At 67.8% G+C, this 110,193-nt stretch carries 113 protein-coding genes and 1 tRNA gene (1 of these 114 only partly in view); 66 read left to right on the top strand and 48 right to left on the bottom strand.

The features are described from left to right. Positions 1-352, bottom strand: partial view of a PEPxxWA-CTERM sorting domain-containing protein gene (locus ABIC35_RS12145; RefSeq protein WP_354278457.1) — the 5' portion only. 254 nt of this gene lie to the left of the window's left edge; 352 of the gene's 606 nt are visible here — the first part of the coding sequence; the start codon lies at positions 350-352; its stop codon lies off the left edge, out of view. Between the two features lie 532 nt (positions 353-884). Between ABIC35_RS12145 and ABIC35_RS12140 the strand changes: the two genes are divergently transcribed. The 6 genes from ABIC35_RS12140 (at position 885) to ABIC35_RS12115 (ending at position 4,675) form a co-directional block, all read left to right on the top strand. Further along, a complete protein-coding gene (locus ABIC35_RS12140) occupies positions 885-1,892 on the top strand; it encodes a PhoH family protein (RefSeq protein WP_121072140.1) in 1,008 nt (335 codons plus the stop codon). A gap of 50 nt (positions 1,893-1,942) precedes the next feature. After that, on the top strand, positions 1,943-2,191 hold the full coding sequence (locus ABIC35_RS12135; RefSeq protein WP_121072138.1) for a type II toxin-antitoxin system VapB family antitoxin: 249 nt from the start codon (positions 1,943-1,945) through the stop codon (positions 2,189-2,191). Beyond that, on the top strand, positions 2,188-2,580 hold the full coding sequence (locus ABIC35_RS12130) for a type II toxin-antitoxin system VapC family toxin (protein WP_121072136.1): 393 nt from the start codon (positions 2,188-2,190) through the stop codon (positions 2,578-2,580). Before ABIC35_RS12135 ends, ABIC35_RS12130 begins: the two co-directional genes overlap by 4 nt. Then, entirely contained in the window at positions 2,580-3,089 is a 510-nt protein-coding gene (gene ybeY / locus ABIC35_RS12125; RefSeq protein WP_121072134.1) for an rRNA maturation RNase YbeY, read from the top strand. Before ABIC35_RS12130 ends, ybeY begins: the two co-directional genes overlap by 1 nt. 8 nt (positions 3,090-3,097) lie before the next feature. Next, complete coding sequence (locus ABIC35_RS12120; protein WP_121072132.1) at positions 3,098-4,009, top strand: hemolysin family protein; 912 nt, start codon at positions 3,098-3,100, stop codon at positions 4,007-4,009. 87 nt (positions 4,010-4,096) lie between these two features. Continuing rightward, complete coding sequence (locus tag ABIC35_RS12115; RefSeq protein ID WP_354278456.1) at positions 4,097-4,675, top strand: outer membrane beta-barrel protein; 579 nt, start codon at positions 4,097-4,099, stop codon at positions 4,673-4,675. Positions 4,676-4,678: 3 nt separating this feature from the next. On the opposite strand, the gene pgeF is transcribed toward ABIC35_RS12115, so the two are convergent. The 4 genes from pgeF to lgt are packed head-to-tail and all read right to left on the bottom strand — an operon-like array spanning position 4,679 to position 7,926. After that, positions 4,679-5,446, bottom strand: a complete 768-nt coding sequence (gene pgeF, locus ABIC35_RS12110; RefSeq protein WP_121072128.1) for a peptidoglycan editing factor PgeF — start codon at positions 5,444-5,446, stop codon at positions 4,679-4,681. Then, positions 5,443-5,946 carry a GNAT family N-acetyltransferase gene (locus ABIC35_RS12105; protein WP_121072126.1) on the bottom strand — a complete coding sequence of 168 codons (504 nt, stop codon included), beginning with the start codon at positions 5,944-5,946 and terminating at the stop codon, positions 5,443-5,445. The genes pgeF and ABIC35_RS12105 overlap by 4 nt, the downstream gene beginning before the upstream one ends. Then, positions 5,943-7,037: a class I SAM-dependent methyltransferase gene (locus ABIC35_RS12100; RefSeq protein WP_183049251.1), complete on the bottom strand. Its 1,095-nt coding sequence runs from the start codon at positions 7,035-7,037 to the stop codon at positions 5,943-5,945. The genes ABIC35_RS12105 and ABIC35_RS12100 overlap by 4 nt, the downstream gene beginning before the upstream one ends. Before the next feature lie 10 nt (positions 7,038-7,047). Next, positions 7,048-7,926 (bottom strand): prolipoprotein diacylglyceryl transferase, encoded by an 879-nt coding sequence (gene lgt / locus ABIC35_RS12095; protein WP_121072124.1) that lies wholly within the window; start codon positions 7,924-7,926, stop codon positions 7,048-7,050. A gap of 130 nt (positions 7,927-8,056) precedes the next feature. On the opposite strand from lgt, the gene ABIC35_RS12090 reads away from it, so the two are divergent. The 4 genes from ABIC35_RS12090 (at position 8,057) to ABIC35_RS12075 (ending at position 13,253) form a co-directional block, all read left to right on the top strand. Then, positions 8,057-10,300, top strand: a complete 2,244-nt coding sequence (locus ABIC35_RS12090) for a xanthine dehydrogenase family protein molybdopterin-binding subunit (protein WP_121072122.1) — start codon at positions 8,057-8,059, stop codon at positions 10,298-10,300. After that, positions 10,297-11,304: a ferrochelatase gene (gene hemH / locus ABIC35_RS12085; RefSeq protein WP_121072120.1), complete on the top strand. Its 1,008-nt coding sequence runs from the start codon at positions 10,297-10,299 to the stop codon at positions 11,302-11,304. The genes ABIC35_RS12090 and hemH overlap by 4 nt, the downstream gene beginning before the upstream one ends. A gap of 34 nt (positions 11,305-11,338) precedes the next feature. Then, a complete protein-coding gene (gene phbB, locus ABIC35_RS12080; protein WP_121078933.1) occupies positions 11,339-12,061 on the top strand; it encodes an acetoacetyl-CoA reductase in 723 nt (240 codons plus the stop codon). A 196-nt stretch (positions 12,062-12,257) separates the two neighbouring features. Then, on the top strand, positions 12,258-13,253 hold the full coding sequence (locus tag ABIC35_RS12075; RefSeq protein WP_121072118.1) for an esterase-like activity of phytase family protein: 996 nt from the start codon (positions 12,258-12,260) through the stop codon (positions 13,251-13,253). Between the two features lie 82 nt (positions 13,254-13,335). Here ABIC35_RS12075 and rpmB read toward each other — a convergent pair whose 3' ends face one another. Beyond that, the gene (gene rpmB, locus ABIC35_RS12070; protein ID WP_093296900.1) at positions 13,336-13,635 is read right to left on the bottom strand and encodes a 50S ribosomal protein L28; all 300 of its coding nucleotides are present in this window, start codon (positions 13,633-13,635) and stop codon (positions 13,336-13,338) included. A gap of 147 nt (positions 13,636-13,782) precedes the next feature. Between rpmB and ABIC35_RS12065 the strand changes: the two genes are divergently transcribed. The 9 genes from ABIC35_RS12065 to ABIC35_RS12025 all read left to right on the top strand — a co-directional run bounded on the left by ABIC35_RS12065 (position 13,783) and on the right by ABIC35_RS12025 (position 20,070). Then, on the top strand, positions 13,783-14,034 hold the full coding sequence (locus ABIC35_RS12065; protein WP_121072116.1) for a hypothetical protein: 252 nt from the start codon (positions 13,783-13,785) through the stop codon (positions 14,032-14,034). Continuing rightward, positions 14,031-14,213: a YqaE/Pmp3 family membrane protein gene (locus tag ABIC35_RS12060; protein WP_121072114.1), complete on the top strand. Its 183-nt coding sequence runs from the start codon at positions 14,031-14,033 to the stop codon at positions 14,211-14,213. The genes ABIC35_RS12065 and ABIC35_RS12060 overlap by 4 nt, the downstream gene beginning before the upstream one ends. A gap of 64 nt (positions 14,214-14,277) precedes the next feature. Beyond that, positions 14,278-14,706 carry a nucleoside deaminase gene (locus ABIC35_RS12055; protein ID WP_121072112.1) on the top strand — a complete coding sequence of 143 codons (429 nt, stop codon included), beginning with the start codon at positions 14,278-14,280 and terminating at the stop codon, positions 14,704-14,706. A gap of 63 nt (positions 14,707-14,769) precedes the next feature. Next, a complete protein-coding gene (locus ABIC35_RS12050) occupies positions 14,770-15,276 on the top strand; it encodes a hypothetical protein (protein WP_121072110.1) in 507 nt (168 codons plus the stop codon). A gap of 63 nt (positions 15,277-15,339) precedes the next feature. After that, a complete protein-coding gene (locus ABIC35_RS12045) occupies positions 15,340-16,641 on the top strand; it encodes a hemolysin family protein (RefSeq protein ID WP_121072108.1) in 1,302 nt (433 codons plus the stop codon). A 147-nt stretch (positions 16,642-16,788) separates the two neighbouring features. After that, positions 16,789-17,127, top strand: coding sequence for a preprotein translocase subunit YajC (yajC, locus tag ABIC35_RS12040; RefSeq protein ID WP_121072106.1), 339 nt, complete (start codon positions 16,789-16,791; stop codon positions 17,125-17,127). After that, positions 17,127-18,713 (top strand): protein translocase subunit SecD, encoded by a 1,587-nt coding sequence (secD, locus tag ABIC35_RS12035; protein WP_121072104.1) that lies wholly within the window; start codon positions 17,127-17,129, stop codon positions 18,711-18,713. Before yajC ends, secD begins: the two co-directional genes overlap by 1 nt. A 12-nt stretch (positions 18,714-18,725) precedes the next feature. Continuing rightward, positions 18,726-19,697 (top strand): protein translocase subunit SecF, encoded by a 972-nt coding sequence (secF, locus tag ABIC35_RS12030; RefSeq protein ID WP_121072102.1) that lies wholly within the window; start codon positions 18,726-18,728, stop codon positions 19,695-19,697. A 1-nt stretch (position 19,698) separates the two neighbouring features. Next, on the top strand, positions 19,699-20,070 hold the full coding sequence (locus tag ABIC35_RS12025) for an Mth938-like domain-containing protein (protein WP_121078931.1): 372 nt from the start codon (positions 19,699-19,701) through the stop codon (positions 20,068-20,070). Here ABIC35_RS12025 and ABIC35_RS12020 read toward each other — a convergent pair. The 4 genes from ABIC35_RS12020 to tgt all read right to left on the bottom strand — a co-directional run bounded on the left by ABIC35_RS12020 (position 20,055) and on the right by tgt (position 24,591). Continuing rightward, positions 20,055-21,272 carry a hypothetical protein gene (locus ABIC35_RS12020; RefSeq protein WP_121072100.1) on the bottom strand — a complete coding sequence of 406 codons (1,218 nt, stop codon included), beginning with the start codon at positions 21,270-21,272 and terminating at the stop codon, positions 20,055-20,057. The two genes, ABIC35_RS12025 and ABIC35_RS12020, sit on opposite strands and share 16 nt — an antisense overlap. A gap of 102 nt (positions 21,273-21,374) precedes the next feature. After that, a complete protein-coding gene (locus ABIC35_RS12015) occupies positions 21,375-21,788 on the bottom strand; it encodes a hypothetical protein (RefSeq protein ID WP_121072098.1) in 414 nt (137 codons plus the stop codon). A gap of 141 nt (positions 21,789-21,929) precedes the next feature. After that, positions 21,930-23,390, bottom strand: a complete 1,461-nt coding sequence (locus ABIC35_RS12010) for a DUF1593 domain-containing protein (protein ID WP_121072095.1) — start codon at positions 23,388-23,390, stop codon at positions 21,930-21,932. 70 nt (positions 23,391-23,460) lie between these two features. Next, complete coding sequence (gene tgt / locus ABIC35_RS12005; RefSeq protein WP_121072093.1) at positions 23,461-24,591, bottom strand: tRNA guanosine(34) transglycosylase Tgt; 1,131 nt, start codon at positions 24,589-24,591, stop codon at positions 23,461-23,463. 46 nt (positions 24,592-24,637) lie between these two features. Here tgt and ABIC35_RS12000 point away from each other — a divergent pair, with 46 nt between their 5' ends. Continuing rightward, positions 24,638-25,273 carry a cupin domain-containing protein gene (locus ABIC35_RS12000; protein WP_354278455.1) on the top strand — a complete coding sequence of 212 codons (636 nt, stop codon included), beginning with the start codon at positions 24,638-24,640 and terminating at the stop codon, positions 25,271-25,273. A gap of 11 nt (positions 25,274-25,284) precedes the next feature. Further along, a complete protein-coding gene (locus tag ABIC35_RS11995; RefSeq protein ID WP_183049249.1) occupies positions 25,285-25,446 on the top strand; it encodes a hypothetical protein in 162 nt (53 codons plus the stop codon). An 86-nt stretch (positions 25,447-25,532) separates the two neighbouring features. Here ABIC35_RS11995 and ABIC35_RS11990 read toward each other — a convergent pair whose 3' ends face one another. The 3 genes from ABIC35_RS11990 to ABIC35_RS11980 form a co-directional block, all read right to left on the bottom strand. Next, complete coding sequence (locus tag ABIC35_RS11990; RefSeq protein WP_121072091.1) at positions 25,533-26,786, bottom strand: NupC/NupG family nucleoside CNT transporter; 1,254 nt, start codon at positions 26,784-26,786, stop codon at positions 25,533-25,535. Positions 26,787-26,906: 120 nt separating this feature from the next. Continuing rightward, on the bottom strand, positions 26,907-27,521 hold the full coding sequence (locus tag ABIC35_RS11985; RefSeq protein WP_121072089.1) for a response regulator transcription factor: 615 nt from the start codon (positions 27,519-27,521) through the stop codon (positions 26,907-26,909). Next, positions 27,518-29,032: a PAS domain-containing sensor histidine kinase gene (locus ABIC35_RS11980; RefSeq protein WP_183049248.1), complete on the bottom strand. Its 1,515-nt coding sequence runs from the start codon at positions 29,030-29,032 to the stop codon at positions 27,518-27,520. Before ABIC35_RS11980 ends, ABIC35_RS11985 begins: the two co-directional genes overlap by 4 nt. Positions 29,033-29,329: 297 nt before the next feature. On the opposite strand from ABIC35_RS11980, the gene ABIC35_RS11975 reads away from it, so the two are divergent. The 4 genes from ABIC35_RS11975 (at position 29,330) to hslU (ending at position 32,449) form a co-directional block, all read left to right on the top strand. After that, the gene (locus tag ABIC35_RS11975) at positions 29,330-30,220 is read left to right on the top strand and encodes an ROK family protein (RefSeq protein WP_121072085.1); all 891 of its coding nucleotides are present in this window, start codon (positions 29,330-29,332) and stop codon (positions 30,218-30,220) included. Positions 30,221-30,280: 60 nt separating this feature from the next. Further along, positions 30,281-30,357 (top strand) — tRNA-Pro (locus ABIC35_RS11970). Positions 30,358-30,461: 104 nt separating this feature from the next. Further along, a complete protein-coding gene (gene hslV / locus ABIC35_RS11965) occupies positions 30,462-31,028 on the top strand; it encodes an ATP-dependent protease subunit HslV (RefSeq protein WP_121072083.1) in 567 nt (188 codons plus the stop codon). 128 nt (positions 31,029-31,156) lie between these two features. After that, complete coding sequence (gene hslU / locus ABIC35_RS11960) at positions 31,157-32,449, top strand: ATP-dependent protease ATPase subunit HslU (protein ID WP_121072081.1); 1,293 nt, start codon at positions 31,157-31,159, stop codon at positions 32,447-32,449. Positions 32,450-32,585: 136 nt separating this feature from the next. Here hslU and ABIC35_RS11955 read toward each other — a convergent pair whose 3' ends face one another. The 5 genes from ABIC35_RS11955 to ABIC35_RS11935 form a co-directional block, all read right to left on the bottom strand. Continuing rightward, positions 32,586-32,996 carry a hypothetical protein gene (locus ABIC35_RS11955; RefSeq protein WP_183049247.1) on the bottom strand — a complete coding sequence of 137 codons (411 nt, stop codon included), beginning with the start codon at positions 32,994-32,996 and terminating at the stop codon, positions 32,586-32,588. A 27-nt stretch (positions 32,997-33,023) separates the two neighbouring features. Next, a complete protein-coding gene (gene gloB / locus ABIC35_RS11950) occupies positions 33,024-33,758 on the bottom strand; it encodes a hydroxyacylglutathione hydrolase (protein WP_121072079.1) in 735 nt (244 codons plus the stop codon). Positions 33,759-33,762: 4 nt separating this feature from the next. Then, complete coding sequence (locus tag ABIC35_RS11945; protein ID WP_121072077.1) at positions 33,763-34,197, bottom strand: VOC family protein; 435 nt, start codon at positions 34,195-34,197, stop codon at positions 33,763-33,765. A 61-nt stretch (positions 34,198-34,258) separates the two neighbouring features. Then, the gene (locus ABIC35_RS11940; protein ID WP_121072075.1) at positions 34,259-35,092 is read right to left on the bottom strand and encodes a tetratricopeptide repeat protein; all 834 of its coding nucleotides are present in this window, start codon (positions 35,090-35,092) and stop codon (positions 34,259-34,261) included. Continuing rightward, entirely contained in the window at positions 35,068-35,793 is a 726-nt protein-coding gene (locus ABIC35_RS11935; protein WP_121072073.1) for an alpha/beta fold hydrolase, read from the bottom strand. The genes ABIC35_RS11940 and ABIC35_RS11935 overlap by 25 nt, the downstream gene beginning before the upstream one ends. A 107-nt stretch (positions 35,794-35,900) precedes the next feature. On the opposite strand from ABIC35_RS11935, the gene ABIC35_RS11930 reads away from it, so the two are divergent. Continuing rightward, on the top strand, positions 35,901-36,035 hold the full coding sequence (locus ABIC35_RS11930) for a hypothetical protein (RefSeq protein WP_294253107.1): 135 nt from the start codon (positions 35,901-35,903) through the stop codon (positions 36,033-36,035). On the opposite strand, the gene ABIC35_RS11925 is transcribed toward ABIC35_RS11930, so the two are convergent. Further along, a complete protein-coding gene (locus ABIC35_RS11925) occupies positions 36,032-37,132 on the bottom strand; it encodes a M48 family metallopeptidase (protein ID WP_354278454.1) in 1,101 nt (366 codons plus the stop codon). The two genes, ABIC35_RS11930 and ABIC35_RS11925, sit on opposite strands and share 4 nt — an antisense overlap. 18 nt (positions 37,133-37,150) lie before the next feature. After that, positions 37,151-38,047, bottom strand: coding sequence for a KPN_02809 family neutral zinc metallopeptidase (gene ypfJ / locus ABIC35_RS11920; RefSeq protein WP_121072069.1), 897 nt, complete (start codon positions 38,045-38,047; stop codon positions 37,151-37,153). 136 nt (positions 38,048-38,183) lie between these two features. Here ypfJ and ABIC35_RS11915 point away from each other — a divergent pair, with 136 nt between their 5' ends. The 4 genes from ABIC35_RS11915 to ABIC35_RS11900 are packed head-to-tail and all read left to right on the top strand — an operon-like array spanning position 38,184 to position 42,137. After that, a complete protein-coding gene (locus ABIC35_RS11915) occupies positions 38,184-39,335 on the top strand; it encodes a patatin-like phospholipase family protein (RefSeq protein ID WP_121072067.1) in 1,152 nt (383 codons plus the stop codon). 21 nt (positions 39,336-39,356) lie between these two features. Beyond that, complete coding sequence (locus ABIC35_RS11910) at positions 39,357-40,142, top strand: 3-hydroxybutyrate dehydrogenase (RefSeq protein WP_121078926.1); 786 nt, start codon at positions 39,357-39,359, stop codon at positions 40,140-40,142. After that, positions 40,139-40,765: a DUF4893 domain-containing protein gene (locus ABIC35_RS11905; RefSeq protein ID WP_121072065.1), complete on the top strand. Its 627-nt coding sequence runs from the start codon at positions 40,139-40,141 to the stop codon at positions 40,763-40,765. The genes ABIC35_RS11910 and ABIC35_RS11905 overlap by 4 nt, the downstream gene beginning before the upstream one ends. A 52-nt stretch (positions 40,766-40,817) precedes the next feature. Next, positions 40,818-42,137: an amidohydrolase gene (locus ABIC35_RS11900; RefSeq protein WP_121072063.1), complete on the top strand. Its 1,320-nt coding sequence runs from the start codon at positions 40,818-40,820 to the stop codon at positions 42,135-42,137. 212 nt (positions 42,138-42,349) lie between these two features. On the opposite strand, the gene ABIC35_RS11895 is transcribed toward ABIC35_RS11900, so the two are convergent. The 8 genes from ABIC35_RS11895 to ABIC35_RS11860 all read right to left on the bottom strand — a co-directional run bounded on the left by ABIC35_RS11895 (position 42,350) and on the right by ABIC35_RS11860 (position 46,961). Then, on the bottom strand, positions 42,350-42,973 hold the full coding sequence (locus ABIC35_RS11895) for a hypothetical protein (protein WP_121072061.1): 624 nt from the start codon (positions 42,971-42,973) through the stop codon (positions 42,350-42,352). 96 nt (positions 42,974-43,069) lie between these two features. Beyond that, positions 43,070-43,702, bottom strand: coding sequence for an SURF1 family protein (locus ABIC35_RS11890; protein WP_121072059.1), 633 nt, complete (start codon positions 43,700-43,702; stop codon positions 43,070-43,072). A gap of 1 nt (position 43,703) precedes the next feature. Next, positions 43,704-44,105, bottom strand: coding sequence for a DUF983 domain-containing protein (locus tag ABIC35_RS11885; RefSeq protein ID WP_354278453.1), 402 nt, complete (start codon positions 44,103-44,105; stop codon positions 43,704-43,706). A gap of 1 nt (position 44,106) precedes the next feature. Continuing rightward, positions 44,107-44,991, bottom strand: a complete 885-nt coding sequence (locus ABIC35_RS11880; RefSeq protein ID WP_121072055.1) for a cytochrome c oxidase subunit 3 — start codon at positions 44,989-44,991, stop codon at positions 44,107-44,109. 36 nt (positions 44,992-45,027) lie between these two features. Further along, a complete protein-coding gene (locus ABIC35_RS11875) occupies positions 45,028-45,567 on the bottom strand; it encodes a cytochrome c oxidase assembly protein (RefSeq protein ID WP_121072053.1) in 540 nt (179 codons plus the stop codon). Further along, a complete protein-coding gene (locus ABIC35_RS11870; RefSeq protein ID WP_183049246.1) occupies positions 45,564-45,734 on the bottom strand; it encodes a hypothetical protein in 171 nt (56 codons plus the stop codon). Before ABIC35_RS11870 ends, ABIC35_RS11875 begins: the two co-directional genes overlap by 4 nt. Beyond that, a complete protein-coding gene (locus tag ABIC35_RS11865) occupies positions 45,731-46,636 on the bottom strand; it encodes a heme o synthase (protein ID WP_121072051.1) in 906 nt (301 codons plus the stop codon). Before ABIC35_RS11865 ends, ABIC35_RS11870 begins: the two co-directional genes overlap by 4 nt. Before the next feature lie 40 nt (positions 46,637-46,676). After that, complete coding sequence (locus tag ABIC35_RS11860) at positions 46,677-46,961, bottom strand: hypothetical protein (protein ID WP_121072049.1); 285 nt, start codon at positions 46,959-46,961, stop codon at positions 46,677-46,679. A 232-nt stretch (positions 46,962-47,193) separates the two neighbouring features. Here ABIC35_RS11860 and ABIC35_RS11855 point away from each other — a divergent pair, with 232 nt between their 5' ends. Together ABIC35_RS11855 and ABIC35_RS11850 are read left to right on the top strand one after the other, a co-directional pair. Further along, positions 47,194-49,275 (top strand): TonB-dependent siderophore receptor, encoded by a 2,082-nt coding sequence (locus ABIC35_RS11855; protein WP_121072047.1) that lies wholly within the window; start codon positions 47,194-47,196, stop codon positions 49,273-49,275. 44 nt (positions 49,276-49,319) lie between these two features. Then, positions 49,320-49,565, top strand: coding sequence for a hypothetical protein (locus ABIC35_RS11850; protein WP_183049245.1), 246 nt, complete (start codon positions 49,320-49,322; stop codon positions 49,563-49,565). A gap of 79 nt (positions 49,566-49,644) precedes the next feature. Here ABIC35_RS11850 and ctaD read toward each other — a convergent pair whose 3' ends face one another. Together ctaD and coxB are read right to left on the bottom strand one after the other, a co-directional pair. Then, positions 49,645-51,303, bottom strand: coding sequence for a cytochrome c oxidase subunit I (gene ctaD, locus ABIC35_RS11845; RefSeq protein ID WP_121072043.1), 1,659 nt, complete (start codon positions 51,301-51,303; stop codon positions 49,645-49,647). Between the two features lie 3 nt (positions 51,304-51,306). Further along, positions 51,307-52,419 (bottom strand): cytochrome c oxidase subunit II, encoded by a 1,113-nt coding sequence (gene coxB, locus ABIC35_RS11840; protein ID WP_121072041.1) that lies wholly within the window; start codon positions 52,417-52,419, stop codon positions 51,307-51,309. A 170-nt stretch (positions 52,420-52,589) separates the two neighbouring features. Here coxB and pyrE point away from each other — a divergent pair, with 170 nt between their 5' ends. The 10 genes from pyrE to ABIC35_RS11790 all read left to right on the top strand — a co-directional run bounded on the left by pyrE (position 52,590) and on the right by ABIC35_RS11790 (position 62,029). Beyond that, positions 52,590-53,174 (top strand): orotate phosphoribosyltransferase, encoded by a 585-nt coding sequence (gene pyrE, locus ABIC35_RS11835; protein ID WP_093296963.1) that lies wholly within the window; start codon positions 52,590-52,592, stop codon positions 53,172-53,174. Continuing rightward, positions 53,171-53,899 (top strand): pyridoxine 5'-phosphate synthase, encoded by a 729-nt coding sequence (locus tag ABIC35_RS11830; RefSeq protein WP_121072039.1) that lies wholly within the window; start codon positions 53,171-53,173, stop codon positions 53,897-53,899. The genes pyrE and ABIC35_RS11830 overlap by 4 nt, the downstream gene beginning before the upstream one ends. 157 nt (positions 53,900-54,056) lie before the next feature. After that, positions 54,057-54,470, top strand: coding sequence for a holo-ACP synthase (gene acpS / locus ABIC35_RS11825; protein WP_121072037.1), 414 nt, complete (start codon positions 54,057-54,059; stop codon positions 54,468-54,470). Continuing rightward, positions 54,470-55,360 carry a signal peptidase I gene (gene lepB, locus ABIC35_RS11820; protein ID WP_121072034.1) on the top strand — a complete coding sequence of 297 codons (891 nt, stop codon included), beginning with the start codon at positions 54,470-54,472 and terminating at the stop codon, positions 55,358-55,360. The genes acpS and lepB overlap by 1 nt, the downstream gene beginning before the upstream one ends. Next, the gene (locus ABIC35_RS11815; protein WP_121072032.1) at positions 55,357-56,454 is read left to right on the top strand and encodes an AI-2E family transporter; all 1,098 of its coding nucleotides are present in this window, start codon (positions 55,357-55,359) and stop codon (positions 56,452-56,454) included. Before lepB ends, ABIC35_RS11815 begins: the two co-directional genes overlap by 4 nt. Positions 56,455-56,458: 4 nt before the next feature. After that, a complete protein-coding gene (gene maiA / locus ABIC35_RS11810; protein WP_121072030.1) occupies positions 56,459-57,100 on the top strand; it encodes a maleylacetoacetate isomerase in 642 nt (213 codons plus the stop codon). After that, a complete protein-coding gene (locus ABIC35_RS11805) occupies positions 57,093-59,159 on the top strand; it encodes a TonB-dependent receptor (protein WP_121072028.1) in 2,067 nt (688 codons plus the stop codon). The genes maiA and ABIC35_RS11805 overlap by 8 nt, the downstream gene beginning before the upstream one ends. Positions 59,160-59,376: 217 nt before the next feature. Continuing rightward, complete coding sequence (locus ABIC35_RS11800; protein ID WP_354278452.1) at positions 59,377-60,303, top strand: hypothetical protein; 927 nt, start codon at positions 59,377-59,379, stop codon at positions 60,301-60,303. Next, complete coding sequence (locus ABIC35_RS11795) at positions 60,300-60,821, top strand: DUF2141 domain-containing protein (protein ID WP_121072024.1); 522 nt, start codon at positions 60,300-60,302, stop codon at positions 60,819-60,821. Before ABIC35_RS11800 ends, ABIC35_RS11795 begins: the two co-directional genes overlap by 4 nt. A gap of 8 nt (positions 60,822-60,829) precedes the next feature. Next, complete coding sequence (locus ABIC35_RS11790; RefSeq protein ID WP_121072022.1) at positions 60,830-62,029, top strand: glycosyltransferase; 1,200 nt, start codon at positions 60,830-60,832, stop codon at positions 62,027-62,029. Here ABIC35_RS11790 and ABIC35_RS11785 read toward each other — a convergent pair. After that, a complete protein-coding gene (locus ABIC35_RS11785; RefSeq protein ID WP_121072020.1) occupies positions 61,966-63,513 on the bottom strand; it encodes a hypothetical protein in 1,548 nt (515 codons plus the stop codon). The two genes, ABIC35_RS11790 and ABIC35_RS11785, sit on opposite strands and share 64 nt — an antisense overlap. A gap of 260 nt (positions 63,514-63,773) precedes the next feature. Between ABIC35_RS11785 and ABIC35_RS11780 the strand changes: the two genes are divergently transcribed. Beyond that, entirely contained in the window at positions 63,774-65,396 is a 1,623-nt protein-coding gene (locus ABIC35_RS11780) for an alkaline phosphatase D family protein (RefSeq protein ID WP_121072018.1), read from the top strand. Between the two features lie 42 nt (positions 65,397-65,438). Here ABIC35_RS11780 and ABIC35_RS11775 read toward each other — a convergent pair whose 3' ends face one another. Beyond that, positions 65,439-66,947: an ABC1 kinase family protein gene (locus tag ABIC35_RS11775; RefSeq protein ID WP_121072016.1), complete on the bottom strand. Its 1,509-nt coding sequence runs from the start codon at positions 66,945-66,947 to the stop codon at positions 65,439-65,441. After that, complete coding sequence (pepN, locus tag ABIC35_RS11770; protein WP_121072014.1) at positions 66,947-69,535, bottom strand: aminopeptidase N; 2,589 nt, start codon at positions 69,533-69,535, stop codon at positions 66,947-66,949. Before pepN ends, ABIC35_RS11775 begins: the two co-directional genes overlap by 1 nt. 190 nt (positions 69,536-69,725) lie before the next feature. Between pepN and ABIC35_RS11765 the strand changes: the two genes are divergently transcribed. The 3 genes from ABIC35_RS11765 to ABIC35_RS11755 are packed head-to-tail and all read left to right on the top strand — an operon-like array spanning position 69,726 to position 73,813. Next, on the top strand, positions 69,726-71,378 hold the full coding sequence (locus ABIC35_RS11765) for a M28 family metallopeptidase (RefSeq protein ID WP_121072012.1): 1,653 nt from the start codon (positions 69,726-69,728) through the stop codon (positions 71,376-71,378). A 6-nt stretch (positions 71,379-71,384) separates the two neighbouring features. Then, positions 71,385-72,989, top strand: coding sequence for a M28 family peptidase (locus tag ABIC35_RS11760; RefSeq protein WP_121078924.1), 1,605 nt, complete (start codon positions 71,385-71,387; stop codon positions 72,987-72,989). Between the two features lie 50 nt (positions 72,990-73,039). Next, a complete protein-coding gene (locus ABIC35_RS11755) occupies positions 73,040-73,813 on the top strand; it encodes an NAD(P)-dependent oxidoreductase (RefSeq protein ID WP_183049459.1) in 774 nt (257 codons plus the stop codon). Here ABIC35_RS11755 and ABIC35_RS11750 read toward each other — a convergent pair. From ABIC35_RS11750 to ABIC35_RS11730, 5 genes are all read right to left on the bottom strand, one after another. Continuing rightward, complete coding sequence (locus ABIC35_RS11750; RefSeq protein WP_121072008.1) at positions 73,723-74,643, bottom strand: DMT family transporter; 921 nt, start codon at positions 74,641-74,643, stop codon at positions 73,723-73,725. The genes ABIC35_RS11755 and ABIC35_RS11750 overlap by 91 nt on opposite strands. Next, positions 74,640-75,641: a threonine aldolase family protein gene (locus ABIC35_RS11745; protein WP_121072006.1), complete on the bottom strand. Its 1,002-nt coding sequence runs from the start codon at positions 75,639-75,641 to the stop codon at positions 74,640-74,642. Before ABIC35_RS11745 ends, ABIC35_RS11750 begins: the two co-directional genes overlap by 4 nt. 43 nt (positions 75,642-75,684) lie before the next feature. Further along, a complete protein-coding gene (gene egtD, locus ABIC35_RS11740) occupies positions 75,685-76,662 on the bottom strand; it encodes an L-histidine N(alpha)-methyltransferase (RefSeq protein ID WP_121072004.1) in 978 nt (325 codons plus the stop codon). After that, complete coding sequence (gene egtB / locus ABIC35_RS11735) at positions 76,662-77,933, bottom strand: ergothioneine biosynthesis protein EgtB (RefSeq protein ID WP_436286777.1); 1,272 nt, start codon at positions 77,931-77,933, stop codon at positions 76,662-76,664. The genes egtD and egtB overlap by 1 nt, the downstream gene beginning before the upstream one ends. Before the next feature lie 64 nt (positions 77,934-77,997). Next, positions 77,998-78,564 (bottom strand): cob(I)yrinic acid a,c-diamide adenosyltransferase, encoded by a 567-nt coding sequence (locus ABIC35_RS11730; RefSeq protein ID WP_121072002.1) that lies wholly within the window; start codon positions 78,562-78,564, stop codon positions 77,998-78,000. 114 nt (positions 78,565-78,678) lie between these two features. On the opposite strand from ABIC35_RS11730, the gene ABIC35_RS11725 reads away from it, so the two are divergent. Both ABIC35_RS11725 and ABIC35_RS11720 read left to right on the top strand, forming a co-directional pair. Next, complete coding sequence (locus ABIC35_RS11725) at positions 78,679-79,119, top strand: DUF2231 domain-containing protein (RefSeq protein ID WP_147425803.1); 441 nt, start codon at positions 78,679-78,681, stop codon at positions 79,117-79,119. Next, positions 79,119-80,411: a PQQ-dependent sugar dehydrogenase gene (locus ABIC35_RS11720; RefSeq protein WP_121071998.1), complete on the top strand. Its 1,293-nt coding sequence runs from the start codon at positions 79,119-79,121 to the stop codon at positions 80,409-80,411. Before ABIC35_RS11725 ends, ABIC35_RS11720 begins: the two co-directional genes overlap by 1 nt. Positions 80,412-80,556: 145 nt before the next feature. Here the strand turns inward: ABIC35_RS11720 and ABIC35_RS11715 are convergent, their stop codons facing one another. Next, on the bottom strand, positions 80,557-80,784 hold the full coding sequence (locus tag ABIC35_RS11715; RefSeq protein ID WP_093297005.1) for an HIG1 domain-containing protein: 228 nt from the start codon (positions 80,782-80,784) through the stop codon (positions 80,557-80,559). Positions 80,785-80,793: 9 nt separating this feature from the next. Then, the gene (gene gluQRS / locus ABIC35_RS11710) at positions 80,794-81,636 is read right to left on the bottom strand and encodes a tRNA glutamyl-Q(34) synthetase GluQRS (protein WP_121071996.1); all 843 of its coding nucleotides are present in this window, start codon (positions 81,634-81,636) and stop codon (positions 80,794-80,796) included. 100 nt (positions 81,637-81,736) lie between these two features. Between gluQRS and ABIC35_RS11705 the strand changes: the two genes are divergently transcribed. Together ABIC35_RS11705 and ABIC35_RS11700 are read left to right on the top strand one after the other, a co-directional pair. Continuing rightward, positions 81,737-82,303 carry an HNH endonuclease gene (locus ABIC35_RS11705; protein ID WP_093297008.1) on the top strand — a complete coding sequence of 189 codons (567 nt, stop codon included), beginning with the start codon at positions 81,737-81,739 and terminating at the stop codon, positions 82,301-82,303. A gap of 68 nt (positions 82,304-82,371) precedes the next feature. Then, positions 82,372-84,591 carry a transglycosylase domain-containing protein gene (locus tag ABIC35_RS11700; protein WP_354278451.1) on the top strand — a complete coding sequence of 740 codons (2,220 nt, stop codon included), beginning with the start codon at positions 82,372-82,374 and terminating at the stop codon, positions 84,589-84,591. A gap of 6 nt (positions 84,592-84,597) precedes the next feature. Here the strand turns inward: ABIC35_RS11700 and ABIC35_RS11695 are convergent, their stop codons facing one another. After that, complete coding sequence (locus ABIC35_RS11695) at positions 84,598-85,581, bottom strand: DUF1176 domain-containing protein (protein ID WP_121071992.1); 984 nt, start codon at positions 85,579-85,581, stop codon at positions 84,598-84,600. 68 nt (positions 85,582-85,649) lie between these two features. Between ABIC35_RS11695 and ABIC35_RS11690 the strand changes: the two genes are divergently transcribed. Further along, positions 85,650-86,519, top strand: a complete 870-nt coding sequence (locus ABIC35_RS11690) for a 3-hydroxyacyl-CoA dehydrogenase NAD-binding domain-containing protein (RefSeq protein ID WP_121071990.1) — start codon at positions 85,650-85,652, stop codon at positions 86,517-86,519. A 103-nt stretch (positions 86,520-86,622) separates the two neighbouring features. Further along, on the top strand, positions 86,623-87,402 hold the full coding sequence (locus tag ABIC35_RS11685; RefSeq protein WP_121071987.1) for a TSUP family transporter: 780 nt from the start codon (positions 86,623-86,625) through the stop codon (positions 87,400-87,402). 24 nt (positions 87,403-87,426) lie between these two features. Here ABIC35_RS11685 and ispG read toward each other — a convergent pair whose 3' ends face one another. After that, positions 87,427-88,548 (bottom strand): flavodoxin-dependent (E)-4-hydroxy-3-methylbut-2-enyl-diphosphate synthase, encoded by a 1,122-nt coding sequence (ispG, locus tag ABIC35_RS11680; protein ID WP_121078921.1) that lies wholly within the window; start codon positions 88,546-88,548, stop codon positions 87,427-87,429. A gap of 171 nt (positions 88,549-88,719) precedes the next feature. Between ispG and ABIC35_RS11675 the strand changes: the two genes are divergently transcribed. From ABIC35_RS11675 to ABIC35_RS11655, 5 genes are all read left to right on the top strand, one after another. After that, positions 88,720-89,667, top strand: coding sequence for an isoaspartyl peptidase/L-asparaginase family protein (locus ABIC35_RS11675; RefSeq protein ID WP_121071985.1), 948 nt, complete (start codon positions 88,720-88,722; stop codon positions 89,665-89,667). Between the two features lie 94 nt (positions 89,668-89,761). Then, complete coding sequence (locus ABIC35_RS11670; RefSeq protein WP_121071983.1) at positions 89,762-91,651, top strand: M61 family metallopeptidase; 1,890 nt, start codon at positions 89,762-89,764, stop codon at positions 91,649-91,651. 36 nt (positions 91,652-91,687) lie between these two features. Beyond that, entirely contained in the window at positions 91,688-92,227 is a 540-nt protein-coding gene (ppa, locus tag ABIC35_RS11665; RefSeq protein ID WP_064311114.1) for an inorganic diphosphatase, read from the top strand. Positions 92,228-92,367: 140 nt separating this feature from the next. After that, a complete protein-coding gene (locus ABIC35_RS11660; protein ID WP_121078919.1) occupies positions 92,368-92,892 on the top strand; it encodes a DUF1345 domain-containing protein in 525 nt (174 codons plus the stop codon). A gap of 41 nt (positions 92,893-92,933) precedes the next feature. Next, positions 92,934-94,079 carry a CehA/McbA family metallohydrolase gene (locus tag ABIC35_RS11655; RefSeq protein ID WP_121071981.1) on the top strand — a complete coding sequence of 382 codons (1,146 nt, stop codon included), beginning with the start codon at positions 92,934-92,936 and terminating at the stop codon, positions 94,077-94,079. 120 nt (positions 94,080-94,199) lie between these two features. Here ABIC35_RS11655 and ABIC35_RS11650 read toward each other — a convergent pair whose 3' ends face one another. From ABIC35_RS11650 to hisS, 4 genes are all read right to left on the bottom strand, one after another. Beyond that, positions 94,200-95,048, bottom strand: coding sequence for a DUF4167 domain-containing protein (locus ABIC35_RS11650; RefSeq protein ID WP_121071979.1), 849 nt, complete (start codon positions 95,046-95,048; stop codon positions 94,200-94,202). A 263-nt stretch (positions 95,049-95,311) separates the two neighbouring features. Beyond that, positions 95,312-96,169, bottom strand: a complete 858-nt coding sequence (gene prmC, locus ABIC35_RS11645; protein WP_121071977.1) for a peptide chain release factor N(5)-glutamine methyltransferase — start codon at positions 96,167-96,169, stop codon at positions 95,312-95,314. Positions 96,170-96,238: 69 nt separating this feature from the next. Then, entirely contained in the window at positions 96,239-97,312 is a 1,074-nt protein-coding gene (gene prfA, locus ABIC35_RS11640; protein ID WP_121071975.1) for a peptide chain release factor 1, read from the bottom strand. Continuing rightward, positions 97,309-98,559 (bottom strand): histidine--tRNA ligase, encoded by a 1,251-nt coding sequence (gene hisS / locus ABIC35_RS11635; RefSeq protein WP_121071973.1) that lies wholly within the window; start codon positions 98,557-98,559, stop codon positions 97,309-97,311. The genes prfA and hisS overlap by 4 nt, the downstream gene beginning before the upstream one ends. A gap of 100 nt (positions 98,560-98,659) precedes the next feature. Between hisS and ABIC35_RS11630 the strand changes: the two genes are divergently transcribed. The 8 genes from ABIC35_RS11630 (at position 98,660) to ABIC35_RS11595 (ending at position 107,779) form a co-directional block, all read left to right on the top strand. After that, the gene (locus tag ABIC35_RS11630; protein WP_121071971.1) at positions 98,660-99,505 is read left to right on the top strand and encodes a S1/P1 nuclease; all 846 of its coding nucleotides are present in this window, start codon (positions 98,660-98,662) and stop codon (positions 99,503-99,505) included. Between the two features lie 37 nt (positions 99,506-99,542). Next, positions 99,543-100,409, top strand: a complete 867-nt coding sequence (gene phhA, locus ABIC35_RS11625) for a phenylalanine 4-monooxygenase (protein WP_121071969.1) — start codon at positions 99,543-99,545, stop codon at positions 100,407-100,409. Positions 100,410-100,466: 57 nt separating this feature from the next. Beyond that, complete coding sequence (locus ABIC35_RS11620; protein WP_121071967.1) at positions 100,467-101,357, top strand: DMT family transporter; 891 nt, start codon at positions 100,467-100,469, stop codon at positions 101,355-101,357. Then, the gene (locus ABIC35_RS11615) at positions 101,354-101,833 is read left to right on the top strand and encodes a GNAT family N-acetyltransferase (protein WP_121071965.1); all 480 of its coding nucleotides are present in this window, start codon (positions 101,354-101,356) and stop codon (positions 101,831-101,833) included. The genes ABIC35_RS11620 and ABIC35_RS11615 overlap by 4 nt, the downstream gene beginning before the upstream one ends. Further along, a complete protein-coding gene (locus tag ABIC35_RS11610; protein ID WP_121071963.1) occupies positions 101,833-102,156 on the top strand; it encodes a DMT family transporter in 324 nt (107 codons plus the stop codon). The genes ABIC35_RS11615 and ABIC35_RS11610 overlap by 1 nt, the downstream gene beginning before the upstream one ends. A gap of 73 nt (positions 102,157-102,229) precedes the next feature. Continuing rightward, positions 102,230-104,587 carry a glycoside hydrolase family 31 protein gene (locus ABIC35_RS11605; RefSeq protein WP_121071961.1) on the top strand — a complete coding sequence of 786 codons (2,358 nt, stop codon included), beginning with the start codon at positions 102,230-102,232 and terminating at the stop codon, positions 104,585-104,587. 248 nt (positions 104,588-104,835) lie between these two features. Continuing rightward, on the top strand, positions 104,836-106,224 hold the full coding sequence (locus ABIC35_RS11600; RefSeq protein WP_121071955.1) for a DUF4139 domain-containing protein: 1,389 nt from the start codon (positions 104,836-104,838) through the stop codon (positions 106,222-106,224). A 4-nt stretch (positions 106,225-106,228) separates the two neighbouring features. Next, positions 106,229-107,779 (top strand): DUF4139 domain-containing protein, encoded by a 1,551-nt coding sequence (locus ABIC35_RS11595; RefSeq protein WP_121071953.1) that lies wholly within the window; start codon positions 106,229-106,231, stop codon positions 107,777-107,779. 4 nt (positions 107,780-107,783) lie between these two features. Here the strand turns inward: ABIC35_RS11595 and ABIC35_RS11590 are convergent, their stop codons facing one another. Continuing rightward, positions 107,784-108,080: a hypothetical protein gene (locus ABIC35_RS11590; RefSeq protein ID WP_121071951.1), complete on the bottom strand. Its 297-nt coding sequence runs from the start codon at positions 108,078-108,080 to the stop codon at positions 107,784-107,786. Between the two features lie 69 nt (positions 108,081-108,149). Here ABIC35_RS11590 and ABIC35_RS11585 point away from each other — a divergent pair, with 69 nt between their 5' ends. Continuing rightward, on the top strand, positions 108,150-108,578 hold the full coding sequence (locus tag ABIC35_RS11585; RefSeq protein WP_121071949.1) for a CBS domain-containing protein: 429 nt from the start codon (positions 108,150-108,152) through the stop codon (positions 108,576-108,578). A gap of 6 nt (positions 108,579-108,584) precedes the next feature. Here the strand turns inward: ABIC35_RS11585 and ABIC35_RS11580 are convergent, their stop codons facing one another. Beyond that, entirely contained in the window at positions 108,585-110,072 is a 1,488-nt protein-coding gene (locus ABIC35_RS11580) for a lipopolysaccharide biosynthesis protein (RefSeq protein ID WP_121071947.1), read from the bottom strand. Between the last annotated feature and the right edge of the window lie 121 nt (positions 110,073-110,193).

Genomic DNA, 110,193 nt, shown 5'->3' with positions numbered 1-110,193 from the left:
AATAGGAGCCTGCGCCCAGGGTCCACTTCAGCGAATCGGCGCCCTGCCAGTCGACGCTGCCGCGGTTCACGAAGTCTACCGAGTACAGCAGATTCGCCGGCACAAAATCGATCTCGCTGTAGATGTTGGCGGTGAGGCGCGCGCCTTCGTCGCCGCCGATCCAGCCATAGATGCCGTCGACGGTAACGGCCTTGTCGAGGCTGAAATAGCCTGCGAGGCTGCGCGTATTGGTGATCGACATCGCGCTCGAGACGCTCGTGGTGCCGGCGCCGGTGTCGAGGATCGGCGCAGCCTGCGCTACGCCGGTGGTGGCGAGCAGGGCAGCGGCAATGGCAACGAATGCGGACTTCATTGTTCTTTTCCTTCGCAACGAATGTTAGGGATCTTCTAGCGATCGTGCGGTTCGGGCTCGACCGCGGCGTTGCGGGAATTCGTCTCACTCTCGCGGGATTGCGTCTCAGCGCTGTCCCGATTCGAGCGGCACGCTCGGCGGGACTGCCAGCGCCGAACCGGCGTACAACAAAAGCGCGCATGCGAACGCGCCCCGAAGCAGATACTTCATCGCGGACCTAGATTGTTACTGGTGTGTGACGGCGCGATTAGCCGCTCGCCAGCGCGCTTCCAAGCCGGCGATGGCGCGCGCTGATCCCGTTTCGGCACGTGCGGGGCAATTGGGCCGCGCGGGCGCGGACGATGCGCGGTGTCGCACCCGCGTCACACACCTGCGCGATAACGCGGGGGACGCGATCTGCCCCCTGTGCAGCCGCGCCCGCGTCTGCCATCTTGTTTCCCGACATGCGCCAAGGAACCTCCGCACGATGCCAAGGTTTGCCCCTTCGGGGCCGCGTGATCCCCGCGCCCCGCGCCAACATCGAAAGGACCGCATGAGCCGCAAGCCTGTCCCAGCCCAGTCCGGCGAACGTTCCCGGGTAGAGGTGACCTTCGACAAGCCCCAGCTCCTGCCGCAGCTCTTCGGAGAGTTCGATTCCAACCTGCTGATGCTCGAGGAGCGGCTGGGCGTGTACATCCACGCCCGCGGCCAGCGGGTGGTGATCGAAGGCGGCACCGAAGCCGTGGCCCATGCCCGCGAAGTGCTCCAGGAACTGCACAGCCGGGTGATCCGCGGCGAGGAAGTGGACGGCGGGCTGATCGATGCGGTGATCGCCATGTCGACCGAACCGATGTTCACCGGCATCGTCCGCGCCGAGCCGACCGGCAATAGCGGCCCTAAGCCGTCGATCATGATCCGCACGCGCAAGAAGACGATCGTGCCGCGCTCGGTGACGCAGACGCATTACATGCGCGAGCTCGCCTCGAACGACCTGATCTTCGCGCTCGGCCCGGCGGGGACCGGCAAGACCTATCTGGCGGTGGCGCAGGCGGTCGCGCAGCTGATTACCGGCAGCGTCCAGCGGCTGATCCTGTCGCGCCCCGCGGTGGAAGCGGGCGAGCGGCTGGGCTTCCTGCCGGGCGACATGAAGGAGAAGGTCGATCCCTATCTCCGCCCGATCTACGACGCGCTCTACGACTGCCTGCCTGCCGAGCAGGTGGAGCGGCGCATCGCCAGCGGTGAGATCGAGATCGCACCGATCGCGTTCATGCGCGGCCGTACGCTGGCCGACGCCTTCGTGATTCTCGACGAAGCGCAGAACACCACGCCGATGCAGATGAAGATGTTCCTCACCCGCTTCGGCCAGAATAGCCGCATGGTGATCTGCGGCGATCCCAACCAGACCGACTTGCCCGGCGGCCCCAATGCTTCGGGGCTGAACGACGCGGTCAACCGACTGGAGGGGGTCGAGGGCATCTCGATGGTGCGCTTCGGCGTGGGCGATGTGGTTCGCCACCCGATCGTCGGCCGCATCGTCGCGGCCTATGAGGGCGAAGGTTGAAGGCTGGGATATCCCGTCCTACATTCGGGATATCCCTTCGGAGGCGCGGCGTGGCATCGCTCTACATCAAGGACAGCGAGACGAACGAGCGGGTAAGTCGGCTTGCCAGCCGTCTTGGTTTGTCGAAAACTGAGGCGGTTCGTCGTGCGGTGGAGGCGCTGGAAGCGCGCAGCGACGATGACAAGGCTGCGCGCGCCCATGAATGGCTTGCGCGTTTTGACGCGCGTTTCCCGTTGCCCGCGCCGCGGGAGAGGCCTGCCGACAAGGCGTTCTTTGATTCGCTTTCCGGCGATCTGTGACCCTGTTCGTTGACGCTTCTGCGGCCATCGCGATCTTGGGCGGTGAGCCCGAGAGAGAAACGATGCTGATGCGTCTGCTTGACGAAGACGCGATCTGGTCACCGGTCGCGCGCTGGGAAACCATTGTCGGGCTGCACAAATCCTATCGGCTATCGCTACCGGAGGCGACGCAGCGCGCCTTTGCTTTTGCGGACGAGCTCCGCATTCGCATGGTCGCTATTGGCGAGCGGGAAGCCGATCTGGCCCTGCGGAGTTATGCGGTCTACGGCAAGGGCGTGCACCCGGCTGCGCTCAATATGGGGGATTGCTTCGCCTATGCGTGTGCGACCGCGAACAATGCCCGCTTGCTCTACAAGGGAAATGACTTTGTCCAGACGGACCTCGCCTGATGCTTGACGTTGCCGCCCTCCTCGAAACGCCCTGGCCGGAAGGCGAGTGGGAAGCGCTTGCCCTGCGCGCGGCCGAGGCAGCGATCGCGCAAACGCCCTATGCCGAATGGAAGGGCTGGCCCACCGCAGTGGAAGTCGCGGTGCGCTTCACCAGCGACGATGAAGTCCACACGCTGAACCGCCAGTATCGGCAGAAGGACAAGCCGACCAATGTGCTGTCCTTCCCGATGATCCAGCCCGATCTGCTCGATGCCGTCACCCAGAACAGCGATGATGGCGAAGTATTGCTGGGCGATATCGTGCTTGCGCACGGCGTCTGTTCGGTGGAAGCCGAGGAGCGCGGCATTTCCGTGGAAGACCATGCCACGCATCTGATTGTCCATGGCATGCTGCATCTGCTAGGCTATGACCATATCGAGGATGGCGAGGCGGAAGCCATGGAGGCGATGGAACAGGCCGCCATGGCGGCGCTGAACCTGCACGATCCCTATCCCGTACGCGAGGACTGACCACCAACATGAACGAGGGCCCTAGTACCGGCTCGCCCGAACACCGACACGAAAATGGGGGCATCTGGCGCAGTCTGCGCGCACTCCTGTTCGGCGAGGAACAGGAAGAAACGCTGCGCGAGCGGCTGGAAGAAGCCATCGACGAGCATGAGAGCGACGGCGGCACCCCGCCGGCCGGCGACCTTGCCCCGATCGAGCGCCAGATGCTCAAGAACCTGCTGCATTTCGGCGAGCGCGATGCCGGTGATGTCGGCGTGCCCCGCGCGGATATCATCGCCGTGGAAGAACAGACCAGCTTCGCCGATCTCGTCCAGCTCTTCGCCGAGGCAGGCCATAGCCGCCTGCCGGTCTATCGCGAGGAGCTCGATACGATCATCGGCATGGTCCACATCAAGGACGTGTTCGAGATCCTCGCCAAGGGCGAGGCGCACCCGTCGAGCATCGCCGCGCTGATCCGCCAGCCGCTCTACGTGCCGCAATCGATGGGCGCGCTCGACCTGCTCGCGCAGATGCGGGTGAAGCGCACGCACCTCGCCGTGGTGCTCGACGAATATTCAGGCACCGAGGGGCTGATCACCATTGAGGACCTGATCGAGGAGATCGTCGGCGAGATCGAGGACGAGCATGACGAGGCACCCGCCGCGCTGATCGTGCCGATCGACGGCGGCGGCTGGGAAGCCGATGCGCGCGCCGAGTTGGAGGACGTGGCGGAAACGGTCGACTCGCGGCTGGGCGAAGTGGAAGAGGATGTCGACACAATCGGCGGCCTCGCGTTCGTACTCGCGGGGCATGTGCCCGAAGTCGGCGAGTGCCTGGAGCACGAAAGCGGCTGGAAGCTCGAAGTCATCGATGCCGACGAGCGCAAGGTGAACCGCCTGCGGCTGCATCCGCCCGAACTGCGGGTGGAAGACGCGGCGTAGTCGTCCTGCGAACGAACTTCGTTTCGTTCAGGGCGTGTTTATATTGATCGCATTAGCTTAAAGTTCTCTGAGGGGGAGGACATCATCTTGCGATTGATAGCAACTGCCGTCGCGCTGTTCGGCGCGGCGACTGCCCATGCGCAGCAAGCACCGTTTTCCGGGACCTATGCCGGCGTCGAAGCCGGGGTGATCGAGCACCATTTCTATCTCGACGTAACGGTGAACGATCGGCCCTATTCCAGCCGCTACTATCGCGACACCGGCTTTGGCGGGGGTGGCTTTGCCGGCTACGACCTCGCTATCGCCCCGCGCTGGCGGATCGGCGGGGAAGTGGAGGGCACCGTCGGCGGCGGCTCGCCCGAGGCGGTGATCCGCGACGACTACCGGTACGGCCAGTCGCCGCGCGTCGGCTATCGGGTTACCGGACGGCTGGGCTTCGTCGCGACACCCAGGCTGCTGCTCTATGGCAAGGGTGGCTATGGCGGCAATCGCTACCGCCTGACCGGCAATGCCGGGGTGCAGGACGCGCATGGCTGGAGTAGCAGCTTCGTCGTGGGTGCGGGCGCGGAATGGCGCGTGACGGACCACGCCGGGTTGCGCCTCGACTATACCCATGTCGACAATAGCAGCCACCAGTTGATGCTGGGGGTGCCAATCCGCTTTTGATGCCTAGGCCGGAAGCCCGATCAGGCTGATCTGCCGGCCGTAATCGGGCTCGCCACGATGCGTGGCGCGGCGGAAGCTGAAGAAGCGGTCCTCATTGGCGTAGGTGTCGAGGCCGAGCGCCTCGATCGTCCGCAGCCCGGCCATCGCCAGCCGGTGGACGACATAGGCCTCGAGGTCGAACTGGAAATGCTCGGGGCGGCCATCGGCGAAGAAGCGTTCGTTGGCCGGGTCCTGCTCGCAGAAGCGCTGGAAGAAGCCGGCATCGACCTCGTAGCTCGCGCGGGCGATGCAGGGGCCGATCGCGGCGGCGATACGCTCGCGGCGGGCGCCGAGCGCTTCCATCGCGGCGATCGTCGAATCGGTGACGCCGCCGATCGCGCCCTTCCACCCGGCATGCGCGGCCGCGACCACGCCCGCCTCGCGATCCGCAAACAGCACCGGCGCGCAATCGGCGGTGAGGATGCCGAGCACCAGCCCCGGCTGGTTGGTGACCAGCGCGTCGGCCTTGGGGCGCATCGCCTGATCGAACGGCGCGATCACCGTCACCGCATCGGCCGAATGGACCTGATAGACGGTGACCAGTCGTGCACCCGGCAGCACCGCCTCGACCGCGCGAGAGCGGTTCTCGGCAATCGCCGCGGGATCGTCCTGGGAGCCGGTGCCCACATTCAGCCCGGCGACCACGCCCGTCGACACGCCGCCGATCCGGCCGAGAAAGCCGTGCGGTATACCGTCCAGCGCGCGGGCGCGGGTGACTTCGACCTCGCTCACAGCGCGAGCCGCATCAGCCGATCCTCGTCGGCATGGTTGCCCACCATGAAGGCATAGGGCCCCCGATCCTCGAAGCCGTAGCGCTGGTAGAAGCGCTTGGCGCGGTGGTTGTCGATATAGACGGAGAGCCAAAGCTCGGCCGCACCCCGCGCGCGGGCGGTGGCGAGCGCCCAGTCCATCAGCGCCTGCGCCGCGCCGCTGCCCTTGGCGCGATCGAGCAGATAGAGCTGGCGCAGCTCGATCGCCGGACCCTCGGGGGTGGCGGGCAGGCTGATCGGCCCGAGCTTGCAATAGCCGGCGATGCCCTCCGCATCCTCGATTACGCGGAAGGCGAAGGCGGGATCGGCGATCTCCTCCGCCCAGCCCTCGACCGTAAACTGGGCGAGAAAGGTCGCGAGGTCCTCCGACGCATAGAGGTGTGCGAAGGTCGCCTGGAAGCTCTCCCGGAACACTGCGTCGATCGCGGTAGCATCGACGGGGGTGGCGTCGCGGAAGGTCATGCGAACCCCGCCGGGACCGGCCAGCCCGGCGCGGTGATCGCGAGCACCTTGAACAGCGAACCCATCTGATCGTCTCCCACCAGCCGATTGCGATCGGCCGCAATCGCGTCGCCGCGTTCGGGCGCGGTCCGGGCCAATGCCCGCGCGCGCTCGTCGATGCCGAGCGCCTTGAGGAAATCGCCCTGGGTCACCGGGCCGTGGACGGTCAGTCCCTCGGCCTCGGCGGCTTCCTTGAGCGTGCCGAAATCGACATGCGCCGTCAGGTCCGCTTCGCCCGGCGCGTCGAACGGATTGGCGAAGGCGTGGCCGCGCACCGCCTGCAGCGTGTCACCGATCGCGGGGCCCTCATAGCCATAGTCGAGGATCAGCGCCGCGCCGCCCTGCACGAGCAGCCGCTGGGCCAGCGCGCGGAGCAGTGAGACGCTCGCCGGAGAGGTCTCCAGGATCGAACCCGGTGCGGCATCGCGCAGCGCGGGCGGGATCACCGGATCGAAGCCGCGATCGCCGGTCACCGGCAGGAACAGCGTGTCCTGGCAGGCGACCAGCCGCTCGCGCCAGCCCTGGGCGGTATGGACCAGCTGGCGGATCGGCAGTGCGTCGAAAAATTCGTTGGCGACGACCAGCAGCGGCGCGTCCTCGGGCAGACCGACCAGGTCGAGATGCCATTCGGCGTGCGGCACGCGTTCCTTCTGCGCGGCGCGCAGCACCGGGCTGGTCTCGAGAAAGTCGACCGGCGGCGCGAACCCTGCCTTGCCCATCGCCCGCAGCGCATCGCTCGCCAGCGTGCCGCGGCCGGGGCCGAACTCGACATAGCGCGCGGCTTCGGGCCGGCCGGCGCGATCCCACAGGTCCGCCAGCCACAGCCCGATCAGTTCGCCGAACATCTGGCTGATCTCGGGCGCCGTCGTGAAGTCGCCGCGCGCGCCCAGCGGATCGCGGGTCGCGTAATAATGTGCGTTGGCCGCGCCCATGAATTGCGAGAGCGGGATCGGGCCGGCGAGCGTGATCGCCCGCGCCAGCCGCTCGGGGAGCGCGGGTTCGGCGGCGTTGTCGCGGCGTTCGTCGGGCTGGGCTTCGAGGGGGTTGGTCATGGCGGCGACGTCAGGCGACGCTCGGCCCGGTGATCGCCTCGATCCGCTTGCGGCGGCCCGGCGCGGTGGCGATCAGGAACAGGCCGCCCGCGATCATCGGCAGGCACAGCCACTGGCCCATGTGCAGCCCGGTGAGATCGACCAGCCAGACCAGCTGGCGATCGGGCTCGCGGAAGAACTCGACGAAGAAGCGGCAGAGGCCGTAGCCGAGCAGGAAGATGCCGGCGAGCTTGCCCGGCTGGTAGCGCGCATCGGTTCGCCAGAAGAAGAACCACAGCACCGCGAACAGCAACAGGCCTTCCAGCCCCGCTTCGTAGAGCTGGCTGGGATGGCGCGCCGGCTCGGGGATGCCCGCCGACACGGTGCCGCGGAAGATGATCGCCCAAGGCACGTCGCCCGGCTTGCCCCACAGCTCCCCGTTCACGAAATTGGCGAGGCGGCCGAAGAACAGCCCGAGGGGCGCGCAGCATACCACATAGTCGTGCACGCGCAGCCAGTTGAGCTTGTTCTGCCAGGAGAGATAGAGGATCGCCAGCGAGGTGCCGATCACCCCGCCATGGAAGCTCATGCCGCCTTCCCACAGCATGAGGATCTGCAGCGGGTTCTGGAGCATCTCCGGCGCGTAGAACAGCACATAGCCGATGCGGCCGCCGAGGATGATGCCGAGCGTCGCGTAGAACACCAAGTCATCGGCATGGCGCCGGGCCATCGGCGCGCCGGGCTGGGCCAGCAGCTTCATCAGATACACCCAGCCGAGCAGGATGCCGGTGATATAGGCCAGCGAATACCATTTGATCTGGAAGAACCCCAGATTGATCGCCACCGGATCGAGGTGGAGATCGGTGAAATGCAGATGTCCGCCGGCAGCGGCAAGCAGGGTGGGCAGCACGGTTATCCCCGGCGTGAGAAGCGACTTTGCCCCGCGATAGAGCCAAAACGCCGCAAACCCAAGGGGGAGCGATCAGGCTGATCGAAAGCCCATGCTGGCGTGGGCGCGCGGCGCGCGATAGAGCCGGGGAATGGCTGGCAAATCTCCACCCCGCATCAGGCTCGATCGGCGCAGGCTGTTGATCGGTGGCGGCGCGGGACTGGGTCTGGTGGTCGCCTGGGGACTGTGGCCGCGCAGCTATGCGCCAAACCTCAGCGCGGGCCCGGGCGAAAGCCTGTTCGGTGCCTGGCTCAAGATCGGCAAGGACGGGCAAGTTCGGGTCGCGGTGCCGCAGGCGGAAATGGGGCAGGGCGTCTACACCGCACTCCCGCAGATCCTCGCCGACGAACTGGGCGCGGACTGGAAGCTGGTCGGCGTCGAGCCCGCGCCGCTCAACCCGCTCTACGCCAATCCGCTGGCGGCGCAGACACTGTTCGCCGCCGCGCTGGGCGGCCTGCCCGAAAAGGTGCAGCGCAGCCATGCCGCGCGCGCCGACCTGATGCTCACCGCCGCCTCCACCTCGGTCCGCGCCTTCGAGGAGGATCTGCGCCAGGCGGGCGCCGCGGCGCGGGTGCTGCTGTGCAAGGCGGCGGCGCGGCGCTGGGGTGTCGACTGGCAGGCCTGTGGCACCGCCGGCAGCATGGTGATCCATGGCAACCAGCGGCTGGGCTTCGGCGCGCTAGCGGAGGCGGCGGCGCAGGAAAAGGCACCGACGCAGCTTCCCTTGCGCGGCGGCGAGGCCGGACGCCTGCTCGGCCAGCCGCTGCCGCGGCTCGATGCGCCGGCCAAGCTCGACGGCAGCGCCAACTTCGCCGCCGATGTGCGGCTGCCCAACATGGTGTTCGCCGCGATCCGCCAGGGGCCGGTGGGCGAGACCGAACTCGTGCATGTCGATCGCGAGGCGGCGAACCGCGTGCGCGGCATGCTCTCGATCGTCACCACCAAGCAATGGGTGGCGACGGTGGCGAGCAACTGGTGGGCGGCCGAGCGCGCGCTCCAGGCGTTGCGACCGCGCTTCCGCAACCCGGCGACGGTGGTCAACGACGACAGTATCGACGCCGCGCTCGATGCCGCGCTGGACGGCGAGGGCGCGCGGATCGAGGCCAAGGGCGATCTGGCCGCCGAGTTCCGCGGCGCGCGGGTGGTGACGGCGGACTATCGCGTCGGCCTCGCCCCGCACGCGCCGCTTGAGCCGATGACCTGCACCGCGGACTATGCGCATGGCCGGCTGTCGCTGTGGCTACCGACCCAAGCGCCGGGCCTCGCCCGCGCCGCCGCGGCCAAGGCGCTGGGCATCGATCCGGCGCGGGTGACGCTGCATGCGATGCTCGGCGGCGGATCGTTCGGCGAGAAGCTGGAGGTCGATGCGGCGGTACAGGCGGCGCTGATTTCGCACGCCGTGCAGCGCCCGGTGCAGCTGACCTGGCCGCGCGACGAGGATTTGCGGCGCGATCGCTTCCGCCCGGCTGCCGCAGCACGGCTCACCGCCAAGCTGGGGCAGGGCGGCACCATCTCCGCCTGGCTCGCCAAGATCGCCGTGCCGTCGACGGGCCGCGAGCTGGCGGCGCGGCTGCTCGCCGGTGACACTGTCGCGGCGGCCGGGCTGGCGCTGCCGGGCAAGGAAGACCCTTCCGCGGTCGAAGGCGCGGCGGCTGCCTATGCGATTCCGAACCTCGCGGTGGACCACCACCCGGCCGAGATCGGCGTGCCGACCGGCTATTGGCGATCGGGCGCCCACAGCTACACCTGTTTCTTCACCGAGAGCTTCGTCGACGAGCTGGCGCATGTCGCCAATCGCGATCCGCTGTCGTTCCGCATGGCGATGCTCGGCAACCAGCCGCGGCTTGCCCGCTGCCTGCAGACCGCGGCGCAGCTCGGCGGCTGGCAGGGTGGCGAGCCGGGCAGCGGCCAGGGCATCGCGGCGCATGCCTTTTGCGGCTCCTACATCGCGGTAATGGCCGAGGCACATCTGACGCCGCAGCGCGAGATCGTCGTCGAGCGGCTGGTCGCGGCGGTCGATTGCGGGCGGGTGGTGAACCCCGATCTCGTCCGCCAGCAGATCGAGGGCGGGCTGTTGTTCGGCCTAGCCGCCGCCCTGGGCGCGCCGACGACGTTTAGCGAGAACATCGCCGACGTGCAGACTCTGGCCGATCTCAACCTCCCGATGCTGGCAAACACGCCGGACATTACCGTGGAGATCGTGCCCAGCGGATCGGACCCGGGCGGGGTGAGTGAGCTCGCCGTGCCGCCGACCGCGCCCGCCATCGCTAACGCGTTGCAAACCGCCACCGGCACGCGATTCCGTCGCCTGCCCCTTCTATCGGATGCCGAATGACCTTGCCTGCCGACCATCCGAAGATCCCGCCCGCCCGTATCGGCGTGCTGCTGGTCAATCTCGGTACCCCCGATGCGCCCGATCCCGGCGCGGTGAAGCGCTATCTGGGCGAATTCCTGTCGGATCGCCGCGTGGTCGAGATCCCGCCGCTTCTCTGGCAGCCGATCCTGCGGGGCATCATTCTGCGCACCCGGCCGAAAAAGTCCGCGCATGCGTATGGCCAGGTATGGCGCGAGGACGGCTCGCCACTCGCCGCGATCACCAAGGCGCAGGCGCGCGGGCTGGAGGGCGCGTTCGGGCCGGGCGTGACGGTGCTGCACGCGATGCGCTACGGCAAGCCGTCGGTGGGCGAGCAGGTCGCCGCGCTCAAGGCGCAGGGCTGCGAGCGCATCTTGGTGGCGCCGCTCTACCCGCAATATTGCGCGGCGACGACCGCCACCGCCAACGACGTCGCCTTCGCCGCGCTGATGGCGATGCGCTGGCAGCCGGCGCTGCGCACGCTGCCGCCTTATTATGACGACCCGGCCTATATCGCGGCGCTGAAGACCAGCGTCGAGGAAGGGCTGGCCGGGCTCGACTTCACCCCCGATGCGGTGATCGCCAGCTTCCACGGCATGCCGCAGCGGACGCTGGAGCTGGGCGACCCCTATCATTGCCATTGCCGCAAGACCGGGCGGCTGCTCGGCGAGGCACTCGGGCGCGAGCTGATCGTCACCTTCCAGTCGCGCTTCGGCCGGGCCAAATGGCTGGAGCCGGCGACCGACACGACACTCGAAGCGCTGCCCGCCAAAGGCATCCGCCGTATCGCGATCGTCGCGCCAGGTTTCTCCGCCGACTGTCTGGAAACGCTGGAGGAACTGGCGATCCGCGGCCGCGAGGCGTTCCTCCAATCCGGTGGCAGCGACTTCGCATATTTACCTTGTCTTAACGACAGTGCGGCGGGCATGGGGTTGCTGCGACAGATCATCGGGCGCGAACTTGCCGGCTGGGTGGACCCCGCCTAGCCATTTCTTGGGTTTGATTTGGAGAGGAATGTACATGGCACGTGTAGCGGTCGTCACTGGCGGCACCCGCGGTATCGGCGAGGCGATCAGCCTGGCGCTCAAGGAGGCCGGGGTCACCGTCGCCGCCAATTATGCCGGTAACGACGAGAAGGCCGCCGCCTTCACCGAGCGAACGGGGATCAAGGCGTACAAGTGGGACGTGGGCGATTTCGACGCCTGCGCAGCCGGCGTGCAGCAGGTGGAAGCCGAACTCGGCCCGGTCGACATCGTCGTCAACAATGCCGGCATCACCCGCGACGGCACCATCCTGAAGATGACCCGCGAAATGTGGGAAGACGTGATCCGCATCAACCTGGGCGGATGCTTCAACATGGCGCACGCGGTGTTTCCGGGCATGCGCAGCCGGAAGTGGGGCCGGATCGTCAACATCGGCTCGATCAACGGGCAGGCCGGCCAGTACGGCCAGGTGAACTATGCCGCCGCCAAGTCCGGCATCCACGGCTTCACCAAGGCGCTGGCACAGGAAGGTGCGCGATTCGGCGTGACCGTCAACGCGATCGCGCCGGGCTATATCGATACCGACATGGTCGCCGCGGTGCCTGCGGACGTGCTGGAGAAGATCGTCGCCAAGATTCCCGTCGGCCGTCTTGGCCAGGCGCACGAGATCGCGCGCGGCGTGGCATTCCTCTGTTCGGACGATGCCGCTTTCGTCACCGGATCGACGCTGTCGATGAACGGCGGACAGCACATGTACTGAACGAACAAGGGGGCCGGATCCTTGCGGATCCGACCCCCAACGTCTCTCGATACGCTACGCGAGAGCAACTGTACGCGTACAACCCGTTCTGGTTAGAGCGGTTCCCTTGAGCGAACGCTGAACGACTTGGTTATTTCCCGTTCATCTTCGCACCTGCAGCACTGGCGGGCGACACGGTAGCCGCTAAGAGAGGCGGATGCGCTTCCGGCTCCGTTTTCTCGCTTATCCGCCGATGGCGCTCTCGATTCTTTTCCTGACTGCATCTGGCAAGGAATTGCGGACGCCGATTGGCAGCGATCCGGTGATGCACGCCACACGCGTCCCGCTCGTACCCGGCGATCCCGGGCGAGAGACGGTGGGCCGGATGCGATATCTAGGAGGGGTGCGGCTCACCAGCCCGGATCTCGGCTTTTCCGGCTTCTCCGCGCTCAGCGTCGTCGGCGATCAATTCACCTTGCTCAGCGATCGGGGGAATCTGGTCCAGTTCCGCATGGGCGCGGACTGGAAGCCGGCGCAGGTGCGATTCGCGGAAGTGCCGGGCGGGCCGGGGAGCAGCGCCTTCAAAGGCGACCGGGATTCCGAATCGCTGACACGCGATCCGGTGACCGGCGAATTCTGGGTCGGCTTCGAGTCGCAAAATGCGATCTTCCGATTCGATCGCGATCTTCGGCGCACTTTGGGGCAGGCCTATCCCGAGGCGATGCAGCGCTGGCCGCGCAACGGCGGTGCCGAATCGATGGTGCGACTCGCCGACGGGCAATTTCTGGTGATCGGCGAGACGGCGCGGCTGCGCGGAGGCCCCGTCGAGCAGCGCGAGGTTCTGCTGTTTCCCGACGATCCCACCGTGGGCGATCGGCAGCCGATCCACTTCGCCTATATACCGCCCGCGGGCTATGATCCGAGCGATGCGGCGCTGCTGCCAGACGGTCGCCTGCTAGTGCTGGTGCGGCGATTTGCGGCGCGTTCGCTGTTCACCGTAAAGATCGAACTGGTCGATATCCGAGGCGTCAGGGCCGGCCAGGTGCTGCACGGCACCGAGCTCGCCGATTTCTCGCCGCCCTTCCAGCACGACAATTTCGAGGGGTTGGCGGTAAAGCGCGAGAACGATTCGCTGGTGCTGTGGATGGTCTCGGACGACAATGAGCAATGGTGGCAGCAGACGCTGCTGCTCAAGTTCCGGCTGGATCTCTAGGCTCCGGGATTCCGAACGCCGGACACGGAAAAACCCGCCACTGCCGTGCAGTAGCGGGCCAAACCGTTGATCTGAAGAGAGATCAGGCCGCTTCGGCGGTGCCGGCGGTCGCCTTGCGCACTTCGCGCTTCAGGCGACGGGCGCGGAGCGACAGATCGTCGTCGCTGCTCTTCAGGAGCCAGTTGTCCAGGCCGCCGACATGCTCGACCGAACGCAGGCCGTGCGTCGAGACGCGGAGACGGATGCTCTTGCCGAGCGAATCCGAGATCAGCGTCACGTTCTGCAGGTTGGGCAGAAAGGTGCGCTTGGTCTTGTTGTTGGCGTGGGAAACATTGTGTCCCACCTGCCGGCCCTTGCCGGTCAGCTCGCAAATGCGCGACATCGCTTCAAATCCTGAGTTGGGCGGTAAGCCGGAAAGGCCGCGCTGTTAGCGTCGATGCGCGTCGCAGTCAACCGATTCACGGCGGAATGCGCGCAACCTGCTCGCCACCGGGGCGTTGGGCAGGTGAAACGATAGGAGGAGATTGGGATGCGCGCAATCCTGGGGTTGCTGGGAATTCTGGTACTGGTCGCCGTCGTGCTGATCGCGCTGGGCTTTCTCAATGTCGACGTGCGCGGCGGCAAGCTGCCGACGGTGGCTGCCGAAACGGGCAAGGTCTCGGTCGGCGAATCGAACAGCACGGTGCGCGTGCCCACCGTCGAGATGAAGGACAAGCAGGTGAAGCTGCCGACCCTCGACGTGCAGAAGGCGCCGGAGCCGACGGCTACGCCGGCAAAGTGACGCCGGCAGCAAGTCGAATCGCGGCGGCGGCGTTGCTGCCGCCGTTCGGCGTCTATCTGGAAGAGGGTGCTGGGCGCCCCTTCCAGATCGCCTGCGGGCTGACCTTGCTCGGCTTCCTGCCGGGGGCGGGTTACGCGGTGTGGCGGCTGTTCCGCCGGCCGCAGCCTGCCGCCGCCTGAGCAGGGCGTGACCGCGCGGCGCGCGGCGGCTAAGCCGGGCGCGATGTTTCCCTTACCCCCTCCCATGCGTGCCGCGCTCGCCGCCGCCCAGGCTGCCGCCGAGCATGGCGAGGTGCCGGTTGGTGCAGCGATTGTGCGGCAGGGCGAGGTGATCGCAACCGCCGCCAACGCCCCGCGCGCGCTCCATGACCCCACGGCCCATGCCGAGATGCTGGCGATTCGCGCGGCGGCGGCGCTGCTCGGCCGTGATCGGCTGGAGGATTGCGACCTGTGGGTCACGCTCGAGCCCTGCGCAATGTGCGCCGGTGCCATCGCCCATGCCCGAATCGCCCGGCTCTATTACGGCGCGAACGATCCCAAGGGCGGCGCGGTCGAACATGGCCCGCGCCTGTTCGGCCAGCCCACCTGCCATCATCGCCCGGAGGTCTATCCCGGTATCGGCGAGGCCGAAGCGGGCGCGGTGCTGCGCGACTTTTTCCGCGCCCGGCGCTGAACCGCTGCCGCTGGCTGGGCGGCGGGAAAGGGTGTATCCTCGCGAAAAACGGGAGAGGTGCCGATGCCGCCGCTGCGTTGCCTTGCCGGAATCCTGCTGCTGTTGCCTGCCGCATCGTTCGCCAAGGAGCGGCCGATGCTGAGCTGGGGCAAACCCGGCGTCACGCTGGAGGCCTATCGTGCCGATGCCGTCGCCTGCGGGCGCCAGGGCTATTATCTCGACGTGTCGAACACCGAGGCGGCGAAGGTGTTCAAGCAGGCGTCGTCCCAGCTGGAGAATAACGAAGCCAGCATGTCGATGGGCGGCAGTCTTGATCGGACGATCCAGATCGCGAACGATTCGAGCCGAATCGTCGAGCGCACTCGGCCCGCGCAGCGCATCAAGGAAGTGCGGACGCTGCTGGAAGACACCGTTTCCAGCTGCCTGCGGGCGCGCGGCTATACCCAGTTCCAGCTCACCCCCGAGCAGCAGCGCTATGTGCAGTCGCTCAAGATCGGCTCTCCGGCGCGGCACGCCTATCTGCACGGGTTGGCCAGCAACCCCGCCGTCCTGGCGACACAGAAGCTCTAATTGGCCTTCGCTCTGCAAAAGGTTGTGAACAGGGCGCCGCTGCGGATATGAGGGCGGTGCACCATGAGCGCACCTTTTCCCTGGATCGACGTAGCGATCATCTTCGTGCTGATCGCGATCAACGGCATTTTCTCGATGTCGGAGCTGGCAATTGTCTCCGCCCGCCCTGCGCGGCTGGAGGCGCTGGCCCGGCTCGGCAATCGCGGCGCCAAGACCGCGATCGAGCTCGCGGAGGATCCCGGCAAGTTCCTCTCCACCGTCCAGATCGGCATCACGCTGATCGGTATCGTCTCGGGTGCCTATTCGGGCGCCAGCCTGGGTGAACCGGTGGCGCAGCGGATCGAGGCGTTCGGCATTTCCGCCGGGCTTGCCCATACGCTGGGGATCACGTTGGTCATTGGCCTGACGACCTATGGCTCGCTGGTGATCGGCGAGCTGGTGCCCAAGCAGTTCGCGCTGCGCTCGCCCGAGCCGATCGCCGCTGCGATGGCGCTGCCGATGCGCTGGCTTTCCTGGGGCACCGCGCCGATCGTGTGGCTGCTCGATTCGTCGAGCGGACTGGTGTTCCGCCTGCTCGGGCTCAAGCGCGAATCGGAGAATCGGGTCACCGCCGAGGAGCTGCACCTGATCGTCGCCGAGGCCAGCAAGTCGGGCGTGATCGAGGAGCATGAGCGCTCGATCATCTCGGGCGTGGTCCGCTTGGCCGACCGCCCGGTGCGCGAGGTGATGACGCCGCGTACCCAGGTCGACTGGCTCGACGTCGATCTGGACGGCGCGGGCATCCGCGAGGAACTGCTCGCCACCCCGCACACCCGTTTGCCGGTGGCGGAAGGCTCGATCGACGCGGTGATCGGCGTGGTGCAGGCCCGCGACATCGCCGCCGCGCTGTTCCGCGGCGAGCCGCTCGACCTGCGCAAGCTGATGCGCAAGGCCCCTGTGCTGCCCGACCAGGTCGACGCGATGGACGCGCTGACCGCGCTGCGCCAGGCCGAGGTTCCGATGGGGCTGGTGCATGACGAATACGGTCATTTCGAAGGCATTGTCACGCCCGCCAACCTGCTCGCGGCGATTGCGGGTGAGTTCGCCTCGGACGCCGAGCCCGGCGACAACCCCAATATCGTCGAGCGCGAGGACGGCTCGCTGCTGGTCGCGGGCGCGACCCCGGCGGACCAGTTGGCCGAGCGGCTAGGCATCGACCTGCCTGAGGATCGCGACTATGCGACCGTGGCGGGCCTCGCGCTCGCGGTGTTCAAGCATCTGCCGGTGGAAGGCGAGGTGTTCGAGCAGCAGGGCTGGCGGTTCGAGATCGTCGATCTCGACGGCCGCAAGATCGACAAGCTGCTGGTGAGCCGCGAGGGGGCGTAGGCATCACGACCCGGCGCGGGCAGTATCGTCCAGTTTCGGAAATCCCGCCTCCGCCCCTTATAGTTGCGCCCTCATTCGCCGCATGGTAGCGCCCGCGGCTTGAATGGGGCCATTCCGCGTCCCTAACTTCAGGCTTTTCGGGAACCCATGTTCGCCACTCCAGCATATGCACAGGCCGCAGGCGCGGCTGGTCAGGGTAGCACTCTGGCCGGGATCGCGTCGGTAGCGCCGCTCGTCCTGATCTTCATCGTCTTCTACTTCCTGATGATCCGTCCGCAGCAGAAGCGGATGCGGACCCTGCAGGACTCGCTGAAAGCGGTGAAGAAGAACGACACCGTGATCACCGCCGGCGGCCTGATCGGCAAGGTCACCAAGGTCGACGAGACCGAGGTCGAGATCGAGCTCGGCCCGAACGTCAAGGTCCGCGCGATCAAGTCGACGCTCGCCGAAGTGCGCCCGCACGGCGCCAAGCCCGCGAACGACTGATGCTGGATTTCCCGCGCTGGAAGGTCTGGTCGATCACCCTCGGCCTTGCCCTGATGGTCCTGCTCGCCGTGCCGAGCCTGGTGCCGGAGAGCATCCGCAACACTTGGCCGCACTGGGTGCCCAAGCCCGCCGTCAACCTCGGCCTCGACCTTGCGGGCGGTTCGTATCTGCTCCTCGAGGGCGATACGAGCGACGTCCAGCAGACCAAGCTCGAGCAGATGCGCGAGCAGGTCCGCCTGGCGATGCGCCGCGACCCGCGCGTGGACATCGGCGACATCTCGATCGCCGGCGGCAAGCTCAGCTTCATGGTCCGCGATCCCGGCAAGGTGGACGCCGCCCGCGAGAAGCTGCTGCCGATGACCAATGGCGTCGGCACCACCGGCCAGCGCGACTGGGAAATCCAGGTCGTCGATTCGACCCGCTTTGTGCTGACCCCCACCCAGGCGGGGCTGGCGCAGCAGATCGAAACCGCCATGAACGACGCGCGCGAAGTGGTCGACAAGCGCATCAACGCACTCGGCACCCGCGAGCCGACCGTGATCCGCGAAGGCAGCAACCGCATCGTCGTGCAGGTCCCCGGCCTGCAGGATCCCAGCCAGCTCAAGGCGCTGCTCGGCAAGACCGCCAAGCTCGAGTTCAAGCTGGTCGACACCAGCGTGACCCCGCAGCAGATCGCCGCGAACGACATCCCCGTCACCTCGCAACTGCTCCAGTACGAGAATGGCGCGCCGATCGTGGTCAACCGCACCGCGATGATCACCGGCGACATGCTGGTCGACGCCAAGCAGAGCTATGACCAGCAGGGCCGTCCCGACGTGACGCTCCAGCTCGACGGCGCGGGCGCCAAGCGCTTCGCCCGGGTGACGACCGAGAACACGCAGAAGCCCTTCGCGATCATCGTCGACAACAAGGTGATCTCGGCGCCGAACATCAACGAGCCGATCCTCGGCGGCAGCGCCTCGATTTCGGGCGGGTTCACCGTTGACAGCGCCAACCAGCTCGCCATCGCACTGCGCTCGGGCAAGCTGCCGATCAACCTGAAGGTCGTGCAGGAATCGACCGTCAGCCCCGAGCTCGGCAACGACTCGATCCGCGCCGGCGTCACCGCATCGGTGATCGCGATCGTCGCGGTGATCGTGTTCATGGTGCTCACCTATGGCCGCTTCGGCGTCTATGCGAACATCGCCGTGACGCTCAACGTGCTGGTGATCCTGGCGGTGATGGGCATGCTCAGCGCGACGCTGACGCTGCCCGGCATCGCCGGCTTCGTGCTGACCATCGGTACCGCGGTCGACGCCAACGTGCTGATCAACGAGCGTATCCGCGAGGAACGCCGCCGCGGTCGCAGCGTGATGCAGGCGGTGGAGCTCGGCTACAAGGAAGCTAGCCGCACCATCTTCGAGGCCAACGTCACCCACGCGATCGCCGGCGCGATCATGCTGGTGCTCGGTTCGGGCCCGATCCGCGGCTTCGCGGTGGTGCTGCTGATCGGTATCGCCAGCTCCGTCTTCACCGCCGTGGTGTTCACGCGCATGCTCGTCACGCTCTGGCTGCGCCGCAAGCGCCCGAGCGAGATCCACATTTAAGGAAGCGCCGACATGCGGCTCCTCAAGATCGTTCCCGACAACACCAATATCGGCTTCGTCCGCATCCGGTTCATCGCGTTCGCGATCACCGCGCTGCTGACCGTCGCCGCGATCGGTCTGGTCGCGGTGCACGGCCTGAACTTCGGCGTCGACTTTGTCGGCGGCGTGTCGATCGAGGAAAAGTTCACCTCGGCGCCGCCGCTCGACGAGCTGCGTTCGACGGTGAACCAGCTCGGCTATGGCGAGGCGGTCCTTCAGGACATGGGCGGCAAGAACGTCGTCACCATTCGCCTGCCGGTGCCCAAGTCGAACGATGCGGGCGCGACCAACGCGATGGTCGAGCGGGTGAAGGGCGCGGTCGCGGCCAAGTTCCCGGGCGCTACCTTCTCGACCTACTCCACCGTCTCGGGCAAGGTTTCGAACGAGCTGATCCGCAACGGCGTGCTCGCCGTGGCGCTGGCGATCATCGGCATCGCGATCTTCTCCTGGCTGCGCTACGAATGGCAGTTCGGCGTCTCGACCGCGGTCGCCATCCTGCACGACGTGCTGATGACGCTGGGCTTCTTCGCGGTGACCGGCATGGTGTTCGACCTGAACATCGTCGCCGCGGTGCTCACGATCATCGGCTATTCGATCAACGACAAGATGGTGATCGACGACCGCATTCGCGAGAACATGCGCAAATACCGCAAGATGGGGATGAGCGAGCTGATCGACCTGTCGGTCAACGAGACGCTGCCGCGTACCGTGATGACCTCGCTCACCATCCTGCTGGCGCTGGCCTCGCTGCTGGTGTTCGGCGGGCATGTGCTGCGCGGCTTCACCTCGGCGATGATGCTGGGCATCGTGGTCGGTACCTATTCGTCGATCTACGTCTCGTCCTCGCTGCTGATCACGCTGGGCCTCAAGCCCGGCGTGAAGCCTGAAAAGGGCGAGTCGATCGCCGACAATGCCGAGCGCGTGGCGCCGCGCGAGCGTCCTTGACGTGAAGATCGAGCGGCGCAGCGCCGAAGGGCCGCTGATCTCCGGCTTTTCGGGCGGCGGCTTTCGGGTGGACGAGAATGTCTATCACGGGCTGATCATCACGCCGCAGCGCGCGGACGGATGGTCGCCCCCCGCAGTGGCCGCGCTGACCGAGGCCGATCTCGAACCCGCCTTCGCGCTCGATCCCCGGCCGGAATTCCTGCTGCTCGGCACGGGTGCCACGCTGATCCGGCCGCCGCTTGCCCTCGTGAAGGCGCTGGAGAAGCGCGGTATCGGCATCGAGGCGATGGACAGCCGCGCGGCGGCGCGTGCCTGGGGCGTGCTGCGCGCCGAGCTCCGCTGGGTCGCGGGCGCGCTCTACCCGCTCGCCTGAGCTTCCTCGGCGAACAGCGCCGGTAGCGTTCGTTCCAGCCGCGCCAGCGCCACCTCCCAGCGATCGGGATCGAACGGTCGGGCAAGGCGGGCGAGCAGGTCATCCTCGGGCGCTAGCGGATCGAAGGTATCGTTCAGCAAATATTGCGCGAACCAGAGCCGCGCCGCTTCGGGATCGGGACGGCGCGCGCGACTGGCGGTGATGTCGGCAACGAACGGCTCCAGCGCATCATAGCTGTTGAGCCAGGCGCCGCTGTCGAAGCGCGAATGGCGGTGCATCGGCACGCCGAAGAACGCGGCCAGGGCAAAGGTCTTGGAGTCGCCGACCAGCATGCCGTCGGCATGGCGCGCCATCGCCAGCGTGGCGGGCTGCATGCCAATGCGAGGGGGCAGCAGCACGACACTGTCGCAGTCGGTCACCGCAGCGATCAGCGGGGCGGCATCGACATGCGCGTCGTTGAGCGGATGGTTGGTCACCGCCAGCGTGCAGCGACCGCCCAGCAGCGCCGAGATTTCGCGGACCAGCGCAGCATTGGGTTTGGTGCCCAGCCGGTGCATCGCAAAGAAATTATCCTCGGTCTCGCATTCGAGCGGGAGCAGCAGCAGCGGGCGATCCTCGGGGATGTCCAGCCGCGCGAACAAGATGGCGCGGTCGTCCGGCGTCGGCGCGAGGCTGCGTTGGAGCCGCTCCCAGGCAGGCGCGACCCCGGCCCGCAGGCGATCGGCCTCGGCGGGCGTCATCTCCGCGAGCAGGCCATGGTCGTGCGGGCGCTCGGCAAGCAGGATCCAGCGCGGCGGGGGCGCGAAGGGCTCGTAGCGGCCCTCCATCAGCAGGCGGACGGTGCCGGGGAAGTGTCGCACGGTCTCGTGATCGGCGGTGCGGCACAACACCACGTCGGGCGCGAGATCTCGGACGAAGCCGATCAGCCCCTCCGCATCCTCGGGCGCGGTGCGGGTGCTGGGATGGTCGGGGCCGTCCATGATGTACCAGCGCAGGTCCGGCAGATCGGCGCAGCGGGCGAGTTCCTCCGGCCCGATGCCGGTGCCGCGCCAGGGCGCGGGGGCGAGGACATGGAGCTCATGGCGCTCGGCGGCGAGGCGGCGCAGCATCGGCTCGACGATGTGGACGAACCACCAGTTGGTCACCATCGGCAGGTAGAACAGGATTCGCTGGCGCTGCTCGGGGTGCGGGAGGGGCGGCAAGGGAACTCCGTCGGCGAAGGGACCTGCCTTGCTTATAGGCCCGCATAGCCGAGGATAACATGTGGCCGGCGCAATTTGCCGCAGGCGGCCCGTGCGTGGGCCTCAGGCGTGCCCTACCGATTCGAGCGCTGCGTCGGCCGTCATGGCATCAGGCGCCAGCAGCCAGGCTTCGGCGCCTTCGATGCTGTCGAAATACTGGGCGTCGCGGTCGCTCGCCGCGCGCTTGATCTGCATCCGCGCCAGCGACTGCGCGACAACGATGGCGAGGCGCCGCGAAGCGAATTTGGGATTGTTCAGCACATGCTTGAACGATTCGACGCTGTCCTGCGACTGGATCTTCATGCCGCGGATATCGACCAGCGTGACATGCGCGTTGGCCGGGCATTTCAACTGGTGATGCGCGTGATCCCGCGCCGCGACAAAGCGGACGATATCCTCCATCGCGAAGAAGCCCGACATCTCGATTCGGACGAGGCTCTTGGACGCGTCGACGTCGATGGAGAAGGTAGCTTCCATGGGTTCCGATCCGGCAGCATTGCGAACCCGCGCGACGCGGGCTTGGCGGTCGGAGCCTATGGACGCGCACGGCCGCGCTCAATTCCGTATCGTTCCTAAGGGCTTGTGAAGGTACGGTCCGTCCCGGTCACGATCCAGACGCTAAATTCCGCGCCCGGCACCCTCGGCTGCTGGCAAGATCGTCACAATGATCCGCCGATACCGCGTGAGCGCCGGCGTGCCCTTGTCGGTCACCGCCACGACGAAATGCAGGGTTTCGGGCTTCTCCACCACCGGTGCCGTCGCATTGGCGCGGTAAACATTTTCGGGGCGGTTGATCGGCACCGGCGGCTTCCAGCTGCCCGCCTCGGGATAGGGGAACCAGGCGAAGGACAGGCTGTCGCCGTCCGGGTCGGTGCTCGGCGAGGCGTCGAGGAGGATCTTCTCGCCCGATTGGACGGTCAGCCGGTCGGCATGGGCGAGGCGGGGGACCGGCGGGTGGTTGGCCTCGGCGAACGGACGCGTCGTCCAGGCGATGCGCGCGGCCATGTCGTTCTGATAGGCATCGCGCCAGCGCCACACCGTCACCATCGGCCCGCGGAAGGTCTTCTCCGACGCGACCGGCCGCGAATAGTGCGTCGGCATCATCGGCGTGTAGGCGTCGTCGGCGTTGGTCCAGATCGGCCGCGTCTCGGGCGCTAGCGGGATGCCGCCGGTGACGGTCTCGCCGGGCGGGAAGGGGCGGGGGAGATAGCGCTCGTAGCGCCCGCCCCAGCCGCCCCATTCGGGATGCTCGGGCGTGCTGAGCCCCGTGGGGATCAGGTTGAGGAACGAGGGCGTGTCGCCCTCCACCGTCCAGGCGACGTCGGGGTAGAGCGCGCCCAGGGGGCCATGCCCCTGCTGGATGTTGCGGGCGATCCAGTCGTTGGAGACCACGCCATTGTCGGTCCCCTCGATCGGCGTGCTCATGCCCGTCCAGCTGCCGTTGCTGTAGGGGCCGGTGCTGACGATGTAGAAGAGGTCCGGAAATTCGCGGCGCAGCCAGGCACCCGAATCGTCCTGGTCGGAGATGGTGTAGACGCGCAGCTTGGCAATCAGCCGTGCCGCCTCGGCGGGGCTGCGGGTGGCGCGGAGGGTGTACAGCGCCTGTGCCAGCGTGTTCGCGCCGCCCCACACCGCCACCCACAGCGGCCGCGGATCGGGGCGTTCGAGCGCGCGGAGCAGCAGCGCGGACCCGGCGCTGTCCTTGCCCGTGCCGACGCTGGCCATGCCATAGCCGGGCTGGCCGCTCTGGATCAGCGCCAGCAGTTGCGTGGGCGACGGATAGCCGGGCGCATTGCGCAGCAGGTTGGGCTGGACCTTGCCATAGCCGGCGACGATCCGTCGCATCGTTTCGGGCTGCGGATCGGTCTTGAGCCAGATCGAGGTGGTGGCGATCAGCCCCTCGATGTCGATCTCGTTGGCGTAGAGCAGCAGGCGGATCAGCGACTCACTGTCGTCTGCCTCCGCCTCGATGTCCGACAGGACGATCAGCCGCTGCTTCTCGATCACCGGATCGCTTGCCGCGTGCGCGGGTACCGCCACGGCGAGCACCGCCGCCAAACCGATGCCAAACCCTTGCATGCGCCACCCCTCTCCCGTTTCCGAAGCCTAGAGGGGCGGGGCGGCGCCTGTCACGGAAAAGCTGCGGGCCTCAGCCCTTCGCCGCCTGGTACTTCGCGCGGAAATCATTGGCGAAGGCGGTGAGCCGCTGTTCCTCGATGGCGGCGCGCAGGTCCGCCATGAGGGCCTGGTAGAACCAGAGATTATGCTCGGTCATCAGCATCGCGCCCAGGATCTCGCCGGCGCGGACGAGGTGGTGGATATAGGCGCGGCTCCAGGTGCCGCACACCGGGCAGGGGCAGGCGGGATCGAGCGGGCCCTGGTCCTCGGCGAACTTGGCGTTGCGGATGTTGATCGGACCGGTGCGCGTGAACGCCTGGCCGGTGCGGCCCGAGCGGGTGGGCAGCACGCAATCGAACATGTCGATGCCGCGCTCGACCGCGCCGACGATGTCGTCGGGCTTGCCGACCCCCATCAGGTAGCGTGGCTTGGTCTCGTCGAGCTGGCCGGGAGCATAGTCGAGCACGCCGAACATCGCCTCCTGGCCCTCGCCGACGGCAAGGCCGCCGACCGCATAGCCGTCGAAGCCGATGTCCTTCAGCGCATCGGCGCTTGCCTTGCGCAGCCCCTCGTCGAGTGCGCCCTGCTGGATGCCGAACAGCGCTGCGCGGGCGGCATGCTCCTCGCCCGAATCGAAGCCGGCGCGGCTGCGCTTGGCCCAGCGCATCGATCGCTCCATCGCCTTGGCCTGCACCTCGCGGGTCGAGGTGGTCGGCACCAGCTCGTCGAACGCCATGACGATGTCCGAGCCGAGCAGCCGCTGGATCTCCATCGAGCGCTCGGGGCTCATCATGTGGCGCGAGCCGTCGAGGTGCGAGGCGAAGGCGACGCCTTCCTCGCTGCGCTTGGTCAGCTCGGAGAGGCTCATCACCTGGTAGCCGCCCGAATCGGTGAGGATCGGGCGATCCCAGCCCATGAACTTGTGCAGGCCGCCAAGGCGCGCGACGCGCTCCGCGGTGGGGCGCAGCATCAGGTGATAGGTGTTGCCGAGCAGGATGTCGGCGCCCGACGCGCGCACGTCCTGTGGCTTGACGGCCTTGACGGTGGCGGCGGTGCCCACCGGCATGAAAGCGGGGGTGCGGATCTCGCCGCGCTGCATGGCGATGGTGCCGCGACGCGCCTTGCCGTCGGTGGCGTGGATGGTGAACTGGAAACGGGGCATGCGTGGCTATTGGCGCGTTTGAGGCCGGAATCCAAGGGAGGGCCGTGTGGCGGAACAGGACGACGAGTTGCGGGCGATGGCAACGCATCGCGGGCTGAAGCTGGTCAAGTCGCGGCGGCGCAAGGCGGGGGGGGACTTCGGGCTCTATGGGCTCAAGGATGCGGGCGGGGCGGAGGTGTTCGGCTTCGGGGCGGACGGGCTGACGGCGGATGCCGAGGCGATCCGCGGTTTCCTGCGCGGGGGCATGCGGAGCGACTGGAGTACGTCGGTCGAGACCACGCCGGGGCCGAAGCGTGCGGCCAAGCCGAAGCCAGCGCCGAAACCGAAGCCCGTGCCGCCGCCCAAGCCGCGCTTCAAACCGGAAGTTTCCAACCTCCTGCGCGATCTGCCCGAAGCGAAGGAGGACGAGGCGTTCGACGATCTGCTCAAGCGCCCGGGCGTGCGGATCGAGCGGATCGTCTCGCGGGGGCAGGCGACGCCCGAGGATGCGCCGATGGTACAGGACTGGGACGAGTGGGTGGTGCTGCTCGAAGGCGCGGCCGGCATCCGAGTCGAGGATTCGGCCGAGGTGCGGCTCGGGCCGGGCGACCATCTGCTGATCCAGGCGGGCCAGAAACATTGGGTGACATGGACCGCGCGCGACCGGCCGAGCGTTTGGCTCGCCGTACACCTCGATGGATAGGAGCAGCACCCATGGCCGAACCCCTCAACCCCGGCGACGACGCCGCCCCCGGCACGCCCGGCACCGGCGAAGACATCTGCCGACGCTGCGGCGGCTCGGGCCGGATCAATAGCGGCGAATGCCCGAACTGCGGCGGTAGCGGCAAGGTGGTGGAGGGTATCGGCGGGGGCTAACCATGCCTCTGCGAAAGCAGGGGCCTAGGGTCGCGGGCGACTCACTCTCCGACCCTGGGCTCCTGCTTTCGCAGGAACACTAGGAATTACGGCAGCAGCAGCCCTGCCAGCGCAGCCGACATCAGGTTCGCGAGGCTCCCCGCGATCAGCGCCTTGATTCCCAGCCGCGCGATTACCGGGCGCTGGTTGGGCGCCAGGCTGCCGGTGGTCGCCATCTGGATCGCGATCGAGCTGAAGTTGGCGAAGCCGCACAGCGCAAAGGTGATGATCGCCTTGGAGCGCGGCGCAAGGTCGGTCGCCTTGCCCAGCTCGATGAAGCCGACAAATTCGTTGAGCACCACCTTGGTGCCGAACAGCCCGCCTGCCGTCAGCGACTCGTGCCACGAGATGCCGAGCAGATACATCACCGGCGCGAAGATCGCCCCGATGATCGCCTGGAAGCTGAGGCCCGGATGGCCGAACCAGCCGCCGACCATGCCGAGCAGCCCGTTGGCCAGCGCCACCAGCGCCACGAAGGCGAGCACCATCGCGCCGACCGCCACCGCGATCTTCACGCCGGTCGACGCACCATTGGCCGCCGCCATGATGATGTTGGCCGCGCGTTCCTCCTGGAAATCCTCCTCGGCGACGCGGATCACCTCGTCCTCGCCCGACATCGGGGCGTCGACGACCGCGGGCTCGTCCGGCATGATGATCTTGGCCATCATCAGCCCGCCCGGCGCCGCCATGAACGACGCGGCGAGCAGATAGGGGAGCGACGCCGGCCCGAGCAGGCTGGCATAGGCAGCGAGGATCGTCCCCGCGACGCCCGACATGCCGACGCTCATCACCGCGAACACCTGCGAGGGGGTGAGGCGGGCGAGATAGGGGCGGATGACCAGCGGCGCCTCGCTCTGGCCGACGAAGATGTTCGCCGCCGCGCAGAGCGATTCGACCTTGCTGACCCCGGTCACCTTCTCGATCGCGCCGCCGATCCAGCGGACCACCAGCTGCATGATGCCGACATGGTAGAGGATCGAGACGAGCGCGGCGAAGAAGATGATCACCGGCAGCGCCGCGATGGCGAGGCTCTGGCCCCCCAACTCGGGCTTGGCGAGGTTGCCGAACAGCAACTGGGTACCCGCGCTGGCATAGCCGAGCAGTGCCGAGACGCCGTTCGCCATGCCGTGCAGCGCCACCTGGCCCCAGCCGGTGCGCAGGACGATGATCGCCATGCCCGCCTGGAGCAGGAAGGCGGGGACGACGACGCGCAGGCGGATCGCCCGGCGGTTGCTGGAAAGCAGGAAGGCGATCGCCAAAATCGCCAGCACCCCGAAAATGCCGATCGGGAAATGAGTCATTCTGAAGTCGATAGTCCCCACCGCCGGCGGAATCGCGGCCAGCAAACCCGCCGACCATACACGCGACGGCGCATCTTGCCAGCCGCTTGCGTTGGTCGGGGCTGGGACAGGCGTGCTGCTCTAGTCGTCCAGCCCGACGGCGAAGGCTAGCCGCAGCGCTTCGGAGAGGCTGCGCGCCTCCAGCTTGGCCATGGCGTTGGCGCGGTGGACCTCCACCGTACGCGGCGAAATGCCCAGGTCATAGGCGATGGTCTTGTTCGGATAGCCGCGCGCCAGCCCGCGCAGCACGTCCTGCTCGCGCGGGGAAAGCAGGGCGATGCGCCGTTCCGCCTCCGCCCGGCTGGCAAGCGCGGCGTCGCCTTCCTCCAGCCGCTCGAAGCCGCGTTCGAGCGCCTCGACCAGCGCGTCCTTCTCGAACGGCTTTTCGAGAAAGTCGATCGCGCCGCCCTTCATCGCCGCCACCGCGGTGCCGACATCGCCGTGGCCGGTCAGCACGATTACCGGCAGCTTGACGCCGCGCTTGGCGAGTTCGGCCTGAACCTCGATCCCGTCCATCTCTGGCATGCGCACGTCGAGCAGGATGCAGCCGGGTTTGGCGCCGCCCACCTTGCCGAGGAAATCGACGCCCGAGCCATAGGTGTCGACGTCAAAGCCCGAGGTGCGCAGCATGAAGCTCGTCGAACGGCGGACCGACTCCTCGTCGTCGACCAGATGGATGCGCTTGCGCTCGCTCATGCGGGTTCCTCGTGTGCGGACATCAGGGTGAAGTTGAAAATGGTCCCGCCCTCGGCACGGGGCTCGGCCCAGATGCGGCCGCCATGTGCCTCGACGATGGTGCGGCAGATGGACAGGCCGAGGCCCATGCCGCGCTCCTTGGTGGTGGCAAAGGCCTGGAACAGCTTCGGCGCCTGTTCGGGGGCGATGCCGGGCCCGGTATCCGCGACCCAGACGCGGACCAGGTTGCGCGGTGCCACTTCGGAGCCGATGGTGATCTCGCGCACCGGGCTTTCCGCCATCGCCTCGATCGCGTTGCGGATCAGATTGACCAGTACCTGCTGGATCTGCACCCGGTCGCACAGCACCGCGGTGGCGTGCGGATCGAGCGCGTAGAAAGCGCGCACGCCGAGCTCGCGCGACCCGGTGAGCGCCAGCCGGCTGGCCTCGTCGATGAGGCGGGGGAGGTCGACCAGCCCCATGTCCGCCTCGCCCCGCGCGACGAACTCGCGCAGCCGCCGGACGATGTTGCCGGCCCGCAGCGCTTCCTTGACCGATTCCGCCATCGCTTCCTGGATCATCGCCTGATCCTCGGGATCGTCGCTGTCGCGCGCCATCAGGTTGCGGCCGGCTTCGAGATAATTGGCGATGGCGGTCAGCGGCTGGTTGAGCTCGTGCGCCAGCGTCGAGGCCATGGTGCCCATCGCCGAGAGGCGCGAGACATGGATCAGCTCGGACTGCAGCTCCTTGAGCCGCAGCTGCGAGCGTTGCTCGTCGGTCAGGTCGCGGATGAAGCCAGTGAAAATCCGCTGGCCTTCGCTGCTCGCCTCGCCGACCTGCAGCTCCATCGGGAAGTCGGTGCCGTCGCGCCGCTGGCCGACGACGATGCGGCCGATACCGATCACCCGCCGCTCGCCGGTGGTCAGGTAGCGCGCGAGATAGCTGTCGTGCAGCTGCGCGTCGGGTGCGGGCATCAGCATGCTGACGTTGCGGCCGATCACCTCGGCTTCCGTCCAGCCGAACAGCCGCTCGGCGGCGGCGCTGAACGAGAGCATGGTGCCCTTGGCGTCGATCACCACCATCGCCGAGGGCACGGTGGCGAGGATCGAGCGCAGGTGGAGCGCGCTACCGGCGAGCGCGGTCTGCGAAGCCTTGTGGTCGGTGATGTCGCGGAACACCTCGGCATAGCCGCGCAGGGATCCGTCCGCATCGACGAGCGCCGAGAGCTGCACTTCCGCCAGATATTCGCTGCCGTCGCGCCGGATGCGCCAGCCTTCCTCGATCAGCCGGCCGGCGGCGCGGGCCCGTTCCAGGTCGCGCGCGGGCTTGTCGGCCTTGGCCTCGGCGGGGGGATAATGGACCGCGACATCGGCGCCGCTCAGGTCGGCGGGTGTCCAGCCGTCGAGCAGCTCGACGCCGCGGCTCCAGCTGGCGATCCGGCCATCGGCGCCGAGCAGGAGCACGCCGCGATCGGTCGATGCTTCGAACAGCAACGCCATCGCCGCGGGATCATGAGCGGGCCGATTCGTCATAAACTCCGATGCTTGAACGGTTTCCTTCGCATGCCTGTACGCGCCCTCCTGCTTACACGCTAGGATTTGATCGCGGTCAAAGTAAAGGACGGGTAACTACGGGATACTTCCGCCCTTACTTGATGGAGGCGGAAATGCTCGACGTCATCGGCAGCAATTACCTCTACATGGTGATGGGGGCGATGGGCGTGTTCACCCTCGCGCTCGCGTTCGTCAGCCTCAGCGAGTACATGCATCCGCGCGATCAGTGAGCGCACCGGGCTTCCCCCGCGCGGCGCGGGGCGCTAGCGCGGTTGCATGACTGCGAACCTGTCGATCGCCGGCCTCGAACTGGGCGGCACCAAATGCGTGGCCACTTTGGGCAGCGGCCCGGGCGACGTGCGCGAACAGCATGTCGTGCCGACCACCGATCCGGCGACCACGCTCGCTGGACTCGAGGCCGTGCTCGACGGCTGGTCCTTCGACGCGATCGGTATCGCGAGCTTTGGCCCGATCGAACTCAATCCGGCGCGGCCGAATTTCGGGTCGATCATCGCGACGACCAAGCCGGGGTGGAACGACACCGATCTCACCCGGCGCCTGTCCGCGCGCTACGGCAAGCCGCTGGCGATCCAGACCGACGTCAATGGCGCCGCGCTGGCCGAGGCGCGCTGGGGTGCCTCGGCGGGGCTGTCGACCCATGCGTACATCACCATCGGCACCGGCGTGGGTGTGGGGCTGGTCGCCAATGGCCGGCCGATCATGGGCTATGCGCATGGCGAGGCGGGGCACATGCGCTCGGCCCGCGCGCCCGGTGACAGCTTCGCGGGCTGGTGCCCCTATCATGGCGACTGTGCCGAGGGGCTGCTCTCCGGCCCGGCGCTGGCGGCGCGATTCGGTCGGCCGGGGCAGGAGGTTGCCGACGACGCGCCCGAGTGGGATTATTTTGCGCACGACCTCGCTGCGCTGCTCCACAATCTGATCGTTAGCCTCGCGCCCGAGCGGATCGCGATCGGCGGCGGGGTGATGACGCGGCGGCCGCAGCTGTTCGGCGCGGTACGCGCGAAGGTGGCGGCGAGCATCAACGGTTATGGCGCGCTGGCGGGCTACACCGCCGAGCTCGACACGCGCGTCGGTCCGCCCGGACTGGGCGACATGGCGGGACCGCTGGGCGCGATCGCGATGGGGCTCGAAGCGCTCGATCGGTGAGCTTGGGCGCTTTGGGGGTTGCGTCCTGCGGCCAAGCGGCATACAGGGCGCACCCTCGGTCGGGGCGTAGCGCAGCCTGGTAGCGCATCACACTGGGGGTGTGGGGGTCGCAGGTTCGAATCCTGTCGCCCCGACCAAGCCACACCCAAGCAATCCTAAAAATCGCCGGATCGTTGCGCGGATGCGCCCTTAGGGGAACGCCCCCTTTGCACGCTCGCACCCGCCACCCATATGCGCGTCCATGAGTGACAAGAACGCTGCGTGGCACGGCACGACGATCCTCTCCGTGCGCAAATCCGGCAAAGTGGTGATCGCAGGTGACGGCCAGGTTTCGGCCGGCAACACCGTGATGAAGCCCAACGCCCGCAAGGTCCGCCCCTTAGGCGACGGCAAGGTGATCGCGGGCTTTGCCGGCGCCACCGCCGATGCCTTCACCCTGTTCGAGCGGCTGGAGGCCAAGCTGGAGCGCCACCACGGCCAGCTGCTGCGCGCGGCGGTGGAACTCGCCAAGGACTGGCGGACCGACAAATATCTCCGCAATCTCGAAGCGATGCTGCTGGTCGCCGACAAGGACGTGACGCTGGTGATCACCGGCAATGGCGACGTGCTCGAGCCCGAGGCGCACGAGCATGGCACCGTCGCAGCGATCGGCTCGGGTGGCAATTTCGCGCTCTCCGCGGCGCGCGCGCTGATCGAGTATGAGCCCGATGCCGAAGTCGTCGCGCGCAAGGCGATGGCGATCGCCGGCGAGCTGTGCGTCTACACCAACGACCGGCTGACCGTAGAGACGCTGGACGCGGCCAACTGACTTCTTCTCCCCTCCCGCGTGCGGGAGGGGCCGGGGGTGGGCGCTCGCTCTCCTCCAAAGACTTCGCTCGCGGATGGCGGGCGCCCACCCCTAGCCCCTCCCGCAAGCGGGAGGGGGATGAGTACGACATGAACCAGAACCTCACCCCCAAGACGATCGTCGCCGCACTCGATGCGCACATCATCGGCCAGAAGGACGCCAAGAAGGCCGTGGCCGTCGCGCTGCGCAACCGCTGGCGCCGGCAGCAGCTCTCGGCCGACCTCCGAGACGAGGTGACGCCGAAGAACATCCTGATGATCGGGCCCACCGGCTGCGGCAAGACCGAGATCAGCCGCCGCCTTGCCAAGCTGGCCGACGCGCCCTTCGTGAAGGTGGAAGCGACCAAGTTCACGGAAGTCGGCTATGTCGGCCGCGACGTCGAGCAGATCGCCCGTGACCTGGTCGAGGAAGCGATCCGGTTGGAGAAGGAGCGTCGTCGCTCCGCCGTGAAGGACAAGGCCGAGGAAGCGGCGATGGGCCGCTTGCTCGACGCGCTGACCGGCAAGGATTCGAGCACCGCGACGCGCGAGGCGTTCAAGCAGCGCTTCAACGAGGGCCTGCTCGACAACACCGAAGTCGAGATCGAGGTCGAACAGGCGCCGCAGATGCCGTTCGACATCCCCGGCGGCGCGCCGCAGATGATCAACCTGTCGGAGATGATGAAGGGCCTGACCGGCACGCCGCTCAAGCGCCGCAAGCTCAATGTCCGCTCCGCCTGGGAAAAGCTCGTCGAGGAAGAGGCCGACAAGCGGCTCGACCAGGACGAGGTGAGCCGGGTGGCACTGGCGGATGCCGAGGCCAACGGGATCGTCTTCCTCGACGAGATCGACAAGATCGCGGTGTCGGACGTGCGCGGCGGATCGGTGAGCCGTGAGGGCGTGCAGCGCGACCTGCTGCCGCTGATCGAGGGCACCACGGTCGCGACCAAGTACGGCCCGATGAAGACCGACCATATCCTGTTCATCGCGAGCGGCGCCTTCCATGTCGCCAAGCCTAGCGACCTGCTGCCCGAGCTGCAGGGCCGCCTGCCGATCCGGGTGGAGCTCAAGGCGCTGACCGAGGAGGATTTCGTCGCGATCCTCTCCGACACCAAGGCGAGCCTGGTGCGGCAGTACGCCGCGCTGCTCGGCACCGAGGGCGTGTCGATCGACTTCACCGAGGACGGCATCCGCGCAGTGGCGAAGATCGCCGCCGAGGTGAACGCCGAGGTGGAGAATATCGGCGCCCGCCGGCTGCAGACGGTGATGGAGAAGCTGCTCGAAGAGGTCAGCTTCGAGGCCGAGGACCGCTCGGGGAGCGCGGTGGTGATCGACGCGGCCTATGTCGACCAGCAGCTGGCCAGCGTGGCGCGGAACACGGACCTGAGCCGCTACGTGTTGTAAGTTGAAATGTTTAAGCCCCTCCCCTTCAGGGGAGGGGTTGGGGTGGGGCAGGGTCTCACCGAGACCAACCTAGGTTCTGGAATCCCTCCACCCCCAACCCCTCCTCCGAGGAGGAGGGGCTTAGTTCTTTACAACTTCATCCCCCCTTCGCGCGCGTGTACGGCGTGAATTTCCCCATCCGGCAATACGCACTCGGGATGCTCATCCCTGGCGCCAGCACGCGGAACTGGTCGTTGCGGCAGAGCTGGCTGCCGCGCATCTCGACGATCACCGTGCTCAGCGGCGCGAGCGACGGGCATTCGGACGCGAGATCGTTGCGATAAAGCCGCGCGCCCTGGCGATACACCAGGGTCCGCGTGTCGATGATCTGCGGGCCGTCGGTAAAGCCGGGGTTGATGCAGTCCTGCGGCTTGCCCGGCACCCGGTCACCTAGCGCGCTGGCCAATTCGCGGCGCGCCTGCGCATCGCGGCTGGCCTGGTAGTCGGCATTCTGGGCGCAACCGGCAAGCGCGAGCGCGCCGATCGTGATCGTAATGGCGAAGCGCATTGTCTCTCTCCTCGCCGATCCTACGACTCAGCCGGCAAAATTATCCTTCGCGGCGCGGCGTTCGGCGAGCATGCGCGCATCGGCGGCGCGGAGAAAGGGGTTGGTCGCCCTTTCGGCGGCGATCGTGGTCGGCACCGTCGCCTCGCCCGCGGCGCGCAGCCGCTCGACCTCGGCCATGCGGTCCCGAATCGCCGCATTGTCCGGCTCCGCCACCAGCGCGTAGCGGCCGTTCGACAGCGTATATTCGTGCGCGCAATAGACGATGGTGTCGTCGGGCATCGCGGCGAAGCGCTGCATGGCGGCGAACATCTGCTCAGGCGTTCCCTCGAACAGCCGCCCGCAGCCCATCGCGAACAGCGTATCGCCGACGAACGCCAGCGCGTCTTCGGCGAAGTGATAGGCGATGTGGCCCGCCGTATGCGCGGGCACTTCCAGCACCGTCGCGACATGGCGGCCGATAGCCACCGTATCGCCCTCGCCGACCAGCCGGTCGGCGGTGGGGATCTTCGCGGCCTCGGCGGCCGGTGCGATCACGGTGCAGCCGGTCGCCGTCTTGAGCGCGGCGTTGCCGCCGGTGTGATCGGGATGCCAATGGGTGTTCCAGATCGCCGAGAGCTGCCAGCCCTGTTCGGCCAGCGCCGCCAGCACCGGCGCCGCGTCGCCCGGATCGACCACGATCGTCTCCGCCGACTCGGTATCGTGGACGAGCCAGATGTAATTGTCGGTAAAGGCGGGGACGCGGACGATCCGGAGCGTGGTCATGGCCTCACCACTCGCCCGTGTTGGGCATCGACGCCCAGGGCTCCTGCGGCGGCAGGCTGCCGTTCTGGAGCAGCTCGATCGAGATCTTGTCGGGCGTGCGGACGAACGCCATGTGACCGTCGCGCGGCGGGCGGTTGATCGTCACGCCGGCGTCCTGCAGCCGCTGGCAGGTTTCGTAGATGTTGTCGACCTGGAAGGCGAGGTGGCCGAAATTGCGGCCGCCGGTATAGTCCTCCGGATCCCAATTGTGGGTCAGCTCCACCTCGGCGGTGCCGCGGCCGGTTGCCGGATCGATATCCGCTTCGCTGGCGAGGTAGATCAGCGTGAAGCGGCCCTTCTCGCTGGTGATGCGGTGGGTCTCCTTGAGGCCCAGCAGCTCGAAGAATCGGATCGTCGCGTCGGGATCGGTGACGCGGATCATGGTGTGGAGGAACTTCACGGGGCACTCCCTGGCTTGTCTCTGCCTGCCAGATAGGGGCGCCCCGTGCTGCGTTCCACCGCTACTTGGCCGGCGCCGCGTCGAACTGGGCAAGCGCGGCGCGCGCTGCGGTCGCCTGCGGGCTGCTCGGCGCGGCGGTGACCACCTTGTTCCAGGCCACCTTGGCACCGGCTTCGTCGCCGCTCGCGGCAGCGATGTTGCCGGCCTCGAGCTGGACGGCGGCATCATCGCCGGCGCGCTTCACCGCCTCGGCGATGTCCTTCTGCGCGCGGGGCAGGTCGTTCATCCGCCGGGCGAGCGTGGCCGAGAGCAGCCAGGCGAGCGGATCGTCCCCGGCCTTGGCGATCGCCACGTCGATATCGGCCCGCGCTCCGACATTCTCGCCCGAGGCGACGGCGGTGCGGGCGCGGTCAAGATAGGCCTCGCCCAGCGCCAGGCCCTTCAGCTGCCCGCTGGCCAGCGCGGCGTTGATCGCGGCGCGCGCCTTGGGCGGCTTCTTGGCGGCGAGCCAAGCATTGCCCGCCTGGGTCCAGTAGACTGCGGCGCGGGGGCCGTCCTTCGCGGTCTCGGCCTCGCCCGCGGCTTCCTCGAAGGCGGCGGCGGCCGAGTCCCAGCGGCCCTGGTTGGTATAGGCAACCGCAAGGCACTGGCGGGCGAACATGCCGCCCTTGTCGGTGCCCCATTTCACCGCCTCGTCGATCGCGGCGGCGGGATCGCCGGTGGCGAGGTCCATGCACTTGGTGAAGCGCGGCGGCTCGCCGGCGGGGGCCGGCGCGGCGGCCTTGGCGGCGGCGGCGCGCGCGCGCTCGGCATCGCGCAACACCGGGCCGGACCTGGGCGCGATGGCGGCAGGAGTCTGCTGCTGGGCGATCAGCAGGAGGAGGGGGAAGAGCATGCGATCAATACGTCCTCGGTAGCGCGGAGCAGCAGGCGGATGTCGGCGTCGCGCGACAGGCGGTGGTCACCGCCCTTGACCAGCGTTACCTGCACATCGTCTGAACGAAGCGTGTCGGCAAGCCGCAGCGCCAGTTCCCATGGCACTTCCGCGTCGCGCTGGCCCTGGAGCAGGCGCACCGGTCCGTCAAAGGCGATCGGCGCTTCCAGCATCAGGTTCGCCTCGCCCGAGGTCCAGAAGGGCAGGGTGGTGACCATCGGCTCGGGGCCATAGTCGCTCGGCTGCTCCAGCCGGCCCTCCGCCGCGAGCGTCGCCTTCTCCGCCTCGGTGAAGCCCCAGCGGGTGAAATCGGGCGCGGCGGCGATGCCGACCATGCCGACCACGCGTTCGGGCCGGGCCTGCGCCACCAGCAGCATCAGCCAGCCGCCCATCGACGAACCGACCAGCACCACCGGCCCTTCCACCAGCGTGTCGATCATCCGCAGCGCATCGTAGCGCCAGCTCGCCAGCGTCTGGTCCTCGAAATCGCCCGGGCTTTCGCCGCAGCCTGCATAGTCGAAGCGGAGGAATGCCTGTCCGCGGTCGCGTGCCCAGGCCTCCATCGCCAACACCTTCGATCCCTGCATGTCGGAGCGATAGCCGGGCAGGAAGACGAGGGTGGGGGAGGCACCGGGCGTGTGGTGATGGGCGAGCTTGGTCATGCCCGGCGGTGTAGCCGCTCCCGCCTTTCGCCGCCAGTGACGGAACCGATCACTGCCATCGGGATTGATCGTAAGACAACGGTCTCGGCAAGGAGCATCTAAGCGTCATGAGCAAAGTCGAGAAAGCCATCGCCCTGCCGGTCCGCCGGTTCGTCCCCAGCAGCCAGCTCGTCTTCGGCGCGGCCATCGCCGTGTCGGGCCTGTCGGTCCTCGCCGGCAAGCTGATCGGCGCGCTCGCCTAAGCGCCTGGCGCGCCCCCGCACATGCCGCGGAGCGCCTGCCACTGCGCAGCGTCGAGCGCAGGCGTGTAGCGCACGGCCGGATCGGCGCTTGCCCGGTAGGCGCGTTCGCGCGATTGCGACAGCGGGTGTGCCGACACGTAGGTCAGCAGCTTGCCTGCATTCTCCGGAGACTCGTCCTGTCGCGCCAGTCGCGCGAGCAGCGCTGCGGTGGGAAGCGGCGAAATCTTCGCAAATTGCAAGCGGCCGATCGCATAGCCGTCCGCGCCGGCCTCTGCCTTGTACGAATGGCGGGCATGGAGCAGCGCGCTGCTATAGCCGCTGACGTTGCGCTCGAACCCGCCGAACAGCAGGTCCAACCCATAGTCGCGGATCAGCGCTTCCATCCCGTCGCGATGCGCGACGTGACCGAGTTCGTGCGCGAGAACGCCGGCGATCTCGTCCGGCGATTCCGCGCTCTGGACCAGACCGTCGAACAACACCACCTCGCCGCCAGGGAACGCCGCGGCGTTGATCATCGGCGCGTGGACAACGCGGATGGTGACGTCATCGCCTTGGCGCAGGCGGGCGGCGAGCACCTTGAGCGCTGCCTCGCCCTGCGGAGTCGAGCAAGCATAGGCGCCGAGATTCGCGACGACGAGCCGACCCATCCGCTGCTGGGTCGCCTGCGGGATGAGCCGGGCGAGCAGCGGCGGCAGCTTCAGCGTGAGGCCGAGCACGAACAGGGCGAACACGGCCAGCACCGCCGCTACCCATCCCAGCCTTGCGCGCGAAAGCCACGGGCGTTCGCGGCGCAGCTTGGGTAGGCGGACGGCAATCTCCGCCGGCGGGAATTCGAGGAAGGTGATCCGCCATCCTGGCCGCCCCTTCAGCCCGAAGGCGCGCTCGTGATGCGAATGCCCCTCGGGCTGGAGATCGGCAAAGGCGTAGGGGCCGGGGGCCGCACCGTCGCCCTCCAGGGTGAAGCGCGTCTCGTCGGCGCTCGGTACCAGCGTCGGCATTCGCCGCTGCTGGCTTCGGCCGTCATAATGCCAGACGCGCGTATCCACCGGTCGATCCCCCTTGGTCGCTACCCAATAGCGACCAAGGGTTGACGTCAAGTAACCATCTCGTCGCGGTCAGAGCGCGCTGTTGAAGGTGTCGCACTGGCGCGGGTCGCCGGTCTCCATGCCGCGCTTGAGCCATGCCATGCGCTGCGCCGAGGTGCCGTGGGTGAAGCTGTCCGGCACCACGCTGCCCTGCGCTTCCTTCTGCAGCGTATCGTCGCCGATCGCGTTCGCCGCGGTCATGCCTTCCTCGATGTCGCCCGGCTCCAGCCGGTCGCGGTTGCGCGCCGCCCAGACGCCGGCGTAGCAGTCCGCCTGCAGCTCCAGCTTGACCGACAGGCGGTTGCCCTCGGTCTTGGACGCGCGGGCCTGCGCCTGCGACACTTCGGTCGAGGTGCCGAGCAGATCCTGAATGTGGTGGCCCATCTCGTGCGCGATCACATAGTCGCGAGCGAAATCGCCCTTGGCGCCGAAGCGGTTCTGCAGCTCGTCGAAGAAGCTCGTGTCGATGTACACGCCGTCGTCGCTCGGGCAGTAGAAGGGGCCGACCGCCGAGGTGGCCGCGCCGCAGCCGGTGTTCGCGCCGCCCTGGAAGAACTTGATGGTGGCGGGGCGATAGTCGTCGCGGCCCATCTCCTGGAAGATCTTGCCCCAGGTATCGTCGGTGCTGCGCATCACCCGACACGCTTCCAGCCGGCGCTCGTTCACCCGACATACCTGCTGGCCGGACTTGCCCGCGGTGGGCGAGCGCCCGGCGCTGCCGCCGCCGCTCTGGCCCAGCATGCCGCCGCCGCCGCCCAGCCCGAACATCACCAGCGCGATGATGCCGATCAGCACGATGCCGCCGCAGCCCATGCCGCGGCCGAGGAACATCGGCAGCAGCCCCAGCAGCGGAAAGCCGCCGCCGCCACCGCCGCCGGAGCCCAGGTCCTGCGCATTGTCGGTCGGATCCAGATCATCGAGCCGCATCGGGCCTCCCCTTTTTGTTCGATTGCCGTCACAATGCTTCAGCCGCGCGTGCGTTGCACGTGCTTGTCACGCGGTTAGCCGCGCCACTAACGGCACTCGTATTGCTCCGCAGCATGCTTTGGGTCAGACCCGGTGCATGGCTGATGTTGAGTCCCGCCCGCCCCGTCGTCGTCGCCATGCCGCACCCGGGATGCCGCTGCCCGACACCGTCGCCCTGGTGCTGCAGGGAGGCGGGGCCCTCGGCAGCTTCCAGGCAGGCGTGATCGAGGGACTTGCCTCGGCCGAGATCGAGGTCGATTGGGTGGCGGGCATCTCGATCGGCGCGGTCAACGCCGCCTTGTTCGCCGGCAACCCGCCCCAGCGGCGACTGGAGGCGATCCACGCCTTCTGGGACCAGGTGACCTCGGCGCTGCCCGAATTCCTGCCGTCGCTCAACGATCATGCGAGAGAGATCGCCCATGCCTGGTCGGCCGGGGCGGTGATGCTGGGCGGCGTGCCCGGCTTTTTCCGCCCACGCCCGATCCCGCCGGTCTTCGCCACGCCGGGCACGCCCGAGGCGCTGAGCTTCTACGACACCACGCCGCTACGCGAGACGCTGGATCGGCTGGTCGACTGGGACCTGCTCAACAACGGGCCGGTCCGCCTGTCGGTGGGGGCGGTCAACATCCAGAGCGGCAATTTCCGTTATTTCGATACGCGCGACGAACGCATCGACGCACGGCACATCATGGCCTCTGGTGCGTTGCCGCCGGGGCTGCCGCCGGTCGAGATTGACGGCTGCTGGTATTGGGACGGGGGACTCGTTTCCAATACGCCGCTCACCCACGTCCTCGATCGGCAGGAGGCCGAGATGCTCGTCTTCCAGGTCGACCTGTTCCCCGCCGCCAACGAGCTGCCGCGCACGATGACCGACGTGCTCGGCCGCGAGAAGGAAATCCGCTATTCCAGCCGCACCCGCGCCATCTCCGACGAGCGGCTGCGGCTGCGCAACGCCCGCGAGACGGTGCGGCGCCTGCTGGAAAAGCTGCCGGACCATATCGCCGACGAGCCCGAGGTGAAGGCGGTGCGCGAGCTGGTGACCGAATATCCGGTCAACATCGTCCAGCTGATCTACCGCGCCAAGCTGTGGGAAGGCGATTCGCGCGATTATGAATTCTCTACCCGCACGATGCGCGAGCATTGGGAGGCCGGGCGGATCGCCGTGGCCAATACCATGGCGAATTCGCGCCTCATTGCGCAGAACATCCTTGACGGCGACACCGCCGCGTTCGACCTCACCCCCCGCTAAAAGACTCAAAGGAGTATGCCGATGTTCCTCAAGGGCAAGTCCGCGATCATCACCGGTTCCACCTCGGGCATCGGCCTGGCCTATGCCAAGGCGCTTGCCGCCGAGGGTGCCAATGTGCTGATCAACGGCTTCGGCGACGCCGCCGCCATCGAGAAGGAACGTGCCGCGCTGGCCGAAACCAGCGGCGGCAAGGCGCTGTACGACGCCGCCGACATGACCAAGCCCGACCAGATCGCGGCGATGGTCGCGCGTGCCGAGGCCGAGTTCGGCGCGGTCGACATCGCCATTGCCAATGCCGGCATCCAGCATGTCGCGCCGATCGACGAATTCCCGATCGACAAATGGGATGCGATCCTCGCGATCAACCTCAGCTCGACCTTCCACCTGATGCGCGCGGCGATCCCAGGGATGAAGGCGCGCAAATGGGGCCGGATCATCTCCACCGCCAGCGCACACAGCTTGGTCGCCAGTCCCAACAAGTCGGCCTATGTCACCGCCAAGCACGGGCTGGCCGGTCTCACCAAGACGGCGGCGCTGGAAGTGGCGACCCACGGCATCACGGTGAACTGCATCTCGCCTGGCTATGTCTGGACCCCGTTGGTCGAGAACCAGATCCCCGACACGATGAAGACGCGCGGCCTGACTCGCGAGCAGGTGATCAACGACGTGCTGCTCGATGCCCAGCCGACCAAGCAGTTCGTGCAGCCCGAGCAGGTGGCGGCGCTGGTGGTGTTCCTGTGCCGCGACGAGGCCGCACAGATCACCGGCTCGAACTATTCGATCGACGGCGGCTGGACCGCCGAATGATGCTGCGCACTCTGGTCGCCTTGGGGCTGGGCGCAGCGCTGGTCGGCTGCACCGCCTATCACGAGGCAACCTCGCCGGGGATGGATACCCGCCTTCCCTGGCGCCGGATCGCCACCGACGTCGATCGCACCAAGCTGCGCAACTGGCGCAAGGCGTGGAGCGAGGCGCTGCCGCTCGCCCGCGCCGCCGACGTCAAGCTGATCGAGGGCGACCCCGCGCTGTTCGATCCCGATCGGGCGCTGGAAACGGCGATGCCGCCGGCCGGCGCCTATCGCTGCCGCACCTTCAAGCTGGGCGGCGGCGGCACCGCGGTGACGGCGATCGTCACCTATGACTGGCGGCCCTGCCCGATCACTGCAGACGGCGACCTGCGCCACTTCCGAATCGAGGGGGGCGTACAGCGGCCCGACGGCAATTTCTTCCCCGACGTGGCCGCCCGCGTGACCTTTCTCGGCACGCTGGAGGTGGGCGACGACAGCGCACCGCTCCGCTACGGGCTCGACAACAAGCGTGACCTGATCGGCTATGGCGAGCGGATCGGCGACAAGCGCTGGCGGCTGGTGCTGCCCTATCCGGCGTTCGAATCAAAGGTCGACGTGATCGAGATCGTGCCGACGGTTTGACAGTCGGGCGGGCAGGCGTGACACTCGGGCCCATGATGACAAAGGGGGCCCGATGTTCACGTCTTTCCTGCTGGCCGGGGCGATGAGCCTCGGCACGCCCGCCGCTGCTGGCGCCGCCGCCGATCCGGTGCGCGATGCCACGGCCAAGGCGATGCCGCAGCTGATGGTGCTCTATCGCGACCTGCACGCCCATCCCGAACTCAGCCTGCACGAGGTGCAGACCGCCGCCAAGCTCGCTGCGGCCGCACGCGAGGCGGGCTACGACGTCACCGAGAAGGTCGGCGGTACCGGCGTGGTCGCGGTGCTGCGCAACGGACCGGGCCCGGTGGTGCTGATCCGCGCCGACATGGACGGGCTGCCGGTGGTCGAGAATACCGGGCTGCCCTTCGCCTCCAAGGTCCGCGCGACCACCGACGAGGGGATCGAAAGCGGCGTGATGCATGCCTGCGGGCACGACACGCACATGGCGAGCTGGGTCGGCACGCTGCGCAACCTGGCAGCGATGAAGGATCGCTGGCACGGCACGGTGGTGATGATCGCCCAGCCGGCCGAGGAGCGCGGTCGCGGCGCCAAGGCGATGCTCGACGACGGGCTGTTCACCCGCTTCCCCAAGCCCGGCTACGCGATCGCCTTCCACGACAGCGCCAGCCTGCCCGCCGGGCAGATCGGCGTGACGCCGGGCTATGCGCTGGCCAATGTCGATTCAGTCGACATCGTGGTGAAGGGAGTGGGCGGCCACGGCGCCTATCCGCACACGACCCGCGACCCGATCGTGCTCGCCGCGCGGATCGTCACCACGCTGCAGACCCTGGTCAGCCGCGAGATGGATCCGCAGCAGCCGGCGGTGGTGACGGTGGGCGCGATCCATGGCGGATCGAAGCACAACATCATCGGTAACGACGTGACGATGCTGCTTACCGTGCGCAGCTTCACCCCCGAATCGCGCCAGCAGCTGCTCGACGGCATCACCCGCATCGCCAAGGGCGAGGCGATAGCGGCCGGCGTTCCGGAGGACCGGATGCCGGTGGTGTCGGTGAAGGACGAATATACCCCCGCGACCTTCAACACCCAGCCGCTCGCTGGGCGGCTGCAGGGGCTGTTCACCGCGCGCTTCGGCAAGGACCGGGTGGTGGAGACCAAGGCGGTGATGGGCGGCGAGGATTTCAGCCGCTACTGGCTGGCCGACAAGAGCATCCAGAGCACGATCTTCTGGGTGGGCGGCGTGCCCCAGGCCAAGTGGGACGCCGCCCAAGGCGGCAAGGCGATGCTGCCGTCGCTCCACAGCGCCGAATGGGCGCCCGATGCCGAGGCGGTGGTCAGCACCGCAACCGAGGCGCTGACCGCGGCGGCACTGGATATTTTGAAGCGCTAGGGGAGCGGGAAGGTCAGACGTCGTTATGCGGTTCGTTTCCGCTGCGGCAGAGCGCTCTCGCCAGTGCCCCGAAGATCGTCATCCCGACGAAAGCCGGGATCCATTCGCCTCTCGGCCGCAGCAAGAGCTGAAGGCGAGACCCCAATGGACCCCGGCTTTCGCCGGGGTGACGGTTTGGGAGTAGCGATGGCTGTTATCAGTGCGGCCTGGGATCAAAGCTTGCCGAACACAGCTTCATAGCCTGCCGTATCGCCGGCGGCGAGGAAGCGGGCCTGGTCGGTCCAGCGATCGCGAGTCATGCGGCCCTGGAAGCTGCCGAGCTGCGCATCGAGCGCCTTGGCGCTGGCTTCGTCGAGCGCGGCGAGCTGGGCGAAGCGGGTGATGCCGAGTTCGTTGAGCCGTGCCGCCAGCTTGGGGCCGACGCCCTTCAGTCGGGTGAGATCGTCGCCGCCCGCAGCGGGCGCGGGCTCGACGGGTGCCGGTTCTGCATTGGTGTCCGCCGCGAGCGCCGCCGACGGGGCTGCGACCGGCGCCGCGGCCGCGATCGGCTCGTCGGCGAGGGGGCTGGGCTCGGGCGCGGGGGCCGGCGCTTCGGGTGGGCTCGGTATTTCCGACACCGGTTCGATCGGCTGGGCCGGATCAACGACCTCGAGCTCGCCGCGCTCGTCCAGCTCCTCGCGCGCCTTGCGGCGGCGGATCGCCAGTCGCGTCCCCCAGATCAGGATGAACACCGCCAGCGCCGCGCCGAGCGCGATGAGGACGAAGGACGTGGTCAGCCAGCCGGTCTCGGCGGTCGCGGCGACCGCGCCATAGCCCTGGGAAACCTGATCGTTCATGCGTGCCGCTCCAAGGTTCGCTTGCCTTGCCCCACCCTTAGCGTGCGGTGCGGCCGCGTCCACCCATCTGCGCGGCGGAGCGGGAGGGGCAGGGGGTCAGCGGATCCGGGGCTCGGGCGCCCCGCGGGCGCGCAGGCGGAGCGCGAGCGCGTAGATGATGATCGCGACGCCTGCAAACAGGAACCACTGCACCGCATAGGCGAGGTGGTTGTTGGGCACGCTGGCGATGTCCGGTGGTGCGCTGGGCTGCAGCCCGGGCGCGCCTTGGTCGGAAACCAGCATCAGCGGCTGCGGCGCGGAATCGAAGATGCCCGCGATCAGCGGGCGATGGTCGGGCGCGCGGGTGAGCGTGCCGCTGACGATCCCGCCGGGCCATTGCGGGCGGAACATCGGGTCGCGGGTCACCCCCATGTCGACCAGCAGCGTCGCGTCGGCATGGGTGCGGCAGGTCGCGATCTGCCGCCAGCCCTGCAGGCCCTGCACCCCGCGACCGCCTTGGCGTGCCCAGCCGGTCACCGCCTGGCAGGCCGAACGGGCGTGGCGGAACAGCAGCGATGCATCGGCCGCGCCGCTCTCGATCGTGATCGTCGGCTGCAGCGTGTTGGCGGCGAACATGGCGAGCGCCGCCTCCTTCTGCGTCTTCCGGTCAAGCTGCCAGAAACCGAGCGCGATCATCGTCGCCACCGCCAGGCCGACGAGCAGGGTAGGGATGAGGGGAACGCCGCGCATCTCAGTCCTTGGCGATCCGGCCCTCATGGGCTCGGTTGCGATACTCCAGCGCGAGCAGCAGCCCCTTCGCCACCCGCAGCGAACCCACCACCATCGCCAGCGTGACCGGCGGCCAGATCAGCAGATGTACCCAGAAGGGCGGGGAAAGGCTGAACTCCAGCCACAGTGCCAGCACCGTCACCAGCGCGCCGATGCCAAGGGTGAGGAACACGACCGGCCCATCGCCGACGTTGAACTTCGTGAAATCGAGCCCGCAAGCGGAACAGCGTTCGGCATAAGCGGTGAAGCTGCGAAATAGCGTCTTCGCGCCGCAGCGCGGGCAGCAGCCATAGAGGCCGGAGGCAATTGGGGGCGGCAACGCAGCGCTGCCGCCCCCTTTGGGATCGGGTGTGGTCTCGGTCACGTCAGCCGGCGTGGACCGGCGCGCCCCAACCGCCCCAGACATAGATCGACGCGAACAGGAACAGCCAGACGACGTCGACAAAGTGCCAGTACCAGGCCGCCGCCTCGAAGCCGAAATGCTGGCGCGGGGTGAAGTCGCCGCGATAGGCGCGCACCAGGTTCACGATCAGGAAGATCGTGCCGACGATCACGTGGAAGCCGTGGAATCCCGTCGCCATGAAGAAGGCGCCGCCATAGCTGGAGCCATGCTCGCTCGCCGCCTTGAAGGGGAAGGGGGCTTCCAAATACTCGTACGCCTGCAGGCAGCTGAAGGTGAAGCCGAGGATCACGGTGAGCCACAGGCCCTTCTTCACCGTATCGTTCTCGCCCACGCCGATCAGGCCCCAGATCCCGCGCAGTGCGCCGCCGCGCTCGTTATGGATCAGCCCGTGGTGCGCCCAGGTGACGGTGCAACCCGAGCAGAGCAGGATCAGCGTGTTGAGCAGCGGGAACTGCCAGGCGTCGAGCACTTCCATTCCCTTGGGCGGCCAGGTACCGCCGACCGCCTCGACGGTGGACGGGAAGAGCGAGAAATCGAACCAAGCCCAGAACCAGCCGACGAAGAACATCACTTCGGAGGCGATGAACAGGATCATGCCATAGCGCAGATGGAGCTGGACGATCGGCGTGTGATCGCCGGCATGCGCCTCCTGGATCACCTTGCCCCACCAGCCGAACATGGTGAGCATCACCAAGGCGAAGCCGGTGACGAGCACCAGCAGCCCGTTGGGATATTTGTGCATCCACATCACGCCGCCCGAGGCGAGGATCACGGCACCGAGCGAGCCCAGCAGCGGCCAGATGCTCGGCGGCAGGATATGATACTGGTGGTTCTTTGCTCCAGCCATGGGCGTATCCCAATCCTCTCTCTATTTTGCGCGATGCTAGCTTGGTGTCTTCGGCGAATCCACTGGATAAAATGTATAGGACAAGGTGATCTCCTGGACGTCGCGCGCGTCCGGATCATTCAGGATTTTGGGATCGACGAAGAAGATCACCGGCATGCGGACGGTCTGGCCGGGCTGCAGCGTCTGCTGGGTGAAGCAGAAGCACTGGATCTTGGTGAAATATTTGCCGACCTGCGCGGGCGTGACGTTGAACGTCGCGGTGCCCGTGACCGCGTGATTCGAGGTATTGGTGGCGGTGAAGAACGCCATGTCGCGGCCGCCGATGTCGATCGTGTCCTCGCGGCGCTCGGGCGCGAACTTCCAGGGCAGCTTGGGGCTGACATTGCTGTCGAAGGCGATGGTGATTTTCTGGCCCGTGGCACCCGGTGCGCGCAGGCCGCGCTGGGTGGTGCCGTTGAGCCCGGTCGCCTCGCAGAAGATTCGGTAGAGCGGCACCGCGGCAAAACCCAGCCCGGTCATGCCGCACACCAGCACGGCACCCATCAGGCCGACGCGCAGGTTGCGGCTGATCCTCATCCGCCGTGGCCCAACTGCATCTTCACGATCGAGATCGCGAACACCAGCACCACGAACCCGCCGAGCAGCAGTGCCATCACCCGGGCGCGCGATCGCTGGCGCGCGCGGATCAACTCCAGTTCCGATGCCGGCATATGGTTCACATCCTCTCCGCGGGAATCGTTCATCCGATCCACCTGTCGATCACGAGCGCACCGAATAGCACGAACAGATACAATATCGAGAATTTGAACAGCTGCTTTTCCGGGATCATACGGTCTTCCGGCTCGGTGCGGCGGGTGGCGACCTGGATCGCCATGGCGAGGAAGATGCCGGACATCACCGCGGCGGTGAGGCCATAGACCATGCCGCTCAGCCCCAGCGGCCAGGGTGCGGCGGCGGCGGCGATCATCGGCAGCGTGTAGAGGCCGATCTGGACGCGCGTGGTGCGTTCGCCCGCCACGACCGGGAGCATCGGCACGCCGGCATTGGCGTAATCGGTCTTCACGAACAGCGCGAGCGCCCAGAAATGCGGCGGCGTCCACAGGAAGATCAGCGCGAACAGGAGGACCGGCAGCGTCGCGACGTCGCCCGTCGCCGCCGCCCAGCCGATCAGCGGCGGAAAGGCGCCGGCCGCGCCGCCGATCACGATGTTCTGCGGCGTCCGGCGCTTGAGCCAGATCGTGTAGACGAACACGTAGAACAGGATCGAGACGGCGAGGATCAGCGTCGCGACGAGGTTGATCGCGACATACATCAGCACCAGGCTGAATACCGCGAGCCCCACGCCGAAATGCAGCGCGGACTGGCGGTCCATCCGCCCCGCAGGCAGCGGACGGCCCTGGGTGCGCTTCATCTTGGCGTCGAGATCGGCCTCATACCATTGGTTGAGCGCACCCGCAGCGCCCGCACCCAGCGCAATGCACAGAATCGCGGTGAAGCCGAGCACCGGGTGGATCGGCACCGGCGCGGCCAGCATGCCGCACAGCCCGGTGAAGACGACCAGCGTCATCACCCGGGGTTTGGTGAGGGCAAGGAAATCGCGCCAATCGGCGGGCAGTGCGGGATTGGCGTTGGTCACGGACATCATCGTTCCCGATATACGGCGCAGCCCGCGCGGGCGAAAGAGGTCAGCCGAGTCGCTTGGCGTTAGCCCGCACCTTGCGGCGATAATGTCGCAGAGTCTTGCTCGCCTGCGCCTCGGGCGTACTGCCCAGCCGACCCGTGGCGGCGGCGACCTGCAACTCCCAGGCAGCCTGCATCTTCTCGGCAACCATGCGCTGCGCCTCGGCCGTGGCGCCGGGACCGCCTGCGGCGAGTTTGGTCAGCCGCATCCCGATCACGGTCGACGCCTCGATGCCCAGCATCCAGCTGTCGAGGCCGATCTTCATCCAGTCGGCATAGGGGCTGCGCATCGACGTCTCCAAAAATACTACCGGACCAACGAGCAAACGCGCGAGCGACGCGTCCGGGGGCGTCGCGCAGGATAGCGGACAGAAGTTGCCGAAACCGCTGATGCGCCCATCGCCGCGGCGAGGCCAGCCGATTCGGCTTCGCTCTGCCATGTGGCCTCAGATGCTATTGCAACTGATTATTAGTACGCCTATGCGGCCATCCAAATCAGAACATCTGCATCGGGGCGCATCCATGAACCTATCCTCTCTTCGCCGGGACAGCATCCTGCTGGCCGCGCTGGCCAGCGGCGTCGCCATGCCCGCGGCCGCACAGGCGGTGCAGGGGGAGGACGGCATCGTCGTCACCGGGCGCGCCGCCAATGCCAGCATCCTCGGCGCCGACGTGCCCGCCTTCACCTATCCGCAATCGGTGCGGGTGCTCGACCGCGACCTGATCGACGCGGTGAACCCCACCCGACTCGGCGACCTGTTCGATCTGGCCGGCGGCGTCGCGCGGCAGAATGATTTCGGCGGCCTGTGGGACAAGGTCTCGATCCGCGGCTTTGCCGGCGACGAGAATGCCGGGCCGGACATCCGCCTCAACCGCTTCAGCAGCAATTTCGGCTTCAACGCGCCGATCGACTCGGCAACGATCGAGCGGGTCGAGGTGCTCAAGGGCGCCACCGCCGCGCTGTCGGGCATCGGCGAGCCGGGCGGGGCGATCAACATCGTCACCAAGGCGCCGCTCGATCGCTTCCAGGGCAGGGCCGATCTGAGCGCGGGCAGCTGGAACAGCTGGCGGACGAGCGCCGACGTGACCGGGCCGCTGGCGGAGGGGCTCTCCGCCCGGCTGATCGGCGTGGCGGAGGGGCATGACAGCTTCCGCGACCATGTCGACGGCTCGCGCCGGCTGATCGCGCCGTCGCTCGCCTGGGCGCCGACGGCGGGGCTACGGCTGCTCTATCAGGCCGAATACATGCGCAATACCAGTGTGCTGGACCGCGGTATCGTGGGCATCGGCGGCAATGCTCGGGCGATGGACCGCCGCACCTTCCTGGGCGAGCCGGCAGACGGGCACATCGTGCAGAACGGCTTCTGGCAGCAAGGCAGCCTCTTCGCCGATCTCTCCAAGGACGTGCGGCTCGAGCTCGGCGCCAGCCAGCGCGACGGATCGCTGCGGGGGTTCGGCACGATGGTCGATTTCGGGCCGCGCGGGCTTCAGGCCGACGGCCGCACCGCGGGGCGCGACCGGCGCTATCACGATTTTGCCTGGAACGACCTGTCGCTCCGCGCCGAACTGGCTGCCAAGCTCGAGCTGCTGGGCACGACCCACGATCTGCGAGTCGGCGCCGACCGCGTCCGCTACCATATGGACTTCGTGCTCGACCGCGCGCGCGGCACCCCCACCCGGCCGCTGCTGCCGATCGACCTGTTCGATCCGGTCTATGCCACCACCGCGCTGCCCGTGCCGCCGCCCTTCGCCAGCCGCGACAGCCGCTTCCGCAGCGAGAGCGTCTATGCGCAGGACCTGATCGGGGCGGGGCCGTTCACGCTGCTGCTCGGCGCGCGGTGGAACAGCTTCCGCGAGTCGGTGGTTAACCGGCTGACCGGCGCCAGGCTGAACACGGTGGACAAGGGAGTCACGCCGCGCGCGGCGCTGACGTGGAAGGCCAGCGAGGCGCTGGCTTTCTATGCGAGCTGGGGCGAGTCGCTGCGGCTCAACCCCTCGGACGGCACCAGCACCTTCGATGCGGAGCGTAGCCAGTCGATCGAGGGCGGGGTGAAGTTCGCGCTGTTCGGGCAGCGGCTCACCGGCCAGGCGGCGCTGTTCGACATGATCAAGCGCAACGTGCTCAATCCCAACGCGATCGATCCGTTCGAGAAGACCCAGATCGGGCGGCAGCGCTCGCGCGGGGGCGAGCTGGAGCTGAACTGGAAGGCGGCGAACGACCTGCTCGTCACCGGCACCTATACCCATCTCGACGCCAAGGTGCGCAACGACGTTAATCCCGCGCTGATCGGCACCGCGCTGAGCAACGTGCCGACCGACATGGGCAGCCTGTTCGTGCAGAAGACGCTGGGCCGGGTGGCGCTGGGCGGCGGGGTGACGCATGTCGGGGAACGGGCGGGCGATCCGTTCGGGACCAGCTACCGCCTGCCGGCCTATACGATCGCGCGCGCCAATCTGAGCGTCGCGGTGAACGACCATCTCACGCTGCGAGCCGATGTCGATAACCTGTTCGATGCGTACTACATCGCCAGTTCCTACGCGAATGTCTGGACCACGCCGGGCGCGCCCCGCAGCTTCCGGGTGACGGCGTCGACGCGGTTCTAGCGCCCGGAGCGCTGATCCCGTAGCGAGGGGCGATGGCGGAAAGCGTGTTCCAGTTTCGACCCGAGTGGAAGGAACGGCTGGTGGTGACCGGGCCCGGGGGCGCCTTCGAGCTCGATCTGCCAATGGGCGTTTTGTCGGCCCATCTGCCGAGTGCCGTCACTTGGGCAGAGACGGCACCGGACTGGGCGCGGGACCTGTGGCCGGTGCTCCACGAAGAGCTCGCCCAATGGTGTCTCGACCATGGCGCCGATCTTTATGTGAGCCACGCCGCCACGGCGATCTGGTTGTAGCGTCGGCGCCCCGACCACCGGCATAGAAAAAGCCCCGGAGGCTTCCCCCCGGGGCTTTTGTCGTTCGGCTGCCGCCCGATCAGTCGATCTTGGGCAGCGTCTCGAACTGGTGGAAGGGCGGGGGGCTCGACAGCGTCCATTCGAGCGTGGTCGCGCCTTCGCCCCAGGGATTGGCTTCCGCCTTCTTCCCGGCGAGCAGCGAGTAGATCACGTTGACGAAGAACACCGCCATGCCCGCCGCCATGATCATGTAACCCACGGTCGCCGTGTGATTCCAATAGGCATACTGGTCCGTATAGTCGGGAATGCGGCGCGGCATGCCCTGCAGACCCAGGAAGTGCATCGGGAAGAACAGCAGGTTCACGCCGGCGAAGAACACCCAGAAGTGGATCTGGCCGAGCAGCTCGCTGTACATCTTGCCCGTCATCTTCGGGAACCAGTAGTAGAAGCCCGCGAACAGGCTGAACACTGCGCCCAGCGATAGCACATAGTGGAAGTGGGCGACGACGTAATAGGTGTCCTGCATATAGTCGTCGACGCCGCCATTGGCGAGGACGACGCCGGTCACGCCGCCGACGGTGAACATGAAGATGAAGCCGATCGCCCAGACCATCGGGGTCTTGAAGCTGATCGAGCCGCCCCACATCGTCGCGATCCAGGAGAAGATCTTCACACCGGTCGGCACCGCGATCACCATCGTGGCGGCGGTGAAGTACATCTTCACCTGCACCGGCAGGCCGGTGGTGAACATGTGGTGCGCCCAGACGACGAAGCCGACCAGCCCGATCGCCACCATCGCATACGCCATGCCGAGATAGCCGAACACAGGCTTGCGGCTGAACGTCGCGATGATGTGGCTGATGATGCCGAAGCCCGGCAGGATCATGATGTACACTTCGGGGTGGCCGAAGAACCAGAACAGGTGCTGGTAGAGCACCGGATCGCCGCCATATTGCGGATCGTAGAAGGCGGTGCCGAAGTTGCGATCGGTGATCAGCATGGTGATGGCGGCCGCCAGCACCGGCAGCGCCAGCAGCAGCAGGAAGGCGGTGACCAGCACCGACCAGGCGAACAGCGGCATCTTGTGCAGCGTCATACCCGGCGCGCGCATGTTGAAGATGGTGGTGATGAAATTGATCGCGCCGAGGATCGACGCCGCACCTGCGAGGTGGAGCGAGAAGATCGCGAAATCGACCGACGGTCCCGGCTCGCCATAGGTGGAAAGCGGCGCATAGACCGTCCAGCCGGTGCCGGCACCCACACCGACGAAGGGCGAGAGCATCAGCAGGATGAAGCCCGCGACGGTCAGCCAGAACGAGATGTTGTTCATCCGCGGGAAGGCCATGTCCGGCGCGCCGATCATGATCGGCACGAACCAGTTGCCGAAGCCGCCGATCATCGCCGGCATCACCATGAAGAACACCATGATCAGCCCGTGCGCGGTGATCAGCACGTTCCAGAAGTGCATCGCCTCGTCGAACGTGCCTTCGCCGTGCAGCTTGGCGACCCACCAGGGCAGGTACTGGATGCCCGGCTGCATCAGCTCAGCGCGCATGATGCCCGAGATCGCGCCGCCGATGATCCCCGCGAAGATCGCGAAGATCAGGTAGAGCGTGCCGATGTCCTTGTGGTTGGTCGACATGAACCAGCGCGCGAAGAAGCTGGGCTTGTGATCGGCGTCATGGTCGCCATGCGCATGGTCGTGCGCGGCGGAATAGGGGAGCGCGGTATCGGTCATGGCTCAGTTGCCCGTGTTGCCGGCGCCGGCGGGATTCGCGGTCGCAGGCTTGTTGGACGGTGCCGGAGTGGCGGTGGCGTCGACGGTCGGGGCGGCTTCCACCGCGCCGTTGGCGGTGGCGTCGGTCGCGTCGTTGCCGATGGCGGTGGTGCTCGCCGGCTCGGCCTTGGCGCCCGGCATGGTGCCGCCCTTCGAGGCGACCCACTGCGCGAACTTGGCCGGGCTCACCGCCTCGACCGCGATCGGCATATAGGCATGGCGCGCGCCGCAAAGCTCGGAGCACTGGCCGAAATAGACGCCTTCCTTTTGGATGACGAAGCTCGTCTCGTTGAGCCGGCCCGGGATCGCGTCCAGCTTGATCCAGAAGGCGGGCATCGCCCAGCTGTGGATCACGTCGGTCGCGGTGGTGACGAGGCGGATCGGCACGCCCACCGGCAGCACCACGCGCTGGTCGGTGGCGAGCAGGCGGGGGCCGTCGGCATCGGTGCGATAGCGCTGACCCTTGCCGACCTGCCCCTCTTCCTTGAGCATGTTGGCGGTCAGCTGGATGTTGCCGTTGTCCGGATATTCGTACGACCAGAACCACTGGTTGCCGATCGCCTTCAGCGTCACCGCGCCCTTGGGGGCCGGCTTGAACTGGGCGGCGAGCAGCTTGATCGAGGGGATCGCGATCGCCACCAGGATCAGCACCGGCGCCAGCGTCCAGACGATCTCGATCGCGGTATTGTGGCTGGTGCGCGACGGCGTGGGGTTTGCCGCGCGGCGATAGCGCACGATCACCCAGACGAGCAGCAGCAGCACGAAGATCGAGATGATCGTGATCAGCGGCAGCAGGATGGTGTTGTGGAACCAGTGCGCTTCCTGGCCGGTGGGGGTCACCTGCTGCTGGAGCGAGAAGGCCTTGTCGACCGGCTCGCCGACGCCGGGCACGGCCGTGTGCAGCGGCTTGCCGGCAGCATCGAGCGTCGGGTCGGCGACCTTGGGAGCGGGTGCGGCAGGCGCTGCAGCGGCGGCCGGCGATGCGGCAGGGGCCGGGGCGGCGGGTTGCGCCAGTCCCGGGGAAGCGAAGGCCAGCGTTGAGGCCAGCAAGATCGTCGGTACCAAGAAACTGCGCATAAGGTGTTGTCACCCCTCTCCAGGAACGCACAACCGGGGCATCCTAGCGGCCCTTTGTACCAAAGGTATAGCTGGGAAAAGGCCATGCTCAACCTTTTTCGCGTGCGGTTGCGGTAGCAGCCCCCGCCACTTAAAGGATCGTTCCACCGTTGACTTCAGGAGCCCAGACATTGACCGGAGACGCCATCCTCGACGAATTTCGCGACGCAGGCGCGTTGCTTGAGGGGCATTTTATCCTGTCTTCGGGTTTGCGATCTCCCGTATTTCTCCAGAAGATGCGGATCTTCGAAGACCCCGTCCGCACCGAGCGGGTATGCGGCGCACTGGGCAAGCTGATTCGCGAGACCTTCGGCGAGGTCGACATCGTTGTCTCCCCCGCGATCGGCGGGATCATCCCCGGCTATGAGACGGCGCGCGCGCTCGGCTGCAAGGCGGTGTTCGTCGAGCGCGAGGACGGCGAGTTCCAGCTGCGCCGCAGCTTCGAGATTCCCGAAGGTGCACGTGTCGTGATGGTGGAGGACATCGTCACCACCGGGCTCTCCTCACGCGAGTGCATCGCGGCGATCCGCAAGCACCCCGGCACCCTGGTGGGTGCGGCGTGCATCGTCGATCGCTCGAACGGCAAGGCCGATGTCGGCGTGCCGCTGATCTCGCTGACCAAGCTCGACGTGCCGGCTTATCCGGCCGACCAGCTCCCGCCCGAGCTGGCGGCGATCCCGGCAATCAAGCCGGGGAGCCGGGCGATCACCGCATGACCGGCAAGCTGCGCCTCGGGGTCAATATCGACCATGTCGCGACGGTGCGGAACGCGCGCGGCAGCGGCTATCCCGATCCCGTACGCGCGGCACTGCTCGCCGCCGAGGCGGGCGCGGACGGCATCACCGCGCATCTGCGCGAAGATCGCCGGCACATCACCGATGGCGACATCGCCCGCCTCTCGTCCGAGCTGACCGTGCCGCTCAACCTCGAGATGGCCGCAACCGAGGAGATGCTGGCGATCGCGATTCGGCATCGGCCGCACGCGGTGTGCATCGTGCCGGAGAAGCGTGAGGAGCGGACGACCGAGGGCGGGCTGGATGCCGCGGGCATGTTCGACCTGCTGGCGCCGATGGTCGCGAAGCTGCGCGACAATGGCAGCCGGGTGTCGCTGTTCATCGAGCCCGAGGCGCGTCAGATCGACGCTGCGATCCGCCTCGGTGCGCCGGTCGTCGAGCTGCATACCGGCCGCTATGCCGAACTGGACGGCGAGGACCTCGCGGTGGAGCTCAAGCGGCTGTCCGACGCGGCGGCGCTGGCGGCGCGCAACGGCATCGAGCCGCATGCCGGCCATGGCCTGACCTTCGATAACGTGGTGCCGATCGCAGCGATCCCGCAGGTGATGGAACTCAACATCGGCCATTTCCTGATTGGCGAGGCGATCTTCAACGGACTCGGCCCCGTCGTGCAGCGGATGCGTGCACTGATGGACTCGGCGCGGTGAACCTCTCCCCCTTTCTCCCTCTTCCGCCTGCGGGGGAGGGCCGGGGTGAGGGTGAGTCGGGTGCACACCGGCCGACCTGCTCGCTTGTCCCACACACCCTCACCCTTCCGCCGCCCGCGGCGGCTCCCACCCTCTTCCGCAGGCGGGAGAGGGAAATATGATCCTCGGGCTGGGATCGGACCTGTGCAACATCGAGCGGATCCAGAACTCGCTCGATCGCTATGGCCAGCGGTTCGAGCAACGCGTGTTCACCGAGGTCGAGCTCGCCAAGGCCGCCAAGCGCCCGCACAATTACGCGCCGACGCTCGCCAAGCGCTTTGCGGCCAAGGAGGCATTTTCCAAGGCGGTCGGAACCGGGTTCAGCCGGGGCGTGTTCATGAAGGATATCGGCGTGGTTAATGCACCGTCTGGCGCACCCACGCTCGCGCTGACCGGCGGGGCCAAGGCGAGACTTGACGCCATGACGCCACCGGGACACGTGGCCAAGGTGCACCTGACGCTTACGGACGACATGCCCTGGGCGTTCGCAATGGTGATGATCGAGGCCGTGCCGGCGGAAAAGGATATGTAATGGGGGCGGACGAACTGGCGTTGAGCAGCAAGCGGAGCGAGCGACGCCAGAGCGCCACACGCCAGGGCACCGATTGGTGGGCCGAACTGCGCGGCCTCGTCTGGCTGGTGCTGGGCGTGCTGGCCTTCCACAGCCTGATCGCCAAGCCCTTCTACATCCCCTCGGAGTCGATGCTGCCCACGCTGCGGGTAGGCGACCAGCTGATCGTCAGCAAATATCCCTTTGGCTATTCGTTCGTCACGCCGACCTTCCATCTGCTGCCGCCGATCCCCGGGCGCATCCTGGGTCGCCTGCCCGCGCGCGGCGACATCGTCATCGTCACCCCGCCGCAGCACAGCACCGATTATATTAAGCGCGTCATCGGCCTGCCGGGTGACACCATTGCCGTGCGCGACGGCATCGTCTGGCTCAACGGCAAGGAGGTGGCGCGCGAGCCGCTGGGCGAGCGGCTGGTGCCGATCGACGGCAACACCCGCTGCGATCCCGATCCCGAGCGCGGCGGATCGATCTTCTACGAAGGCCGCCGCGTCGTCCACCAAGGCAAGGCCTATTGCAGCCTGACGCTGTTCCGCGAGACGCTGCCGAACGGCGCCAGCTACGACGTCGCCGACCTGGGGGATTCTGCCGGCGACAATTTCCCCCCGACCGTGGTGCCAAAGAACCACGTGTTCCTGATGGGCGACAATCGCGACAACAGCGCCGACAGCCGGTTCAGCCTCGAACAGGGCGGGCTGGGCGGGCCGGTGCCGTGGGAAAATATCGGCGGCCGCGCAGAGTTCATCACTTTTTCGCGCGACGGCTCGTCGACATGGAACCCGCTGACGTGGTTCACGGGTTTCCGCGGGGATCGGTTCGGCATTTCGCTGCACCCTACCCACGAGGATAAATGAGCAACGATCCGCTGGAATCCGCGCACGTCCGCGTCGTGCGCGAGCCGGGCCCGAACGAGTTTCGCGACCCCGCCACCCGCGCCGAATTCAAGAAGGCCGCGGTATGGCTGGGCATGGCGGTCGGCATCGCGCTGATCGTGCTGTTGATCCAGCCGCTGCTGATCATCTTCGCGGGGCTCGTCTTCGCCTCGATGCTCGATGGCGGCGCACGGTTGCTCGGCAAGGTGCTGCCGATCCCGCGCGGCCTGCGCATCGGCCTGGTGCTGATCCTCGTCTTCGCGTTCTTCGGCCTCGTCTTCTATCGCACCGGCATGCAGATCTCGGAGCAGGCCGAGCAGCTGCGCACCACGCTGGAGGCGCAGGCAAATCGCGTTGCCCGCTGGGCCTCCGACATGGGGCTGATGCCCGGCCGGTCGGACATCAACGGCATGCTGCGCGAAGCGCTGGGCTCGGTGGGCAAGCTGACCACCGCCGTGGGTACCGCGATCGGCGCGGTGACCAGCATGATCATGATCCTGATCCTCGGCCTGTTCATCGCGCTCGAGCCGCGCATCTACGAGCGTGGCCTTCAATGGATGGTGCCGCTCGATCAGCGCCACGCCTTCGCCCACATGCTGGGCGGCATGGCGACGACGATGCGCCGGCTGCTCGCCGGGCGCCTGCTAGGCATGCTGTTCGAGGGCGTGCTGACCTGGATCTGCCTCAGCGTTGCGGGCGTGCCGATGGCGCTGCTGCTCGGCATCATCACCGGCGTGCTGGCCTTCATCCCCAATGTCGGCGCGATCATCTCGGGCGTGCTGATGGCGGCGGTGGGCTTCAGCGCGGGCCAGGAAACCGGCATCTGGGCGATCATCATCTATTTCGCCGTGCAGAATTTCGACGGCTATGTGGTGATCCCGATGGTCGCTAAGCGCACCGTCGACCTGCCGCCGGCGCTGACGCTGTCCTCGCAGATACTCTCCGGCACGCTGTTCGGTGTCCTCGGGCTGGCGCTGGCCGATCCGATGGTGGCGATGATCAAGGTGGCGCTGGAGAGCAATGCCCGGCTCAACGGCAAGAAGCCCAAAAGCGACGACGACGCCGAAAAGGACTGAGCCGATGCTCGTGCTGCACGACTATTTCCGCTCCTCGGCAGGGTATCGGGTGCGGATCGCGCTCGCCCTCAAAGGGGTGGAGCATGTGCGGCACGAGGTTCCGCTGCTGGAGAACGCCCAGCGCAGCCCCGAGCATCTCGCCCGCAATCCGCAGGGGCTGGTGCCGGCGCTGGAGGTGGACGGGCGCATCCTCACCCAGAGCCTGGCGATCCTCGACTGGCTCGACGCGCGCTATCCCGAGCCGCGGCTGATCCCGGCCGATCCCGATGCACGGGCCGACGCGCTGGCGCGGGCGATGGTGATCGGGATGGACGTCCACCCGATCAACAATCTGCGGGTGATGCGGCATCTGGAGCATGGCGTGGGCGCCGATGCCGCGGCCCGCTCCGCCTGGACGGCGCACTGGATGACCGAGGGTTTTTCTGCGCTGGAGGCGATGGTGCGCAACTCCGGCGGCGACGGTCCGTTCCTCGGGGGTGCCGCACCCGACATCTCGGACTGTTTCCTGGTCCCGCAACTGTTCAACGCGCGGCGCTTCGCCGTGCCGCTGGATGCCTATCCTTTGCTGCGCCGCGCCGAAGCGGCTGCCGTCTCCCATCCGGCCTTCGTCGCCGCCCATCCGGATACCGTCGCGCCACATGCTTGAAAAACTGGGATGCGCGGTTGCCGCGCTGTGCGTGGCGGCTCCTGCCACCGCGCAGGATCGTTCGCAGGACGAGATCGTCGTCACCGGCCGCGGGCTCGACGTGCCGCCGGGCGACGCCGCCTACGACGTGGTGACGATCGACCGCGCGCGGCTGGCCGATACCGCGAGCAACCGGATCGAGGACGTGCTGGCCGATGTCGCGGGGCTCGCGCAGTTCCGCCGCTCGACCTCCACCTCGGCGCATCCGACGAGCCAGGGCATCACCCTGCGCGGCTTGGGCGGCAACGCCTCCAGCCGCGCGCTGCTGTTGCTCGACGGCGTGCCGCAGACCGATCCGTTCGGCGGCTGGGTGCCGTTCCCGGCGTACATGCCCGGTCGCCTCGCCGGCGTGCGCGTGACGCGCGGCGGCGGCAGTGGCTTTGCCGGGCCGGGCGCGCTGGCGGGGACGGTCGAGCTGGAGAGCGGCAGCCCGGCAGAACTGGGCTTGCTGAATGTCGGCGCTTTCTACGGCAGCCGGAACAGCGTCGACGCGAACGTGGTCGCCGCGGTGCCGGTCCGCAGCGGCTTCTTCACCGTCGCCGGGCAATATGGCCGCAGCGATGGCTTCGTGCCGATTGTGAACCCCGGTCGTGTTGATCGTGCCGCGCCCTATGAGCAGGCGAGCGTCGCCGTGCGCAGCGTGACGGATGTTGGGGGCGGCACCGAGCTACAGACCGACCTTTCCGGCTTCACCGACCAGCGCGACCGCGGCACCGCCTTCACCGACGTGCTGAGCAAGGGCGCCGATGCCAGCGTGCGCCTGGTCAAGCGCGGTAACGGGCAGAAGGGCGAATGGGGCTGGTCCGCGCTCGCCTATCTCCAGGTCCGCCAGTTCGAGAGCGGCTTCGCCAGCATCTCCGCCGCGCGCGATACGGTGAGCCCCGTGGTGCAGCAGGAAGTCCCCGCGACGGGCATCGGCGGCCGCATCGAAGTCGCGCCGCCGGTGGGCGGGGGCGTGACGCTGCGGCTTGGCGGCGACCTGCGCCGCGTCTCGGGGGAGACTCGCGAGCTCTACACCTTCGTCGGTACCAACCCGACGCGGCGCCGCATTGCCGGGGGCGCGAGCCTCACGACGGGCGGGTTCGCCAACGCCAGCTACAATAGCGGCGGCTGGACGCTCGACGCCGGCGGGCGGCTCGACCATTGGACGATCTATGACGGCAGCCTGTTCGAGGCGCCGCTCGCCGCCGGCCCGGTGCTGACAGACTCGCGCTACGCCAATCGCCATGGCTGGGAGCCGACCGGACGGCTGGGCGCTGCCTATGCGATGGGCCCGGTGACGCTACGCGCGGCGGGCTATCGCGGCTGGCGGCTGCCGACGCTCAACGAGCTCTACCGCCCGTTCCGCGCGGGTGCCGATGCGACGGCGGCCAACCCGGGCCTGAATCCCGAGCGGCTGTGGGGCGGCGAAGTCGGCGTCGACCTGCGGCCCGCGCCCGACCTCGTCTTCCGCGCGACCGGCTATTGGAACCGGCTCGACGGCGCGATCGCCAATGTGACGCTGGCGCGTGGCCCGGGCACCTTCCCCGGTGTCGGCTTCGTCTCGGCGGCGGGGGCCTATCGCCAGCGGCAGAATCTCGATGCCGTCGAGGCGAAGGGCATCGAGCTGGACGGGCAATGGACGCTCGGCGCCTGGAGCCTTGCCGGTTCCTGGGCCTATGCCGACAGCCGCGTCCACGCCTCGGGTGCGGCACTGTCGCTCGACGGGCTGCGGCCCGCACAGACGCCGCGCTTCCAAGGATCGGCGACGCTCGCCTGGCGCGCGGCGCTGGCCAATGCGTCGGTGACCGCACGTTATGCCGGCGCGCGGTTCGAGGACGATCAGAACAGCGCCCGGCTCGATCCGGCCTGGACCGTCGATGCGACGCTCGGCGTGCCGGTCACCCGCACGCTCCGCATCGAGGGCCGCGCCGAGAACTTGTTCGATGAAGAGGTGCAGGCAGGGATCAGCGGCGGAAACGTGATCGAACGCGCGACGCCGCGCACGCTATGGATTGGTCTGCGCTACGCGATGCGCTGACGGTAGGGGCAATCGGCCGCAGCAGCATCTACTTGCGATTTGCCTTTCTAGCGCCCAAATCGCTGCCGGAATAAACCGCAATGTGGTGGGAAAGACCCATTATGCCGCGACGCGCCGGGCGACCGGGGAGACGCCAGGACGCGGGGTAATCGAGATTGTTGCGGTCTTTTCGGTGGCGCTTTTGAATCGATTGAACAGACAGGCGGGGGAGGCTTCGGTGAATACGCGCATGGCCGAGGCTGCGGTACCGGCTGCACCCGATCTTGCGGGGCTCGAGCCCGTCGAGAAGATCAAGCGGCGCTGGCCGATGTGGCTCGGCGCGGGCCTCACGCTGTTGATGGTGGTGGGGCTGGGGCGGGAGCTGTTCGGCGGCGGGTTGACCGGGCTGGCGCGGGCATTGCCCACCAACCCGCTCTTCTACCTGGCCTTCGTGCTCTACTACCTCACCTCGCCGACCTTCGATTTCATCATCTTTCGGAAGCTGTGGCGGATCCCGATCGACGGGATGATCGCGCTCAACAAGAAGCGGATCGCGAACGAGGTGCTGCTCGGCTATTCGGGCGAAGCCTATTTCTACGCCTGGGCCCGCCAGCGCACCCAGATGATCGCGGCGCCGTTCGGGGCGGTGAAGGACGTCACGATCCTGTCGGCGATCGCCGGCAATGCGATGACGCTGGCGGTGGTCGCGATGGCGCTGCCGTTCGGGATCGACCTGCTGAAGCCGGCCGAGTTCAACACGCTGATGGGCTCGATCGCGGTCATTTTCGCGATGTCGCTGCCCTTCCTGATCTTTTCCAAGCGTGTCTTCTCGCTGCCGCGCGGCGAGCTCTGGTGGGTGTTCGGCGTGCACTGCGTCCGCATCATCACCAGCTCGGTGCTGGTCGCCTTCGCGTGGCACTTCGCGATGCCGCAGGTTTCGCTTGGCATCTGGCTGCTGCTGTCTGCCGGGCGGCTGCTCGCCTGGCGCCTGCCGCTGGTGCCCAACAAGGAACTGCTGTTCGCCAGTTTCGCGATCATGATCATCGGCCAGGGCGAGGCTTTGTCCGAACTGATGGCGCTCATTGCCGGCCTGTCGCTGGCCGCGCACATCGTCCTGATCGCAGGCTTCGGCCTGTATGCATTGCTTACGAGGAAAACCGCATGAAGCGCACCGACCTTCTGGCCGCCACGCTGCTCGCCGCTGCTGCCGCCACGCAGCCAGCATCGGCGCAGACGCTGGGCGAGGATGCCGGCGCCTGCACCGGCGGGCGCGGGCCCGCGATCCAGGCCGAGATCACCGGCCTCAAGGACCGTACCGGCCGGCTGAAGCTGGAGCTGTACCCGGCGACCGAGGAGGACTTCCTCAAGGACGACCGGGACTTGCTCAAGGAAGGCAAGACCTTCCGCCGCATCTGGGCGAACACGCCGCCCTCCGGTCCGGTCATCCTGTGTATTCGCGTGCCGGCGCCGGGCGAATATGCGGTGCTGTTCACGCATGACCGCGACGGCAAGAACAAGTTCAACTTCTGGTCGGACGGCGCCGGCTTCCCCTCGAACCAGCGCCTGGGACGCAGCCGTCCCAAACTGCGTCAGGCGATGGTGCGCGTCGGGAACGGAGTGACCACGGTGAACATTCGGGCGCAGTATCTACGCGGCCTGGGAGGGTTCAGCCCGCTCGATTGAGGAACGGCATGCGCATCGTCGACGTCAACGAGTTCTACTCTCCCACCGGCGGCGGTGTACGCACCTATCTCGATCGCAAGATGGGCCTGATGGCCGATCTGGGGCACGAGCTGATCGTCGTCGCCCCCGGTGCGGAAAATGCAGTGGAGGAGCGGCCCGGCGGCGGCGCGATCCATTGGATCAAGGCCCCGCCGCTGCTGCTCGACCGCAACTACCGCATCTTCGTCAAGGACGAGCCGGTCTGGGCGGCGCTTGATCGGCTCAAGCCCGACATCGTCGAGAACAGCTCGCCCTGGCTACCCGCCTGGACGGTGGGGCGGTGGCAGGGCGATGCGCTCAAGGTCTATTTCGCGCATGGCGACTTGGTCGGCACCTATCCGCAGCGCTGGCTCGACAATGTCGCGACCCCGCTGCAGGTGGAGCAGGCGTTCGGCTGGTACACGAAATACATGGCGCGTTTCCTGGCCCACTATGATGCGTTCGTCACCAACGGCCCGGCGCTTGCGAAGCGGTTCGAGCGGCGCGGGCTCAAGGTCGATGCCTCGGTGCCGCTCGGCATCGATCGCGGCTGGTTCTCCCCCGATTTGCGTGACGAGAAGCTGCGGGTGTCGCTGCTCGCCCAATTGGGCCTGCCGCCAGAGGGGCACCTGCTGCTCGGGCTCGGGCGCCAGCACAAGGAAAAGCGCTGGCCGCTGGTGATCGAGGCGGTGGAGGCGGCGGCGAACGATCTTCCGGTGGGGCTGATGCTGCTCGGCGACGGGCCGCAGCGCCACCAGCTCGAGGCGCTGATCGCAGACAGCCCGCATATCCGCATCTTCCGCCCGGTCTATGACCGGCTGCGGCTGTCGCGCATCATCGCCAGCTGCGATGCGCTGATCCACGGATCGGACGCCGAACCGTTCGGGCTGGTCGCCTGGGAAGCGCTGGCTTCCGGGCTGCCGCTGATCGGCCCGGACGAGGGCGGGTTCGCCGAGATCGCCGAGCCGCCTTTCGCCGAGACCTATGCCGCGCGCGATACGCTCTCGGCCGCCGATGCGATCCGTCGGCTGTTCGCGCGCGACCAGACGATCCTGCGTCATGCGGCGCGCGTGGGCGCCGCCAAGGTGCGCAGCGACGCCGATCACGCCGCCGCGCTGATGGACTATTATGCGGGCTTGCTGGCGGCCCGGCGCGGGGGTGCGGCCGAGGAAATCTCTGGCGCGGCATAGACGGTGGTCGGCACCGTGCCGAGCAGATAGGTACCGCGCATCGAATAGCCGAGCCGGTGCAGATAGCGCTCCACGCGCGCGCGCACCGCCGGTCGCTCGCCGCGGAACGGGGTGCGCATCACCACCACCGCGGGGCGGCGGGCGAAGATGCGATCGACCTCCGCCAGCTGGTCGACGCCGAGCGCGCCGTCTTCCCGCTCGCGCGACAGGTGATCGGGGAACAGCCAGGGGCTCAGCGCGCAGCGATCCGTCGCCCCGTAGAGCATCGCGTTGCCCGAATGGACATAGAGGCAGCCGTCACCATGGCCGATGGCGTCGGCGATGGTCGCCAGCTGGGCGGCGTTCCCGCGCTTCGCCTGGACGATCAGGACCGAGAGCGTGCCGGCGATGAAGGCGATCGCCAGCAAGGTCGGCGCGACGATACGGCGACCCGGGCACTCGCGGGCGAAGAAGGCGGCGCAGCACAGGCTCGCCGGCACCATCGTCGGCAGCGCATAATGCGGATACCAGGAGCCGAACACGATCAGACCGACCAGCGCGGCGATCAGCCAGCCGAACAGCAGCGCATGGACCGGCCGCAGCGTACGGCTGCGACGCATGCCGAGCCAGGCCAGGCAGCTCAGCACCAGCAGCGGGGCAAGCGGCACCGAGACTTCGAAAAAGGCGCCTACCAGGTCGATGAACGGATCGCTGCGGCGATCGAGGATCGAGCCGAAATTGGCATAGGCCCAGGCGTCGAGATGGCCGAGCCAGGCATAGACGGCGGCAGCAAGCAGGGTCGGCAGCATCGCCATCGCCGCATAGCCGAGGCCGCGTCGTGCGAGATGGACCAGGCTCGCCCCAAGCACGGCCTCGCGGCGGAGCAGCCAGAGGCCGAAGAACAGGCCTTCGAACAGCACCGTGTACTTCACCTGCAGCGCCAGGCCGATCAGCAGCATTGCCAGCAGGTTGCGGCCGACGCGCGCCGGATCGCCGTCCCGGTCGCGCACGCGTGGCAGCAGCAGCGCGACTGCGCCGAGGGTCAGCAGGTTGTAGAAGACCGGGGCCTGCCCGCCTTGGCCGTCCGCGGTGTTGAGCATCAGGATGTACAGCAGCGCGGCCGGCAGCGCACCAGTGCCCCAGCCGACGCGATCAGCGATTCGCGCGATCAGGCCGGCGGTAAGTACGACGCAGGCGAGCGCCATCAACTGATAGGCGAGGATGCCCCAGGGCATGCCCAGCGCGGCGGCGGGCAGGTACAGCAGGAACAGGCCGACCGGCTTGCGATCCCAGATGTCGACGAAGGGGAGGGCGCCGTGCAGCATGCGCTCGGCGGTGACCCAGTAGAATTGCTCGTCCACCGCCACCAGCGGATTGCCGAAGGTGACGGCGCGCACGACCAGCGCGGCGGCGAGCAGCACCAGCCAGCGGGGAACCGCCGCCGCGGCTGCAGCCAGCCCGGTCCTCGGTTCGGCTTGGCCGAACCTTTCAATCTGTGTCGCCATCAGCCGGCGTTGCCGACCGCTGGTGCCGCACCGGTGCGGCGAGGCAACCGGGCGATGGCCGGCGCGGTTGGGAATGCTTTCACGTGCGCCTTCGTCTCCGTGCTGCCGGCAGTAATCCCGCTCGGCAGGGTGCGTTCCCCCAGTTTGTCACGCCCCAAAACCTGATTCGCCAAATTGCCTAGCCCAGCTTTGCGCCGCTGTCACGAACACGACACCTGGCGACGGCAGGGAGCGCTCGACCGAACAAGGGACGCGACAAAATGACTCTCCGACTCGACCGCCGATCGCTGCTGCTTACCGGAACGCTCGGCATCGGTGCGCTGGCACTTCCCGGCATTGCGCTTGCGCAAGCGACTGCGCGCGGCTTCACCCATTCGGTGGCGAGCGGCGAGCCGGGGCCGGACACGATGCTGCTGTGGACGCGCTACGTCCCCGCCGATGGCGGCGCGGTGAAGCTGCGCGCGCAGATCGCCACCAGCGCCGACTTCACCCGCATCGTCGCGGAGGGCGAGCAGATCACCGGCCCGTGGCGCGACCATACCGCCAAGGTGACCGTCGCCGGCCTTGCGCCCGATACGCGCTATTTCTACCGCTTCGTCGCACCCGACGGCAGCTTCTCGCCCGTCGGCCGCACCAAGACGCTGCCGCTGGGCGACGCGCGCCGCTTCGGGATCGCGATCTTCTCCTGCTCGAACCTGCCGTTCGGCTGGTTCAACGCCTATGGCCATGCCGCCGCCCGCGACGACATCGACCTGTGGGTGCATCTCGGCGACTATCTCTACGAATATGCCAAGGGCGGCTATGCGCCGGCGGGCGGTGCGATCGGCGGCCGCTGGCCCGAGCCGGCGGGCGAGATGATCCACCTCGCCGATTATCGCCTGCGCTACGCCAGCTACCGCGCCGATCCCGATCTGCAGGCGCTCCACGCCGCCAAGCCGATGCTGGTCCAGTGGGACGATCATGAAAGCGCGAACGACAGCTGGGAAGGCGGCGCCGAGAACCACCAGCCCGACACGGAAGGCGACTGGAGCGCGCGCAAGGTGGCGGCGATGCAGGTGTTCCGCGAATGGATGCCCGTCTCCGAGACGCCCTGGGGCACCTACGAGATCGGCACGCTGGCCACCTTCTTCCGCACCGAGAGCCGGTTGCTCGCGCGCAGCCAGCAGCCCGATGTCGCGCCGCTGTTCAAGGAAGCCGATCCGGTCAAGGCGCTCACCGCCTTCCGGGATGGTCCGTGGCACGATCCGGCGGTGACGATGCTCGGCAGCGAGCAGGAAGTGTGGCTCGACCATGCGATGCGCCGCTCCGTGCAGGCGGGCCAGCGCTGGCAGGTGGTCGGCTTCGGCACGATCATGGGCAATCTGTCGACCCCGGCCGCGGCCATGGACTGGCTGTCGCCCGACGCGGACCCGCGCGCCAAGGCCTATGTCCAGGCTGGCGTACTGGCGGGCAAGCTGGGCCTGCCGCTCGGCTATGACAGCTGGGGCGGCTATCCGGCGGCGCGGACGCGGTTCCTCAAGTCGTCGCAGAGCATGGGCGCCAACCTGCTCGTCGTGTGCGGCGACAGCCATAATGCCTGGGCGTTCGACCTGGCGCAGGACGGCAAGGCGGCGGGCGTGGAGTTCGCCGGGCAGGCGGTGACCTCGCCGGGCTTCGAAAGCGCGCTCAAGACCGATCCGAAGGTGATCGCCGCGGCGATGGTGAAGGCGAACCCCGAGCTGAAATGGTGCGACACCAGCCGCCGCGGCTACATGGCGTTGACGCTCACGCCCGAGCAGGCGCGCAACGACTGGGTGTTCGTGGACACGATCTCCGAGCGCAGCCTGAAGGCAAGCGTGGGGCATAGCGCGATCGTGCAGCGCGGCCGGAACGTGATGGGGTGAGTGCAAGCATATCCTCGCCCTGGCGGGGGAGGATATGCTGTTTCAGTGCAGCCAGAGTGCTGCGGCCAGTAGCCCTGCACCGACCACCAGCGCCGTCGCGATCCACCCGCCCGCCTTCGTGATCGCCTGCGCCATGCCGGTATCCGCAGCCGGTGCCTCCAGCCGAGCTGCCGCCGCGCGCAGCAGCCGGGGCGCATCCTCGCCCAGCTCCACCAAGGCCAGCGCCAGCGCCGCCGAACTCGCCGCCATCCGCGCCGGCCCGAAACGGTTCGCCAGCAGCGCCACCTGCGCCCGGCCGATCGCGCCCGACAGGTCGAAGCCCGGCGCGATGCGATCGAGCACGCCGTCCATCGTCACCATCGCCTTGAACACCAGCAGCAGGTCGGGCGGCAGCACCAGCCCTTCCTCGCGCAGCAGTCGCAGGAAGTCGGGCATCATCGCCGACAGAACGAGCTTGCCGCCGCCGTGCCGCTGGACGATCGCCTCGGCCGCGCGGTCGATGGTGCGGCGGGGGATATCGTGTCCTTCGCTCCACAACGACAGCGTGTCGGCGAGCGCGCGCGCGTTGCCGCCGGTCAGCGCTAGGACGAAGGCGATGAACTCGTCGCGGCGCTTGGGCCCGACATGGCCGATCGAACCCAGGTCGAGCAGCGCCAGCCTGTCACCGGGCAGGCAGAGCAGGTTGCCGGGGTGCGGATCGGCATGGAAGCGGCCGTTGACCAGCACCATCGCAATCACGGTATCGGCGCCCAGCTCGGCGATGGCTTCGGGATCGATGCCGGCGGCCCGCAGCGCTTCGCCCGAGACCGGCTTCACGCCGGCGATATAGTCCATCACCAGCAGCGTCTCGGACGTCCATTGCCAATGGATCTCGGGCACCACGACGTTCGGTGTGTCCGCCATGTCGGCGCGCAGCAAATCGGCGTTGCGGCCCTCGTTGGTGAAGTCGAGCTCTTCCAGCAGCGCCTGGCGGAGCTGGCGGGCGAGCGCCACCGGCTCGAGCCGCCGCGCCTCGGCGCTGCCCTTCGCGACCAGCGCGGCAAGCTCGCCGATCAGCCGAAGGTCCGCTTCCATCGCTGCGCGGATGCCGGGGCGGCGCACCTTCAGCACCACCTCGCGGCCACCCGCCAGCCGCGCGCGGTGGACCTGCGCCATCGAGGCGGCGGCCAGCGGCCGCGGATCGAACCAGGCGAACGCCTCTTCCGGCGGCATGCCGAGCGCGGCTTCCACCTCGGCGCGGATTTCCTCGAAGGGCAGCGTCGGCGCGGCGCTCTGGAGCAGTTCCAGCTCCGCGATCCACTCCGGCGGCAGCAGGTCGCCGCGGGTAGCGAGGATCTGGCCGATCTTCACATAGGTGGGGCCCAGCGCCTCCAGCGCCAGCCGGGTACGGCGGGGCAGGGGCAGTGCACCGGTCTCGGCATCGGCGGCATCCGCCTCGCCCGTGAAGCCGAGCTTTTCCAGCAGCACGCCCAGCCCGAAGCGCGCCGCCACGGCGGCGACGGTCCGCACGCGGGCGGAGTCGCGCACCGTGGCGGTGAGCAGCCGGAGCATCAGTCGAGCGACTTGGTGGCCTGCTCGAACATGTCCTTGCTGAGACCTGGGCTGGCGACGATCCGCTCCAGCTCGCCCCGCATCAGTGCGGCGCGGGTGGGATCGAAGCGCTTCCAGCGGCCGAGCGGCGGCACCAGCTTGGCGGCGGTCTGCGGGTTGAGCTTGTCGAGCGCGATCAGCTGGTCCGCGACGAAGCGATAGCCGCGGCCCGAGGGATCGTGGAACGCCCGCTGGTTGATGCTGAACGCGCCGACCAGCGCGCGCGCCCGGTTGGGGTTGGCAAGCGTGAAGTCGGGGTGCCGGGCCAGCTTCTCGACCGCGGCGAGCGTATCCTCGCGCGAGGAGAGCGCCTGGGTCTGGAACCACTTGTCCAGCACCAGCGCGTTGCCGGCATAGCGCTGGTAGAAGGCCTCGATCGCCTTCTCCCGCAGCGGCGACGTGCCGTTGACCAGCGTGGCGAGGCCGCCCTGGCGATCGGTCATGTTGTCGGCCGCGTCGAACTGGGCAAAAGCGAGCTCCGCCGCATCGGCCGCGCCGCTCGCGGCGATATAGCCGAGCGCGACGTTCTTCAGGCGGCGCGCGCCCTTGGCAGCCGGCGAATATTCAAAGCGGTTTGCCCGGGCGCCCTCATAGGCAGCCCGCCATTCGGCCTCGAGCAGGTTGCCGAGATCGGCGCGCAACGCCTCCCGGGCCCGGAAGATCGCGTCGGGATCCACCACCGCCATCTGGTCGCCGATGAAGCTGTCCGAGGGGAGCAGCACCGCCTCGGCGATGAATGCGCGGTCGAGCGACGGATCGGTCAGCGTGTTGCGGACCGCGTCGATCAGCGCGCCATGCTCGCCCTTGCCGGTGGTCACCGCGGCGACCAGCGTGTCGAGCATCAGCTGCTGCATCGCCTCGTAGCGCGCGAACGGATCGTCGTCATGCGCCGAAAGGAAGGCGAGGTCGGCCGCGCTGCGATTGGCGTCGACGATCACCGGTGCCGAGAAGCCGCGGTTGATCGAGAGCACCGCCCGCTCGGGCAGGTTCTCGAAGCGCAGCTCCTGCTCGGGCTTGTCGAGCAGCACCAGTTGCTCGTCGATCAGCGGCGCGCCGCTCTTCTCGCCGAACAGGCGGATCTTGAGCGGGAGGACCATCGGCTCCTTGACCGGCTGGCCCGGCGTCGGCGGCACGGTTTGGGCAAGGGCGAGGCGGGTGGTCGCGCCGTCCTGCACGAGATTGGCCGAGACGCGCGGGGTGCCGGCCTGGCTGTACCAGCGGCGGAACTGGCCGAGATCGACGCCGCCGGCTTCCTCCATGCTCGCCACGAAATCCTCGCAGGTGGCGGCGGTACCGTCGAAGCGATCGAAATAGAGGTCGGTCGCGGCGCGGAACTTGCTCGGGCCGAGGATGGTGGCCATCATCCGGATCAGCTCGGCGCCCTTGTTGTAGATGGTCGCCGTGTAGAAGTTCGAGATCTCGATATACTCGTCCGGGCGCACGGGGTGCGCGAGCGGACCGGCATCCTCGGGGAACTGGCTGGCGCGAAGCGAGCGCACATCCTCGATCCGCTTGACCGCCGCCGAGCCCTGGTCGGCCGAGAAGCTCTGGTCGCGGAAGACGGTGAAGCCTTCCTTGAGGCTCAGCTGGAACCAGTCGCGGCAGGTGACGCGGTTGCCCGACCAGTTGTGGAAATATTCGTGGGCGACAACGGCGGCGATCGCGTCATAGTCCCAGTCGGTGGCGGTATCGGGGTCGGCGAGGATGTAGCGGCTGTTGAAGACGTTCAGCCCCTTGTTCTCCATCGCGCCGAAGTTGAAGTCGTCCACCGCGACGATGTTGAACACGTCGAGATCATATTCGCGGCCATAGACATCCTCGTCCCACTTCATGCTGAGCTTCAGCGCGTGGAGGGCATGGTCGGTCTTGGGCAGGTCGGGCGCGCGGACATAGATGCCCAGCTGGACCTCGCGGCCGGACATGGTCGTGAAGCTGCCGTTGTTGGCGACAAGGTCGCCGGCAACCAGCGCGAACAGATAGCTCGGCTTGGGGAAGGGATCGTGCCACTCCGCCCAGTGGCGGCCGCCCTCGGCATCGCCCAGCGCGATTGGATCGCCATTGGCGAGCAGCACCGGGAAGCGCGCCTTGTCCGCGGTCATCCGCACCTTGTACTTCGAGAGCACGTCGGGGCGATCGGGGAAGAAGGTGATGCGGCGGAAGCCCTCGGCCTCGCACTGGGTGCACAGCATGCCCGACGAGGCATAGAGGCCCTGGAGCTGCGTGTTGCGCTCGGGCGCGATCACTACTTCGGTTTCGATCGTGTGGGCATCACCCGTGAGCGGGATCACCAGGTCCTCGCCGTCCATCCGCCAGTTCTGCGCGGCGACGCCGTCGACCTTCACCGCAGCGGCTTCGAGCCCGTCGCCGTTCAGCACCAGCGCGCGATCGTGCGCGCCGTTGCGGGAGACGTGGAGCGTGGCACGCACCCGGGTCGCGGCCGGGTCGAGGTCGAAATCGAGCGCGATTTCGGGCACCAGCCAATCGGGTTGACGATAATCCTCACGGCGAATGGCCTGGGGAGCTGCGGCGGCGATGCGGGCGTCACTCATACCGGTTCGATATAGGACAAGCTGCCCCGGCTGCTACTCTATTCTCTCGATTACCTTCAGCGAAACCGTCATCCGTGCTTCGCTTCGCCGTTGTGGAATCGCAATGGTCGCCCGGATGCTCGGGTGGGAATTGACCACCCTGGCATCCCTGCTAGGCTTGAAATATTCTTGCGATCCACAGGGAAACCCGATGCTCCGACAGACTGCGCCGCTTGCCCTTCTCCTCGTCGCGGCGTCGCCCGCGCTCGCTCAGACCGCAGCCGAGCGGAACGCCGTCATCACCGCGCCGCTACCTGCCGACCAGGCCGCGTTGAAGAGCCATGTGATGTTCCTCGCGTCCGACGCACTGAAGGGCCGCGAGGCGGGGTCGCCGGAGTTCGAGATCGCGGCCAATTATGTCGCTTCGCAATTCTATGCCGCGGGCCTCAAGCCGGCGGGTGACGACGGCGGCTATCTCCAGAAGGTGCCGCTGGTCAGCTACAAGCTGGACGGCACCGGCGCGATGTCGATCGGCCGCGGCAAGGGCGCGCCGGTCACGCTCGAAGCGGGCAAGGACTTCATCGCGGGTGCAAACCCCGAGAAGCCCGAATACAGCGTCACCGCCCCGGTGGTGTTCGTCGGCTACGGCATCGTCGGGCTGGGGCGCGACGACTACAAGGGCGTCGACGTGAAGGGCAAGATCGTCGCCTTTTTCGGCGGCGCGCCGTCGAGCTTCCCGGGTGAGGAAGGCGCACACTTCCAGAACCCGGCCGCCAAGGCAGAGATCGCGAAGAAGCACGGCGCGGTCGGCTATATCACGCTCGAATCCCCGCTCACCGCCAAGACGCGGCCGTTCGCGATGTACGCCGCCTATGCCAACCGCCCGCGCGTTACCTGGGGCAATGCCGATGGCACCGGCCATATCGCCGCACCCGGCACGCCGGGCTTGGGGCTGCTCAGCCTCGCCGGTGCCGAGAAGCTGTTCGCCGGCGCCAAGACCCCCTGGTCGGCGATCGCCAAGGCCGCCGCGGTCGATGGCGCGACCTTCAAGGCGATCCAGCTGCCGGGCACGCTGACGATCGCGACCAAGACCGCGCTGACCCCAATGCCCAGCTTCAACGTCGCGGGGATGATCGAAGGCAGCGATCCCAAGCTGGCCGGCGAGGTCGTCGTGCTCTCGGCGCATCTCGACCATATCGGCGTGGGCAAGCCCGATGCGAAGGGCGACACGATCAACAACGGCGCGCTCGACGACGCGATCGGCACCGCTTCGCTGATCGAGGAGGCCAAGCGCTTCAAGGCGGCGGGCACCAAGCCGCGGCGCTCGATCCTGTTCCTGGCAGTGACGGCGGAGGAGAAGGGGTTGGTCGGCTCCGACTATTTCGCCAACAACCCCACGATCAAGAACACCATCGTCGCCGACGTGAACCTCGACATGCCGATCATCACCTATCCGTTCGAGGATATCGTGGTCTACGGTGCCAACCATTCGACGCTGGGGCCGATTGTCGCCAAGGCGGCGGCCGAGATCGGCGTGAAGATGTCCGACGACCCGCTGCCCGGCGAGAATATCTTCGTGCGTTCGGACCATTATAATTTCGTGCGCAAGGGCGTGCCCTCGGTGTTCCTGTGGCCGGGTGCCGGCGGCCCCGGCCGCGCGGCGATCGACCACTTCATGAAGAACCACTATCACCAGCCTTCCGACCAGATCGACCAGCAGCCGGCGATCAACTGGCAGTCGGGCGTGCGCTTCGTCGACGTGAACTTCCGCATCGCCAATGCGATCGCCAATGGCGACGCTAAGCCGGTGTGGAACAAGGGCGACTTCTTCGGCCTCACCTATGACGGTCCGGGCGCGAAGTAAGTCTTGGTGAAGCGTTCGCTGCTTGCCCTGCTCCTGCTCGCCGGCCCCGCGCTGGCGCAGCAGGCAGCACCGCTCACCCCCGAACAGGCGGCGATCAAGGCGCATGTCCAGTTCCTCGCCTCGGACGCGCTACGCGGTCGCGAGGCAGGGACGCGCGACTATGACGTGGCGGCAGAATATGTCGCCGCGCGGATGCTGGCGATCGGCCTCAAGCCGGGCGCGAACGGCGGCTGGTTCCAGCCGGTAAAGCTCACCACCTATCGCCCCGCCGAGAAGGCGAGCTGGGTGCTGAAGCGCGGGGGGAAGGACGTGCCGTTCGCCTTCGGCAAGGATTTCGTCAACGAGCCGGTGCCCTCGGCGCCCGACTTCAAGGCGGAAGGCGAGCTGGTCTTTGCCGGCTACGGCATCGTCTATCCGCAGGGGAAGCGCGACGATTACAAGGGCCTCGACGTGCGCGGCAAGATCGTCGCGATCCTCGACGGTACCCCCAAGGGCCTCCCCAGCGAAGTGAACGCCCATTTCGGCGATGACGGGCAGAAGGCGCGGCTGGCGGCGGCGCGCGGCGCCAAGGCGGTGCTGATCGTCGAGACGATCGCACGCGCCAAGGACTTCAGCGTCGAGAAATTCGCGCCCTATTATGCCTATCCGCGCACCGGCTGGGCTGGGCCGGACGGCGTTGCCAACGCAGTGTCCCCCAATGCGCCGGTAGTAGGGCAGGTGAGCCAGGCGGGCGCGGCCAAGCTGTTCGAAGGCGCCAGGATCCGCTGGTCCGATGTGCTCGCCGCACAAACGAAAGGGAGCCGCATGCCGACGGGCGCGCTCACCGGCACGCTCGCGGTGGCGAGCAAGACCCGGTTGTCGACGCGCGACAGCCGCAATGTGGTGGGCAGGATCGAAGGCAGCGATCCCGCGCTCAAGGCGCAGACGGTGGTGCTGTCGGCGCATCTCGACCATGTCGGCGTCGGCGAGCCGGTGAAGGGCGACACGATCTACAACGGCGCGATGGACAATGCGATCGGCGTGTCGATGCTGCTGGAGATCGCGAAGGCCATCGAGGAAAGCGGCAAGCGGCCGCGTCGCTCGCTGCTGTTCGTCGCGCTGACCGCCGAGGAGAAGGGGCTGATCGGCTCCGACTATTTCGCGCATTTCCCGACGGTGCCCAAGGGCTCGATCGTCGCGGACGTCAATTTCGACATGCCGATCCTCACCTATCCGCTGGTCGACCTCGTCGTGCTGGGCGGCGAGCGCTCCAGCATCGGCCCGGTGGTCGCCGCCGCGGCCAAGGCGGAAGGGCTGGGCGTGGTGCCCGATCCCGAGCCGGAGGAGATGTTCTTCGTCCGCTCCGATCACTACAGCTTCGTGCAGGCGGGCATCCCGGCGGTGTCGATCGATACCGGCCCCGGCCGCACCGGCGCGGTGGCGGCGCGCAAGTTCCTCGACGAGAATTACCACAAGCCCTCGGATCAGATCGACCTGCCGTTCGACTGGAATTCGGCGGTGAAGTACAAGCATGTCGGCCTCGCCACGGTGCAGACGCTGGCCGACGGCGACGCGCGGCCGAGCTGGAACCAGGGCGACTTTTTCGGGATGCTGTTCGGGAGCGCGCAGTGAGCGTCGTCCGGCTGCTGGTCTTCGGGCCCGGCTATACCGCGTCGCGGCTGATGGCGGCGGTGGAGGCTGGCGGCGGAGTCATCGCCACCATCACCCGCGCCACCTTCGCCGATCAGGCACGCACGCGCGCGGAAATCGCGATGGCGACGCACATCCTCTCCAGCATCCCGCCGGGCGAGGCCGATCCGGTGCTCGCTGCCTATGGCACCGATCTCGCGGCGAGCGGCAAATGGCTCGGCTATCTCTCCTCGACCGGCGTCTATGGCGATACCGGCGGGGGCTGGGTGGACGAGAGCGCGCCGCTGCGGGGGCGTCGTGGCGGCCGGGTCAAGGCGGATCTCGGCTGGGGGGCGCTGCCCAATGCGCATGTCTTCCGCCTGCCGGGCATCTATGGCCCCGAGCGCTCGGCGCTGGAGCGGATGGCGGCCGGAGCGACGCGCGTCTATTTCCCCGGCCAGGTGTTCAGCCGGGTGCATGTCGACGATCTCGTCGCCGGGGTGATCGCGGCGTTCGAAGGGCCGCCCGGCGCATACAACCTCGCCGACGATCTCCCCGCGCCCCAGGCCGAGGTGCTCGCCTACGCCGCCGAACTGCTGGGCATCGATCCCGGCCCGGCGGTGACGCCCGACGAAGTGGCGCTCAGCGCCGCCTCGCGTGCCTTTTATGCCGAGAACCGGCGGGTGGCGAACGGCAAGGCGAAGCGGCTGCTCGGCTGGCGACCGCGCTACGCCGATTACCGATTAGGCCTGCGCGCCCTCAAGGCCAGCACCAGCCCGACCAGCACCAGCACGCCGCCGCCCACCGCCAGCAGCGACCAGCGATAGCCCTCGAACAGCGTCGACAGCAGCATCGCGATCACCGGGATCAGCACGCTGGTGTACGCCGCCTTGGCCGGGCCGATGGTGCGGATCAGCTGGAAATAGATGGTGAAGGTGATCGAGGAGCCGATCACGCCGAGATAGACGATGCCGAGCAGATAGGCCGGCCGCGTCTCGATCACCGGCGGCCCAACCGTGGCGAGCGCGAAGCTCGCATCGAGCGCCGACCCGATCAGCATCGCCCAGCCCAGGGTGGTCGCCATCGGATAGGCCTTGGCGGTGCCGGTCGCCTGCATGACGTTGGCGACCGAGGCGGAGAGCACGCCCGCCAGCGCGATGCCGATGCCGAGCAGCGCCTCGTGCGGGCCGACGGGGTTGAGCCGTGCCTCGTGGAGGAACAGCAGCGCCACGCCGGCCATCGCGACGATCGAGCCGATCAGAAGCTGCCGCCCCATCTTCTGGCCGAGGAAGATGCGCGCCAGGATCGCATTGGGCACGAGCAGCAGCGCGTAGACCACCGCGACCACCCCTGAGGTGACGTGCGATTCCGCGCGGTAGACGAAGTTGAAGTTGAGCACGAACTGCGCGAGCCCGAGACAGGCGGCGAAGGCGAAGCCGCGCGCATCGAGCAGCAGCCGGTCGCGCCGGAACGTCGCCCAGAGAAGCGTCGTCACCCCGGCGACGAGGAAGCGATAGCTTACCGACCAGCTGGGCGGCACCACTGCCAGCTGGTCCTTGATGACGAGCCAGGTCGAGCCCCAGATCAGCGTCACCAGCAGGAAGGGGATCAGCACGGTGATCCGCGCCGAGCGCGGCAGGGCCGGTGCCCCGATCACAGCGCCGCGATCGCCTGGGCCAGCGGGCGGATCGCATCTTCCGCCTGGTCCCAGCTGGTGACGAGGCGGACTTCGCCCTCGGCCCAGTCGTAGAAGTCGAAGCCCAGCGCGCGCAGACCCGCTGCTTCGGCGGGGTTCGCCTTCAGGAACACCTCGTTCGCCTGCACCGGGTGGACCAACCGGTCGCCCGCCGCCTCGGCCAGCAGTCGCGCACCGGCGTTGGCGGCGCGAGCATTGGCGAGCCAGACGTCGTTCTCCAGCATCGCCAGCAGCTGTGCGGCGAGATAGCGACCCTTGGAGAAGAGCAGTCCGGCGCGCTTGCGGCGGTACAGCGTCACGTCGGCCAGTTCGGGCCGGAAGAACACCAGCGCCTCGGCGCTCATGCCGCCATTCTTGACGAAGCCGAAGCTCAGCGCGTCGACGCCTGCCCGCCAGGTCACGTCGCCTGGATGACAGCCGAGATGCGCCACGGCATTGGCGAAGCGCGCGCCGTCCATGTGCAGGCCCAGCTTGCGGGCCTTGGCGAGGTCGCCGATCGCCGCGACTTCGTCGGGCGTATAGACCAGGCCATATTCGGTGGCGTTGGTGATCGAGATCGCGTGCGGCTGCACCTGATGGACGTCGTTGCGGATCGGATCGATCACGGCGTGGATCGCCTCGGGCGTCAGCTTGGCGCCGGGGCCGGTGGCGGTCAGTAGCTTGGCGCCGTGCGTGTAGAATTCGGGCGCGCCGCCCTCGTCGCAATTGATGTGCGCGTCGCGGTGGCAGACGATGCCGCCATGCGGCGGGCACAGCGCGGTCAGCGCCAGGCAGTTCGCCGCAGTGCCAGTAGGCACCCACAGCGTGCGCACCTGGGTGCCGAACAGGTCGGAAAAGGCGCCGTCGAGCCGCTTCGACCAGGCATCGCCGTCATAGGCGGTATCAAGCGTGTTGGCGTCGACCAGTGCCTGGAGCACGGGCGGGCAGACGGCGGCGGCATTGTCCGAAAAGAAGCGCATGGCCAGACCCTTGCGGCCTGGCACACGCCCGGTCAACGGTCTGTTACGGCGCCCGGCGCAGCGGCTGGGCTTCGCAGAGGATCAGCGCGAACCAGTCCTTGTCGTCGGTCCATTGCTCGATCGGGGTCCAGCCGCCCGAACGGAGCAGCTGGCGCGCGCCGTTGGGGCCGTATTTGTGGCTGTTCTCGGTGTGGATCGTCTCGCCCGCCGCCATCGTGAAGGGGCGGCCGTCGACGGTGAAGTCGACGTCGCGCTGCGCCTCCAGATGCATTTCGATCCGGGCATAGTCGGCGTTCCAGATCGCGCGGTGGCGGAAGGCGTCGAGCGGGATCGTGCCGTCGAGCTCGCGGTTGATCCGGGTCAGCAGGTTGAGGTTGAACGCCGCGGTCACCCCCGCCGCATCGTCATAGGCGGGGACGAGGATCTCGGGCGACTTGACACGGTCCATGCCGATCAGCAGCCGCGCGCCCTCGCCGAGCCATTCGCGCATCGCGCGCAGCAGGTCGACCGCGTGCCACGCGTTCATGTTGCCGATCGTCGAGCCGGGGAAGAAGCCGAGCTTAGGCATCTTCGACACCTGCTCAGGCAGCGGCACCGGCCGCAGGAAGTCCGCCTCGACCGGGTAGACCGGCAGGCCCGGGAATGCCTGGGAAAGCTGCGATGCCGAATGACGCAGGAACTCGCCCGAGATGTCGATCGGTACATAGGCGGCCGGCTCGATCGCGCGGAGCAGCCGCGGCGTCTTCACCGAGGAGCCGGAGCCGAATTCCACTACCGCTGCATTGGGCGCGGCAAGGTCGCCGAGATCGCCGGCGATCGATTCGAGCAGCGCCGTCTCGGTGCGGGTCGGGTAATATTCGGGGAGCTCGGTGATCTCCTCGAACAGCTCCGAGCCGCGGCGGTCGTAGAACCAGCGCGCCGGGATCGCGCGCGGGCTGGCGGCGAGGCCGGTCAGCACATCGGCGCGGAAATGGGGGTCGGCAAGGCTGGCCTGGCCGTCTTCGAGTTCCTGCTTGAGCATCAGAGGTCCTTCGCCAGACGTACGCCGGTGAACTGCCAGCGCTGGTGGGGATAAAAGAAATTGCGGTAGCTGGCGCGGACATGGCCGCGCGGGGTGGCGCAGCTGCCGCCGCGCAGCACGAACTGCCCGCTCATGAACTTGCCGTTATATTCGCCAACCGCACCCTCGGCGGTGCGGAAGCCAGGATAGGGGCGATAGGCGCTGCCGGTCCATTCCCACACGTCGCCGAACCAGGCGGGGCCGCCGGTGGACGGACGCGGCTCGACCGGGCCGGCGGCATCGAGCTGGTTGCCGCCCAGCGGATCGGCGCTCGCTGCTGCGGCTTCCCATTCGAACTCGGTCGGCAGCCGGGCGCCGGCCCAGCTGGCATAGGCATCGGCCTCGAAGAAGCTGACATGGGTGACCGGCGCGGCCGGATCGATCGGGCGGCGGCCGTCGAGTCCGAAGCGGGTCCAGACGCCGTCAATGTCCGCCCAATAGAGCGGCGCGGCGATGCGGTTGGCCTGCACCCAGGCCCATCCGTCCGACAGCCAGTGGCGCGGATCGGCATAGCCGCCATCGGCGATGAACGCCGCCCATTCGCCGTTGGTGACCGTGCGATCTGCCAGTGCATGCGGGTGAAGAAGGGTGGGGTGGCGCGGCGTCTCGCAATCGAAGGCGAAGCCCGCCAGATCCTCGGGCATATCGATGCCCGCGCTGGCCTGGCCTGTCGCGCCTTCGATCCAGCCGATCGGTCCGGGCATTGCTACCGGGACCTTGGCGGCGCCGGGCCACATCGCGGGCTCGAGCGGGTTGGCCGAGAAATGGTGGAGAATGTCGGTGAGCAGCAGTTCCTGGTGCTGCTGTTCGTGCTGGCAGCCGAGCGCGATCAGCGTCAGCGCCTCGGGCGGCAAGGTCGGCATCGCCGCGACGATCGCCGCATCCACCGCGGCGCGATAGGCGTGGACCTCGTCCAGCGTCGGGCGCGAGAGCATGCCGCGGCGGGGGCGGGCGTGGCGCTGCCCCTCGGCTTCGTAATAGCTGTTGAACAGGAAGGGCCAGCGTTCGTCGAACAGCCGATAGCCGGGCACATGATCGCGCAGCACGAAGGTCTCGAAGAACCAGGTCGTGTGCGCGAGATGCCACTTGGCCGGGGACGCGTCGTCCATCGACTGGAGTGTCGCATCGGCATCGGAGAGCGGTGCCACCAGCGCGGTGCTGAGCGCGCGAACGCCCGCGAACTGCGTCGCCAAGGCGTCCGGGGTGGCGGCATTGGCGGGCATCGTTCGCATTCTGTTCTCCTACCGCAGGCCGGTTGCGGGGGCAACCCATACGGAGGGATGCGCGCAGAACGGGCTATTGGTTACGAGGTCCCCCAGGGACCCACAAAACGTCCGCCGCACCCTTTTGGTTCATGGTGCGGGCGGCCACGAACAAAAAATCTGAAAGTCTATTGAGATAGACAAGCGCGTTGCTGCTCAGCGTGCCCTGGTCGTTGGCGGCGACCGCGGCGCGCTCAGCACGGCGGGTGATCGCGCGGGCAAGGTGGATCGCCGCCGCCGCCGGGCTGCCGCCGGGCAGCACGAAGCTGTTGAGCGGTTGGAGATCGTCGTTGAGCGTGTCGATCGCAGCCTCCAGCCATTCGATCTGCTCCGGCGTGATCCGCAGCGCGCCCTCCCGCTCGCCCGGCGTGGCGAGATCGGCGCCGAGATCGAACAGGTCGTTCTGGATGCGGGCGAGCGTCGCGTCGAGCGGATCGCCGGCAGCCAGCGTGGTGCGCGCGACGCCGATTGCGCTGTTCGCCTCGTCGACATCGCCGATCGTCTCCATCCGGGCCGAAGCCTTGGAAACGCGCGAGCCGTCCGCCAGCCCAGTGGTGCCGGCGTCGCCGGTGCGAGTGTAGATCTTGTTGAGCTTGACCATGGGCCGGGAAGGTAAGGCGTATGCGGGGCTTGGGCTAGGGGCTTGAGGGGAAGCGACGGAACCCCTTGAAAGCGCGACCGTTCGAAGGACCTGCTTCGTCTGGGGAGACGTCCCGTGCCCGATCCCGTACCGCTTCGCACCCGATCCTATGGCCTGCCCTTGCACCCGATCGTGCTCGGCCTGCCCTTTGTCTGCTTCTTCGCGGGCATGATCACCGACATCGCCTATTTCCGGACCTATGACATCGCCTGGAAGAATTTCTCCGACTGGCTGATCGCCGGGGGCATGGTGCTGGGCGCGCTTGGCGCGATCGTCGGCATCGTCGACCTGCTGCGGCCGGCAGTGCGGGCGAATCGGCTGCTCACCCCCTATGCGATCGCCTATGCCGTCGCCATGGTGTTGGCGCTGCTCAACAATTTCATCCACAGCCGCGATGCGTACGGCGCGATGCCGGCCGGGCTGATCCTGTCGGTGCTGACCGTCCTCATCCTCACCGGCGCCTCGGCGCTGGGTGCGATCCTGCTGCGCCAAAGCCTGTTCGGAAGGATCCGCTGATGCGTGCACTGCTTCTCGCCGCGAGCGCCACGCTCGCGCTCGCCGGCTGCGCCAGCAAGGGCGGCGATACCAGCCAGCAGATCGGCGGCGATCCCAAGCTGCCGGACATCCAGCAATATCTCGTGCCGCCGATGCACGTGGTGCCGCCCGCCCCCTGGGGCAGCGGCAAACCCAAGGTGCCGGCAGGCATGAAGGTCCAGGCCTTCGCCACCGGGCTGGCGAAGCCGCGCTCGGTCTACACGCTGCCCAATGGAGACGTGCTGGTCGTCGAGACCGACGGCCCGTCCGAGCCGATCCATCGCCCCAAGGACGTGGTGATGAACCTGATCCAGGCGCACGCCCATGGCGGCGGCAAGGCAGGCATGGACATCATCCTGCTACGCGACGCCAACGGCGACGGTGTGCCCGAGCTCAAGACCAAATTCATCACCGGCCTCAACTCGCCCTTCGGCGTGGCGCTGGTCGGCGGCGACCTCTACGTCGCCAATACCGACGCGATCCTGCGCTTCCCCTACCAGACTGGGCAGACCAGCATCACCGCGGCGGGCACCAAGCTGGTCGACCTGCCCGGCGGCCCGATCGACCATCACTGGACCAAGAGCCTGGTCGCCAGCCCCGACGGCACCAAGCTGTACGTGGGCGTGGGCTCGAACAGTAACATCACCGAGAACGGCATGGACGCCGAGCGCGGCCGCGCCGCGATCTGGGAAGTCGATCGCGCGAGCGGCGCCTATCGGCTCTACGGCACCGGCCTGCGCAACCCCAATGGCCTGCAGTTCGAGCCGCTGACCAACGTGCTGTGGACCGTGGTCAACGAGCGCGACGAGCTGGGACCGGACCTAGTGCCGGATTACCTCACCTCTGTGCGCGACGGCGGCTTTTATGGCTGGCCGTACAGCTATTGGGGCCAGCATGTCGATCCGCGGGTGAAGCCGCAGCGGCCGGACCTCGTCGCCAAGGCGATCAAGCCGGACTATGGCCTCAGCAGCCATGTCGCGCCGCTGGGCATGGTGTTCGCCGCCAATGCCGCGAGCCTGCCCGCGCAATGGCGCTCGGGCGCGTTCATCGGCGAGCATGGCAGCTGGGATCGCGGCCATCTCAACGGCTACAAGGTGATCTACGTGCCGTTCGCCGAAGGTCGCCCCTCGGGCAAGGCGGTCGACGTGGTGACCGGCTTCGTCGAGGGCGAGAAGGCGCATGGCCGCCCGGTCGGGCTGGGGCTCGACAAGACCGGCGCGCTGCTGATTGCCGACGATCTCGGCAACACCGTGTGGCGGGTCAGCGGCGGGTAAGCGTTAGGTTCCAGCGCACTTGCCAAACCGTCATCCCGGCGAAAGCCGGGATCCAGTCGCCTCACGGTTTCGGCTCAAGCCGGAACGTCCTGGCAAATGGATCCCGGCTTCCGCCGGGATGACGCCTTTGGGTAAAGGGCCCGCTTCAGCTCTTGGCGGAGGCGATCAGCAGGATCAGCGCGGCGACGCCGATCGCCACTGCCTGGAACAGGATGCGCTTCTGCATCAGCTTGTTCGATCGCAGCGCGCGCTGGCTGGGGCCGTCGCCCTCCAAGTCCTGCGTGGTGGTGCCGGCCATATTGACCAGCCCCTTGATGAGGAAGAACAGCGTCGCCAGGACCGCTGCGAGGAACAGGATCGCGAGGAACAACATCGCGGTACCCTACGCCTGGATCGGGCCGAAGCCAATCGGTACTTCCCCTTTGCGCAGTTTGTCGGAAAGCGCGCGGCCATCCTCGCCTGCCAGCCGCAGCGATTCCAGCGTGGGGGCGCCGTGCCGCTTGGCGAGGCGCTGGCCGTCCGGGCCGGCGAGCAGCGCGTGATGGCGGTATTCCGGCGTCGGCAGGTCGAGCAGTGCCTGGAGCAGGCGGTGGACATGCGTGGCGGCGAACAGGTCGGCACCGCGCACGACATGGCTGATGCCCTGCGCCGCATCGTCCACCGTGACGGCAAGGTGATAGCTGGCCGGTGCATCCTTGCGGGCGAGGATCACGTCGCCATGGCTCAGCGGATCGGCGGTGACCGTGGCGGCATGGGCGTCGTGCCAGGTGAGCGGCCCGGCCCGCTCGGCCGCCTTCGCCATGTCGATCCGCCAGCTATGCGGGCGCGTGAGGTCGGGATCGACCAAGCCGCGGCAGGTGCCGGGGTAGAGCGGGCCGTCGGGTCCATGCGGCGCGGAGAGACTCGCGGCGATGTCGGCGCGGGTGCAGAAACAGGGGTAGAGCAGCCCCATCGTCCGCAGCCGGTCGAGCGCTTCCTGGTACAGCCCCAGTCGCTGCGACTGGAAGGTCGGCGCTTCGTCCCATTGCAGCCCCAGCCAGTCGAGATCGGCGAGGATCGCTGCAACATGCTCGGGCCGCGATCGCGTTCCGTCGATATCCTCGATGCGCAGGGTGAAACGACCGCCTGCGCCCCGCGCAAAGTCGTGCGCCTGCAGGGCGGAATAGGCATGGCCGAGATGGAGTCGACCGGTGGGGCTGGGGGCAAATCGGGTGTGGATATTCATGAATGTGGCTCTTGACCGTGAGTCGCGGCATATGCTGTCATGCGGGCGTCACGCTTCTGCGCAAGAGGCGAGGCACCGAAATCGAGGGTGAGGTTCTTGCATGTACCATCCCGATCTGATCCGCCATCCGGATGGGTGCCCGGCGCTCGTGCTGAACGCCGACTACACACCGTTGAGCTATTATCCCCTCAGCGTGTGGCCCTGGCAGACGGCAATCAAGGCGATCTTTCTCGAACGCGTCGACGTCGTCTCCTATTATGAACGCGAGGTGCGAAGTCCCAGCGCGGTGCTGAAGCTTCCTTCGGTCATCGCGCTCAAACAATATGTACGGCCTTCGCAATTCCCCGCCTTCACCCGGTTCAATCTGTTCCTTCGCGACAAGTTCGCCTGCCAATATTGCGGATCGCACCGGGATCTCACCTTCGACCATGTCATTCCCCGCGCCCAGGGCGGCCGCACCACCTGGGAAAATGTCGCTACCGCCTGCGCCCCCTGCAACCTCAAAAAGGGTGGCCGCACTCCCCAGCAGGCCGGCATGCCGCTCTACATCCAACCGATTAGGCCGACGAGCTGGCAGCTCCAGGAACATGGCCGCCGCTTCCCGCCCAACCATCTCCACGATACCTGGCGTGACTGGCTCTATTGGGACATCGAGCTGGAGGCCTGAGCAACCGCCCTTGCGCAAAATCCCTGTGTGTTATTGCGATAACACAGATAGTCGGCTAAGGCGGAGGTATGGCGCGCGAGCCCGGTATCCCTGACAGTCGATTTCCGTTGCGGCGCGATGGCGCCGACGACGATGTGGTGCAACCCCAGGGCTGGCGTCCGCAGGGCCGGCGCGACAAGCGCGAGCCGATCTGGCGGCCCGGCATGGGGGCGGGGGAAAGCGCCGCGCCGCACGAGCCTTATCGCGGCGGCTATGGCGCAGGCGGCGGCTTCGATGGCGGCGACGACCTGCCGCCCGCCACATCGGGAAGGCGCCGCATTCGCTGGGGCCGCTGGATCGTCCGCGGGCTCGCCGTATGCATCCTGCTGTTCATCGCCGCGGTCGCCTGGCTGGCGATCACCGCGCCGCTTTCCAAGTCGCTGCGGCCGCCCGCGCCGCCATCGATCACGCTGCTCGCCTCTGACGGCACGCCGATTGCGCGACGCGGGGCGGTGATCGGCAAGCCGGTCGACGTATCCAAGCTGCCCGACCATGTCGCGCAGGCCTTCATCGCGATCGAGGACCGGCGCTTCTACAGCCATTGGGGCGTCGATCCGCGCGGCATCGCGCGCGCGGCGTTCCACAACGTCAGCTCGGGCGGGGGATCGCAGGGCGGCAGCACGATCACCCAGCAGCTCGCCAAGAACGCGTTCCTCAACTCCCGCCGCACCTTCGGGCGCAAGGCGCAGGAAGTGCTGATCGCCTTCTGGCTGGAGGCCTGGCTGAGCAAGGACGAGATCCTCTCGCGCTATCTCTCGAACGTCTATTTCGGCGACAACGTCTACGGCCTGCGCGCCGCCGCTCAGCATTATTTCTCGACCACGCCCGAGCATCTGACGCTGAGCCAGGCGACCCTGCTCGCCGGCCTGGTCAAGGCGCCGAGCCGGCTGGCGCCGACCGGCAATCTCGACGGTGCCCGCGAGCGCCAGCGGCTGGTGATCGGCGCGATGCAGGAGGCCGGATTCATCACCGAGGCCGAGGCGCGCCGCGTTCGCCCGGCGGTGCTCCACGTCCAGGACAGCGACGAGACCCTGCCTAACGGCACTTATTTCGCCGACTGGGTGCTCCCCGAAGCCCGCGACCGCGCGGGCGGCGTCGCCACCGAGCAGACCGTGACGACCACGCTCGACATGCGGCTGCAGACCGCGGCCGAGCGGGTAATCAAGGCCTCGGGGCTCGGCAAGGCCCAGGTAGCGCTCGTCGCGATGCGACCCGACGGCCGCGTCGTCGCGATGGTCGGCGGTCGCAACTATGCCGCCAGCCCGTTCAACCGCGCTACCCAGGCGCGGCGCCAGCCGGGCTCGGCGTTCAAGCTTTTCGTGTATCTCGCCGCGCTCCGATCGGGAATGACGCCAGACACGATGGTCGACGATACGCCGGTGCAGATCGGCGACTGGAAGCCTTCGAACAGCGATGGCCGCTATGCTGGCCGCATCACCCTGCGCCAGGCGATGGCCAAGTCGAGCAATGTCGTCGCGGCGCGGCTGATCCAGAAGCTGGGCGTCGGGCGGGTGACCCAGGCGGCGCGCGACCTCGGCATCTCGACCCCACTCGGCAACGACGCCTCGATCGCGCTCGGCACCTCGACCGGCTCGCTGCTCGAACTGACCGCGGCCTATGCGGCGGTGGCGAACGGCAGCTATCCGGTCCGCCCGCGCGGGCTGGACGAGGAGGAGTCGGCCGACGACTGGCTGGCGCGCCGGCTGGGCGGGCCGAGCCGCTTCGACGAACGGTTGCTCGAGGATCTGCGCTCGATGCTGGGCACGGTGGTCCAATCGGGCACCGCCCGGTCGGCGGCGCTGCCGGTGCCGGCGTTCGGCAAGACCGGCACCACGCAGGACGGGCGCGACGCGCTGTTCGTCGGCTGGGCGGGCGACCTCGTCGTCGGCGTGTGGATCGGCAATGACGACAACAGCCCGGTGTCGGGTGCCTATGGTGGCGGGCTGCCCGCGCATATCTGGCGCGACTTCATGGTCCGCGCGCTCGGCCTGACCCTGCCGCCGGCGCCGGTGGAGGAAGACAATGCGATCGACGAGAACGCGATCGGGCTGGACGAAGTGCTGAACGGGACGGGCGTCCAGGTCGACCAAGACGGCGTGCAGCTGGATCTCGGCCGGGTGCGCGAACTGGTACCTGAAGGCGAGGCGCGCGACGCGATCCCGCGCAACGTGCGGATCCCGGTGCCCGGCAGTGACGCCGACCGCCGTCGCCGCGACGCCCCGCGCGAGGACCCCGACGGCGAGGAGTGACGCAGCTCAGCGGCGGCGCACCTCGGCGCGCCAGACGGTGAGCCAGTTGGCCGAGCCGCGGCACTCGTCCATCCGCGTTGCCTCGGTCAGGCGGAAGCTGCTGCCGTCCCAGACATAGCTGGCGCCTTCCCCGCAATCGCCGATCCCGCGGCCCTTGCCGTGGGTGGAGAGGGTGCCGCTGCTCGGGTCCCAATCCGTGTTGATCAGATCCGTGTCGTAGTCGAAGCTGGCCTCCGTTGCCTTGCCGTCCCGCACCACATAGGCCGCGCTCGTGAGGTTATAGGCGCCCGATCCGCAGGCGAGCAGCACCAAGGTCGCGCCGCCACCCAGCGCATCGATCTCCGGCTCCGGCTGGGGAAGCGCCTCGGCATAGTTCTCGCCGCAGCCGGATTCCTTGTTCAGCCGGGCGATCAGTGTGGGGCTAACGGCGGCCGCTCCGCCAGTTGGCGCGATTGCGGGAACAACCGGAAGGGGTGCCTCGGCAGGCACCATGCTCGCCGGCTTGGGTCCCCGCGCAACTATCGCCGTCACGCCGCCCGCCCGGCCCTGCCGCGCGTCGATGAAGCGCAGCGCCGCCGATGCGCCCGCCAAGGAGATGTCGCCGGTCTTCTCGCCCGCCCCTGCAACGATTCGTGCAGCATGGCCATTGGCAAGCACCGTTGCTAGGCGCTGCGCCGCAACGCCGCTGAACTCTAACGTTCCCTGCCGAACCCTGCCGCCTTCGACGCGTGCGCCGTCGATGGTGAGGGAGGGTGCGCCCTTGGCATCTTCGGGGGGCCAGACGGTGATCGACACTTCCCCCGCCGGTCCCGGCTCGCGGACCAGCGAAAGTTCGGCGCCATTGGGCTCGGTTTCGCCGTCTGCTGGGAGCAGCGAGGTCATCTCGCAGCGGCGGACATTGTCGCAGGCTACCGCCCAGTCGCCGAAGGATTCGAACGGGCCGGGCGCGACCTGCGCGGCGAAGGCGGTTGCAAGGGCAAGCAGGAACATGGCGCGCACGCTAGCGAAGCCGCGCCGGCTTGCGTAGTAGGGCGGCAACAGAGTTTCAGGAGACGGACATGAAGACGGTAGGCGTGATCGGTGCGGGCCAGATGGGGGCGGGTATTGCCCAGGTGTCGGCGCAGGCGGGCTATGCCGTGCTGCTCTCCGACGTCGACCAGGCGCGTGCCGAGGCCGGCAAGGCGGGCATCGGCAAGCAGCTCGCCCGCGCGGTCGAGAAGGAAAAAATCACTGCCGCCGATGCGGAAGCAGCGCTTGGACGGATCACGCCGATCGGCGACCTCGCCGCGATGGGCCCTTGCGACCTCGTCATCGAAGCAGCGACCGAGCGGGAGGCGATCAAGCGCCAGATCTTCGAAACCGTCGGCAAGGCGCTCGGCAGCGAGGCGATCCTGGCGAGCAACACCTCGTCGATCCCGATTACCCGGCTGGCCCAGGCGGCACCCGATCCGGCGCGCTTCATGGGCGTGCACTTCTTCAATCCGGTGCCGGTGATGGGCCTGATCGAGCTGATCCGCGGCCTCGCCACCAGCGACGCGACGGTCGCGGCGGTGGAGGCGTTCGGCCAGTCGCTCGGCAAGCGGATCGTGCACGCCAACGACGCGCCGGGCTTCATCGTCAACCGCGTGCTGATGCCGATGCTCAACGAGGCGTGCTTCGCGCTGGGGGAGGGCGTGGCGACGATCCCCGACATCGACGCGGCCTGCCAGCTCGGCCTCAACCACCCGATGGGGCCGTTCACGCTTGCCGACTTCATCGGGCTCGACACCTGCCTGGAGATCACCCGCGTGCTGTTCGAAGGCACCGGCGATCCCAAGTTCCGTCCCGCGCCGCTGCTGGTGAAGTATGTCGAAGCCGGCTGGTACGGCCGCAAGACCAAGCGCGGCTTCTACGACTATACCGGCGCCGAGCCCGTGCCGACGCGCTGACCCCTTCCCGCGGGAGCGGTGCGGTGCCGCTTCCGCTGACCCTCGGCACGGTGGAAACGACCCGCGGGGTTTCCAATACTCGGGCCGCGCGATAGCGAGCGGCATGCATCTCACCGTCGAAGCGATCTCCTTTCTGCTGCTCATCGCCTTCCTGGCCGGCGGCATTGATGCGCTGGCAGGCGGGGGCGGGCTGTTGACGATCCCTGCGCTGATGGCCGCCGGCGTCCCGCCGGTCGCGGCGCTGGCGACCAACAAGCTGCAAAGTGCGCTCGGCACCGGATCGGCGGTGCTTGCCTTTTTCCGTGCGGGGCGGATCGACGTGCAGGCGTTCGCCTTGCCTGCGGCGGCCGCGTTCGCCGGGTCGGTGCTTGGCGCGACGATCGTCCAGCATGTCGACCCGAGCTTCCTCGCTGCCTTCGTGCCGATCCTGCTGATCGCGATGGGGTTCTACTTCCTGCTCGCGCCGAAGATGAGCGAGGAGGATCGCCACGCGCGGCTCGGGCGGATCGGGCTGACGCTGGTCTGTGGCGGCATCGGTTTCTACGACGGCTTTTTCGGCCCGGGGACGGGGTCCTTCCTGACCACCGCGCTGGTGGCCCTGGGCGGGCTTGGCCTGGTGCGCGCGATCGCGAACACGAAGTTCCTCAATCTGGCGACGAACATCGCCGGCCTGCTCGCGATGATCGCCGGCGGCAAGGTGCTGTGGCTGCTCGGCTTTACCATGGCTGCGGCAAATATCGCCGGCAACCAGGTCGGGGCCTGGCTGGCGATCCGCTTCGGCGGGCGGGGCGTGCGCCCGCTGCTGGTCGTGATGTCGTTCGCGCTGGTCGTGAAGCTGCTGGCGAACCCGACCAACCCGCTTTGGAAGTTCCTCCACGGATAGTCGGCGCGCCATCAGGCGCGCGGGTTACTCCGCCGCCTGTGCCGGCTCGGCGGCCGCTTCGATCTCGGCGGCCTTGGCTTCGACCAGCTTGACGATGTGATCGAGCATGTCGGCATCCTCGACCGTGTGGTCGGTCAGGCCGGACAGATAGACCATGTGCTTGCCGTTGCCGCCGCCGGTGAGGCCGATATCGGTCTCGCGCGCCTCCCCGGGGCCGTTGACCACACAGCCGAGTACCGAGAGCGACAGCGGCGTGCGGATGTGCTGGAGCCGTTCCTCCAGCGCCTGCACGGTGCGGATCACGTCGAAGCCCTGGCGCGCGCAGCTGGGGCAGGAGACGACCCGAACGCCGCGGTTGCGGATGCCGAGCGCCTTGAGGATCTCGAAGCCGACGCGGACCTCTTCCTCGGGCTCGGCCGAGAGGCTGACCCGGATGGTATCGCCGATGCCGAACCAGAGCAGCGAGCCGATGCCGATCGCCGATTTGACCGTGCCCCCGACGAAGCCACCCGCCTCGGTGATGCCCAGGTGCAGCGGGCAGTCGACCGCATCGGCCAGCTGCTGATAGGCGGCGACGGCGAGGAACACGTCGCTCGCCTTCACCGCCACCTTGAATTCGTGGAAGTCGCGGTCCTGCAGCAGCTTGATGTGATCGAGCGCGGATTCGACCAGCGCCTCCGGGCAGGGCTCGCCATACTTCTCGAGCAGGTCCTTTTCGAGGCTGCCGGCATTCACGCCGATGCGGATCGCCGCGCCATTGGCCCTGGCGGCGTTGACCACCTCGTTCACCCGGTCGGCCGAACCGATATTGCCGGGGTTGATGCGCAGGCAGGCGGCGCCGGCGTCGGCGGCTTCCAGCGCGCGCTTGTAGTGAAAATGGATGTCCGCTACGATCGGCACGCGCGCGGCGCGGACGATCTGCTTGAGTGCCGTCGTGCTTTCGACATCCGGGCAGGATACGCGGATGATGTCCGCACCGGCTTCCTCGCAGCGGCGGATCTGGTCGATCGTCGCCTTCACGTCGGACGTGGCGGTGTTGGTCATGGTCTGCACCGTCACCGGGGCATCGCCGCCAACGGGCACGTTGCCCACCATGATCTGACGGCTTTGCCGCCGGACGATATCGCGCCAGGGTCGTACGGACATGGGCGCCATATAGGCGCATCGGGGAGGCAGGGCTAGGGCGGATGGTATCCGCTGCCACCTTAGTGTTTTCTCCCCCTGGCGGGGGAGGATACGGCTTTCAGGTCCTGGCTTGGACCCTCCGTCCGATCTGCTAGGGGACGGCGCAAACCCTATCCGCAGGAGCCCTCCGCCATGTCCACCGCTACCCCCAAGCCCCGCTGGACGCTGATGATCCACGGCGGTGCCGGCAGCATGCGGCGCGGCGAGCTGCCCGCCGAGCAGGAGTCGGGCGCCGAGGCCGGCCTCACTGCCGCGCTCGACGCCGGCGCGGCGGTGCTGGAGTCGGGCGGCTCGGCGGTCGAGGCGGTGCAGGCGGCGGTGCAGGTGCTGGAGGATGATCCGCACTTCAATGCCGGGCGCGGATCGGTGTTCACCTGGGAGGGCGGCCACACGCTCGATGCCGCGATCATGGACGGGCGCACCCGCGCCGCTGGCGCAGTGGCGGGGTCGACCACTACGCGGCACCCGGTCGCGCTCGCCCGCGCGGTGATGGAGAAGAGCCGCCACGTCCTGCTCGCCGGCGAGGGTGCCGATCAGTTCGCCCGCGAGCAGCAGCTGGAGCAGGTCGACAACAGCTGGTTCGGGACGGAGGAGCGCCGCCAGCAGCTCGAATCGATGAAAGGCGACACCGCGCGGGGCGGCTTCGATGTCGACATGAAATACGGCACGGTCGGCGCGGTTGCCATGGACGCGCAGGGCCATGTCGCCGCCGCCACCTCGACCGGCGGGCTCACCGGCAAGCGCTGGGATCGGGTGGGCGATTCGCCGCTGATCGGCGCGGGCACCTATGCCGATGACCGCGCCTGCGCCGTCTCTGCCACCGGCTCGGGCGAGTTCTTCATCCGCGAGGGCGTCGCGCACGAGATCTGCGCGCGGATGCGGTTCAAGGGCGAGACCGCCAAGCAAGCCGCCGACGTGGTGATGGCCGATGTGAAGGCGATGGGCGGCGTCGGCGGGGTGATTCTGGTCGCCCCCACCGGCGAGCTCGACTGGAGCTTCACCACCCCCGGCATGTATCGCGGCAAGGCCTCGGCAGGCGGCGAGCGTACGGTCGCGATCTACGAGGATCGGCGCGGCTGAACCCCCTTGCCTCGCGGAAATTCGCGAGCAACAATATTGCCCGATCCGCGCCGTTTCGCGTTCGCGAAGATCAATCAAAAGGGGCCGTCACATCATGGTTCGTGCCATTTCGTTCGCCAGCCTGTTGCTGGCCACCACCGCGCCTGCGTTCGCGCAGAATTCGATGCCGCAGCCGGTGCCGATCGTCGACACCATCCCGGCGGCGCGCGACGTGGCCTATCCCGGCACGCTCAAGATCGATGTGGACGCGACCGACACGGTGCGCGGCATCTTCCGGGTGCGCGAGACGATCCCGGTCGCGAAGGCCGGCCGCCTGACATTGCTCTTCCCCGAGTGGCTTCCGGGCAAGCACGGCCCCCGCGGCGAGATCGAGAAGCTGGCGGGCCTGCAGATCAAGGCCAACGGCAAGCGCATCCCCTGGACGCGCGACACGGTCGACGTGTTCGCCTTCCATGTCGACGTGCCCGCTGGCGCTAAGACGGTCGAGGCCGAGTTCCAGTTCGTCTCCGCGACCGACGGCAACCAGGGTCGCATTGTGATGACGCCCGAGATGATGAGCGTGCAGTTCAACTCGCTCAGCCTCTATCCGGCGGGCTATTTCACCCGCCGCATCCCGATCCAGGCGACGGTGAAGTATCCCGAGGGCTGGACCGCCGCCGGCGCGGTGCCCGCCAAGGTCTCCGGCTCGACCTATGCCTATGAGACCACCAGCTACGAGATCCTGATGGATTCGCCGGTGATCGCCGGCCGCTACTATCGCAAGTTCCCGCTCAGCGAACGCGTGACGCTCGACGTGGTGGCGGACAGCGCCGACGAGCTGGAAGCCAAGCCCGAGCAGATCGAGGCGCACAAGCGTCTGGTCGAGCAGGCGGTGAAGACCTTCGGCGCCCAGCATTACGATCACTACCATTTCCTCCTGTCGATCAGCGACAAGATGGGCGGCATCGGCCTCGAGCATCACCGCAGCTCCGAGGACGGCGTGGGGCCGGGCTATTTCACCAAATGGGCCGAGCAGGCGGGTGCGCGCAACCTGCTGCCGCACGAATATACCCATAGCTGGGACGGCAAGTATCGCCGCGGTGCCGAGCTGTGGACGCCCGATTTCCGCATGCCGATGCGCGACCAGTCGCTCTGGGTGTATGAGGGGCAGACCCAGTTCTGGGGCTATGTGTTCCAGGCGCGTTCGGGCCTCGTCACCAAGGAAGAGACGCTGGAAGGCTATGCCAACATCATGGCGAGCCTCGACAATCGTGCCGGCCGCCAGTGGCGCCCGATGATCGACACCACCAACGATCCGATCATCACCGCCCGCGCGCCCAAGGGCTGGACCAGCTGGCAGCGCAGCGAGGACTATTACAACGAAGGCCTGCTGGTGTGGATGGAGGTCGATTCGATCCTCCGCGAGCAGAGCAAGGGCACCAAGTCGATCGACGATTTCGCGCGCGCCTTCTTCGGCGGCCGTGACGGCGATTATGGCGAGGTGACCTACACGTTCGACGATGTGGTGAAGGCGCTGGAGGGCATCCAGCCCTATGACTGGCGCAAGCTGCTCACCGCCCGCCTGCACGACGTATCCGAGCGCGCGCCGCTCAAGGGCTTCGAGCGGAACGGTTACAAGCTGGTCTACACCGACGTGCCGAACAAGATGGGCCGCCCGGGCACCGCGGACCTCAGCTATTCGCTGGGCCTCGCGGTCGGCAAGAAGGGCATTGCCGGCGTTATGTGGGACGGTCCGGCATTCAAGGCGGGGATCACCGTCGCCGACGAGATCGTCGCGGTGAACGGCCGCGCCTATGCCGTCGACGCGCTGATCGAGGCGGTGAAGGCGGCCAAGGGCACCAAGGCGCCGATTCGGTTAACCTTGAAACGGGACGATAGTTACCGAGAGGTTAGCATCGACTATCATGACGGGCTGCGCTATCCGCATCTGGTCAAGACGGTCGAAGGAGAGGCTGGCCTCGACAAGCTGCTGCAAGCCCGCTGAGACGGGCGTAGCCGCCAACCACAGGTTAGAGAAATCATGCGCATCGATCTCATTCCCATTGGCGATGATCCGCCGAACAATCTGAACGTCATCATCGAAGTGCCGGTCGGCGGCGAGCCGGTGAAGTACGAGTTCGACAAGGCGAGCGGCGCGCTGTTCGTCGATCGCATCCTGCACACGCCGATGCGCTATCCGGCGAACTATGGCTTCGTGCCGCACACGCTGTCGCCCGACGGCGACCCGCTGGACGCGCTCGTCATCGCCCGCTCGCCCTTCGTGCCGGGTTGCGTGGTGCGTGCGCGCCCGATCGCAGTGCTCAAGCTGGAAGACGAAGCCGGCGGCGACGAGAAGCTGGTCTGCGTGCCGGTCGACAGCACCTTCCCCTACTATGCAGACGTGGGCGAGCGCACCGACCTGCCGACCATCGTGCTCCAGCAGATCGAGCACTTCTTCACCCACTATAAGGACCTCGAGTCCGAGAAGTGGGTGCGGATCGGCAATTGGGGCGATGCCGCCGAAGCGCGCCGCATCGTCCTCGAGGCGATCGAGGCCGCAAAGAAGGCCAAGGCAGCCTGAGCCAGAATATGCGGCGGCGCGGGGCGCGACCCCGAGGGGTCGGCAACGTCCTCGCGCCGCCGCGTTTCCTTGCCTTCGCCGCGACGACACTTGCGGCGGGCTTTTTCCTGGTGCCGCAGTTCGGCATCCGGATGGGCGCGATGCTCGCCTTCGATATCGGCGCGGCGCTGTTCCTGGCGCTGTGTGTCCCCATGCTCAAGCATCAGTCCGATGCGATGCGGCGCTCGGCTTGCAACAACGATGCGAACCGGCTGGTGCTGCTCGGCATCACCGGCGCGGTCACCGTCATCATCCTGATCGCGATCGCGAGCGAGCTGATGGAGCGCAAGGCGCCCCAGCCCGCGCAGCTCGCGCTGATCATCGGCACACTGGGCCTTAGCTGGACCTTCAGCAACGCCGTCTACGCGCTCCACTATGCCCACCTGTTCTACAGCGAGGCACCGGGCGGGCGCGACAAGGGCGGGCTCGATTTCCCCAAGACGCCCGAGCCCAACTACTGGGACTTCATCTATTTCGCCTTCTGCCTGGGCATGACCTTCCAGACCAGCGACGTCTCCGTGGAGACGCGCCAGCTGCGCCGCGTGGTGACGCTGCATTGCCTGGCGGCCTTCGTGTTCAACCTTGGCGTGGTGGCCTTCACGATCAACGTTCTCGGGGGTAGTTGAGGCGCCGGGCGTCCGCCCGAACCCAGCCTGCCGGAGAAGTCATGTTCCGTGTTGCCGCCCTCGCGCTTGCCGCGCTGCTCGTGCCTGCTGCCGCTTCCGCCCAGACCAACGACAAGTTCGTCGTCGCCAGCCTGACCGAGGGCGTGTGGATGAAGGGCGACCTCCATGTCCATTCGCGCCACAGCAGAGATTCGACCAACCATAGCGAGACGCGGATCATCGCCGACGCCGAGCGGGCGGGCTTCGACTTCCTGCTGATCAGCGACCACGACAACCATGTGAACGGCGACACCGCCCACAACAGCTGGTCCGACCCCGAATTCCATTCCGACAAGCTGCTGCTGCTCTACGGCGCCGAATGGACCACGGTGCGTGGCCATGCGGTGATCCTCTCGGCCAAGCCCTATGATCACCAGAAGCTGTACAACATCCGCGACGCGCGCGACGTGCAGGTGCAGAAGGTGAAGGACGGGCTGGGCGTGCACCTTTCGGCCAATCACCCGACCAACAAGGATCATTTCGGCTATTCCTACGACCTGGTCGATTCGATCGAGGTGTGGAACACCGTCCGCTGGGCGCCGAACAAGACCAACCTGATGGTTTGGGACGACATGCTCAGCTCCGGCCGCAAGATCGGCGCGCGGGGCGGCAGCGATTCGCACCATGGCACGGTGCCGGGCAGCACCGCCCCGCAGGCGATCGAGGCGACCGCCAACAATGTCGGCACGCCGACGACCTGGGTGTTCGCACCCGCCCGCACCCGCGAGGCGGTGATCGCCGCGATCGGCCGCGGGCGCGCCTCGATCAGCGCCAATCCCTATGCGCCGCGGGTGGAACTCACCGCCGACGTGAACGGCGACAGCAAGGCGGACATGCTGATGGGCGACAATGCCAAGGCGCCCGCCGGGCCGGTGCGCTTCACCGTACGGCTGGCGGGGAAGCGCGAGGACGGCGCCTATCACGTCCGCGTGGTGAAGAATGGCGAAGTGTTCGCGATGCTCGACATCGGTGCCGACGGCAGCGTCGGCTTCACCGACACGCCCGATGCGCGGGGCCGCAGCTACTATCGCGTCGAGGTGGAAGGGCCGCAGACGCCCTATCCGGGGGTGGAGAATTTCACCAAGATCGCCGGGCCGATGGTGGCGATCTCCAACCCGATCTTCTTCAACTTCGACCCGGCATTCTGAGCGTCTCTACCCCGCTGACGGGGGGAGCAACCTCTCGCGTTCGAGAGCAGCGTAAGGGCATGAAAAAGGCCCGCCTCCTCATCGGAAGCGGGCCCTTATCGGTGCCGGTTGGCCGTCGCCTCAGGCGGCGGGTGCCTCGGCCTCGTCGCTCTTCACAGTGCGGCGGCGGCGGGGCTTCTTCGGTGCTTCCTCGTCCTCGGCGGGTGCCGCATCGGCACCGATCGCGGGCGGGAGGATGGCGACATCGATGCCGTGCGACGCTTCGGCTTCAACCGGCGCTTCGCGACGCGGACGGCCGCGGCGGCGCGGTGCTTCGGCGACGTCCTCGCTCACCGGCGCTTCGATAGGTGCGCTCGGCTGGACCGGCGCGGCCTCGGCGACATTGCCGTTGGCCTGGCCGTTCGCGGCACCGTTGCTGCGCTCGCGACGATCTTCGCGATAGCTGCGCGGCTCGCGCTCGGCGCGGAGCTCGCGGGCTTCGCGCTCACCACGGGGGTCGCGGTCGCCACGGGCTTCGCGCGGTTCACGCTCGGCACGCTGCTCGCGATCGCCGCGGGGTTCGCGCTCGTAGCGGGGTTCGCGCTCGCGACGGGGCTGCTGCTGCTGCTGGCGGGGGGCGTCGCCCTCGTCCTCGCGGCCGGCTTCGCCTTCCATCTCGAACTCTTCCTCGTCGCCGTCGAAGTCCTCGCGCTGGCGGCGCTGCTGGTTCTGTTCTTCGAAGCGCGAGCGATTCTCGTTCAGTACGCGGAAATAATGATCGGCGAACTGCAGATAATATTCAGCGTTGACGCGATCACCCTGCATCTGCGCATCGCGCGCCAGGTTCTTGTATTTCTCAAGCAGCTGGGCGGCATTACCACGGGCGCGGTTATCGATCCGACTACCATTGCCCTGATTGTTCGAGCTTCCGCCCTGGCGCTGTTGCTGGCCGCCCCGACCGCGACGGCGGCCGGCCTGACGATTGTTCATCAAGGTCTCGTTGTCCTGTCTTTACAAAGCCGTCCGTCGATTCATCGAGGTTCCGGATGCAGGGTTACATTCGCGGAGGGTTCCGGGCGTACCCAGAGCCATCCGCTTGCCACGGCCGCCGGACTGCAGCGGCACACATGACCATGGAGTCGGGCCTCAGCCCTTTATCTCAACAACTTGGTTGAAGGTGCCTCGCCCCGGCCTTCTTCTAGCCGCTGGCGTACCAATCTCCAAGCAGAAATATGTGACGTTTGCGCGTAGTTTCAAGTCAGCCGGACCACGCGCGGCCGTCCACCCATGTCTTTATAGACGCTTGAAGACAGGCCGTGTTCCTGGCCGAGCAAAGAAACTGCATCGGCTTGCGTCCATCCGATTTCGAGCAATGCCGCCCCGCCGCGCGCGAGGAGCGCGGGGAGGGCGGGGACGATACGGCGATAATCGTCGAGCCCGTCGGCACCTGCGAACAGCGCCTCCGCCGGCTCATGGTCGCGCACCTGCGGGGGGAGGGGCTCGTCTGTCCCGATATAGGGCGGATTGGCGAGGATCAGGTCGAACTTGCCTTCGATGCCCGCAGTCCAGTCGCCCAGGCGGAATTCGGCGCGGTGCATCATGCCGAGCGTGTCGGCATTGCGGCGGGCATAGCCGAGCGCGGTCTCCGAGGCGTCGACGCCCAGCCCCTGCGCCTGCGGCCATTCGGCGAGTGCGGCGAGCAGCAGCGTGCCGGGGCCGGTGCCGAGATCGAGGATGCGCGACGGCGCGCGGTCGCCGAACCAGGCGAGCGCCGTCTCGATCAGCGTCTCGCTGTCGGGGCGGGGGATCAGCACCCCGGGGCCGACCGCAAGGTCGATCGTCCAGAAGGCGCGGGTGCCGGTGATATAGGCGATCGGCTCGTGGGTCAGGCGGCGGGCGAGGAGCGCGGCGAAGGCTTCGGGCGCGGGATCGTCCAGTCGGCCGAGCAGGAGCCTGTCGCGCGTGGTGGCGAGGGCATGGGCCATCAGCAGCTCGGCATCGAGCCGGGGGGTGTCGGAGACGGTTTCCAGCTGGCGGGTCGCCTCCGCAAGGGCGGCCCTAACGCTCCTTCCGCTTGCGGGCGGGGTCGGGGGGAGGGGTGGCAGCGTCATCGCGCACCGTCCACGTCAGTCCCTCCCCTAGCCCCTCCCGCGAGCGGGAGGGGAACTGAAGGGAGGATATCAGCCATCCAGCTGGGCGAGCCGATCGGCCTCGTCCTGCGAGACCAGTGCGCCGACCAGTTCGTCGAGCTCGCCTTCGAGGATCTCGGGAAGGCGGTGCAGCGTCAGGTTGATCCGGTGGTCGGTCACCCGCCCTTGCGGGAAGTTGTACGTCCGGATCCGCTCCGAACGATCGCCCGAGCCGACCATCGAGCGCCGCGCGCCGACGCGCTCGGCCGCCAGCCGCTCGCGCTCGGCCTCGTACAGGCGGGTGCGGAGCACCTTCATCGCCTTGGCCTTGTTCTTGTGCTGCGAGCGCTCGTCCTGCTGGATCACGACGATCCCGGTGGGCAGGTGGGTGATCCGCACCGCGCTGTCGGTAGTGTTGACCCCCTGGCCGCCGGGACCGGAGGCGCGGTAGATGTCGATGCGCAGGTCCTTGTCGTCGATCTGCACGTCGGCCTCTTCGGCCTCGGGCAGCACCGCGACGGTGGCGGCGGAGGTGTGGATGCGCCCGCCCGCTTCGGTGGCGGGGACGCGCTGCACCCGGTGCACGCCGCTCTCGAACTTGAGCTTGGCGAACACGCCGGTGCCAGTGATGCCGACCACGACTTCCTTGTAGCCGCCTGCTTCCGAGCTGCTGGCCGAGATCAGCTCGGTCCGCCAGCCGAGCCGATCAGCATAACGCTGGTACATGCGGAGCAGATCGCCTGCGAACAGCGCGGCTTCGTCGCCGCCCACGCCGGCGCGGATTTCGAGCAGCGCCGGGCGCTCGTCGGCCGCGTCTTTGGGGAGCAGGGCGAGCGCCAGCTTGCGTTCGGCCTCGGCGAGCGTGCCTTCGTTGGCGCGGAGTTCCTCCACCGCCATTGCGCGCAGCTCGTCATCGGCGTCCTGCGTCATCTGCTGGAGCGACTGGCCCTCGGCGCGCAGCTGCCGGACCTTGCCCGCCGCGACCGCGACCGGCTCAATCTCGGCATATTCCTTCGAGACCTGGACGAAGCGATCGCCGCCGAGCTCGCCCGACGCCATCAGCGCCTGCAACTCGTCGCGCCGCGCCTCGATCGCCGCGATGCGGTCCGGCGGGATACGGGTCATTCGGTCGGGCCGCCCCAGGCAATGCTGCCGAGCACGGCTTCGATCGCAGCCGCATCGCCGACATTGATCTTGAGCCGCTTCGAGGTCGCGCCGTCCGTCACGGCCAGCGACAGCAGTGCATCGGGGTTGCTCTTCATCGCCTTGTCGAACCGCTTGCGCGGCGAGCCCGTGGCAAGCAACTCGGCTGCCAGCCCGCCGCGACGCAGCGCGGACACGGCGCGCACGCCATCGGCCTGCACGCGATCGTCCTCGACCACGACATAGACCTGGATCGCCGCCGCCTTGGGCTCCTCGATCAGCATCGCCAGCCGTTCGACACCGGCTGCCCAGCCCACGCCCGCGGTCTCGGGACCGCCGAGCGAGCCGATCAGCCCGTCATAGCGGCCGCCGGCCAGCACGGTGCCCTGCGCGCCCAGCCGATCGGTGACGAACTCGAACGCGGTGTGGCGGTAGTAATCCAGCCCGCGCACCAGCCGCGCATTGCGCGTCCAGGCGACGCCGGCGGCATCCAGCCCGTCGGTCACCGCCTTGAAGAAAGCGGCGGCCTCTTCGGTCAGATAGGCATCGATGTCGGGCGCGCTGTCGGCGATCGGGCGGTCGCGCGGGTCCTTCGAATCGAGGATGCGCAGCGGGTTCTTTTCCAACCGCGCCAGGCTGTCCTCGGACAACTCCGCCTTGTGCGCCTCGAAATGCGCGACCAGCGCGGTACGCCAGGCGTCGCGCGTCGCGGCGTCGCCCAGGGTGTTGAGCTGCAGCGTCACGCCCTCGGCGATGCCGAGGTCCTTGAGCAGCTGGTCGGCCAGCACCAGCAGCTCGACATCGGCGGCGGGTTCGGGCGCGCCGATGATCTCGGCGTCGATCTGGTGGAACTGGCGATAGCGGCCCTTTTGCGGACGCTCGTAGCGGAACACCGGGCCGGACGTGGCGACCTTCAGTGGCGCGAACTGCTGCCAGCCCTCGCTAATATAGGCGCGGGCGATGCCGGCGGTGAATTCCGGGCGCAGCGTGATCGAATCGCCGCCGCGATCCTCGAAGGTGTACATCTCCTTGGAGACGACGTCTGAGGTCTCGCCCATCGAGCGGGCGAATACGCCGGTCGCCTCGAAGATCGGGATCTCGAGCCGCTGGAAGCAATAGAGCTTGCGCACCTGGTCGAACTTCTCGAGCACCGCGGCGAAACGCCGCTGGTCTTCACCGAAAATGTCCTGGGTGCCCCGGATTCGCTGGGGGGTCTGGATACGTGCCATTTGGGCGCGGCTATTAGGCCGGTTTCCGGTCCGCCGCAATGCAGGCGAGGGGAAGCCGCCATGTTGATGCGGACGCGCGGCGGGCCTAGGGCGATCCCCCATGAGTCGTATCCTGTGTATCCTCGCCGCGCTGCTCGGTTTCGGCGCCGCTTCGCCCGCTTCCGCCTATTGGGAATATGGCCACGAGACGGTGGGCGCCATCGCCTACAAGAACGTCACGCCGGCGGTGCGCGCCAAGATCGACGCGCTGCTCAAACGGCAGGCGCTGCTCGAGACGCCGACCTGCCCGGCCAAAACGATCGAGCAGGCTGCGGTGTGGGCGGATTGCGTCAAGACGCTGGGGCCGCGCTTCAGCTATGCCTATTCCTGGCACTATCAGAATATCGACATCTGCCAGCCCTTCGACCTCAAGCCGCCCTGCCGCGACGGCAATTGCGTGTCGGCGCAGATCGAGCGCGACGTGAAGCTGCTCAAGGACCGCAAGGTGCCGGTGCGCGAGCGGGTGATGGCGCTGGTGTTCCTCGTCCATTTCGTCGGCGACCTTCACCAGCCGCTTCATGCGGGCGATCACAGCGATCTCGGCGGCAACAAGGTGAAAACCAATTACGGCGCCTTCACCAGCGCCAAGCTCAACCTCCATTCGGTGTGGGACGGCTATCTCGCCGAGCGTGGGATCTCGCAGCCGCCCTCGCCCGTGCGCGCCTATTCGGCGGCGGAGCGGAACGCGGTTTGGGGCGGCAGCGTCGAGGACTGGAGCCGCGAAAGCTGGCAGGTCGCGCGCGACGTTGTCTATCCGAGCGCGGCCGGCGAGGCCGTGTGCACGCCGGGCGATCATCCTGCGCATCTGGACGAGGCGACCATCGCCAAGCTGGTCCCGATTGCCCGTGAACAGGTGGTGCGCGGCGGGCTGCGGCTGGCGAAGCTGCTCGACGAGGCACTGGGCTGACGTTTCGCTCCTTCGGACGGGCTGCTATATCCTGTCCATGAAGAAAGAAACGCATGTGCTGGAGAGGCCGCCCGAGGGCGCGGCGGCGGACTGGACGATCTCGCAGGACTGGGCCGCGTACACGGAGGAAGAACACGCCACCTGGGACAAGCTGTTCGCGCGCCAGGCGAAATTGCTGCCGGGCCGCGCCTCCTCGGCCTATCTCAAGGGGCTGGAGGCGCTGCGGCTCTCCGACTCGGGCATCCCCAATTTCGAGGAATTGTCCGAACGGCTGATGAAGCTCACCGGATGGCAGGTGGTCGCGGTGCCGGGGCTGGTGCCCGACGACGTGTTCTTCGATCACATGGCGAACCGCCGCTTCGTCGCCGGCAACTTCATCCGCCGGCCGGACCAGCTCGACTATATCCAGGAGCCGGACGTGTTCCACGACGTGTTCGGCCATGTGCCGATGCTCGCGGACCCGGTGTTCGCCAATTATCTCGAAGCCTATGGCCGGGGCGGCATGCGCGCGCTGGAGCTGGGGGCGCTCAAGCAGCTCGGCCGGCTCTACTGGTACACGGTCGAGTTCGGGCTGGTCGAGGAGGCCGAGGGGCTGCGCATTTATGGCGCGGGAATCGTGTCGAGCTCGGCCGAAAGCGTGTTTGCGCTGGAGAGCGACAGTCCCAACCGCATCCGCTTCGACATGCAGCGGGTGATGCGCACCGACTATCGGATCGACGATTTCCAGCAGAACTACTTCGTCATCCCCAGCTTCGAGGCGCTGCTGCACGAGACGCTGGAGACCGATTTTGCACCGCTATACGCAGAGATCCTCGCGCAGCCGGACATTCCGATCGCCGCGATCCTGCCCGGGGACGGCGTGATTACCCACGGGACGCAGGCGTACGCGAGCGGAAAGGCCTGAAGCGGAAGCGCTTGAAGGGGCTCGCAATCTGAAACCCCGCCCGCTACCCGACCCTGCATGTCCGGTTCGCCCCGCCTTGCCTTTCTCGTCGCCGCGCTCGGGATCGCCAATTATTCGGTGATGGACGCGGTGATGAAGGGCATGTCGATCGCGCATGGCGCCTATAGCGCGGTGCTGTGGCGCTCGGTCGGCGCGATCGTGCTGCTCGGGCCGATCTTTCTGCTGCGGCGAACCCCCTGGCCGAGCCCCCATGCGCTCAAGCTGCACTTCGCCCGCGGCGTGCTGGCGGGCAGTTCGGTGGTGCTGTTCTTCTGGGGCCTCGCCCGCGTCACCATGGCGCAGGGCATTGCGCTGACCTTCCTCGCGCCGCTGATCGCGATGTTCCTCGCCGCCGCCTTTCTCGGCGAGCGGATCCGCCGCGCGGCGATCGGCGGCTCGCTCGTGGCCAGCCTCGGGGTGCTGACCATCGCCGCCGGCCAGGCGCAGGCCCATGCCTCGACCGAGGTCGTGCTCGGCTCGATCGCGGTGTTCGCCGCCTCGATCCTTTATGCCGGCAGCCTGATCCTGCTGCGACGCCAGGCGCAGATCGCCGATCCGATCGAAGTCGCGCTGTTCACCAGCCTCGTCCTTGCGCTGGTGATGCTGCCCGGGGCGCCGTGGTTCTCGGCGATGCCGTCGGTAAGCCTCTGGCCGTGGATCCTCGGCGCGGCACTAGTCGGCTCGATCTCCGCCGTGCTGCTCGCCTGGGCCTATGGCCATGCCGAGGCGCAGCTGCTGGCGCCGGTGGAATATACTGCCTTCGTCTGGGCGGCGCTGCTCGGCTATGTCGTGTTCGACGAGCGCGTCTCGGCCTGGACGGTCGCGGGCGCGCTGCTCATCATCCTCGGGTGCCTCGCCGCGATCCGCGGCCGTGTCGCCCCCGCTCCCCAGACCGAGGCCGCCGCATGACCCAGATCCGTTTCGCCACCCCCGCCGACGTCCCCCAGATCCTCGGCTTCGTCCGCGAACTGGCGGAGTTCGAGCGCGAGCCCGACGCCGTGGTCGCCACCGAGCCGATGCTGGAAGCCGCGCTGTTCGGCCCGCGCCCGGCCGCCGAAGCCGTGATTGCGGAGACCGAGGACGGCGTGCCCCTCGGCTTCGCGCTGTTCTTCCAGAACTTCTCCACTTGGACCGGGCTGCCCGGCATGTACTTGGAGGACCTCTACGTCACCCCCGCCGCGCGCGGGGCCGGGGTCGGCAAGGCGCTTCTGCGCCATTTGGCCGATATCGCCGTCACGCGCGGCTATGCCAGGTTCGAATGGTCGGTGCTCGACTGGAACCAGCCGGCGATCGATTTCTACCGCGCGATGGGAGCCGTTGGCATGGACGAATGGACGGTGCAGCGGGTGACCGGCGACGCGCTCGCCAAGTTGGCCGGGCGCTGATGGGCTGGATCTACCTGCTGCTCGGCGGGCTGTGCGAAGTGGGCTTCACCACCTGCATGCGCTTCACCGAGGGCTTTCGGAACATCCCCTGGACGCTCGCCTTCCTCGTCTGCATCGCGGTATCGATGGCGCTGCTGGAGATGGCCTCGCGCACCGTGCCGCTGGGCACCGCCTATGCGGTGTGGGGCGGGATCGGCGCGCTCGGCACGGTGATCGTCGGCATGCTGTGGTTCGGCGAGCCGGTGAGCGCGATGCGCATCCTGCTGATCCTCGGGCTGGTCGGCTGCATCGCCGGGCTGCGGCTGGCGGGCGGCGGGCACTAAGACCCCTAAGGGCTAGGCAGGCCCGTTTTTGTCTGACAAGATCGGCGGCAAGACCGTCGTGTCAGGGGAGAGAATGTCCGTGAAAGCCAAGTCGCCTCTGCTGCTGGGGGCAGCGCTTGCTGCGAGCATTGCGCCGAGTTTTGCCGCGCAGGCCGCGCCGGTGCAGGCCGCCGCCGCCGAGGGCGCGACGTTGCTCGCGCAGAACCCGACCGGCGCCAGCTTCCGCACCGCGCAGGGCGTGCTCGCGCTCACCATCTGGGGCGACCGGATCGTGCGGGTGTCACTGCTGCGCGACGGTGCCGAGCGCATGCCCGACCTCGCGCTGGTCGGCCAGCCGGCCAAGACGGCGTGGACGCTGGATCAGCAGCCCGATCGCTATCTGCTCGCCACGCCCGCCATGCGGATCAGCGTCGATCGCAAGACCGGCGCGGTGGCGCTGCTCGGTGCCGACGACAAGCCGCTGGTCGGCGAGACCGATCTCTACCGCCGCAAGCTGGGCGGCACCCCCGACGCCGACGGCGCGGTGCGCACCGCCTTCACCCTGCCCGAGGGGCGGGCGGTCTATGGCCTCGGCCAGCACCAGGCGGGGCTGCTCGACTATCGCGGCGCTATCGTCCGGCTGCAGCAGGCGAATACCGATGTCGGCGTGCCCGTGCTGGTTTCGCCCGCCGGCTTCGGGCTGTTCTGGAACAATGCCTCGGTGACCGAGGTCGCGGTGGACACGCCGCAGGCGGGCAACCGGATCGTGTTCCGCTCGGCAGCGGGCGAGGGCCTCGACTATTTCCTGTTCGCCGGGCCCGATGTCGACCAGGTGATCGGCGCCTATCGCCAGCTTACCGGCGCCGCCTCGCTGCTGCCGCGCTGGGCCTGGGGGCTGTGGCAGTCGAAGGAGCGCTATGCCTCGCAGTCCGAGCTGCTGGGCGTGGCGGCCGAATATCGCCGGCTCGGCATCCCGCTCGATGCGGTGGTGCAGGACTGGCAATATTGGCCTGAAGGGCGCTGGGGCAGCCATGAGATGGACCCGGCGCGCTATCCCGACCCCAAGGCGATGCTCGACACGCTGCATCGGCAGAACCTGCACAGCATCGTCTCGGTCTGGCCGCGGCTCGATGTCGGGCTGGAGAACACACGAGCGCTCGACGCGATCGGTGGGCTCTACCCCAAGACCTACCCCAATGTGTATCCGGCGGGCGAAGGGCGTTGGTATGATGCCTTCTCGCCCAAGGCCCGCGCGCTCTACTGGAAGCAGATCTCCGACCGGCTGGGGAAGGCCGGGTTCGACGGCTATTGGCTCGACGGCAGCGAGGCCGAGCTGGGCGGCCATTGGGGCGAGATGGCCGAGGTGGCCACCGCGGCGGGACCCGGCGCGCAGGTGTTCAACGCCTATCCCTTGATGCACACCACCGCGGTGCATGACGGCATGGCGGCCGACTATGCCGCCAAGCGCCCGCTGCTGCTCACCCGTTCGGCCTGGGCGGGGCAGCAGCGGAATGGCGCCTTCACCTGGTCGGGCGACGTCAGCGGGCGGTGGGACGTGTTCGCCAAGCAGATCCCGGCCGGCGTCAATTTCTCGATGACCGGCAATCCTTTCTGGTCGGCGGATATCGGCGGCTTCTTCGGCGGCAGCCCCAAGGATCCCGCCTATCAGGAGCTGTTCACCCGCTGGCTGCAGTTCGCCGTGTTCAACCCGATGTTCCGCATCCACGGCACCGGCGAGGGCAAGGAAGTCTACAGCTTCCCCCAGAGCGTCCGCCAGCCGCTGCTCGATGCGGTGGCGCTGCGCTACCGGCTGCTGCCCTTCCTCTATGCGCAGAGCTGGCAGGTGGCGGACGGCGGCGCCTCGTTCCTCTATCCGGTCGGCATGGTCTTCCCGCAGGACCGCGCGGTGCAGGACCTGCGCGACCAATATCTGTTCGGGCGCAACCTGCTGGTCAGCCCGGTGATCGAGCCGGGTGCCACGTCGCGTTCGGTATATCTGCCCGCTGGCACCGAGTGGATCGATTTCTGGACCGGCACCCGCCATGCGGGCGGGGCGAAACTCCAGGTCGCCGCGCCGATCGGCCAGATTCCGGTGCAGGTCGCAGCAGGCACGATCCTGCCGCTGGGATCGCCCGTTCAATATGCCGACCAGTCCCCCGATCGCCCGATCGAGCTGCGCGTCTATCGCGGCGCCGATGGCCGCTTCACCCTTTATGACGATGCCGGCGACGGCCAGGGTTGGCGCCGCGGCGAGCGGGCAACGATCGCGCTGGCGCTGGATGACAAAGCCGGCACCCTGACGATCGGCGCACGGCAGGGGCGCTATCCCGGCATGGCGAAGTCGCGGCGGTTCCGGGTGGTGACGGTGGCGTCGGGCGTCGGCACGGGGCTCGCCGAGGCGACTGGGCGTGAAGTGGTGTATGACGGGCGGCGGGTCGTGATCACGCTTTAAGGCGCCGCCCGCGAAGGGTCATCGCACCACCAAAGACTTGTCATCCCGGCGCAAGCCGGGATCCATTCGCGCCGATCTGACGGTTCCTTCCCCCAGCGCTGAAGGCAATGGATCCCGGCTTTCGCCGGGATGACGGTCGTTTTGAAGGCGACGTCCCTTCCACGTGGATGGCGAAATCCTGGGGGAGGAAACACTAGCCGCAGTCCTTCAATCTGCTACGCTCCCTGCAACTAAGGGGGAGGACGAGGATGCGGCGTGCGGTGTGGCTCTTGGCGGCGGCATGGCCGACGCTCGCGCAGGCACAGCAACTTCCCGCCCCGGACAAGACCGCGCAGGGCGATCTCGCCATCACCATCTACCAGAACGGCCAGGCGCTGGTGCAGGACGCCCGCACCCTCCCGCTCGAGGCCGGCCGTACCCGCCAGGAATTCGCCGACGTTTCCGCCAAGATCCGGCCCGAGACGGTGACGCTCGCCGGACCCGGCATCGGCATCGTCGAGCAGAATTTCGATTACGACCTGCTCACCCCCTACAAGCTGATGGAGAAGGCGGTCGGCTCGGTCGTCACCATCGTCCGCACCAACCCCGCGACCGGCGCCGAGACGCGCGAGCAGGCGCGGATACTCTCGGCCAACGGCGGCATCGTGCTCCAGATCGGCCCCCGCATCGAAGTGCTGCGCGATGACGGCCTGCCGGTCCGGGTGATCTTCGACAAGGTGCCCGAAAATCTCCGCGCCCGGCCCACGCTCTCGGTCACGCTCCAGGTCGCTGGCGGCGGCCGGGTGCCGGCGACGCTGAGCTATCTCACGCCGGGCCTCGGCTGGACCAGCGACTATGTGATGCTGTTCGACGAGGCGAAAAGCGCGATCGACATGCAGGGCTGGATCACGCTCACCAACGATACCGGCACCAGCTACCAGAATGCCGCGGTGACGCTCGTCGCCGGTGCGCCCAGCGGCGCGAAAGCCTTCGGTCGGCTGGCGGGCGACGATACGACCATCGACCAGCCCGGCACCGAGACCGGCCCGCGCGAACGGCTGGGCGACTATATCTTCTACCCGCTCGCCCAGCGGACGACGATCGCCAACGCCCAGCAGAAGCAGGTCAGCTTCCTCGACGTGAAGGCCGCGCCGGCGCGCAAGACCTATGAGTGGATCAATGGCTGGCTGGGCGCCGACACCGATCCGCGCAGCGCCGCCTCGGTGCTCAAATTCTCGACGTCGAAGAATGGCGGCCTGGGCGACCAGCTGCCGAGCGGCACGATCCGCGTCTATATGCGCGACCGTAAGGGCGAGCCGCAGTTCATCGGCGAGAGCCGGGTCGATGCCGCGCCGATGGGCTCGGCCATGTCGATCCGCACCGGCGAGGCGTTCGACGTGAAGGGCGCCGCGGTGGTGGTCGAGCGCAAGAAACTCTCGGCGCGGCGCTGGAAAACCACGATGCGCTACGACTTCACCAATGCGCGCGCCGAGCCGATCACCGTCGATCTTGCCCAGACCGGGCTGTGGGGCGATGTCCGCGTCACCGACCAGACCCTCGCCGGCGAGCGCGTCTCCGCCGATCGGATAGAGTGGAAGGTGCCGGTGCCTGCCAATGGCAAGGCATCGGTGACCATGGTGTTCGACAGCCGCTACTGATCCGATGCTTGCCCGCATCGCCTTTGCTGTTGTCGCGCTGCTGACCGCACTGCCGGCGGCGGCGCAGACGCTCGTCGTCTCGGACAAGCCCGATGCGGTGGCGGTCACGGTCTATCGCGATCCCAACCGTCGCGAAGGGACGATCCGGCGAAGCTGGCCCGGGGGCTATGCGCTGGTCACTGAGACGCGGACGCTGCAGCTGCCCGCCGGTGCGTCGGTGATCCGCTTCGTCGGGGTGTCCGAGGGGATGATGCCGGAGACCGCGATCGTCATCGGCCTGTCGCGCGGGGTGGGCGAGAAGAACCGCGACGCCCGGCTACTCGGCCCGGCGACGCTGATCGATGCGTATCTCAAGCGCCGCGTCACCGTGCGGCGCACCGATCGCGCCACCGGCAAGGTCACCGAAAGCGAGGCGGTGATTCAATCGGGCCCGGTGGGCGGCGTGCTGCTCACGACCGATCAGGGCGTGGAGGCGCTGGGCTGTTCGGGGCTGCCGGAAACGCTGGTCTATCCCGGCGTCCCCGCCGATCTCGCCGCCAAGCCGACGCTGTCGGTGACGACCGACAGCCCCCGCGCGCAGACGGTGACGGTGCAGCTTTCCTATCTGGCGCAGGGGCTCGACTGGTCGGCCAACTATGTCGCGCAGCTGGGCGAGGGCGACATGCTCGACCTGTTCGGCTGGATGACGGTGGTGAATGGCGGCAGCCAGGGCTTTGCCGATGCCCGCACCAGCGCGGTGGCGGGGCAGCCCAACAAGGAGAAGGCGGCGCGGCTGCCGCGCGGGGCTTCGACCGCATTGCGGCTGGAATGCTGGCCGATGGGGAAAACCAGCGACGCCCCGGCGCCAGGCGCGCCGATGGCGCCGCCCCCGCCTCCACCCCCGTTGCCGGTACCTGCACCGATGGATCGAGCCGAAAGCATCATCGTCACCGGATCGCGCATCGCCTTCGCGCCGGTGATGATGGCCGAGCAGGAGGATCTGGGCGACCTCAAGCTCCACCGCGTCCCCGAACCGGTGAGCGTCGCCGCGCGCGCCACCAAGCAGGTCGCGCTGCTCCACCGCGAGCGGGTGCAGATGGCGCGGATCTATGCAGGGACGTTCCAGCCCTTTGCCTATGATCCCGATCGCGACACCGAGAGCGAACCGGCCGCCATCCTCCTGCGCGCCGAGAATCGGACGAGCACCGGGCTCGGGCTCCCCCTGCCAGCCGGGTCGGTCGCCCTGTTCGCGGCGCGCGGCGACCAGCCGGTGCTGCTCGGCGAGTCGGCGCTCCAGGATCGCGCGATCGGCGACGAGATCGAGCTCCGGCCGGGGGACAGCAGCGAGGTCCGCTACACGGTGGTCGGCCAACCGGGCTCGAAGCGGCGCGCAAACTACCGGGTCGAGGTGACCAACGCACTCGCCGCCCCCGTCACCTTCGAACTGCCGATTCCCTATCGCGACGCCAAGGCAGGCGCGCCGCTTGTGTCCCACAAGGGCGTCCCCACCTGGCGGGTAACCGTGCCGGAGAACGGCACCGCGAGCCTCGACCTCACCCTCAAGCGCGCGCGCTGAGACCTTAGTCCAGGTCGACCTGGTCCTTCAGCGGGTCTTCCACCTGCGCGTCATGGCCGCTGCCCGAGCTGAGGAACATCAGCCCCATCAGCGCCGCCGCCATCATGATGGTGAAGAACACGCCCAGGAAGGTGGCGATCGCGGTGACGATGTGGAGCTCGCCCATCGTCGCCCATAGCCAATATTCCGCCACGCCAGCGGCGAGCACGGCCACCGCCGCCATCCCCCACAGGATGCGGCGGAACCGCCCCCAGGCGAAGGCGGCGTACCGTGGATCGTCGAGTCCGTCGGGCTGTTCCATCGCTTTGCAAGTTGGGCCGATTCGTGGGATAAACAACGCCTAAAAAATGAAAGCCAAGGAGAGAAGGCGATGACCATCGCGGCAATCCTCGAAGGCAAGGGGCGAGACATCGTGTCGATCGCCTCCACCAGCACCGTCGCGGAGGCGGTGGCACTACTCGCGGCCCGCCGGATCGGCGCGGTGCCGGTCCTCGAAAACGGCAATGTCGTCGGCATCTTTTCCGAGCGCGACGTGATCCATTGCATCGAGCGCGAAGGCGCGATCGGGCTCGAGCTGCCGGTCAGCCGCGTGATGACGGCGCCGGCGATCACCGTCGGGCCGGAGGAGACGGTGCTCGGCGCGCTGGCGCTGATGACGCGGCGGCGCATCCGCCATCTGCCCGTGCTCGACGGGCAGGCGGTGGTCGGCTTCATCTCGATCGGCGATCTGGTGAAGTACCGGATCGATCGCATCGAGTCCGAGGCCGAGGCGATGCGCGCCTATATCCAGGCGGCCTGACGCGGCTCAGCCGGCCCGGTTGCGCACCAGCGCGATCGCACCGGCGAGCGTCTCCCGCGCAAAGGCGAACAGCAGCGCCCCATAGCTCGCGCCACCCACACTGACGAGCAGTGCCAGCCGGGGCAGGGCGGCGAGCGGCGGCAGTTCGCGATCGACGAGGGTGACGATCAGCCCCATCGCCAGCGCCGCGAACACCGGCGCCGCAATCGCTCGGCCCAGCCGCGCATAGGTCACGCCGATCGCCGGCAGCGTGCGATGCGCCGAAAAGGCGAGGTAGAGCGGATAAGCGACGTACCAGGCGGCGACGAGGCCGAGGATTCCCCAATGCACGCCGACCAGAAAGGCGATCGGCAGGAACAGCGCGCCGGTCGCCCCGTTGCGCGCGCTGATGCCGGGGCGTCCCCGCGCGTCGCTGGCGGGCGCGAACAAGATTTGCAGCGTCATCAGCGGCATCACCAGCGCCAGGCCATGCACCACCGGCGCGGCTTCCGCCCATTTCGGCCCGAGCACGACCGCAACCAGCGGCTCGGCGGTCGCGGCCAGCCCGATATAGAAGGGCATCGCGGCAAGCAGGATCAGTTGCGCGCCGCGCACGAACGCCGCCGCCACCGCCTTGGGATCGTCGCGCATCCGCGCATAGGCCGAGAAGGCGACCTCGTTGAGCGGCGGCACGAACTTCGAGACGAAGATCTGGGTGAGGAACAGGCTGGTCGTATAGATGCCGAGCAGATGCGGGTCGAACATGCGCCCGGCGATGAACACGTCGGCCTGGCTCTGCAGGAACCAGAAGACCTGCCCCGCCGCCATCACCCCGCCATAGCGCGCCATGTCGCCCGCGCCGCGAAAGTCAAAGCTCGGCCACACCAGCGCGCGCGCCGCCACCGTCATGCCGATCGCGCGGCTGGCGAACAGCACGATGGGGGCGGCGACCAGGGTCCACACGCCCCAGCCGGCATAGGCCCCGGTCAGCGCGGTGATCGCGCCCGCAAGCGCCGAGACGAAATTGACTTGCGCCTGCTTGGCGAAATCCATCGATCGCGCGAGCAGCGCATACGGGAGCGCGATAAACGGCGTGCAGAGATAGAGCAGCGCCTGCACCCGCAGCAGCGCGGCAACCATCGGCTGGCGATAATAGGCAGCGGCCAGCGGCGCGGCGGTGAGCTGGAGCAGCGCCAGCCCGCCGTTGAGCAGCAGCAGCATCCCGAACAGCTGGCGCTGCGCCCGGTGCCCGGCGTCCGCACGCTGGATGAGCGCGCTCGCCAGCCCATAGCCGTTGAGCATGTTGAGCAGCACCAGCACCACCTGGGTCATGGCGAACAGCCCGTAATCGGCGGGCGCGAGGATACGGATGACCAGGAAGGTGGACGACCAGGTGAGCAGCTGCCCCAGAATCTGTGTGCCCGAACGCCAGATCACGGCCTTTCGCACCTGATTCCGGAGCGATTCCGGGGCCTGATTCGGCGATTCGAGCGTTGATTCGGTCACCAGCGGCATATCGCATGCCCCGATTGAGAAGCCGTAAACCGCAGATTTCTGCGGATTTCAGGGCTGCCTGTCACGAAAACGACAGAAAGTTTCATTTTCTCGTTGACGGTGTTGGGAACCGCGCATAGAA

Source organism: Sphingomonas trueperi (assembly GCF_040545965.1).
In the GTDB taxonomy this organism is placed as follows: domain Bacteria; phylum Pseudomonadota; class Alphaproteobacteria; order Sphingomonadales; family Sphingomonadaceae; genus Sphingomonas; species Sphingomonas trueperi_C.
Note: the sequence above shows the minus strand (reverse complement) of the source record. Positions and strands in the feature narration are given on the sequence as shown.

Excerpts from the sequence above, each read along its gene's own strand:
- ABIC35_RS12140 (WP_121072140.1), top strand. The coding sequence starts at position 885 with ATGAGCCGCAAGCCTGTCCCAGCCCAGTCCGGCGAACGTTCCCGGGTA.
- ybeY (WP_121072134.1), top strand. The coding sequence starts at position 2,580 with ATGCTTGACGTTGCCGCCCTCCTCGAAACGCCCTGGCCGGAAGGCGAG.
- ABIC35_RS12120 (WP_121072132.1), top strand. The coding sequence starts at position 3,098 with ATGAACGAGGGCCCTAGTACCGGCTCGCCCGAACACCGACACGAAAAT.
- ABIC35_RS12105 (WP_121072126.1), bottom strand. The coding sequence starts at position 5,946 with ATGACCTTCCGCGACGCCACCCCCGTCGATGCTACCGCGATCGACGCA.
- ABIC35_RS12100 (WP_183049251.1), bottom strand. The coding sequence starts at position 7,037 with ATGACCAACCCCCTCGAAGCCCAGCCCGACGAACGCCGCGACAACGCC.
- ABIC35_RS12090 (WP_121072122.1), top strand. The coding sequence starts at position 8,057 with ATGGCTGGCAAATCTCCACCCCGCATCAGGCTCGATCGGCGCAGGCTG.
- hemH (WP_121072120.1), top strand. The coding sequence starts at position 10,297 with ATGACCTTGCCTGCCGACCATCCGAAGATCCCGCCCGCCCGTATCGGC.
- phbB (WP_121078933.1), top strand. The coding sequence starts at position 11,339 with ATGGCACGTGTAGCGGTCGTCACTGGCGGCACCCGCGGTATCGGCGAG.
- ABIC35_RS12075 (WP_121072118.1), top strand. The coding sequence starts at position 12,258 with ATGCGCTTCCGGCTCCGTTTTCTCGCTTATCCGCCGATGGCGCTCTCG.
- rpmB (WP_093296900.1), bottom strand. The coding sequence starts at position 13,635 with ATGTCGCGCATTTGCGAGCTGACCGGCAAGGGCCGGCAGGTGGGACAC.
- ABIC35_RS12065 (WP_121072116.1), top strand. The coding sequence starts at position 13,783 with ATGCGCGCAATCCTGGGGTTGCTGGGAATTCTGGTACTGGTCGCCGTC.
- ABIC35_RS12055 (WP_121072112.1), top strand. The coding sequence starts at position 14,278 with ATGCGTGCCGCGCTCGCCGCCGCCCAGGCTGCCGCCGAGCATGGCGAG.
- ABIC35_RS12050 (WP_121072110.1), top strand. The coding sequence starts at position 14,770 with ATGCCGCCGCTGCGTTGCCTTGCCGGAATCCTGCTGCTGTTGCCTGCC.
- ABIC35_RS12045 (WP_121072108.1), top strand. The coding sequence starts at position 15,340 with ATGAGCGCACCTTTTCCCTGGATCGACGTAGCGATCATCTTCGTGCTG.
- yajC (WP_121072106.1), top strand. The coding sequence starts at position 16,789 with ATGTTCGCCACTCCAGCATATGCACAGGCCGCAGGCGCGGCTGGTCAG.
- secD (WP_121072104.1), top strand. The coding sequence starts at position 17,127 with ATGCTGGATTTCCCGCGCTGGAAGGTCTGGTCGATCACCCTCGGCCTT.
- secF (WP_121072102.1), top strand. The coding sequence starts at position 18,726 with ATGCGGCTCCTCAAGATCGTTCCCGACAACACCAATATCGGCTTCGTC.
- ABIC35_RS12015 (WP_121072098.1), bottom strand. The coding sequence starts at position 21,788 with ATGGAAGCTACCTTCTCCATCGACGTCGACGCGTCCAAGAGCCTCGTC.
- ABIC35_RS12010 (WP_121072095.1), bottom strand. The coding sequence starts at position 23,390 with ATGCAAGGGTTTGGCATCGGTTTGGCGGCGGTGCTCGCCGTGGCGGTA.
- tgt (WP_121072093.1), bottom strand. The coding sequence starts at position 24,591 with ATGCCCCGTTTCCAGTTCACCATCCACGCCACCGACGGCAAGGCGCGT.
- ABIC35_RS11995 (WP_183049249.1), top strand. The coding sequence starts at position 25,285 with ATGGCCGAACCCCTCAACCCCGGCGACGACGCCGCCCCCGGCACGCCC.
- ABIC35_RS11990 (WP_121072091.1), bottom strand. The coding sequence starts at position 26,786 with ATGACTCATTTCCCGATCGGCATTTTCGGGGTGCTGGCGATTTTGGCG.
- ABIC35_RS11985 (WP_121072089.1), bottom strand. The coding sequence starts at position 27,521 with ATGAGCGAGCGCAAGCGCATCCATCTGGTCGACGACGAGGAGTCGGTC.
- ABIC35_RS11980 (WP_183049248.1), bottom strand. The coding sequence starts at position 29,032 with ATGACGAATCGGCCCGCTCATGATCCCGCGGCGATGGCGTTGCTGTTC.
- ABIC35_RS11975 (WP_121072085.1), top strand. The coding sequence starts at position 29,330 with ATGACTGCGAACCTGTCGATCGCCGGCCTCGAACTGGGCGGCACCAAA.
- hslV (WP_121072083.1), top strand. The coding sequence starts at position 30,462 with ATGAGTGACAAGAACGCTGCGTGGCACGGCACGACGATCCTCTCCGTG.
- hslU (WP_121072081.1), top strand. The coding sequence starts at position 31,157 with ATGAACCAGAACCTCACCCCCAAGACGATCGTCGCCGCACTCGATGCG.
- ABIC35_RS11955 (WP_183049247.1), bottom strand. The coding sequence starts at position 32,996 with ATGCGCTTCGCCATTACGATCACGATCGGCGCGCTCGCGCTTGCCGGT.
- gloB (WP_121072079.1), bottom strand. The coding sequence starts at position 33,758 with ATGACCACGCTCCGGATCGTCCGCGTCCCCGCCTTTACCGACAATTAC.
- ABIC35_RS11940 (WP_121072075.1), bottom strand. The coding sequence starts at position 35,092 with ATGCTCTTCCCCCTCCTCCTGCTGATCGCCCAGCAGCAGACTCCTGCC.
- ABIC35_RS11935 (WP_121072073.1), bottom strand. The coding sequence starts at position 35,793 with ATGACCAAGCTCGCCCATCACCACACGCCCGGTGCCTCCCCCACCCTC.
- ABIC35_RS11930 (WP_294253107.1), top strand. The coding sequence starts at position 35,901 with ATGAGCAAAGTCGAGAAAGCCATCGCCCTGCCGGTCCGCCGGTTCGTC.
- ypfJ (WP_121072069.1), bottom strand. The coding sequence starts at position 38,047 with ATGCGGCTCGATGATCTGGATCCGACCGACAATGCGCAGGACCTGGGC.
- ABIC35_RS11915 (WP_121072067.1), top strand. The coding sequence starts at position 38,184 with ATGGCTGATGTTGAGTCCCGCCCGCCCCGTCGTCGTCGCCATGCCGCA.
- ABIC35_RS11910 (WP_121078926.1), top strand. The coding sequence starts at position 39,357 with ATGTTCCTCAAGGGCAAGTCCGCGATCATCACCGGTTCCACCTCGGGC.
- ABIC35_RS11905 (WP_121072065.1), top strand. The coding sequence starts at position 40,139 with ATGATGCTGCGCACTCTGGTCGCCTTGGGGCTGGGCGCAGCGCTGGTC.
- ABIC35_RS11900 (WP_121072063.1), top strand. The coding sequence starts at position 40,818 with ATGTTCACGTCTTTCCTGCTGGCCGGGGCGATGAGCCTCGGCACGCCC.
- ABIC35_RS11895 (WP_121072061.1), bottom strand. The coding sequence starts at position 42,973 with ATGAACGATCAGGTTTCCCAGGGCTATGGCGCGGTCGCCGCGACCGCC.
- ABIC35_RS11890 (WP_121072059.1), bottom strand. The coding sequence starts at position 43,702 with ATGCGCGGCGTTCCCCTCATCCCTACCCTGCTCGTCGGCCTGGCGGTG.
- ABIC35_RS11880 (WP_121072055.1), bottom strand. The coding sequence starts at position 44,991 with ATGGCTGGAGCAAAGAACCACCAGTATCATATCCTGCCGCCGAGCATC.
- ABIC35_RS11875 (WP_121072053.1), bottom strand. The coding sequence starts at position 45,567 with ATGAGGATCAGCCGCAACCTGCGCGTCGGCCTGATGGGTGCCGTGCTG.
- ABIC35_RS11870 (WP_183049246.1), bottom strand. The coding sequence starts at position 45,734 with ATGAACGATTCCCGCGGAGAGGATGTGAACCATATGCCGGCATCGGAA.
- ABIC35_RS11865 (WP_121072051.1), bottom strand. The coding sequence starts at position 46,636 with ATGATGTCCGTGACCAACGCCAATCCCGCACTGCCCGCCGATTGGCGC.
- ABIC35_RS11860 (WP_121072049.1), bottom strand. The coding sequence starts at position 46,961 with ATGCGCAGCCCCTATGCCGACTGGATGAAGATCGGCCTCGACAGCTGG.
- ABIC35_RS11855 (WP_121072047.1), top strand. The coding sequence starts at position 47,194 with ATGAACCTATCCTCTCTTCGCCGGGACAGCATCCTGCTGGCCGCGCTG.
- ctaD (WP_121072043.1), bottom strand. The coding sequence starts at position 51,303 with ATGACCGATACCGCGCTCCCCTATTCCGCCGCGCACGACCATGCGCAT.
- coxB (WP_121072041.1), bottom strand. The coding sequence starts at position 52,419 with ATGCGCAGTTTCTTGGTACCGACGATCTTGCTGGCCTCAACGCTGGCC.
- ABIC35_RS11830 (WP_121072039.1), top strand. The coding sequence starts at position 53,171 with ATGACCGGCAAGCTGCGCCTCGGGGTCAATATCGACCATGTCGCGACG.
- acpS (WP_121072037.1), top strand. The coding sequence starts at position 54,057 with ATGATCCTCGGGCTGGGATCGGACCTGTGCAACATCGAGCGGATCCAG.
- lepB (WP_121072034.1), top strand. The coding sequence starts at position 54,470 with ATGGGGGCGGACGAACTGGCGTTGAGCAGCAAGCGGAGCGAGCGACGC.
- ABIC35_RS11815 (WP_121072032.1), top strand. The coding sequence starts at position 55,357 with ATGAGCAACGATCCGCTGGAATCCGCGCACGTCCGCGTCGTGCGCGAG.
- maiA (WP_121072030.1), top strand. The coding sequence starts at position 56,459 with ATGCTCGTGCTGCACGACTATTTCCGCTCCTCGGCAGGGTATCGGGTG.
- ABIC35_RS11805 (WP_121072028.1), top strand. The coding sequence starts at position 57,093 with ATGCTTGAAAAACTGGGATGCGCGGTTGCCGCGCTGTGCGTGGCGGCT.
- ABIC35_RS11795 (WP_121072024.1), top strand. The coding sequence starts at position 60,300 with ATGAAGCGCACCGACCTTCTGGCCGCCACGCTGCTCGCCGCTGCTGCC.
- ABIC35_RS11790 (WP_121072022.1), top strand. The coding sequence starts at position 60,830 with ATGCGCATCGTCGACGTCAACGAGTTCTACTCTCCCACCGGCGGCGGT.
- ABIC35_RS11785 (WP_121072020.1), bottom strand. The coding sequence starts at position 63,513 with ATGGCGACACAGATTGAAAGGTTCGGCCAAGCCGAACCGAGGACCGGG.
- ABIC35_RS11780 (WP_121072018.1), top strand. The coding sequence starts at position 63,774 with ATGACTCTCCGACTCGACCGCCGATCGCTGCTGCTTACCGGAACGCTC.
- ABIC35_RS11775 (WP_121072016.1), bottom strand. The coding sequence starts at position 66,947 with ATGCTCCGGCTGCTCACCGCCACGGTGCGCGACTCCGCCCGCGTGCGG.
- pepN (WP_121072014.1), bottom strand. The coding sequence starts at position 69,535 with ATGAGTGACGCCCGCATCGCCGCCGCAGCTCCCCAGGCCATTCGCCGT.
- ABIC35_RS11765 (WP_121072012.1), top strand. The coding sequence starts at position 69,726 with ATGCTCCGACAGACTGCGCCGCTTGCCCTTCTCCTCGTCGCGGCGTCG.
- ABIC35_RS11755 (WP_183049459.1), top strand. The coding sequence starts at position 73,040 with ATGGCGGCGGTGGAGGCTGGCGGCGGAGTCATCGCCACCATCACCCGC.
- ABIC35_RS11745 (WP_121072006.1), bottom strand. The coding sequence starts at position 75,641 with ATGCGCTTCTTTTCGGACAATGCCGCCGCCGTCTGCCCGCCCGTGCTC.
- egtD (WP_121072004.1), bottom strand. The coding sequence starts at position 76,662 with ATGCTCAAGCAGGAACTCGAAGACGGCCAGGCCAGCCTTGCCGACCCC.
- egtB (WP_436286777.1), bottom strand. The coding sequence starts at position 77,933 with ATGCGAACGATGCCCGCCAATGCCGCCACCCCGGACGCCTTGGCGACG.
- ABIC35_RS11730 (WP_121072002.1), bottom strand. The coding sequence starts at position 78,564 with ATGGTCAAGCTCAACAAGATCTACACTCGCACCGGCGACGCCGGCACC.
- ABIC35_RS11720 (WP_121071998.1), top strand. The coding sequence starts at position 79,119 with ATGCGTGCACTGCTTCTCGCCGCGAGCGCCACGCTCGCGCTCGCCGGC.
- ABIC35_RS11715 (WP_093297005.1), bottom strand. The coding sequence starts at position 80,784 with ATGTTGTTCCTCGCGATCCTGTTCCTCGCAGCGGTCCTGGCGACGCTG.
- gluQRS (WP_121071996.1), bottom strand. The coding sequence starts at position 81,636 with ATGAATATCCACACCCGATTTGCCCCCAGCCCCACCGGTCGACTCCAT.
- ABIC35_RS11705 (WP_093297008.1), top strand. The coding sequence starts at position 81,737 with ATGTACCATCCCGATCTGATCCGCCATCCGGATGGGTGCCCGGCGCTC.
- ABIC35_RS11700 (WP_354278451.1), top strand. The coding sequence starts at position 82,372 with ATGGCGCGCGAGCCCGGTATCCCTGACAGTCGATTTCCGTTGCGGCGC.
- ABIC35_RS11695 (WP_121071992.1), bottom strand. The coding sequence starts at position 85,581 with ATGTTCCTGCTTGCCCTTGCAACCGCCTTCGCCGCGCAGGTCGCGCCC.
- ABIC35_RS11690 (WP_121071990.1), top strand. The coding sequence starts at position 85,650 with ATGAAGACGGTAGGCGTGATCGGTGCGGGCCAGATGGGGGCGGGTATT.
- ABIC35_RS11685 (WP_121071987.1), top strand. The coding sequence starts at position 86,623 with ATGCATCTCACCGTCGAAGCGATCTCCTTTCTGCTGCTCATCGCCTTC.
- ispG (WP_121078921.1), bottom strand. The coding sequence starts at position 88,548 with ATGTCCGTACGACCCTGGCGCGATATCGTCCGGCGGCAAAGCCGTCAG.
- ABIC35_RS11675 (WP_121071985.1), top strand. The coding sequence starts at position 88,720 with ATGTCCACCGCTACCCCCAAGCCCCGCTGGACGCTGATGATCCACGGC.
- ABIC35_RS11670 (WP_121071983.1), top strand. The coding sequence starts at position 89,762 with ATGGTTCGTGCCATTTCGTTCGCCAGCCTGTTGCTGGCCACCACCGCG.
- ppa (WP_064311114.1), top strand. The coding sequence starts at position 91,688 with ATGCGCATCGATCTCATTCCCATTGGCGATGATCCGCCGAACAATCTG.
- ABIC35_RS11660 (WP_121078919.1), top strand. The coding sequence starts at position 92,368 with ATGCTCGCCTTCGATATCGGCGCGGCGCTGTTCCTGGCGCTGTGTGTC.
- ABIC35_RS11655 (WP_121071981.1), top strand. The coding sequence starts at position 92,934 with ATGTTCCGTGTTGCCGCCCTCGCGCTTGCCGCGCTGCTCGTGCCTGCT.
- ABIC35_RS11650 (WP_121071979.1), bottom strand. The coding sequence starts at position 95,048 with ATGAACAATCGTCAGGCCGGCCGCCGTCGCGGTCGGGGCGGCCAGCAA.
- prmC (WP_121071977.1), bottom strand. The coding sequence starts at position 96,169 with ATGACGCTGCCACCCCTCCCCCCGACCCCGCCCGCAAGCGGAAGGAGC.
- prfA (WP_121071975.1), bottom strand. The coding sequence starts at position 97,312 with ATGACCCGTATCCCGCCGGACCGCATCGCGGCGATCGAGGCGCGGCGC.
- hisS (WP_121071973.1), bottom strand. The coding sequence starts at position 98,559 with ATGGCACGTATCCAGACCCCCCAGCGAATCCGGGGCACCCAGGACATT.
- ABIC35_RS11630 (WP_121071971.1), top strand. The coding sequence starts at position 98,660 with ATGAGTCGTATCCTGTGTATCCTCGCCGCGCTGCTCGGTTTCGGCGCC.
- phhA (WP_121071969.1), top strand. The coding sequence starts at position 99,543 with ATGAAGAAAGAAACGCATGTGCTGGAGAGGCCGCCCGAGGGCGCGGCG.
- ABIC35_RS11620 (WP_121071967.1), top strand. The coding sequence starts at position 100,467 with ATGTCCGGTTCGCCCCGCCTTGCCTTTCTCGTCGCCGCGCTCGGGATC.
- ABIC35_RS11615 (WP_121071965.1), top strand. The coding sequence starts at position 101,354 with ATGACCCAGATCCGTTTCGCCACCCCCGCCGACGTCCCCCAGATCCTC.
- ABIC35_RS11610 (WP_121071963.1), top strand. The coding sequence starts at position 101,833 with ATGGGCTGGATCTACCTGCTGCTCGGCGGGCTGTGCGAAGTGGGCTTC.
- ABIC35_RS11605 (WP_121071961.1), top strand. The coding sequence starts at position 102,230 with ATGTCCGTGAAAGCCAAGTCGCCTCTGCTGCTGGGGGCAGCGCTTGCT.
- ABIC35_RS11600 (WP_121071955.1), top strand. The coding sequence starts at position 104,836 with ATGCGGCGTGCGGTGTGGCTCTTGGCGGCGGCATGGCCGACGCTCGCG.
- ABIC35_RS11595 (WP_121071953.1), top strand. The coding sequence starts at position 106,229 with ATGCTTGCCCGCATCGCCTTTGCTGTTGTCGCGCTGCTGACCGCACTG.
- ABIC35_RS11590 (WP_121071951.1), bottom strand. The coding sequence starts at position 108,080 with ATGGAACAGCCCGACGGACTCGACGATCCACGGTACGCCGCCTTCGCC.
- ABIC35_RS11585 (WP_121071949.1), top strand. The coding sequence starts at position 108,150 with ATGACCATCGCGGCAATCCTCGAAGGCAAGGGGCGAGACATCGTGTCG.
- ABIC35_RS11580 (WP_121071947.1), bottom strand. The coding sequence starts at position 110,072 with ATGCCGCTGGTGACCGAATCAACGCTCGAATCGCCGAATCAGGCCCCG.